Annotated in this window: 94 protein-coding genes, 1 tRNA gene, 2 pseudogenes and 1 riboswitch (2 of these 98 running past the window's edge); of the genes and pseudogenes, 51 read left to right on the forward strand and 46 right to left on the reverse strand. The window is 71.1% G+C overall.

Annotation, left to right across the window (positions count from 1 at the left end; genetic code table 11):
- From ddaH to RWE79_RS21710, 3 genes are all read left to right on the forward strand, one after another.
- Positions 1-285: the final stretch of a dimethylargininase gene (gene ddaH, locus RWE79_RS21700; RefSeq protein ID WP_475941725.1), read on the forward strand. 564 nt of this gene lie to the left of the window's left edge; the window shows 285 of its 849 coding nt (coding positions 565-849); its start codon lies off the left edge, out of view; the stop codon is at positions 283-285.
- Positions 282-1,487 carry an ornithine--oxo-acid transaminase gene (gene rocD / locus RWE79_RS21705; protein ID WP_475941726.1) on the forward strand — a complete coding sequence of 402 codons (1,206 nt, stop codon included), beginning with the start codon at positions 282-284 and terminating at the stop codon, positions 1,485-1,487. The genes ddaH and rocD overlap by 4 nt, the downstream gene beginning before the upstream one ends.
- A gap of 157 nt (positions 1,488-1,644) precedes the next feature.
- Positions 1,645-3,585: a phosphatase PAP2 family protein gene (locus tag RWE79_RS21710; RefSeq protein ID WP_475941727.1), complete on the forward strand. Its 1,941-nt coding sequence runs from the start codon at positions 1,645-1,647 to the stop codon at positions 3,583-3,585.
- A 61-nt stretch (positions 3,586-3,646) separates the two neighbouring features.
- Here the strand turns inward: RWE79_RS21710 and RWE79_RS21715 are convergent, their stop codons facing one another.
- Positions 3,647-4,606: a D-2-hydroxyacid dehydrogenase family protein gene (locus tag RWE79_RS21715; RefSeq protein ID WP_475941728.1), complete on the reverse strand. Its 960-nt coding sequence runs from the start codon at positions 4,604-4,606 to the stop codon at positions 3,647-3,649.
- Positions 4,607-4,699: 93 nt separating this feature from the next.
- On the opposite strand from RWE79_RS21715, the gene RWE79_RS21720 reads away from it, so the two are divergent.
- Together RWE79_RS21720 and RWE79_RS21725 are read left to right on the forward strand one after the other, a co-directional pair.
- Positions 4,700-5,233 (forward strand): GNAT family N-acetyltransferase, encoded by a 534-nt coding sequence (locus tag RWE79_RS21720; protein WP_475941729.1) that lies wholly within the window; start codon positions 4,700-4,702, stop codon positions 5,231-5,233.
- Between the two features lie 385 nt (positions 5,234-5,618).
- A complete protein-coding gene (locus RWE79_RS21725) occupies positions 5,619-7,412 on the forward strand; it encodes a hypothetical protein (RefSeq protein ID WP_475941730.1) in 1,794 nt (597 codons plus the stop codon).
- A 101-nt stretch (positions 7,413-7,513) separates the two neighbouring features.
- Here the strand turns inward: RWE79_RS21725 and RWE79_RS21730 are convergent, their stop codons facing one another.
- Positions 7,514-8,491, reverse strand: a complete 978-nt coding sequence (locus RWE79_RS21730; RefSeq protein WP_475941731.1) for a zinc-binding dehydrogenase — start codon at positions 8,489-8,491, stop codon at positions 7,514-7,516.
- A gap of 350 nt (positions 8,492-8,841) precedes the next feature.
- On the opposite strand from RWE79_RS21730, the gene RWE79_RS21735 reads away from it, so the two are divergent.
- The 3 genes from RWE79_RS21735 (at position 8,842) to RWE79_RS21745 (ending at position 13,307) form a co-directional block, all read left to right on the forward strand.
- On the forward strand, positions 8,842-9,345 hold the full coding sequence (locus RWE79_RS21735) for a SigE family RNA polymerase sigma factor (RefSeq protein ID WP_475941732.1): 504 nt from the start codon (positions 8,842-8,844) through the stop codon (positions 9,343-9,345).
- 37 nt (positions 9,346-9,382) lie between these two features.
- Positions 9,383-10,672 carry a hypothetical protein gene (locus tag RWE79_RS21740; RefSeq protein ID WP_475941733.1) on the forward strand — a complete coding sequence of 430 codons (1,290 nt, stop codon included), beginning with the start codon at positions 9,383-9,385 and terminating at the stop codon, positions 10,670-10,672.
- A gap of 202 nt (positions 10,673-10,874) precedes the next feature.
- Positions 10,875-13,307, forward strand: coding sequence for an endonuclease/exonuclease/phosphatase family protein (locus tag RWE79_RS21745; RefSeq protein WP_475941734.1), 2,433 nt, complete (start codon positions 10,875-10,877; stop codon positions 13,305-13,307).
- An 83-nt stretch (positions 13,308-13,390) separates the two neighbouring features.
- Here RWE79_RS21745 and RWE79_RS21750 read toward each other — a convergent pair whose 3' ends face one another.
- The 5 genes from RWE79_RS21750 to RWE79_RS21770 all read right to left on the reverse strand — a co-directional run bounded on the left by RWE79_RS21750 (position 13,391) and on the right by RWE79_RS21770 (position 17,818).
- Entirely contained in the window at positions 13,391-14,440 is a 1,050-nt protein-coding gene (locus RWE79_RS21750; protein ID WP_475941735.1) for an NAD(P)-dependent alcohol dehydrogenase, read from the reverse strand.
- Positions 14,441-14,756: 316 nt separating this feature from the next.
- Positions 14,757-15,626 carry a helix-turn-helix transcriptional regulator gene (locus tag RWE79_RS21755; RefSeq protein ID WP_475941736.1) on the reverse strand — a complete coding sequence of 290 codons (870 nt, stop codon included), beginning with the start codon at positions 15,624-15,626 and terminating at the stop codon, positions 14,757-14,759.
- Between the two features lie 59 nt (positions 15,627-15,685).
- Positions 15,686-16,387 carry a hypothetical protein gene (locus RWE79_RS21760; protein ID WP_475941737.1) on the reverse strand — a complete coding sequence of 234 codons (702 nt, stop codon included), beginning with the start codon at positions 16,385-16,387 and terminating at the stop codon, positions 15,686-15,688.
- On the reverse strand, positions 16,384-16,533 hold the full coding sequence (locus RWE79_RS21765) for a hypothetical protein (RefSeq protein WP_475941738.1): 150 nt from the start codon (positions 16,531-16,533) through the stop codon (positions 16,384-16,386). Before RWE79_RS21765 ends, RWE79_RS21760 begins: the two co-directional genes overlap by 4 nt.
- 214 nt (positions 16,534-16,747) lie before the next feature.
- On the reverse strand, positions 16,748-17,818 hold the full coding sequence (locus tag RWE79_RS21770) for a DUF2332 domain-containing protein (protein ID WP_475941739.1): 1,071 nt from the start codon (positions 17,816-17,818) through the stop codon (positions 16,748-16,750).
- 78 nt (positions 17,819-17,896) lie between these two features.
- On the opposite strand from RWE79_RS21770, the gene RWE79_RS21775 reads away from it, so the two are divergent.
- From RWE79_RS21775 to RWE79_RS21795, 5 genes are all read left to right on the forward strand, one after another.
- Positions 17,897-19,426: an MFS transporter gene (locus RWE79_RS21775; RefSeq protein WP_475941740.1), complete on the forward strand. Its 1,530-nt coding sequence runs from the start codon at positions 17,897-17,899 to the stop codon at positions 19,424-19,426.
- Positions 19,427-19,504: 78 nt separating this feature from the next.
- Positions 19,505-19,900, forward strand: coding sequence for an effector-associated constant component EACC1 (locus tag RWE79_RS21780; protein ID WP_475941741.1), 396 nt, complete (start codon positions 19,505-19,507; stop codon positions 19,898-19,900).
- A 10-nt stretch (positions 19,901-19,910) separates the two neighbouring features.
- On the forward strand, positions 19,911-22,595 hold the full coding sequence (locus RWE79_RS21785; protein ID WP_475941742.1) for a caspase, EACC1-associated type: 2,685 nt from the start codon (positions 19,911-19,913) through the stop codon (positions 22,593-22,595).
- Positions 22,592-23,992, forward strand: a complete 1,401-nt coding sequence (locus RWE79_RS21790; RefSeq protein WP_475941743.1) for an extracellular solute-binding protein — start codon at positions 22,592-22,594, stop codon at positions 23,990-23,992. The genes RWE79_RS21785 and RWE79_RS21790 overlap by 4 nt, the downstream gene beginning before the upstream one ends.
- Before the next feature lie 229 nt (positions 23,993-24,221).
- A riboswitch (cyclic di-AMP (ydaO/yuaA leader) is annotated at positions 24,222-24,362 on the forward strand.
- Positions 24,363-24,607: 245 nt separating this feature from the next.
- Complete coding sequence (locus RWE79_RS21795; RefSeq protein ID WP_475945990.1) at positions 24,608-25,732, forward strand: M23 family metallopeptidase; 1,125 nt, start codon at positions 24,608-24,610, stop codon at positions 25,730-25,732.
- 90 nt (positions 25,733-25,822) lie between these two features.
- Here the strand turns inward: RWE79_RS21795 and RWE79_RS21800 are convergent, their stop codons facing one another.
- A complete protein-coding gene (locus RWE79_RS21800) occupies positions 25,823-26,620 on the reverse strand; it encodes a DUF6227 family protein (protein ID WP_475941744.1) in 798 nt (265 codons plus the stop codon).
- Between the two features lie 268 nt (positions 26,621-26,888).
- Here RWE79_RS21800 and RWE79_RS21805 point away from each other — a divergent pair, with 268 nt between their 5' ends.
- A complete protein-coding gene (locus RWE79_RS21805) occupies positions 26,889-28,028 on the forward strand; it encodes a DUF6313 family protein (protein ID WP_475941745.1) in 1,140 nt (379 codons plus the stop codon).
- Between the two features lie 8 nt (positions 28,029-28,036).
- Here the strand turns inward: RWE79_RS21805 and RWE79_RS21810 are convergent, their stop codons facing one another.
- Positions 28,037-28,246: a DUF397 domain-containing protein gene (locus tag RWE79_RS21810; protein ID WP_475941746.1), complete on the reverse strand. Its 210-nt coding sequence runs from the start codon at positions 28,244-28,246 to the stop codon at positions 28,037-28,039.
- Complete coding sequence (locus RWE79_RS21815; protein WP_475941747.1) at positions 28,243-29,091, reverse strand: helix-turn-helix domain-containing protein; 849 nt, start codon at positions 29,089-29,091, stop codon at positions 28,243-28,245. Before RWE79_RS21815 ends, RWE79_RS21810 begins: the two co-directional genes overlap by 4 nt.
- A gap of 211 nt (positions 29,092-29,302) precedes the next feature.
- On the opposite strand from RWE79_RS21815, the gene RWE79_RS21820 reads away from it, so the two are divergent.
- From RWE79_RS21820 to RWE79_RS21830, 3 genes are all read left to right on the forward strand, one after another.
- Positions 29,303-29,950 carry an ATP-binding protein gene (locus RWE79_RS21820; protein WP_475941748.1) on the forward strand — a complete coding sequence of 216 codons (648 nt, stop codon included), beginning with the start codon at positions 29,303-29,305 and terminating at the stop codon, positions 29,948-29,950.
- A gap of 605 nt (positions 29,951-30,555) precedes the next feature.
- Positions 30,556-31,653, forward strand: a complete 1,098-nt coding sequence (locus tag RWE79_RS21825) for an MrcB family domain-containing protein (RefSeq protein WP_475941749.1) — start codon at positions 30,556-30,558, stop codon at positions 31,651-31,653.
- A 683-nt stretch (positions 31,654-32,336) separates the two neighbouring features.
- Positions 32,337-32,768 carry a hypothetical protein gene (locus tag RWE79_RS21830; RefSeq protein WP_475941750.1) on the forward strand — a complete coding sequence of 144 codons (432 nt, stop codon included), beginning with the start codon at positions 32,337-32,339 and terminating at the stop codon, positions 32,766-32,768.
- A 452-nt stretch (positions 32,769-33,220) separates the two neighbouring features.
- Here the strand turns inward: RWE79_RS21830 and RWE79_RS21835 are convergent, their stop codons facing one another.
- Positions 33,221-34,063, reverse strand: a complete 843-nt coding sequence (locus RWE79_RS21835; protein WP_475941751.1) for a GIY-YIG nuclease family protein — start codon at positions 34,061-34,063, stop codon at positions 33,221-33,223.
- Positions 34,064-34,179: 116 nt separating this feature from the next.
- Between RWE79_RS21835 and RWE79_RS21840 the strand changes: the two genes are divergently transcribed.
- A complete protein-coding gene (locus RWE79_RS21840) occupies positions 34,180-35,568 on the forward strand; it encodes a DNA cytosine methyltransferase (RefSeq protein WP_475941752.1) in 1,389 nt (462 codons plus the stop codon).
- Between the two features lie 4 nt (positions 35,569-35,572).
- Complete coding sequence (vsr, locus tag RWE79_RS21845) at positions 35,573-36,394, forward strand: DNA mismatch endonuclease Vsr (RefSeq protein ID WP_475941753.1); 822 nt, start codon at positions 35,573-35,575, stop codon at positions 36,392-36,394.
- Here vsr and RWE79_RS21850 read toward each other — a convergent pair.
- From RWE79_RS21850 to RWE79_RS21870, 5 genes are read right to left on the reverse strand one after another with little or no spacing between them, the layout of a single operon-like run.
- Positions 36,375-36,599 carry a hypothetical protein gene (locus RWE79_RS21850; RefSeq protein WP_475941754.1) on the reverse strand — a complete coding sequence of 75 codons (225 nt, stop codon included), beginning with the start codon at positions 36,597-36,599 and terminating at the stop codon, positions 36,375-36,377. The genes vsr and RWE79_RS21850 overlap by 20 nt on opposite strands.
- Positions 36,569-37,885, reverse strand: coding sequence for a sigma factor-like helix-turn-helix DNA-binding protein (locus tag RWE79_RS21855; protein ID WP_475941755.1), 1,317 nt, complete (start codon positions 37,883-37,885; stop codon positions 36,569-36,571). The genes RWE79_RS21850 and RWE79_RS21855 overlap by 31 nt, the downstream gene beginning before the upstream one ends.
- An 8-nt stretch (positions 37,886-37,893) precedes the next feature.
- On the reverse strand, positions 37,894-38,493 hold the full coding sequence (locus RWE79_RS21860) for a hypothetical protein (protein ID WP_475941756.1): 600 nt from the start codon (positions 38,491-38,493) through the stop codon (positions 37,894-37,896).
- Positions 38,490-40,154: a DEAD/DEAH box helicase family protein gene (locus RWE79_RS21865; RefSeq protein ID WP_475941757.1), complete on the reverse strand. Its 1,665-nt coding sequence runs from the start codon at positions 40,152-40,154 to the stop codon at positions 38,490-38,492. Before RWE79_RS21865 ends, RWE79_RS21860 begins: the two co-directional genes overlap by 4 nt.
- A complete protein-coding gene (locus RWE79_RS21870; RefSeq protein ID WP_475941758.1) occupies positions 40,151-42,490 on the reverse strand; it encodes an ATP-binding protein in 2,340 nt (779 codons plus the stop codon). The genes RWE79_RS21865 and RWE79_RS21870 overlap by 4 nt, the downstream gene beginning before the upstream one ends.
- A gap of 283 nt (positions 42,491-42,773) precedes the next feature.
- On the opposite strand from RWE79_RS21870, the gene RWE79_RS21875 reads away from it, so the two are divergent.
- Positions 42,774-43,418, forward strand: coding sequence for an HAD family hydrolase (locus RWE79_RS21875; RefSeq protein WP_475941759.1), 645 nt, complete (start codon positions 42,774-42,776; stop codon positions 43,416-43,418).
- Positions 43,419-43,462: 44 nt separating this feature from the next.
- On the opposite strand, the gene RWE79_RS21880 is transcribed toward RWE79_RS21875, so the two are convergent.
- Positions 43,463-43,732, reverse strand: coding sequence for a DUF1905 domain-containing protein (locus tag RWE79_RS21880; protein ID WP_475941760.1), 270 nt, complete (start codon positions 43,730-43,732; stop codon positions 43,463-43,465).
- Between the two features lie 156 nt (positions 43,733-43,888).
- Here RWE79_RS21880 and RWE79_RS21885 point away from each other — a divergent pair, with 156 nt between their 5' ends.
- On the forward strand, positions 43,889-44,272 hold the full coding sequence (locus RWE79_RS21885; RefSeq protein WP_475941761.1) for a hypothetical protein: 384 nt from the start codon (positions 43,889-43,891) through the stop codon (positions 44,270-44,272).
- Between the two features lie 57 nt (positions 44,273-44,329).
- Positions 44,330-44,548, forward strand: coding sequence for a DUF2277 domain-containing protein (locus RWE79_RS21890; protein ID WP_475941762.1), 219 nt, complete (start codon positions 44,330-44,332; stop codon positions 44,546-44,548).
- A 21-nt stretch (positions 44,549-44,569) separates the two neighbouring features.
- Here the strand turns inward: RWE79_RS21890 and RWE79_RS21895 are convergent, their stop codons facing one another.
- The 4 genes from RWE79_RS21895 to RWE79_RS21910 form a co-directional block, all read right to left on the reverse strand.
- A complete protein-coding gene (locus RWE79_RS21895) occupies positions 44,570-45,997 on the reverse strand; it encodes a PrsW family intramembrane metalloprotease (RefSeq protein WP_475941763.1) in 1,428 nt (475 codons plus the stop codon).
- A 9-nt stretch (positions 45,998-46,006) separates the two neighbouring features.
- Positions 46,007-46,768: a tRNA (guanosine(46)-N7)-methyltransferase TrmB gene (trmB, locus tag RWE79_RS21900; protein WP_475941764.1), complete on the reverse strand. Its 762-nt coding sequence runs from the start codon at positions 46,766-46,768 to the stop codon at positions 46,007-46,009.
- Positions 46,769-47,234: 466 nt separating this feature from the next.
- Positions 47,235-48,509: an L-2-hydroxyglutarate oxidase gene (gene lhgO / locus RWE79_RS21905; protein ID WP_475941765.1), complete on the reverse strand. Its 1,275-nt coding sequence runs from the start codon at positions 48,507-48,509 to the stop codon at positions 47,235-47,237.
- Between the two features lie 247 nt (positions 48,510-48,756).
- Complete coding sequence (locus RWE79_RS21910) at positions 48,757-50,181, reverse strand: MFS transporter (protein WP_475941766.1); 1,425 nt, start codon at positions 50,179-50,181, stop codon at positions 48,757-48,759.
- 671 nt (positions 50,182-50,852) lie between these two features.
- Between RWE79_RS21910 and RWE79_RS21915 the strand changes: the two genes are divergently transcribed.
- From RWE79_RS21915 to RWE79_RS21925, 3 genes are all read left to right on the forward strand, one after another.
- Positions 50,853-52,931, forward strand: coding sequence for an asparagine synthase-related protein (locus tag RWE79_RS21915; protein ID WP_475941767.1), 2,079 nt, complete (start codon positions 50,853-50,855; stop codon positions 52,929-52,931).
- A 179-nt stretch (positions 52,932-53,110) separates the two neighbouring features.
- Positions 53,111-54,445, forward strand: a complete 1,335-nt coding sequence (mshA, locus tag RWE79_RS21920; protein ID WP_475945992.1) for a D-inositol-3-phosphate glycosyltransferase — start codon at positions 53,111-53,113, stop codon at positions 54,443-54,445.
- A complete protein-coding gene (locus RWE79_RS21925) occupies positions 54,438-54,947 on the forward strand; it encodes a type III secretion system chaperone family protein (RefSeq protein ID WP_475941768.1) in 510 nt (169 codons plus the stop codon). Before mshA ends, RWE79_RS21925 begins: the two co-directional genes overlap by 8 nt.
- Here RWE79_RS21925 and RWE79_RS21930 read toward each other — a convergent pair.
- The gene (locus RWE79_RS21930) at positions 54,888-56,177 is read right to left on the reverse strand and encodes an MDR family MFS transporter (protein WP_475941769.1); all 1,290 of its coding nucleotides are present in this window, start codon (positions 56,175-56,177) and stop codon (positions 54,888-54,890) included. The two genes, RWE79_RS21925 and RWE79_RS21930, sit on opposite strands and share 60 nt — an antisense overlap.
- Before the next feature lie 109 nt (positions 56,178-56,286).
- On the opposite strand from RWE79_RS21930, the gene RWE79_RS21935 reads away from it, so the two are divergent.
- On the forward strand, positions 56,287-57,048 hold the full coding sequence (locus RWE79_RS21935; protein WP_475941770.1) for a phosphoglyceromutase: 762 nt from the start codon (positions 56,287-56,289) through the stop codon (positions 57,046-57,048).
- Between the two features lie 203 nt (positions 57,049-57,251).
- Here the strand turns inward: RWE79_RS21935 and RWE79_RS21940 are convergent.
- From RWE79_RS21940 to RWE79_RS21950, 3 genes and pseudogenes are all read right to left on the reverse strand, one after another.
- Positions 57,252-57,620 (reverse strand): annotated as a pseudogene (locus tag RWE79_RS21940) (transposase); the annotation flags it as partial.
- 644 nt (positions 57,621-58,264) lie between these two features.
- Positions 58,265-60,280, reverse strand: a complete 2,016-nt coding sequence (locus RWE79_RS21945; RefSeq protein ID WP_475945994.1) for a SpoIIE family protein phosphatase — start codon at positions 60,278-60,280, stop codon at positions 58,265-58,267.
- 582 nt (positions 60,281-60,862) lie between these two features.
- Positions 60,863-61,837 (reverse strand): amidohydrolase family protein, encoded by a 975-nt coding sequence (locus RWE79_RS21950; protein ID WP_475941771.1) that lies wholly within the window; start codon positions 61,835-61,837, stop codon positions 60,863-60,865.
- A 76-nt stretch (positions 61,838-61,913) separates the two neighbouring features.
- Between RWE79_RS21950 and RWE79_RS21955 the strand changes: the two are divergent.
- The 4 genes and pseudogenes from RWE79_RS21955 (at position 61,914) to RWE79_RS21970 (ending at position 67,539) form a co-directional block, all read left to right on the forward strand.
- A pseudogene (locus RWE79_RS21955) lies at positions 61,914-62,683 on the forward strand (IclR family transcriptional regulator).
- Between the two features lie 784 nt (positions 62,684-63,467).
- Positions 63,468-64,712, forward strand: a complete 1,245-nt coding sequence (gene ltrA, locus RWE79_RS21960; RefSeq protein ID WP_475941772.1) for a group II intron reverse transcriptase/maturase — start codon at positions 63,468-63,470, stop codon at positions 64,710-64,712.
- A 1,691-nt stretch (positions 64,713-66,403) separates the two neighbouring features.
- Positions 66,404-66,994, forward strand: coding sequence for a LuxR C-terminal-related transcriptional regulator (locus RWE79_RS21965; protein ID WP_475941773.1), 591 nt, complete (start codon positions 66,404-66,406; stop codon positions 66,992-66,994).
- A 170-nt stretch (positions 66,995-67,164) separates the two neighbouring features.
- Positions 67,165-67,539, forward strand: a complete 375-nt coding sequence (locus RWE79_RS21970; RefSeq protein ID WP_475941774.1) for a hypothetical protein — start codon at positions 67,165-67,167, stop codon at positions 67,537-67,539.
- Positions 67,540-67,960: 421 nt separating this feature from the next.
- Here the strand turns inward: RWE79_RS21970 and phoU are convergent, their stop codons facing one another.
- Positions 67,961-68,647: a phosphate signaling complex protein PhoU gene (phoU, locus tag RWE79_RS21975; RefSeq protein WP_475941775.1), complete on the reverse strand. Its 687-nt coding sequence runs from the start codon at positions 68,645-68,647 to the stop codon at positions 67,961-67,963.
- Between the two features lie 204 nt (positions 68,648-68,851).
- Here phoU and phoR point away from each other — a divergent pair, with 204 nt between their 5' ends.
- Both phoR and phoP read left to right on the forward strand, forming a co-directional pair.
- Positions 68,852-70,105: a two-component system sensor histidine kinase PhoR gene (phoR, locus tag RWE79_RS21980; protein WP_475941776.1), complete on the forward strand. Its 1,254-nt coding sequence runs from the start codon at positions 68,852-68,854 to the stop codon at positions 70,103-70,105.
- Entirely contained in the window at positions 70,102-70,782 is a 681-nt protein-coding gene (phoP, locus tag RWE79_RS21985; RefSeq protein ID WP_127358923.1) for a two-component system response regulator PhoP, read from the forward strand. The genes phoR and phoP overlap by 4 nt, the downstream gene beginning before the upstream one ends.
- Positions 70,783-70,835: 53 nt before the next feature.
- Here phoP and RWE79_RS21990 read toward each other — a convergent pair whose 3' ends face one another.
- Complete coding sequence (locus RWE79_RS21990; protein ID WP_475941777.1) at positions 70,836-71,453, reverse strand: DUF461 domain-containing protein; 618 nt, start codon at positions 71,451-71,453, stop codon at positions 70,836-70,838.
- 570 nt (positions 71,454-72,023) lie between these two features.
- Between RWE79_RS21990 and RWE79_RS21995 the strand changes: the two genes are divergently transcribed.
- The 6 genes from RWE79_RS21995 to RWE79_RS22020 all read left to right on the forward strand — a co-directional run bounded on the left by RWE79_RS21995 (position 72,024) and on the right by RWE79_RS22020 (position 78,379).
- Positions 72,024-72,506: a CarD family transcriptional regulator gene (locus RWE79_RS21995; RefSeq protein ID WP_033174074.1), complete on the forward strand. Its 483-nt coding sequence runs from the start codon at positions 72,024-72,026 to the stop codon at positions 72,504-72,506.
- Between the two features lie 293 nt (positions 72,507-72,799).
- A complete protein-coding gene (gene ispD, locus RWE79_RS22000; protein WP_475945996.1) occupies positions 72,800-73,531 on the forward strand; it encodes a 2-C-methyl-D-erythritol 4-phosphate cytidylyltransferase in 732 nt (243 codons plus the stop codon).
- Positions 73,521-74,021: a 2-C-methyl-D-erythritol 2,4-cyclodiphosphate synthase gene (gene ispF, locus RWE79_RS22005; protein ID WP_475941778.1), complete on the forward strand. Its 501-nt coding sequence runs from the start codon at positions 73,521-73,523 to the stop codon at positions 74,019-74,021. Before ispD ends, ispF begins: the two co-directional genes overlap by 11 nt.
- A gap of 81 nt (positions 74,022-74,102) precedes the next feature.
- Positions 74,103-75,506: a cysteine--tRNA ligase gene (gene cysS / locus RWE79_RS22010; RefSeq protein WP_475941779.1), complete on the forward strand. Its 1,404-nt coding sequence runs from the start codon at positions 74,103-74,105 to the stop codon at positions 75,504-75,506.
- A gap of 70 nt (positions 75,507-75,576) precedes the next feature.
- Positions 75,577-76,539 carry a 23S rRNA (guanosine(2251)-2'-O)-methyltransferase RlmB gene (rlmB, locus tag RWE79_RS22015; RefSeq protein WP_475941780.1) on the forward strand — a complete coding sequence of 321 codons (963 nt, stop codon included), beginning with the start codon at positions 75,577-75,579 and terminating at the stop codon, positions 76,537-76,539.
- Between the two features lie 262 nt (positions 76,540-76,801).
- A complete protein-coding gene (locus tag RWE79_RS22020) occupies positions 76,802-78,379 on the forward strand; it encodes a DoxX family protein (RefSeq protein ID WP_475941781.1) in 1,578 nt (525 codons plus the stop codon).
- A 132-nt stretch (positions 78,380-78,511) separates the two neighbouring features.
- Here RWE79_RS22020 and RWE79_RS22025 read toward each other — a convergent pair whose 3' ends face one another.
- From RWE79_RS22025 to RWE79_RS22035, 3 genes are all read right to left on the reverse strand, one after another.
- Positions 78,512-79,240 (reverse strand): nucleotidyltransferase family protein, encoded by a 729-nt coding sequence (locus tag RWE79_RS22025; protein WP_475941782.1) that lies wholly within the window; start codon positions 79,238-79,240, stop codon positions 78,512-78,514.
- Positions 79,241-79,281: 41 nt separating this feature from the next.
- A complete protein-coding gene (locus tag RWE79_RS22030; RefSeq protein ID WP_475941783.1) occupies positions 79,282-79,692 on the reverse strand; it encodes a hypothetical protein in 411 nt (136 codons plus the stop codon).
- A gap of 207 nt (positions 79,693-79,899) precedes the next feature.
- Positions 79,900-81,018 (reverse strand): ABC transporter ATP-binding protein, encoded by a 1,119-nt coding sequence (locus RWE79_RS22035; protein WP_475941784.1) that lies wholly within the window; start codon positions 81,016-81,018, stop codon positions 79,900-79,902.
- Positions 81,019-81,241: 223 nt separating this feature from the next.
- On the opposite strand from RWE79_RS22035, the gene RWE79_RS22040 reads away from it, so the two are divergent.
- Positions 81,242-81,314, forward strand: a tRNA-Thr gene (locus tag RWE79_RS22040).
- Positions 81,315-81,948: 634 nt separating this feature from the next.
- Positions 81,949-82,593, forward strand: a complete 645-nt coding sequence (locus RWE79_RS22045) for a DsbA family oxidoreductase (protein WP_475941785.1) — start codon at positions 81,949-81,951, stop codon at positions 82,591-82,593.
- Between the two features lie 266 nt (positions 82,594-82,859).
- Here RWE79_RS22045 and RWE79_RS22050 read toward each other — a convergent pair whose 3' ends face one another.
- The 3 genes from RWE79_RS22050 to RWE79_RS22060 form a co-directional block, all read right to left on the reverse strand.
- Complete coding sequence (locus RWE79_RS22050; protein WP_475941786.1) at positions 82,860-84,842, reverse strand: Ig-like domain repeat protein; 1,983 nt, start codon at positions 84,840-84,842, stop codon at positions 82,860-82,862.
- Between the two features lie 239 nt (positions 84,843-85,081).
- The gene (locus RWE79_RS22055) at positions 85,082-85,840 is read right to left on the reverse strand and encodes a hypothetical protein (RefSeq protein WP_475941787.1); all 759 of its coding nucleotides are present in this window, start codon (positions 85,838-85,840) and stop codon (positions 85,082-85,084) included.
- 54 nt (positions 85,841-85,894) lie between these two features.
- Positions 85,895-88,792, reverse strand: a complete 2,898-nt coding sequence (locus tag RWE79_RS22060; RefSeq protein WP_475941788.1) for an AfsR/SARP family transcriptional regulator — start codon at positions 88,790-88,792, stop codon at positions 85,895-85,897.
- A 221-nt stretch (positions 88,793-89,013) separates the two neighbouring features.
- Between RWE79_RS22060 and RWE79_RS22065 the strand changes: the two genes are divergently transcribed.
- The 4 genes from RWE79_RS22065 (at position 89,014) to RWE79_RS22080 (ending at position 94,378) form a co-directional block, all read left to right on the forward strand.
- On the forward strand, positions 89,014-89,418 hold the full coding sequence (locus RWE79_RS22065; RefSeq protein WP_475941789.1) for an ATP-binding protein: 405 nt from the start codon (positions 89,014-89,016) through the stop codon (positions 89,416-89,418).
- Between the two features lie 1,070 nt (positions 89,419-90,488).
- Positions 90,489-91,805: a wax ester/triacylglycerol synthase family O-acyltransferase gene (locus tag RWE79_RS22070; protein ID WP_475941790.1), complete on the forward strand. Its 1,317-nt coding sequence runs from the start codon at positions 90,489-90,491 to the stop codon at positions 91,803-91,805.
- Positions 91,806-92,162: 357 nt separating this feature from the next.
- Positions 92,163-93,233, forward strand: coding sequence for a right-handed parallel beta-helix repeat-containing protein (locus RWE79_RS22075; protein ID WP_475941791.1), 1,071 nt, complete (start codon positions 92,163-92,165; stop codon positions 93,231-93,233).
- Between the two features lie 152 nt (positions 93,234-93,385).
- Positions 93,386-94,378: a methyltransferase gene (locus tag RWE79_RS22080; RefSeq protein WP_475945998.1), complete on the forward strand. Its 993-nt coding sequence runs from the start codon at positions 93,386-93,388 to the stop codon at positions 94,376-94,378.
- 63 nt (positions 94,379-94,441) lie between these two features.
- Here the strand turns inward: RWE79_RS22080 and RWE79_RS22085 are convergent, their stop codons facing one another.
- The 5 genes from RWE79_RS22085 to RWE79_RS22105 form a co-directional block, all read right to left on the reverse strand.
- Positions 94,442-94,780, reverse strand: a complete 339-nt coding sequence (locus RWE79_RS22085; RefSeq protein WP_475941792.1) for a TcmI family type II polyketide cyclase — start codon at positions 94,778-94,780, stop codon at positions 94,442-94,444.
- Entirely contained in the window at positions 94,777-95,037 is a 261-nt protein-coding gene (locus RWE79_RS22090) for an acyl carrier protein (protein ID WP_475941793.1), read from the reverse strand. Before RWE79_RS22090 ends, RWE79_RS22085 begins: the two co-directional genes overlap by 4 nt.
- Positions 95,034-96,263 (reverse strand): beta-ketoacyl synthase N-terminal-like domain-containing protein, encoded by a 1,230-nt coding sequence (locus RWE79_RS22095; protein ID WP_475941794.1) that lies wholly within the window; start codon positions 96,261-96,263, stop codon positions 95,034-95,036. The genes RWE79_RS22090 and RWE79_RS22095 overlap by 4 nt, the downstream gene beginning before the upstream one ends.
- Positions 96,260-97,513, reverse strand: a complete 1,254-nt coding sequence (locus RWE79_RS22100) for a beta-ketoacyl-[acyl-carrier-protein] synthase family protein (protein ID WP_475946000.1) — start codon at positions 97,511-97,513, stop codon at positions 96,260-96,262. The genes RWE79_RS22095 and RWE79_RS22100 overlap by 4 nt, the downstream gene beginning before the upstream one ends.
- A 427-nt stretch (positions 97,514-97,940) precedes the next feature.
- Positions 97,941-99,089, reverse strand: coding sequence for a SchA/CurD-like domain-containing protein (locus RWE79_RS22105; RefSeq protein WP_475941795.1), 1,149 nt, complete (start codon positions 99,087-99,089; stop codon positions 97,941-97,943).
- A 143-nt stretch (positions 99,090-99,232) separates the two neighbouring features.
- Between RWE79_RS22105 and RWE79_RS22110 the strand changes: the two genes are divergently transcribed.
- Complete coding sequence (locus RWE79_RS22110; protein WP_475941796.1) at positions 99,233-100,870, forward strand: FAD-dependent oxidoreductase; 1,638 nt, start codon at positions 99,233-99,235, stop codon at positions 100,868-100,870.
- 1 nt (position 100,871) lies between these two features.
- On the opposite strand, the gene RWE79_RS22115 is transcribed toward RWE79_RS22110, so the two are convergent.
- Together RWE79_RS22115 and RWE79_RS22120 are read right to left on the reverse strand one after the other, a co-directional pair.
- Positions 100,872-101,660: a triphosphoribosyl-dephospho-CoA synthase gene (locus RWE79_RS22115; RefSeq protein ID WP_475941797.1), complete on the reverse strand. Its 789-nt coding sequence runs from the start codon at positions 101,658-101,660 to the stop codon at positions 100,872-100,874.
- Positions 101,661-101,766: 106 nt separating this feature from the next.
- A complete protein-coding gene (locus RWE79_RS22120; RefSeq protein ID WP_475941798.1) occupies positions 101,767-101,964 on the reverse strand; it encodes a hypothetical protein in 198 nt (65 codons plus the stop codon).
- A gap of 267 nt (positions 101,965-102,231) precedes the next feature.
- Between RWE79_RS22120 and RWE79_RS22125 the strand changes: the two genes are divergently transcribed.
- Positions 102,232-103,449: a helix-turn-helix domain-containing protein gene (locus tag RWE79_RS22125; RefSeq protein WP_475941799.1), complete on the forward strand. Its 1,218-nt coding sequence runs from the start codon at positions 102,232-102,234 to the stop codon at positions 103,447-103,449.
- 117 nt (positions 103,450-103,566) lie between these two features.
- Here RWE79_RS22125 and mpaD read toward each other — a convergent pair whose 3' ends face one another.
- The 6 genes from mpaD to RWE79_RS22155 all read right to left on the reverse strand — a co-directional run bounded on the left by mpaD (position 103,567) and on the right by RWE79_RS22155 (position 110,670).
- Positions 103,567-104,790 carry a daptide-type RiPP biosynthesis aminotransferase gene (gene mpaD / locus RWE79_RS22130; protein ID WP_475941800.1) on the reverse strand — a complete coding sequence of 408 codons (1,224 nt, stop codon included), beginning with the start codon at positions 104,788-104,790 and terminating at the stop codon, positions 103,567-103,569.
- 45 nt (positions 104,791-104,835) lie between these two features.
- On the reverse strand, positions 104,836-106,116 hold the full coding sequence (locus RWE79_RS22135; protein ID WP_475946002.1) for an MFS transporter: 1,281 nt from the start codon (positions 106,114-106,116) through the stop codon (positions 104,836-104,838).
- A gap of 73 nt (positions 106,117-106,189) precedes the next feature.
- Entirely contained in the window at positions 106,190-107,377 is a 1,188-nt protein-coding gene (locus RWE79_RS22140) for an ATP-grasp domain-containing protein (protein ID WP_475941801.1), read from the reverse strand.
- Positions 107,374-108,573 carry an ATP-grasp domain-containing protein gene (locus RWE79_RS22145; RefSeq protein WP_475941802.1) on the reverse strand — a complete coding sequence of 400 codons (1,200 nt, stop codon included), beginning with the start codon at positions 108,571-108,573 and terminating at the stop codon, positions 107,374-107,376. Before RWE79_RS22145 ends, RWE79_RS22140 begins: the two co-directional genes overlap by 4 nt.
- Positions 108,574-108,608: 35 nt before the next feature.
- The gene (locus RWE79_RS22150; protein WP_475941803.1) at positions 108,609-109,844 is read right to left on the reverse strand and encodes an ATP-grasp domain-containing protein; all 1,236 of its coding nucleotides are present in this window, start codon (positions 109,842-109,844) and stop codon (positions 108,609-108,611) included.
- A 16-nt stretch (positions 109,845-109,860) separates the two neighbouring features.
- The gene (locus RWE79_RS22155) at positions 109,861-110,670 is read right to left on the reverse strand and encodes a 2OG-Fe(II)-dependent halogenase WelO5 family protein (protein WP_475941804.1); all 810 of its coding nucleotides are present in this window, start codon (positions 110,668-110,670) and stop codon (positions 109,861-109,863) included.
- Between the two features lie 389 nt (positions 110,671-111,059).
- Here RWE79_RS22155 and RWE79_RS22160 point away from each other — a divergent pair, with 389 nt between their 5' ends.
- The 5 genes in view from RWE79_RS22160 to RWE79_RS22180 are tightly spaced (at most 29 nt apart) and all read left to right on the forward strand, a layout consistent with a single transcriptional unit that may run on beyond the window.
- A complete protein-coding gene (locus tag RWE79_RS22160) occupies positions 111,060-112,184 on the forward strand; it encodes a 2-deoxy-scyllo-inosose synthase (RefSeq protein WP_475941805.1) in 1,125 nt (374 codons plus the stop codon).
- Positions 112,184-112,909 carry a cupin domain-containing protein gene (locus tag RWE79_RS22165; protein ID WP_475941806.1) on the forward strand — a complete coding sequence of 242 codons (726 nt, stop codon included), beginning with the start codon at positions 112,184-112,186 and terminating at the stop codon, positions 112,907-112,909. The genes RWE79_RS22160 and RWE79_RS22165 overlap by 1 nt, the downstream gene beginning before the upstream one ends.
- Positions 112,906-113,709 (forward strand): SDR family NAD(P)-dependent oxidoreductase, encoded by an 804-nt coding sequence (locus tag RWE79_RS22170; RefSeq protein WP_475941807.1) that lies wholly within the window; start codon positions 112,906-112,908, stop codon positions 113,707-113,709. The genes RWE79_RS22165 and RWE79_RS22170 overlap by 4 nt, the downstream gene beginning before the upstream one ends.
- A gap of 29 nt (positions 113,710-113,738) precedes the next feature.
- The gene (locus RWE79_RS22175; protein WP_475941808.1) at positions 113,739-115,001 is read left to right on the forward strand and encodes a DegT/DnrJ/EryC1/StrS family aminotransferase; all 1,263 of its coding nucleotides are present in this window, start codon (positions 113,739-113,741) and stop codon (positions 114,999-115,001) included.
- A 12-nt stretch (positions 115,002-115,013) separates the two neighbouring features.
- Positions 115,014-115,343: the beginning of an ATP-grasp domain-containing protein gene (locus RWE79_RS22180; RefSeq protein WP_475941809.1), read on the forward strand. Its footprint extends 951 nt past the window's final position; the window shows 330 of its 1,281 coding nt (coding positions 1-330); the start codon lies at positions 115,014-115,016; its stop codon lies beyond the right edge, outside the window.

A 115,343-nucleotide genomic window follows, 5' to 3' on the forward strand; every position in this document is an offset into this window, starting at 1 on the left:
GACGGCGACACCAACATCGCCTACTACCCCGGGGCGTTCTCCGCCGGCAGCCGCGAGGTGCTGGAGCGGTTGTATCCGCGGGCGGTGATCGCCACCCGGGAGGACGCGATGGCCTTCGGCCTCAACTCCGTCTCCGACGGCCGCCATGTGTTCGTCGCACCGCAGGCCGGCGGTCTGATCGACCGGCTCGCGGACCGCGGCTACGTTCCCGTCCCCGTCGACCTGTCGGAGTTCCACAAGGCCGGCGGTGGCATCAAGTGCTGTACCCAGGAGGTCCGTTCATGAGCCGTACGTCCGCCGAGCTGATCGGGGCCGAGGCACCCGTGCTGGCCCACAACTACCACCCGCTGCCCGTGGTCGTCGCCCGGGCGGAGGGGGCGTGGGTCGAGGACGTCGAGGGGCGCCGCTATCTCGACATGCTGGCCGGCTACTCGGCGCTGAACTTCGGCCACCGCCACCCCGCGCTGATCGAGGCGGCGCACCGCCAGCTCGACCGGCTCACGCTCACCTCACGGGCCTTCCACAACGACCGGCTGGCCGGCTTCGCCGAGGACCTGGCCGCGCTGACCGGCCTGGACATGGTGCTGCCGATGAACACCGGCGCCGAGGCGGTGGAGAGCGCCATCAAGATCGCCCGCAAGTGGGCGTACGAGGTCAAGGGCGTCCCGGCGGACCGGGCGACGATCGTGGTGGCCGAGGGCAACTTCCACGGCCGTACGACGACCATCGTGAGCTTCTCCACCGACGAGACCGCGCGGGCCGGGTTCGGGCCCTTCACCCCGGGCTTCCGGATCGTCCCGTACAACGACCTCGCCGCGCTGGAGGCGGCCGTGGACGAGACGACGGCGGCGGTGCTCATCGAGCCCATCCAGGGCGAGGCGGGGGTGCTGATCCCGGACGACGGGTATCTGACCGGGGTGCGTGAGCTGACCCGGCGGGCCGGGTGCCTGTTCATCGCCGACGAGATCCAGTCGGGGCTGGGGCGTACCGGCCGGACGCTGGCCGTCGACCACGAGTCCGTACGCCCGGACGCGGTGCTGCTGGGCAAGGCGCTCGGCGGCGGCATCGTGCCGGTGTCGGCGGTCGTGGCCCGGCGGGAGGTCCTGGAGGTGCTGCGGCCCGGCGAGCACGGGTCCACGTTCGGCGGCAACCCGCTGGCGGCGGCGATCGGTTCGGCGGTGGTGGAGCTGCTGGCGACCGGTGAGTTCCAGCGCAGGGCGACCGAGCTGGGCCGGGTGCTGGACGCCGGTCTGGCCGCGCTGAAGGGCCGGGGCGTCCGGTCCTACCGGGCCCGGGGGCTGTGGGCGGGCGTCGACGTGGACCCGGCGCTCGGCACCGGCCGCGAGATCAGCGAACGGCTCATGGGCGAAGGCGTCCTGGTCAAGGACACGCACGGGTCGACCATCCGGCTCGCCCCGCCGCTGACCATCACCCGGGAGGAGCTGGAGGGGGCGCTCGCCTCGCTGGAGAAGGTGCTCGGCCACTGAGGCGCGTCCGAGTCACACCTAGCCGGCCGTCATCGGCGACGTGTTGAACTTTGTTCGTACAAATGACTTCTGAAGTCTGGTCCGGGGCGGCCTGTCTGATCAATAATCCCTTCGCAGCGGGGTGGAAAGCGTTTGCTGTCGCGCGGAGAGAAGAGACATGACGGAGCAGAGCACCACAGGAACGGGCCGGCGGGGCTTTCTGACCCTCGGTACGTTCGGCACCTTGGGCACCTTGGGCACTTTCGGCACCCTTGCCGCCCCCACCGGACTGAGCTGGCTGCTCAGCCCCGCCGCGACAGCGGCAACCACCGACGTCCTGCCCTTCGTCGACCACTACACGACGAACGTCACCGCCAACCTCACCCCTGAGAACAACGCGGCCGTACGCATCCTCACCGGCCTGCAGAGCCTCTGGCAGACCGGCACCGCCTGGAACAACGGCGTCGCCCTCCGGCCCGACGTGCTGCGGGCCAACGTGCGCTACTCCGTCGGGCTCACCACGGCGCGCACCGACGCCGAGGCCAAGCAGGCCTTCATCTACGACCGCCAGCACCAGAGTTACTCGGTGATCGCCGGCCTCGGCCCGCTCGCCGACCTCTACAAGGCCGGCGCCAAGGCCGTCACCGGCATCACCACCGCGCCCGACGGCACCCCGGCCACCACCATCAGCGACACCCTGCCCGCCGACGCGCCCGCCGGCTCCGACCTCGGCGCCGGATCCACGGCCTCCGACCTCGGCCAGGTCGCCACCCTGGTCAACACCGTCCGGGGCTCCTACTCCTCGGGCAACCCCAGCAAGTACGCGTACCAGTACCCCCGGCCCTGGCGGCTGAACGACGACAGCGCCGTGGTCGACACCGGCACGACGGACGCACTGGGCTACCCGGTCTACGACTCCAAGGTGGTCGTCGCCCCGCAACTGCTGCGCCAGCGCGGCACCTCCGCGACCGACGACGGCGGCTTCGTCAGCGGCCACACCAACGCCGTGTACCTCGCCGCCCTCGCCTACGCCTACGCGATACCCGAGCGCTTCCAGGAACTCGTCGCGCGGGCCTCCGAGATCGGGCACAGCCGCATCATGGCCGGCATGCACTCCACCCTGGACGTCATCGGCGGCCGCACCCTGGCCACCGCGCTGGCCGCCGCCATCCTCGGCGACAGCCAGAACGCCACCCTCAAGGCCGCCGCCCGCGCCCAGGCCGCCGCGTACTTCCAGGCACAGACCGGCAGCACCGCCGACACCCTGTACGCCTATGCGCACTCCGCCTCCGTCGCCGACGACCCGTACACCGACCGCGCCGCGCAGGCCGCCGTGATCACCCCCCGGCTGACGTACGTCCTGCCCCGCGACGGCCGCCGCGACGTGGCGATGACCGTGCCCAAGGGCGCCGAAGTGCTCCTGGAGACCCGGCAGCCCTACCTCGACGCCGCCCAGCGCCGCGAGGTGCTGCGCACCACCGCCCTGCCCGCCGGCTACGCCCTGCCCGACGGCCCCGAGCAGTGGGGGCGGCTCAACCTCTTCGCCGCCGCCGACGGTTACGGCGCCTTCGACACCGACGTCACGGTGACCCTGAACGCCGCCGACCACGGCTTCGGCGCCGCCGACGCCTGGCGCAACGACATCGACGGCCACGGCTCCCTCACCAAGCGCGGCACCGGCGCCCTCACCCTCAGCGGCGCCAACGGCTGGACCGGCGGGACGTCGGTGGAGGCCGGCACCCTGGTCGCCGCCTGCTCCTCGGCCCTGGGCCGGGGCGACGTCCAGGTCAAGGGCGGCGCGCTGCGCATCGACGGCACGGGCAGCGGCCTGCGCGTGCGGGGCTCGTACAGCCAGTCCGCCGGGGCGGTCCTGGACGCGCGCCTCGGCAAGGACTGCGACCCGGCCCTGACCGTCGAGCGTTCCGTGGTCCTCGCCCGGGGCAGCGTCCTGGCCCTCCGCCTGGACGCCGACGCCCGCAAGCACGGCCGTACGCTCCCGGTGATCAGCGCCCGCCGGCTCCAGGGCCAGTTCGGCACGATCACCGTGGACGCCGACGGCTGGAAGGCGGTGCCCGTCTACACGGCCGCCGGGCTCTCGGTACGGATCACCAAGCGCTGATCTGAGGGGGTGAGCCGGTCCGGTCCGTCGCGGCGTCGCGGTCAGCTGCCGCCAGCTGCCGTCAGTCGAGTCGCCGGACCGGCTCGCCCGCCAGGAAGGCCCGGATGTCCTCCACGGCTTCGCCGTAGTACGTACGGTAGTTGGCCTGCGACACATAGCCCAGGTGCGGGGTGGCCAGCAGCCGGGGCAGCGAGCGCATCGGATGCGAGGCCGGCAGCGGCTCGACGTCGAACACGTCGACGCCCGCCCCGGCGATGCGGCCCTCCCGCAGGACGGCGGCAAGGGCGTCCTGGTCGACGACGGCGGCGCGCGAGGTGTTGACCAGATAGGCGGTCGGCTTCATCAGGGCCAGCTCGGCCGCGCCGAGGAGGCCGCGGGTGCGGTCACTCAGGGCGAGATGGACGGTGACGAAGTCGCTGCCCGAGAGCAGTTCCTCCTTCGACGCCGCCAGGACGGCCCCCGCCGCGCCGGCCCGCTCCTCGGTGAGGTTCTGGCTCCACGCCACCACCTCCATCCCGAACGCCCGCCCCACCTGCGCCACCCGGCTGCCGATCCGCCCCAGCCCGAGCACCCCGAGCCGCCGCCCCGCCAGGTCCGCGCCGACCGTGCTCTGCCACGGCCCGCCGTCGCGCAGCGCGTTGGCCTCGGTCACGATGCCGCGCGCCAGCCCCAGCAGCAGGGCCCAGGTCAGCTCCACCGGCGGCGTGGACGAGCTCGCCGTGCCGCAGACCGTCACCCCCCGCTCCCGGGCGGCGTCGAAGTCGATCACCGAGTTGCGCATGCCGGAGGCGACGAGCAGCCTGAGCCTCGGCAACCGGGCCAGCAAAGCCGCCGGGAACGGGACGCGTTCGCGCAGGGTCACCACGATGTCGAAGTCCCGCACCGCCTCGACCAGCGCGTCCTGCGTGGCGAAGTGCTCCGCGAAGCTCACGACCTCCACCTGGTCGGTGACGGCCGTCCAGTCCGCCGCGCCGGTGGCGACCCCCTGGAAGTCGTCGAGCACGGCGCAACGCAGCTTCATTCCTGGCTCCTCATCGCTTCGGGCTGCTCAGCGTAGCTTCGCGGCGTCCGTCCGGGACCGGGGATTGTCAGTGCCCGGTGGTACGACAGAGACATGAACACACCTGTACGGATCGAGCCCTGGGCGGCGACGGAACGGTTCCTCGATCTGCAACGCAGGATCAACGCGCCGGAGATGATGACCCACCTCGGCGGCCCGGAGACCGAGGAGCAGACCGTGGCGCGGCACGAGCGCTATGCCGCCATCGGTGGCAAGGGCACCGGCCGGATGTACGGCGTCTTCCTGGAGCCGGAGGACGAAGCGGCGGGCGGCATCGGCTACTGGGAGACCGAGTGGCGCGGGCAGACGGTGTACGAGACGGGATGGAGCGTGCTGCCGGAGTACCAGGGGCGGGGGATCGCGGCCGCGGCCGGGGAAGCGGTGATCGCGGCCGCGGCACAGGAACACAGACACCGGTATCTGCACGCGTTCCCGTCCGTCGGGAACGCGGCGTCGAACGCGATCTGCCGCAAGCTGGGCTTCGAGCCGTGCGGCGAGGCCGACTTCGAGTACCCGAAGGGGAATCCGCTGCGCTGCCACGACTGGCGGCTGGATCTGACGGTCCACGCCGCCGGCCGGGTGTCGTAGCTCCGGGTGCCGTAGCGGCGGTGTCGTAGCGGCGGTGTCGTTGCGCGGTGCCGTTGCGGCGCGGGCGGCCGCAACGCGCCGGGACGTCCGCGCCGGCGCAAGCGGTCCGGCCGGCCGCGCGGGCCGCCTGGAGCCTCCCGCCGGAGGAGGCCTGGTACGCCCATGAGCTGCTGGCGGCAGGCGGGTTGTGCGGGTGGCCGCCCGCCGTGCCCCCGGCGGGCGGACCGCGCGGGCGGGGGAGAAGGGAGCGCAACCGGTGAGGAAGCGGCTGGGGCGCGTGCGCGGCTTCGCCGGGCGGCCTTAAGGTGGGCGTTCACCAGTCGGATTGTTCGCCTCCGGCTGCCTCGCGCCGTCGTAGCCCTCCTCGTATGGAACCGGACCTCATATGACCGCACCCTCGTTGCACACAGCCGACTCTCTGTCCCCGGAGCAGCGTGAGGATCTGCGCAGCTACGCGGACCTCGGTGGCTTCACCCTCACCGCCGAGACCCATGCCTGGTACGCGGCCGTGGACACCATCGGCACCCCGGAGGAGGCCCGGGCCGCCTCCACCGTCCTCGCGGAACTGCGGGGCCGCGATCTGCCCGCCGTACGCGAGGCCGCGCCCGCCCTGGTCGGCGCCCCCGGCACCGTCGGCGAAGCAGCCCGGACCGTGGCCCTGCTCCTCCGGGTCCGCGGCACGCTCAGCACGCTCGGCCCCGAGGCCTACGAAGCCGAGGACCTGGACGAGCTGGTCGCCGCCACGGCCAACGGCGCCTGGCGCAAGGAACGCGGGGTGAAGGTGGCGTGGCTGCGCCGCCGTTCCCTGCGGGGCCGGGCCCGCGGCATCGCGGCGACCCGGTTGAGCCGGGCCGGCGCACTGCACTCCGCGCTGGTGGCGGCCGCCGAGGAACGCACCGAGTGGGCCGCGCTCGCCGGTGCCGACGCCGGGGCCCCGGCCCTCCCCGACGACGCCGAACTGCTCGACGCCGCCGCCCGCGCGGTGGAAGCGGCCGACGCCGGGCTCACCGCCCTGGGCCGTCTGCTCCGCCCCGAACGGGACCTGGCCGCCCTCTCCTTCGACGACCTGGCCGTCCTCCTCGACGACCTCGCCGCCGACGAGGGCACCCTCTACCGCCTGCCCTCCCTGCGCTCCCTCCGGGACCGCCTCCCCTCGGAAGGCCTCCCCGACCTCCTCACCCAGCTGACGGAGACCGAGCCCACGGCCACCCCCGAGCCCATCGTGGTGCCCGAGCCCCGCTCGGAGCAGCCGGTGGCGGAGCCGGTGGCGGTGCCGGTGCCGGTGGCCGAGGCTGTCGTGGAACCGGAACCCGTTGTCGAACCGGAGCCGGTGGCCGAGGTCGTGGCGGAGCCGGCTGCAGAGCCCGCGCCCGAGCCGGTGCCTGTGCCGGTGGCCGAGGTTGCGGCGGAGCCGATCGCCGCGCCGGTGCCGGTGGTCGAGGTCGAGCCGGAGCCGGTGGCCGAGGTTGTGGCGGAGCCCGTTGTCGCCCCCGAGCCGGAGCCGGTGGCCGAGGTCGTGGCCGAGGTCGTGGCGGCACCCGAGCCGGAGCCGGTGGCCGAGGTCGTGGCCGAGCCGGTGGCGGCACCCGAGCCGGAGCCGGTGGCCGAGGTTGTGGCGGAGCCCGTTGTCGCCCCCGAGCCGGAGCCGGTGGCCGAGGTCGTGGCCGAGGTCGTGGCGGCACCCGAGCCGGAGCCGGTGGCCGAGGTCGTGGCCGAGGTCGTGGCGGCACCCGAGCCGGAGCCTGTGGCCGAGGTTGTGGCCGAGCCGATCGCCGAGGCCGAGCCTGAGCCGGTGGCCGAGGTCGTGGCGGCACCCGAGCCGGAGCCGGTGGCCGAGGTCGTGGCGGAGCCCGTTGTCGAGCCCGAGCCCGAGGCGGTGGCCGCAGTGGTCGTCGCACCCGATCCGGAGCCGGTTGCCGAGGTCGTGCCGGAGGTGGACCCGGAGCTCAAGGCGGGTCGTCCGCGGCGGCCGCGGAAGCCGGCGGTCACCGCCGGGCGCCCGGTGACGGCGTACTCCGCGGAGGAGCTGACCGCCGTTGTCCGGTGGATCGACAGCGACGGTGAGAAGCGCACGGATGACGAGCTGCTTCGCGCCGCGATGAAGGAGCTGGGCTTCGCGCGGCTCGGCCCCCGCATCAAGGAGGCGCTCGGTGCGGCGGTGACCGAGGCCCGCGCCTGACCCACGCGGTACGAAGTCGAGGGCTCCGGCAGTGTGCCGGGGCCCTCGGCCTTTTCCGGTTCCCGTTCCCGTTCCCGTTCAGATTCCGGGACCACCGGCCGTCAGACGACCAGCAGCGCCTTGCCCATTACTTCCCGCGCCTCGACGGCCGCATGGGCCTCCGCGGCCTGAGCCAGCGGGAAGGTGCGGCCGATCACGGGCCGGAGGCGGCCCGCCGCGGCCTCAGCCAGGGCCCGTTCGGCCAGCCGCCGTACCTCCTCCGGCGGGAACTGCACCTCCGCGATGCCGCGCAGCGTGATCCCGCGACGTTGTGCCTCGGCCGGGTCGATGGCCGTGAAGCCGCCGCTCGGCGCGCCGTGCGCGGAGAAGCGCCCGCCGGGGGCGGTGATGTCGAAGGCGGCGCGGCCGACGGCACCGCCGGCACCGTCGAGGACCAGCTCGGGTCCGGCGCCGTCGGTGGCGTCGAGGACGTGCCGGGTCCAGCCGGGCTCGGAGTAGTCCACAACGGCGTCGGCGCCCAGTTCGCGGGCCAGGTCGAGCTTGCGCTTACCGCGGGCGGCGGCGATGACGTACGCGCCGGAGGCGTGGGCGAGCTGGACGAGGAGGGTGCCCATGCCGCCGGCCGCGGCGAGGACCAGGACGCGCTCGCCGGGTCGCAGGACGGGCAGCGCGTCCAGGAGGGCGAGCGCGGTGGGGCCGTCGGTGAGGACGGCGGTGGCCTCGGGCAGCCCGAGCTCGTCCGGCGCCGGGATGAGCGTGTCGGCCGGTACTCGGACCTGTTCGGCGTAGCCGCCGCCGGCCGGGCCGGTGCGGGCGAGTACCCGTCGGCCGACCCACGCCGGGTCCACGCCGGCCCCGGCCGACAGCACCCGGCCGCCGACGGCGCCCCCGGGCACGTACGGCGGCTCGACGGTGAAGAACTCCCGGCCCCAGCCGTTACGGATCTGGGTCTCCACGAAGATGACGTCCGCGACGGACACCCCGACCACGGCTTCCCCCGGCCCGGCCGTCAGGTCCGCGACCTCGCGCGGCACCAGCACTTCAGGGCCGCCGAATCGTACTGCTTCGATGATGCGCATGCCGCCAGTGTTGAACCTCAACACGGCTTGAGGTCAAGCGGGTCAAACGAAGACGGGCGAGCCCTCACATGATTCCGCCGGCCGCGGCCCTGCCGATCACCACCGACCCCGCTTCGCCGACGACCAGGGTGCCGCCGGCCCCGACGTGCGCTCGGTGACCAGCGTCCAGGCACCGACCGGGACGCGGCACCGCAAGACGTCCTGGCCCGGGACGTCGGCCGACCCGGGCCGGCGCCCTCTCCCACCCTCCGCGCGCCACCCGCTGCCGGGCGTGCGGGACTCCGCCGAACGGGTGTGCAACATTCCGCGCTCCCGTCGCGTCAAGGAAGTGTCATCAGATGGGGGAGGACATGACAGACGCGTCCCCGGACGGGTTCCTGGACTTCGCGGCTCACCGCGCCGGCCACCTCTTCCGCTCGGCGTGCCTGCTCACCAGCGGGGACACGCACTACGCCGAGGACCTGGTGCAGGAGACCCTCGGCCGGATGTATCTGGCCTGGCGGCGGATCTCCACCATCGACAACCCGGCCGGCTACGCCCAGACCGTGCTCGTCCGTGTCTTCCTCACCCAGCAGCGCCGCCGCAGCAGCCGCGAGCGCCCCATTGCCGAACTCCCCGAAACCGCCACCCCGGAGAGCGACTCGACGCTCCGGCTCACCCTCCTCGACGCCCTCGGCCGGCTGCCCCCCAAGGACCGGGCGGTGCTGGTGCTGCGCTACTGGGAGGACCGCAGTGTCGAGGAGACCGCCGAGGTGCTGCGGGCCAGTTCGGGCGCCGTACGCAGCCGCAGTACGCGGGCCCTCGCCAGGCTCCGGGTGCTGCTCGGCGGCAGCCTGTCCGAACTCGTCCCCTGACGGAACTGACGGAACTGACGGAAACGGTGGTCCACCGATGCTCTTCCACGACCGAATCGACGACGGATGCGAAGAGGGACTCGACGACGGCTCGGCGGAGGCGCTGGGCGCGGCCCTGCGCCGCACCGCCGACACCTTCGACACCGACACCCGGGCCCTCGCCCTGGCCGGCGCCGCCCGGGGCCGCGTGCTGCGCAGGCGCCGTACGGCCGTCGTCGCGGGCGTCGCCGGGCTGGCCCTCGTGAGCGCGGGCGGGTTCGTCGTCTCCGGACTGGCCGGCGCCGCCGGCGCCACGGGTGACGCCGGGGCGGTCTCCCCGGCCACGGTGAAACCGGTGAAGGGCCGTGCCACCGGCGACGCGGTGACCGGCGACCGGATGGTCGCCCTGCTCAGGGGGATGCTCCCCAAGGGCACGGTGTCCCGGACCCGGGGCAGCGCCCCGGGCACGGGCTTCGCCTCCGCGCAGGTCGTCTTCGACGACGGTCATGGCGCCTCCGCCGTCTCCGTGGGGCTGGCCCGGGTCACGGGCGACCTCCAGACCTGCCCGGACGCGGCCTACGCGGCCAAGGGCACGACCTGCGAGGTGACCGAACTCTCCGGCGGCGCAAGGCTGTTCCGCTACGCGGGTTACGAGTACCCCGACCGCCGCGCCGAGACCAAGGAGTGGCTGGTCACCCTCACCACCGCCGACGGGAGGCAGGTCTCCGTCACGGAGTACAACGCCCCGGCCGAGAAGGGCGCGGCCGTCACCCGTGCCGACCCGCCGCTGAGCATGGCGCAGTTGAGCGCCATCGCCACCGCCGACGACTGGGTCCCGGTCCTGGACGCGCTCCCCGACCCCGTCAAGCCGTCCGTCAAGCCGTCCGTCAAGCCGTCCGTCAAGCCGACCGACAGGCGGAAGGCGGCCACCGTCCGGCAGATCCTGAAGGTCGTCACCGACCTGCTGCCCGACGGTGTGAGCGCGCAACTACCGCCCAAGGGCGAGACGTTCCCGCATCTGACGGTCGACGACGGTGGTGGCGCCGGCCTGGTGGAGATCAACTACGACCACTGGGGCAAGGAGGGGTACACCGATGCCGTCTTCTCCGACGCGACCGTCCTGCCGGACGGCACCAAGGTGGTCGTGCGGCAGCAGGACGCCGAGAAGGGCGCGGCCGGCGCGGTGTCCTGGATCGTCGACACCGTACGCCCCGACGGGCTGCGGGTCGCGATCTCGGAGCTGAACGCGCCCGGTTACCAGGACGCCGTGACCCGCAAGGAGCCGGTGCTGTCCATCGGAACGCTCAAGGCCCTTGCCAGCAGCGGGAGATGGGCGAAGCTCGGCTGAGGTCCGCAACCACCCCGCCCCGCCCGGATCCCGCCTGTGCACCAACCTCCCAACTCGGTAATTGTCTCTCAGAATTAACCACCGCCCTCTTGTCGTGCCCATTTCTACGCGCGTAACCTCCTGCGGACCGCGCAGATTCAGCCCCCCGGCCAGATGGGTCGGATGCCGCTGCCGCCGCGCCCGCCGAAGGAGTGTCACCCTCGTGCCCAATCGCAGACCCCGCGCGCCCCGCGCAGCCCACGCCGCGCTCGTAGTCGCCGCTGCCACCTCGGCTGCCGTTGTGCTCTCGCCGCTGCCCGCCGCCTACGCGACGCCGTCCACCTCGGCCGTCATATCCGAGGCGTACGGCGGCGGCGGCAACTCCGGCGCGACGCTGACGAAGGACTTCGTCGAGCTGGCGAACCGCTCGACGGCCGCGTACGCCCTGGACGGCTACAGCGTCCAGTACCTCCCCGCCTCCGCCAGCGCCGGTTCGGCGTGGCAGGTCACCGCTCTCACCGGTTCCCTTGCGCCCGGCGGCAGTTACCTGGTCTCCGAGGCCGCGGGCGCCGGCGGTACGACGGCGCTGCCGACCCCCGACGCGACCGGCAGCATCGCGATGGCCGCCGCCAGCGGCACGATCGCGCTGGTGAAGACCACCACCCCGCTGACCTGCAAGACGGTCGCCGACTGCACGGCCGACGCCAGTGTCGTGGACCTCCTCGGCTACGGCGCCGCCGTGGTCCGCGAGGGCAACGCCGCGCCGGCCGCGAGCAACTCCACCTCGGTGTCGCGGGCGGCCTCGCTGGCCGACACCGACGACAACGCGGCGGACTTCACCGCCACCACCGCCACCGCGGTCAACAGCGCGGGCGAGACGGCGAGCGGCGGCGACAGCGGCGGCTCCACCGGCCCGACCGAGCCGGGCGCGTTCCGGATCCACGACCTCCAGGGCACCACGCGCCTGTCCCCGCTCTCCGGCCAGAGCGTCACCGGCGTGCCCGGCGTCGTCACCGGCGTCCGCACCACCGGGTCGAAGGGATATTGGATACAGGATCCGAACCCCGACACCGACGCCGCCACCAGCGAGGGTGTCTTCGTCTACACCGGTTCGGCCACGCCCACCGTCTCGGCCGGCGACTCGGTCCTGGTCAGCGGCAAGGTCAGCGAGTACCGCCCCAGCACCACCTCGCAGACGGTCACCGAGATCGGCAGCCCGGTCTCCACCACCCTGTCGACCGGCAACACCCTCCCCGACGCGGTCGTGCTCGGCCCGGGCACCGTCCCGAACGCCTACACCCCGACCGCCGACGGCGGCAGCATCGAGTCGCTGCCCCTCGAACCGGCCACGTACTCCCAGGACTTCTACGAGTCCGTCGAGGGCATGCGCGTCTCGGTCACCGACGCCCGGGTGACCGGCGCGACCAACGAGTACGGCGAGATGTACGTCACCTCCAAGCCCGCCGAGCACCCCACCAAGCGCGGCGGCACCCTCTACTCGGCGTACGACCAGCAGAACACCGGCCGCATCGAGCTGCTGTCGCCGGACTCCACCGCCGTCCCGGTCCTCAACGTGGGCGACAAGATCTCCGGCACCACCACCGGCCTGATCGACTACTCCGCGTACGGCGGCTACACCCTGAACGGCACCGCCTTCGGCACCGGCGTCGACAAGGGGCTGAAGCAGGAGGTCACCCGCAAGCAGCGCGGCAAGGAACTGGCCATCTCCACCTACAACGTGGAGAACCTCGACCCGACCGACAGCGACGACAAGTTCGCACGGCTCGCCAAGGGCGTCGCGGTCAACCTCAGCTCGCCCGACATCGTCAGCCTGGAGGAGATCCAGGACGACAACGGCGCCACCGACGACGGCACCGTCACCTCCGACGGGACGTTGCAGAAGTTCACCGACGCCATCGTGGCGGCCGGCGGCCCGCGCTACTCCTGGCGCTACATCTCCCCGGAGAACGACCAGGACGGCGGCGAGCCCGGCGGCAACATCCGTCAGGCCTTCCTCTTCAACGCCAAGCGGGTCTCGTTCGTGGACCGCGCGGGCGGGGACGCCACCACGGCCGTGTCGGTCGTCAAGACCAAGAAGGGCGCCCAGCTGTCCGTCTCGCCCGGCCGGATCAACCCGACCAGCGACGCCTGGGACAGCAGCCGCAAGCCGCTCGTCGGCGAGTTCAAGTTCCAGGGCGACTCGGTGTTCGTCATCGCCAACCACTTCAACTCCAAGGGTGGTGACCAGCCGATGCACGGCCGCTACCAGGAGCCGACCCGCTCCTCGGAGACGCAGCGCGTCAAGCAGGCCACCGAGGAGAACGCCTTCGTCGACTCGCTCCTCGCCGCCGACCCGCAGGCCCGCGTCGTCGCGCTGGGCGACCTCAACGACTACGAGTTCTCGCCCGCCGTCAAGACCCTCACCGACAACGGTGCCGTCCTGACCGACCTCATCAACACCCTCCCGGCGGCCGAGCGTTACAGCTACGTCTACGAGGGCAACTCGCAGACCCTCGACCACATCCTGACCAGCCCCTCGGTCACGCACTACGACTACGACGTCGTGCACATCAACGCCGAGTTCGCCGACCAGGCGAGCGACCACGACCCGCAGGTCGTACGGATCGACGTGAGCAGCTGCGGCAAGAAGAAGTAGCCGAGCGACGAGCGAGCCGCACGGCAGACGTCAGGGCGGGCCCGAGATGATCCGGGCCCGCCCTGCGCTGTTCCGGGGGCTGCCTAGCGCAGCGACGCGACGTCGATGACGAAGCGGTAGCGCACGTCGCTGGCAACGACGCGGTCGTACGCCTCGTTGATCTGCTCCGGCGTGATGAGCTCGATCTCCGCGCCGAGGTCGTGCTCGGCACAGAAGTCCAGCATCTCCTGCGTCTCCCGGATCCCGCCGATCATCGAGCCCGCGAGTGACTTGCGGCCCGCGATGAGCGAGAACAGGTGGAAGGCGGAGGGCGTGTCGGGCGCGCCGACAACGACCATGGTGCCGTCCACCTTGAGCAGGGAGAGATACGCGCCCAGGTCGTAGTCGGCCGAGATGGTGCTGACGATCAGGTCGAAGGAGCCCGCGAGCTCGCTGAACGTCTCCGGGTCGCCGGTCGCGTAGTAGTGGTCCGCGCCCAGCCGCAGCGCGTCGTCCTTCTTGCGCATCGACTGGCTCAGCGCGGTGACCTCGGCGCCCATCGCGTGGGCGATCTTGATGCCCATGTGGCCCAGGCCGCCGACGCCGACGATGGCGACCTTCTTGCCCGGCCCGGCGTTCCAGTGCGCGAGCGGCGAGTAGAGCGTGATGCCCGCGCAGAGCAACGGGGCGGCCACGTCCAGGCCCAGGCCGTCCGGGATGCGCAGCACGTAGTTCTCGTCGGCGACGATGTGGCTGCTGTAGCCGCCGTACATCTTCTCGCCGTCGAAACCCTCGCCGTTGTACGTCGGGACCTGGCCGCGCAGGCAGTACTGCTCCTCGCCGCGCAGGCAGTTCTCGCAGTCCCGGCACGAGTCGACGAAGCAGCCGATGCCGACCCGGTCGCCGACGGCGTGCCTGGTCACCCCGGAGCCGACCTCGGTGACTACACCGGCGATCTCGTGGCCCGGCACCATCGGGAAGGACGCCTGGCCCCACTCCTCGCGGACCTGGTGGATGTCGGAGTGACAGATTCCGGCGTAGGCGATCTCGATCAGCACGTCGTGCTCACCGACCGGGCGGCGCGGGATCGTGGTCCGCTCCAGGGGCGCCTTGGCTGCGGGAGCGGAGTAGGCGTTAACGGTGGTGATGCTCATGTCGCTTGCTTCCGTTCGTTGTCGTCCAGGTGGCGAGGAGCCGGAGGGCGGCTTCGGAGGGTGACCCGGGCTCCGCCGGCCCCTTTTGTTGTGGCGCCCCTCGCGGGCGCTTCGCTTGCTTCGGGGCGCTGTGCCGGTCTCCGCCCGGCGTTCAGGGGGTCGGACGTTGGTGGTGGAAGTCGGTCGTGGTCCAGGTGGCGAGGAGCCGGAGGGCGGCTTCGGAGGGTGACCCGGGCTCCGCCGGCCCCTTTTGTTGTGGCGTCCCTCGCGGGCGCTTCGCTTGCTTCGGGGCGCTGTGCCGGTCTCCGCCCGGCGTTCAGGGGGTCGGACGTTGGTGGTGGAAGTCGGTCGTGGTCCAGGTGGCGAGGAGCCGGAGGGCGGCTTCGGAGGGTGACCCGGGCTCCGCCGTGTAAACGCACATCGTCTGGCCGGGATCGCCCGGGAAGATCACGTTTTCGTAGTGGAGGGTCATGTCACCCACCACCGGGTGGTGGTAGAGCTTGGTGCCGTTGGTCTTCTCCCGCACGTCGTGGCCCTCCCACCACGTACGGAACTCCGGGCTCTTGATGGTGAGTTCGCCGACCAGCTCGGTCAGGTCGCGGTCGTCGGGGTGCACCGCCGCCGCCAGGCGCAGGCCCGCCACCATCTCGGCGGCGTACTTCTCCCACTCCCGGTACAGCTCGCGGGCCGCCGCGTCGAGGAACATGAAGCGGGCCATGTTCCGGTCCCGGTACGGCAGCGCGTCGAAGTCCGTGATCAGGGCCCTGGCCAGCCGGTTCGCCGCCAGCACATCACCGTGGCCGGTGATGACGAAGGCCGGCGAACGGCCGTCCAGCGCGTCCAGGATCAGCCGCACCTCGGGTCTGATCCGCTGGACCCGTTTGGGCCGGGTGCGGGGCCGGCGGGGCCGGTGCCGGGACAGCTCGAACAGATACGTACGCTCCGCGTCGTCCAGCCGCAGCGCCCGGGCCACCGCGTCGAGCACGGCCTCCGAGACGTTGAGGTCCCGGCCCTGCTCCAGCCGGGTGTAGTAGTCCGTGCTCACGCCCGCCAGCCGGGCCAGCTCCTCGCGCCGCAGCCCGGGGACCCTGCGCGGGGTGCCGTTCACCGGCACGCCCGCGTCCTGCGGGCTCAGCCGCGCGCGGCGGGTGCGCAGGAACTCCCTGAGCTCGGCGTTGTGGTCCATGTGTCCAGTATTGGCGCCTGCCGCAGGTTCCGGAGCGCGCCAACCTGGTCCTGCTGGACCTACCCCCCGTCCGCCGGGCCGCCCTCCAGTTCGGCCAGCCGGGCCTGGAACCGGTCCAGCCGGGCCCGCAGCAGTGCGGCCTCCGCCGCCAGCGACGGCAGTTCCGTACCCGCGCCCGTACCCGCGCCCGTACCCGCGCCCGTACCCGTCCCCGCGCCCGCGTCCGTGGTCACGTTCACCCAGGAGCCGGCCAGCCGGGCGAACTCCGTCAGCGGCAGCAGCCGCAGCCCGGCCGCGCAGCCCGGACAGGTGCCGCGCAGCCCCCGCCAGCCCGGCAGGCCCGTGTCCGTCCGGACGAACGCCCGCGCCGGGTGGCCGCAGCGGCACGCCCCGACCCGTATGTTCCGTACCCGCTGCCGCGCGAAGCGGATACCGCGTTCGTACCGCGTGTACGAGCCCAGCACGCTGACCTGCAGAATCACCGCGTCCTGGCAGTCCGTGGCGCAGGTCAGGGCCTGGGCCTCCGACGCCGAGTGCAGGCAGTAGAAGCCGCAGTCGCAGCCCCGGGCCGGGCTCGGATGGCGGCGCCCGTAGCCGCACCGGGCGTCGTCCAGTGCCCCGTAGACGATCTGTCCCCCGAGCGAGACACCCCGGAACCCGGCCCGCGTCCCGTCGCCCGACAGCATCGGGAACGCGACCTTGTACCCGGTCGGAGGGACCGCCGGCCGCTCCTGCGGCAACCGCTCGCGGAACAGCCTCACGACGCCGAGGCTTCGACCACCTGCCGGCGCTCGGGCGCCTCCGGCGCCTCCTCGGGGACCACGGCCGGGTCGTCGGCCGTCCAGTCCACTTCCGCTTCCACCACGTCTTCCGCGAATCCGGTCGCGAGCGGCTTGCCCAGCTTCATCGCAGCCTCCTTCGGGTTGGTGCCCTTTCCAGCAGGATGACTCAGCCATCCCGCGCGCACCAGTGGGCCTTGCGCTCGCGGCGGGGGTTGTGCCAGGCGCCACGCGGGCGGGCTCGGCAGTGCGGGTGGCCGAGATCGCTCACCGGGTTGCGCAGCCTTCGGCCGCGCTGTTCCTCAATCGCCGGACGGGCCGAGCATCCGCGTCGGCGGCGGCTCATGCCGGCAGCCAGCGCAGCCTCTCGCCGTGCCCGTCCGTCAGGGCCACCGCCCGGCCGTCCAGCGCCAGCGTCAGCAGATCGTCGTCCGGCCGGGGCCCGCCGATCCAGGGGAACACGCTGTGGTGTTCGTTGGACACCCAGTGCACCCGCCCCGGCAGGGCCCCCGGCAGCGCCCGCACCCGCTCCGCGAAGAGCTCCCGGCGTGCCGTCGGCAGATACGTCAGCACCGCCGTGTGGAAGACGACCAGCGTCGCGTGGGCGGGGGCCCGGGCCGCGACCTCCTCCAGCCGCTCCACCAGATCGCCCCGGACGATCCGGGCCTGCGGCCGCGCGCCCCGTACGGCCGCGATGGCCGCCCGCAGCCGCGCCACCCGGTGCTCCTGACCGGGCCAGATCAGCGACTCCAGCCACCGCACGTCGTCCGGGTCGGCCGGGTCGAGCGGATTGAGGTCGATGCCGGCCCGCCACACCACCTCCGGCAGGGCGCCGGACCCCGGATCCGGTCCCGACCCCGACCCCGGTCCCGACCCCGACCCCGGTCCCGACCCCCGCCCCGGCTGCGGGAGCGGTACGCCGCCTTCCGCCCGGCACCGCAACACCGCGGGCGACCCGGCCGCCCCGAACTCCGGTCCGAAGCCCTGCCCGGTGTCGTAGGCGTACCGGTAGCGGTCCGGATACAGGCACAGCCCCGCCGACGCCCCCACCTCCAGCAGGGCGAGCGGCTGCGGCAGGGAGGCCAGCAGTGGCAGCAGCGTCGCGCAGCGGGCCGCCTCGTTGGTCTGGGTGGCTCGGGCCAGGACCACTTCCCGTACGGCGTCCCAGTGGGCCACCGTCCAGCGGCGGAACGCGGCCCAGTCCTCCTGCGGGCCGCCCAGCAGACGGACCGCCCCGAAGAGCAGGTTCGGCTGCTGTTTGTTGCCGGCCGGCAGCTCCGAGATGAGCCCGGTCAGTTCCGCGTCGTCCGCGATCCGCCCGGCCAGCTCCTCGTACCGGGGTGACTTGCCGCGGGCGTGCCGCGCGAAGTCCCGGTACCGCTGTGCCACCGGCTCGTCCGTGTTCACCGTCATGGGCGGACCGTACCCACCGCATGCCGGCTCCCAGTCGGGGCAGACGCAACTTCATCGTGAGCCGAGAGGAGCCGCCCGATGAGCACCGTCGACGGTGAAGAGCAGAGAACCGGAAGCCGGACCGGAGCCGGAAGCCGAAGCGCGGCCGGAGGCAAGCAGTCCGCCGTCACGACCTCCGTACCGGCCCGGCTGGACCGGCTGCCCTGGTCGCGGTGGCACTGGCTGATCGTGATCGGCCTCGGGACCGTCTGGATCCTGGACGGCCTCGAAGTGACCGTCGTCGGCAACATCGCCGGCCGGCTCTCCGAGCACGGCAGCGGACTGCCCATCACCTCCTCCCAGGTCACCGGCATCGCCGCTGCCCTGTACGTCGCGGGAGCCTGCTTGGGGGCGCTCTTCTTCGGCTGGCTGACGGACCGTTTCGGCCGCAAGAAGCTGTTCCTGATCACCCTGGTCGTCTATCTCGCCGCGACCGCGCTGACCGCGCTGTCCTTCCACTCCTGGTGGTTCTTCACCTTCCGCTTCCTGACCGGCTTCGGTATCGGCGGCGAGTACGCGGCCATCAACTCGGCGATCGACGAGCTGATCCCGTCCCGCTTCCGGGGCCGCGTCGACCTGATGATCAACGGCAGCTTCTGGCTCGGCGCGATCGGCGGTTCGCTGCTGTCCGTGCTGATGCTCAACACCGCGCTGTTCCCCGCCGACCTCGGCTGGCGGCTCACCTTCGGGCTCGGCGTCGTACTGGGCCTGGTGATCCTGGTCGTACGGCGCAACGTGCCGGAGTCGCCGCGCTGGATGTTCATCCACGGACGCGGCGACGAGGCCGAGGAGCTCGTCTCCTCCATCGAGCGCCGGGTCATGGACGACATCGGTCACGAACTCCCGCCCGGCGAAGGGGAGATCACCATCCACCCGCGGCGGTCCGTCGGCTTCGTCACCATCGCCCGCACCGTCTTCGGCGACTACCCGCGCCGCACCACCCTGGGCCTGGCCCTGTTCATCGGGCAGGCCTTCCTCTACAACGCCGTCACCTTCGGCTTCGGCGCCATCCTCACCACCTTCTACCGCACCCCGTCCGGCGACACCGGTTACTACTTCGCCGTCATCGCCGCCTGCAACTTCCTCGGCCCGCTGCTGCTCGGCCGGCTCTTCGACACCGTCGGCCGCCGCCCGATGATCTCCGGTACCTATCTGCTCAGCGGCGTGCTCCTCTTCGCCACCGCCTGGCTCTTCCAGGCCGGCAGCCTCACCGCCGTGACCCTCACCGCGTGCTGGTGCGTCGTGCTGTTCTTCGCCTCGGCGGGCGCGAGCAGCGCGTACCTCACCGTCTCCGAGATCTTCCCGATGGAGACCCGGGCCATGGCGATCGCCTTCTTCTACGCGGTCGGTACGGCCGCCGGCGGCATCAGCGGCCCGCTGCTCTTCGCCAACCTGACCTCCTCCGGGGTGCCCGCCGACACCGCCCTCGCCTTCGGTATCGGCGCCGGCCTGATGACGATCGCCGGGCTGGTCGCCGCCGCCCTCGCGGTGCGCGCCGAGGGGCGCTCGCTGGAGGACATCGCCACCCCGCTCTCGGCGGTTCCCCCGGCGACCGAATCGGCCGCGTAGCAACGAAAGTGATGATCCGTCAGCGTAGGATGGGCAGCTCGGTACGCCACGTCGACGGGACGGGGGAGGCGAACGGACATGGGACTGGACGCGCGAGCGGGCGAACCCCACGAGGTGACGGTCACGCTCGACGGGAGCGAGGACCCGGCGGAGGATCTGCGCAGGCTGGAGCAGTGGCTGAAGGCCGACGACGAACTGGCCGGGCTGGTCGGGCACCGGGAGCGGTCGTCGGACGGGACCATGGGCATCGGCTACGACCTGGTGGTCCAGCTGCTGGAGGGCACCCTCCAGGCCACCGCCCTGAGCCTGCTCCGCTGTGTGTACGACCACCTGGTGAACCGGCCGCCGGCCGACGACCTGACGATCACCATCCAGACCGGTGACGTACGGATCGTCCTGACGGCCGGTGACACCGTCACCCGAGGCGAACTGGAGGCGAAGGCGGCCCAAGTCCGCCGGGCGATCGAGGGATAGGCCGCACGCCGTGGCGTACGAGCCCTTCGCTTCCCGGTCACGGGCGGTGCTGATCGGCGTGTCCCAGTACGAGCACGCCGATCACTTCGCCAATCTGCCCTCCGTCAACGCCAACCTCACCCAGCTGCGCGACGTGCTGATATCCAGCACCCTCGGCCGGATGATCCCGAGCACCGTCGAGACGGTACGGGAGCCGCGCAGCCGCCAGCGGGTGCTGGACGCCGTCAAGACCGCCGCCGCCCAGGCCCAGGACCTGCTGTTCGTCTACTTCAGCGGACACGGCTACCTCCACCTGGAGGAGGGCCGGCCCCCCGAGCTGCACCTCATGTGCCGCGACTCCACCAAGACCGGCGCCCATCTCGACGCGATCCCCTACGAGGGCCTGCTGAGGGACCTGACCGCCTCGCCCGCCGACGTCGTCGTGCTCGTCCTGGACTGCTGCTTCTCCGGCACGGCGGGCCGGGTGCCGCTGCCCGAACGACGCCCGATGGCCCTCATCACCTCCGCCAAGCCGCTGGGACGGATCGGCAACGGCAACGGCATCGACCCCACCCCCTTCACCGCCGCGGTGCTCCGCGTGCTGCGCGAGGGCACCAGCACCCACGACCCCGTCACCGTCGGCTCGCTGGGCATCCGGCTCACCGAACTCGCGGCCGACCAGGCGGTGCCGCCCAGCGCGGACCACGGTCCCTGGGTGCCCACCGAACTCTCCATCGGGGGCGCCCACAACACCGTGCTGTCCCAGGCCCGGCTGGGCGGCACCGTCCCCCGCTGGCAGCGGATCCTGGCCCGCGAACAGCTACGGCTCAGACGCCTGGCCGCGTACGTCGCCTTCGTCTGGACCTGGGTCCTCGGCCCCGGCCGGCCCGCGTGGCACCGGGCGGTCGGCGGCCTCGCCGCCCTGGCGCTGCTGGCCGGCGGCATCACCGGCTACCGGGCGGCCAACCGCCCGGCGGCCCTGTGCCCGGCCCCGCTGGAACTGCGCGTCCTGACCTCCACCGAGACCCGGGCCGCCCTGACCTCCGTACTCGACGCCTTCCAGGAGAGCCGGGCCGCCACCGACGCGATCGGCGACCGCCCGCAGGGCTGCGGCCAGATCAACACCACGGTCTACTCCGCCCCGGCCAACAAGGTCGTCGACGCCTTCCGCCACTCCGCGGACTGGGCCGAGCCCGAACGCACCTGCACCAGCACCGGTTCCAGCACCGGTTCCAGCGCCAGTACCAGCGCCAGTTCCGGCGCCAGTTCCAGCGCCGGTTCCAGCCCGGACGCCGGAAGTTCCGGAGCTTCCGGAAGCTCCGGCTGCGAGTCGCCGCTGCGGGACGTAGGGCCGCATCCGGACGTGTGGATCCCGGCCTCCGCCACGACGTACGACCGCGTGCTCGCGGACACCCGTAAGCCGGAGAGTGTCGTGGAACTCGGCTCGGCACCGCGCACCCTGGCCGACTCCCCGGCCGTCGTCGCCGCGACCCGCAACATCCCCGGCGCCCAGCAGACCGGCCGGACCCTGGCCCAACTGGTCCGGGCGGCCCGTGCGGCGGGCCTGTCGGTACGCAACGCGGCCCCCCGCTCCTCCGAGGCGGCCCTGCATCTGCTGCTGCACCTCCCGGCCGGCGCGACCGGAACCACCGGACCGCGCTCCGGGGTGCTGCCCGAGGACGACCGCACCCTGGCCTGCGACGCCCGGCTCGCCCGCGGCACCTCGCCGCAGCAGCAACTGGCCCTGCTCGTCGCCGAGTCCACCGCCGCCGCCCTCGACACCCCCGAGCTGGACTCCCGTCCCCCCTGCCTGAGCAACACCGGCGACTCGTACGCCGCCTACTACCCCAGCGACGTGCCGCCGCTGCGGCTGTCCTACGTACCGGTCACCTGGGAGACCGGCCGGGCCGACCGCGCCGACCGAGACCAGGCCGTCGACCGGCTCGGCGACTGGCTCACCTCGGCCGCCGGACAGCGCGCCCTGGCCGCCCAGGGCTTCCGCCACGGCACGGCCGGCCCCCGACCCGGCGAACCGCTCAACAGCGCCGCGTTCGCCGCCCACCCCCGCACCGGCGGCACACCCCCGGACCAGCGCCGGGTCGACGCCCTCCTGGACGCCTACCGGGGCGCCGCCGGGACCCGGCGCGACGTGGTCTTCGCCGTCGACGTGTCCAGCTCCGCGTACGGGGGCGACGACGCCGCGACCATCCGCTCCGTACTCACCCGCGCCGCCGCGTCCCTGACCGGCGACGACCGATACGGCATCACCGCGGTTCCCGGCTCCACCCTGCTGCCGCTCGGCACCCACAGCGACGCCCGGCTGGCCACCGCCGTCCGCGCCCTCCGCCCCGTGCGGCGCGACGCGCCCGTCACCACCGCGCTGAGCCGGCTCACGAAGAGCCTCGCCGCCCGCTCGGCCTCCGGCGGCTCCGGCGGCTCCGGTGACTCCGGCGCCTCAGGCGGCTCAGGCGGCTCCGGGGCCCGTACGCCCCTGCTCGTCCTCATCACCGACGACGAGGACAGCCCCAACAGCCCCCGGGCCGACGCCCCGGACACCGCCGTCCCGGTCGTCGTCGTGTCGCTGGAGGACACCGGCTGCGACCTCGCCTTCAACACCGAGGTCACCGCCCGTGGCGGGGCCTGCATCGACACCTCCCAGGACCTGTCCACCGCCCTCGCCGACACCATCGCCCAGCTCACCGCGGGCCGTTCATGACCGGCGCCCCGCACGGCGCGGCGCTGCCCCGACGCATACGGGCGGCCGCCCTGCTGGTGCTGCTCACCGCCTGCGGCAGCACCCCCGCCCCCGCCCCGCAGCCGCCCCCCGACACCTCGCGCCCCCTGATCGTCGCCAGCGGGGCCGACCTCACCACCTCCGCCACCTCCACCGGCACCACCGGCGGCGGGATCCGCCGCCGGCTCATCGACGAGTGGAACCGGCGCAACCCCGGGCGCCCGGCCCGGCTCGTGGAACTGCCCCGCGCCTCCGACGACCAGCGCAGCGAACTGGTCGGCGCCCTCCAGTCGGGCACCGCCACGTACGACGTCGTCAACCTCGACATCACCTGGATCCCGGAGTTCGCCGACGGCGGGCTGATCCGCCGGCTCGACCCCGGGCTCGTGGACGACGACTTCCTCCAGCAGGCGGCGGACGCCGGCCGCTGGAAGGGCGGCACCTACGCCGTGCCCTTCAACACCGACGTCGGGCTGCTCTACTACCGCACCGACGACCTCCTCACCAAGGCCGGCCGCCGCCCCGAGGACCTGCGCAGATACACCACCGTCAGCGACCTGCTCGCCGCCGTGCGGTCGATCGGCCTGCCCGCGTACACCACCCAGCTGCGCGCCTACGAGGGACTGACCGTCAACACCCTGGAGGCGTTCTGGAGCGTCGGCGTCAACCTGGTCGACGGGCAGGGCCGCTACACCGGCAGCCAGGACGCCCTGCGCCAGGGGCTGGAGGAGCTCAACCGGATCAACTCGCCCAACAGCCTGGCCCCCGAATCGCTGGAGGCCGACGAATCGGTCTCCCTCGCCCAGTTCCGGCAGGGCGCCAGCATCCTGATGCGGGACTGGCCCTACGCCTACAACCAACTGGACGCCGGACTCGCCCCCTCCACCCGGTTCGGCGTGGCCCGGCTCCCGGGCACGGCCGTCCTCGGCGGCCAGAGCCTCGGTATCGCCGCCACCAGCGCCCGCCAGGACGACGCCGCCGACCTGATCCGCTTCCTCACCGGCCGCACCCGCCAGCGTGCCCTGCTGCAGGCCGGGTTCGCCCCCGCCCGGCAGTCCGCGTACGGAACCAGCGACACCGACTGCACCGCCGCGAACCCTGCCGCCTGGTACTACGACCGTCCGGTCCGCGAAGGCTCCGAGTCCACCCCCTCCCGGGGACCCGGGGGCCGCAGACCCGGCTACACCACTCTGCTCTGGTGCGCCCTGCGCCAGGCCCGCGCCCGCCCCGCGACCGCGCACTACGTCACCTTCAGCCGGCTGCTCCAACGTGAGGTGCATCTCATGCTCGTCACCCACGCCGACGACAAGGACACCACCCCCGAGGCGACCGCCCGCCGACTCGACCAACGCCTGGCCAGAGCGCTGGGCGGACGCTGACCCACCAGCCGACCGTCACACGAAGTGACCGTCCACCCGCTCGCGGGTCACGGCTGACGTATCCTCAGATCTCCCGCGAGTCACAGTGCTGGCGCCCTTTTGCCCGCTTCTGCGGGATCCATGCGTATAGATTCCAGCTGTGAACTGCCCGAAGCGGCTTGGAATTCCCCTGCGCCTCTATTAACGTTCGATAACGCAGCGCGGTCGTCCCGCCGCCGAACAGACGGCAACCGCGCGCTTGCCGAATCCCGTCCGCGGGAACCGGGGAACCAACACCCTGGGGTGAATCGGATCTGCTCCGGCAGACCCGTAGGAGACCTTCCTGCTCCGAACCCGTCAGCTAACCCGGTAGGCGAGAAGGAAGGAAAGGAGCGCGCCCGAGTGGCGTCGAACAAGCCTGCCCTCATACCGGATTCCCAGCAGTACGACGGGTACGACTACACCGCGAACCCCGACTGGGACACCGCAGAGTGGAACATGGCGGCCGGCTGGACGCCCCCCGCGACAGAGCAGGCAGCCCCCACCAAGAACGCCGTCGACGGCTGGGACACCGGCGAATGGAACATGGCGGCCGGCTGGGCGGAGCTGCGTGACGCGGCCGCGGCCGCCGGTCTGATGGATGCCGCTCCCAAGCGCCCGTCCGAGCCCAGGGCCGAGCACAAGCCCGAGTCCAAGTCCGAGCCCAAGCCCGAGTCCAAGTCCGCTCAGCAGCCCGAGCAGTGGTCCGCCTTCGGCACGGCGCCCCTGCGGCAGCCGCAGCCCCAGGCGCAGGCGCAGCGGCAGCCGCAGCCGCAGCCCGCGCCCGAGTCGCACTTCGAGCCCGAGCAGGACGACCAGGGCTACGAGCAGAGCCAGGGCCACGACGAGGGCCCCGGCACCTGGAACCCCACCCGCGAGTCCACGGCCCCCGTACGCGGCCGTCACCGCGTCTCCAAGCAGCGCACCTTCGGCCGTGGTTCGGCCGTCTTCGGTGTCGCTGCCGTCGCCGTCCTCGGCGTCGGCAGCGGGGTCGCCACGGCCGAGGGGCACAACCCGCTCGCCGTGTCCCTCCCGGACCTGCCCGAGGTGGACAGCCTGCCCGGCATCGGCACCCTGATCGACAGCGGTGACGAGGCCCAGGCCGCCGACCCGGCCGGCAACCTGGACATCAACGCCGGCGAGTCCCTGCGCACCCGGATCCTCCAGCAGGCCTCCCAGCAGAAGGCCGCCGCCGACAACCTCGCCGCCGCCAAGGACGCCAAGGCCGCGGCCGCCGAGAAGGTCCGCACCGAGGCCGCCGCCAAGAAGAAGGCGGCAGCCGCCGCCAAGGTGGCCGTCGAGGCCAAGCGCCTGGCCGAGCTCGCCAAGAGCTACGTCAAGCCGGTCGCCTCGTACACCCTCACCGCCGGCTTCGGCGAGACCAGTTCGCTGTGGGCCTCAACCCACACCGGCCAGGACTTCGCCGCCCCCACCGGCACCCCCGTCAAGGCCATCCACGGCGGCACCATCACCTCCGCCGGCTGGGCTGGCTCGTACGGCTACCGCATCATCCTCACCCTCCCCGACGGCACCGAGCTGTGGTTCTGCCACCTCTCCTCGATGACCGTCACCTCCGGCAAGGTCGCCACCGGCGACACCATCGGCCGCGTCGGCGCCACCGGCAACGTCACCGGTCCCCACCTCCACGTCGAGGTCCGCCCCGGCGGCGGCGACCCGATCGACCCGCTGCCGTGGCTGCGCTCGAAGGGCCTGTCGGTCTAGTCGACCCGAACCATGAAAGAGGCGGGCAACCCCGATCCGGGGAAGCCCGCCTCTTTCACGTCGTACCGTCGTATTGGCGGGTGACGGGGCCTAAAGGGCCTCCAGCCGCAGATCCGCCGCGTCGCACGCCGCCCGCTCGTCGTCGTACACCTCACACACCGGCCGCCCCTCCGGGTTCATGGTGTGCTCGACCTCCCACAGGCTGATCTCCTCGCCGGTCGCCAGCAGGAAGGCGTGCTCGTACAGCGTCCAGCCCACCACCCGCCCGCCGGCCCGCAGATGGCGCCCGGTGACGTACGCGATGTCGTGGCCGATCGCCGAGAGCAGTAACCGCCGTATCCGCTCCCCGGGGGCGTCCGCGTTCTCCGCCCGGCGCAGCACCCGCCACGCGTGCTCCGCGGAACGGTCCTCGGAGTACTGCCGCGGCCCCTGCGGCAGTTCCAGCGCGGCCAGCTCCGGCAACCGCGCCAGCCACTCCGCCGTCTCCGCCTCCAGCTCCTCCGGGCTCGGATCGCCGAAGCGGCTGTCGATCAGATACTGGGCGGCCGCGAGGAACTCCGGATCCGTGTACACCTCGTGCCGCCGGTCACCGCCCGGCCCGGTGTTGTGCTCGATCTCCCAGAGACTGAGGCTACTGCCGTCCGCCAGCAGGTAGTTGTGCCGCAACGTCCGACGGCTCAACTTCTGCGGCGGGCCCTTGCGCTGCCGGAAGGAGGCCAGTTCGGTATGGGCCATCAACGCGGTGGTCAACCGCTCCAGCACGTCGTCAGCCACCTCGAACGCGTTCTGCGCCCGCGCCAGCAACTCACCGACCTGCACCTCCTCCCCACTGCTCGGCCGCCCCGGCCCCGGCCCAGGACCCGCCTCACCCGGTCGTGCGTTCCCCATACGGTCCTCCGCTCACCGTCTCGTCCCGCCCCCGCACGTCCCCGTTTGATATTGGGCACTCAGCGTAATGGTCCGACCGCGCACCGCGAAGCCACTCCACGGAAAAATCGTCCCCCACTACGCGTAGGCCCCCGGTAAGCGCGCCCACGGCGTGCGCCGCCCGCCGCTCCCGCTTGCCGAAAAGCGGATTGAACCACCCGTCACATGGCTGGAATCCCGCCACGGACAGGGGAGAGCCGGTCACTCGGGGCGGGGGCGACAGCTGACGATGACCACTTTGCCGCCCGCGCTGACACCCCCACCGGAACCGACCCTCCGCGAGGGGCTGCGCCGCATCTTCCGTTCCCGCAAGGCCCTGTCCGGCGTCGTCCAGTTCATCATCGACTGGGGGCTGCTGACCGTGGCCGTCACCCTCGGCCTCTACGTCGCCACCTGGATCGCCGACGGCTGGAGCGTCGCGTACAACGCCCTCATCGGCAACTCACCCGCGGCCAAGGACCGGACCCTGTTCCCCTGGATCCTCTCCTTCGCCGGCTGGCTGGTCATTCCCGCCGTCATCGGTGGCTTCGCCGGCCACCTCATCGACAACCGCATCACCGGGGGCAAGGGCTACGCCTCCAGCCGGTCCGTGTTCATCTTCGGCAAGCGCAAGCTGCACCAGCGCCTGCACCCTCCGGTGCGGATAGCCCGGCTCGGCAACTACTTCCACGGCACGCCCAGCGACGTGGACTTCCTCGAACACTTTGTACGCATCGCCCACAAGAACGACTGGAAGCGCGCCCAGGACCACTGGGAGGTGGCCGTCGCCCAGGCCATGCGGACCGAGGAGCTCGGCGGCCTCGGCCGGGTCGAAGCCGTACGGCAGGCCCAGAGCTTCTGCAAGGCCACTACCGGGAGGAACAGGAACGGGAACGGGAACAGCCCCGCCCGCGGACCCCGGACGCGTTGGCCCCCGAGGAGGAACAGATTCTCGGCCGCCTGCGCTCACTCCTCAGCCGGCGAGCCCGCCGCGGCCGGGACGACGACGGCACCTCATGACCGCCCGCGCCCCCGCGACCGCTTGGCCATCACCCCGAACAGGAACCCGGCCAACCCCAGCACCACCCACCCCACAGCCGCCCCCTCCACGGCCTCAGCGGTACCCCGCGGCAACAACGCCAGCCCACCCGCCACCGCGAGCACGGCCAACCCACAGCTCGCCCCGGCCATCACCAGCCAACGCATCATCGTGGTCCCGCCTCACCGCTCGGTAACGCCAGCGCCGCGCCCAATGCGTACAGGAATACGTACGCACCCCGGCCCAGTGCTCAACGCCCCCACCACGACGCCGACACGGCCCACCCACCACCCCCACCCCCACACGCCCCGCGCACACCCCCCTACGCGCGCCCCGGGGCCTTGGCGGTGAACCCCGGCCTACGGACGCGGCAAGCCTGCCGGGCCGGACTCACCCACCACGGAGACGAACTCCGACCAGGCATGGCGACCGAACCGCAGCACGGGCCCGCCCGGCTCCTTGGAATCCCGGATCGCGATGCCCTCCACGACAAAGGCCGCCTCCACGCACTCGGTGTTGGCGCCCCCGCTGTACGACGACTTGAACCAGGTCGCTCCCACGCCGTTCACCGCATCTCCTCACGGGCCTGCCGAATCATCTCCGTGGAGGCGGTGATGTCCAGGGCCTGCGCGCGCAGGTAGTCGAATGCCCTGCGGTAGCAATCCAGTTCGTGCTCCTTCTCCAGGAACAGGGCGCCGGTGTGCAGGTCGAGGTAGACCACGTCGAGTGCCGCTTCGGGACCCCCGAGGATCACAAACGTACCCATGGCGGACGCGTGCGCACCGGTCGAGAACGGCAGCACCTGCAGAGTGATGTTGGGCGACTCGGCACATCCCAGCAGATGCGCCAGCTGCGCCCGCATCACGTCCGCTCCTCCGACCACCCTCCGGACGACGGACTCGTCCAGGACCGCCCAGACATGGGGCGGGTTCTCCCGCCCGAGGATCTGCTGCCGCTTGAGCCGGATGCCCACCTGTCGCTCGATCTCCTCCGCGGGACGGCGCATCTCGGACGCGTGGAGAACCGCCTCCGAGTACTCGCGGGTCTGGAGAAGTCCCGGTACGTAGACCGTCGCGAAGTGGTCCTCGCGTACCGCTTCGTCCTCGAGCGTCAGGAGGAGGTTCATCGTCTCCGGCAGCGTGACGCCGAGAGAACTCCACCACCCCTGCTCCTTCGCTCCCTTCGCGAGGGTGACGACCGCTTCCCGCTCGCTGTCACTCGCCTCGTAGACCCGGCACAGCGCGTCGACGACCGGCCACTTGATGGGCCCTTCCTTCGTCTCGTACCGACTGACCGTGGCCTTCGATACGCCGACGAGCTTCCCGGCCTCCTCCAGCGTCATCCCCCTGCGCTCCCGGAGCTTGCGCATGGTCGAACCCAGCTGGCGACGCCGAGTTGTCGGCCCGAACGACATGCTGCAGTGCCTCCGATCAGCGCCCGCCCCGGATGCCCCTGCACCAGCCGCGCGCGTGAACGAGGCTACGCGGCCCAGCTGTTGATGATCCACCGGATCAATCGGGCGAACTCTCGTGAGAAGTTACATGGTGGAACTTCTCAGTGACATACTCGATTGCGGAGCGCGATATCTCGCGCACACCGAGTGATCCCGAAGGGGGCTGTCCGCCTTGCCCTTTTACCGGTCCGACGCACCCCGTCGACACTGCGTCCTTCCCTTCGAGTCCGACCCCGGAGCCGTCGCCGGCCTCCGCCGAGTCATCGACCACCAACTCGCCATGTGGGGCGCGTCCGCTGTCACGTACGACGCGCAGCTCGCCGTCTCCGAACTCGCCTCCAACGTCATCAAGCACGTAGGCGAGGGAACCGCCGCCACCCTGTTCATGGAGGAGTACGCCGGTCGCCTGCGCATCGAGATGCACGACACCAGCCCGGTCCTGCCACGGTGTCGCCAGGCCGACCCGTGCGAGGAGTCCGGGCGCGGACTGGGCCTGGTAGCCGCCCTCGCCGACAGCTGGTTCGCCGTCTCCACGGCCACCGGCAAGGCCGTCTGCTGTGAGTTCTCCCGCCAGGTGGACGCCCCGGCTCCGTCCGCCGGTCGACACAGGGTGGAGCGTGGGAGCACCCTCGTCGAGCTCTATGCCCTGCGGTGGCGCAGCGACGAAGCCAAGCCCATCCGCAGTACCCCCGCCGTGGCGGAGACCGCCACCGAAATGATCACCGACCTCCTCCACTGGCTGGCCGACCGAGGCTGCGACCCGGACGACATCCTCGACCGCGCCCAGATGCACTTCGAGGCGGAGTTGGATGAGGCGTGATGTCGGAAGACCTGTCAGACGCGGATCTTGCCGCGATCACCGGGGCGTTCGGCTCAGACGACGCTTGCTGGCCCGACTCCCTCAATTTGGATTTTCTACTCCAGGGCGGCCCAGGAGTGTGGCTTCCTGGAAGGGATGGAGATCCAGCAGCTCATCGGCTCGGGCGGTGGCGACGGTTGGTTCTTGCTGACACGAAGTCGCCCCGGGAGTCACACTGTCCTCCGGGATCATCCGGTGGTGCGAAGTGAGATCGCCTGACGGTGTTACCGGCGGCACTGGGATCAAGCATCTATTGGCCCGGCTGGACCGGATCGTCGGCACGCTTGACGCGGCTTTTAGGGCCGAGGTTGCCGTTGCGGCACGGCTGCAACTGGACGCCAGCGTCCGCGCAGTTTCGGAGCCCTAACGGTGATGTTCGCCGCGAGCGGCTGAGGCCCTGCGGCGGGCTGAGGTGCGAGTACGGGCCTGGACGCCGGGGCAGTTGCCCCAGCCCTGCCCGACTCCATGCTTGCGTTGGGGCTCTGGGGCGCCTCCTACACGTCGATGCCTCGTTGAAAGTGATCAAAATCGGTCGCCTCAGGTGTTGGTTTGCGTATTGTCTGTGCATGGACATACGAGAACTGCTCCTCACGGTGGCGGCGACGTACGACAAGACGAAGAAAGCCGCACGGGGTGTCCCCGCCCAAGATCTGCTTCGTGCGGCACCTCAGCACCTCGGCGCGCTTGTTCCGGCGGGTCTGGAGATCGAGGGGTATGGGGGGCAAGGGGATGCTACCTACACCCCATGGATTGGCGTGTACGACCCTGATATCACTCGCGACCCGAAATATGGGCTATATCTTGCTTATATTTTCGCAACGGACTTGGAGTCTGTGACCCTAACGCTCCAACAGGGCATTACTCGTTTGCAAGTCGAGCTACAAACTAGAGGTGAAAAACTTCGGACGCCACTCGCTCAGACCGCACGTCAGCTGTTTAAGCAACTTCCGCAAAGTATTGTGAATGGCTGGGATCATAGGCCCGAGTTCAAGGATAAGGGATGGAGGGCCTTGGCTTATGAAGCGAGTAGTGTAGCTGCTCGCCAATATGTCGTGAGTAATATGCCTGAGGAGAAGGAGCTCCGCGAGGATCTATGGAGAATGGCCGAGGTTCTTCAGCAAGCGGCTGTGATCACGGGGCACGACTGGGTGGGTCAACAGGAGAGGGAGGTGATTGAGTACGTGCCCGAGTCTCCGTATCCCGAATATGAGGGGCTGGAGGGTTTTCGACCTAAAGATGATGGCGACTACACATCTGAGATCGCTGTTCGGCAGCAGCTCAAGACGCGACGCCACGAGACTCTAATCCGAGAATTCGGACCGTACATCCACCTTCGAGGCTTCACGCCCGTCACTGAAGGAGTTCACCCGCGAGACTTGGTATTGAGTAAGCAAGGGAGGGAATGGCTAGTTGAGGCCAAAGTGGTCAAATCTGGGAACCCCACCAAGGCTGTGCGTGAGGCGGTAGCCCAATTGCTTGAATATGGTCATTTTCTTTACAAGGGCGAGGTAAATCTACGTCTCGTCGGCCTATTTACTGAGGATGTCGGTGTCTACGTCGATTACCTCGAAGTGCAGGGGATCGCGTCCGTCTGGAAGATTCCAGGTGGATGGGCGGGTTCACGCTCCGCGATTGACGATGGTTTGGTGGCTTCAAAGTCTTAGATGCAATTAGCTGACGGCCGACCTCAATTGGAGCCCGGGAGACGCGGGCGGACTTTGGGTCGCCCGGTCCCTGGCGCCGCTGCTCACATCGCGGGCTAAGGCTTGTCCCGCAATTACGATCTTAGACTCGAAATTTGTGACGCAGGATACTAGCTAGTCTGCCGCGCCGAAATCCGTTGAAGGAGCCTGGAGGGTCCCGTGGCGGGCAGCACATGGACGACGCCTCGTCCGCGAGGGACAGTCCCCGGCCAACCTGGGGCGCGCCTGAACGCCGGCCTCTTATGCAGGCACGGACGGACCTGTTCCTGCCCGCTCCGGCCCACGGGGCCTGGCAGGCCCCGTTTCCCTGGACTCGCTGCGGATGCGGGTGGCGGACAAGTTGCACCGTCGACTGATGCCCGTCGGTCGACGCAGTCGGTGACAGCTTCAGTTCCACCTTTCCAGCCCGCAACGGTCCAGGGAAGTCGCAGACGCACCGCAGGACGGCCGGCGCCCGGAGCACCGCTGACGCTTACGGAAAACCGGTGACTACTCGGAGCATATGAACGCGGCCTGCTTCGAAGCGGAGCAACATAGCGCGGGATCGCCGGCTAGCCAAACCGGCGATCCCGCGCGTCATTCCCCGACCACCCTCACCCGCGAAGGGCCACTTTTTGCGTCAACTCAGAGCAATCGCGGAGAAGATGGAGCAGGAGACCAAGGTCCGTGGCCTCGCCAAGACGGCCAAGGCAGCAGAGCGGGAGGTTCAGGAGGGGCGCGCGGTTCTGGCTCGCTGCTGCCAATTGCAGGACGCGATCGACGTGCTCGAACTCGACCGGGTGCTGGACGAGTCTCCGGAGGAACTGGACGCGCATCGTCGCGGACTGAAGGCTGTCCGGCACGACCGGTTGGAACTCATCTCGCGGAGCACCGAGTCCCTCTTGGCCCGCATGGGTGTGGCTGCCGGCACGGCCAATGCGAAGGTGCTGCCGCACGCGGCTGCGTCCCGGGCTGTGGTGGATTCGCGCAACCATGTCGCGCGACCGGCGTCCTTGACTTCCACGGGCTGCTCAGAATCGAGTCCGGCCTCCCCTCATGGGAGGCGAGACGAAGGATATCCGCGGCCGCGGAGGTGAGGGACAAGGCACTCGAGAATGCGGGTGCCCGGCGGTCGGCATCGCCGTCGGGAGCGTTGCGATCGCCCTCAAGGTCTTGCAGGATCGGGGGAGGAAGGCTGAGTGAGGGCTCGGCTCGTTACCCGCGTCGCCTTCGGCTTCCACGGCCCCGGACCCCTCATAGGCCTGCCATGCTCAACCTCCAAGGCTACGGCCCTGACCTCCCAAGCCGACCCTGACCCACGGAAAGTCAGGAGGGCCCAACATCCACAGCGGCGCAGTCCCGCACCCAGCCCGAGTAACCAGCCCGCATCCGCCCTGCCGATGACGTGACGGTGGCGATGCTGGGGCTCTCATGATGAAACCCGGTCCTCAGCACTCATTTGTGAGGCGCAGGTCCCCGTCCGCGACCTGCGCTCGGCAGGCACCCAGCGGGCGCCCTCCCCGCTGGAGCGACGTCGGCTCGCAGGCCCTTATTCGATGTCGCTAAGGTCCTCGGGTGTCAGAGGCGCCGAGGACTTCTCCGGCTCCTGATCGACTACCTCACCGGCGCGGTAATAGCGCGACGCGCTCTTGTACCGTTCCTCCTCCTCATACATGATCACGTAGTTCAGGAGTGCTGTGATCTGCCAGGAAACGGGCAGGGCTGCGGAGGCCAGGCGGAACGCCTCGTCCGCCGTGAGGGGACCGTCCGGCACCTCGACGGAGACGTCCGCCGCGCACGGGGGCTCCACGTACCGGAAGTTGTAGGGCAGGCCGGCTTTGAGCTTCTTCAGAAAGGTCCGCAGATCGTTCGTCCCGGGGATGACCTCTTGGACAAGTGCGTCGAGGTTGATGGGGTACTGCACGTCGAAGTGGTCCTTCTTAAGGACCGTCGTGTCACGTCTGCGCCCGGGATCCTTGCTTCCGAATCCGCTGTTGTTCCACGGGATCCCACCCCGCTCTTTGTAGTGGTTGATGAGGAGTTGTTCGGGGGCGAGGGCGGAGAAGTCCTCGTCCACGTACAGACATGAGAAGGTGACGTCGGCGAGGTCGAGGCTGCTCCGGCCCGACAACTTGCGCAGGTGGTTGCGGAGTCGCCCCGGGAGCCCTTTGTGCCGTCGGTCCGCCTTTCCCACATAGACGAACCTGGCGTTGACGTAGAGTTGGTACACCCCCGGTCGTTCTTCCAGCTTGGCCAGGCTCTCCTCGCTGAGGGGTGCCCGCCCGAGGCTTCTCAGCGCCTGGGCGAGCTGGTCTCCGAGGGCCTTGGTGATACTCAGCCGGAAGTCGTCGTGGAACACCCCGCGACCGTCCGCCCCGCTGCTTCCCGTCATCCTTCTCTCTTTCCTAAGATCTGGATCGCGGCCCACTCTATGAGCTTCCCCACCCATCGATCATCCGTTCGAGTGAAACGCTCAGATTTTCAGCCACTCCGCGGTACGATTTGGCCATGGGTGACCAGCCAGAAGAGACCAAGATCCCTCGCTGCCGCACGAGCGTGGAGCTGTTCGCGGGCGGGGGTGGCCTCGCCATGGGGGTCCACCGCGCGGGCTTCCGCCCGCTCCTGTTCAACGAGTTCAACGGGAGGGCCTGCGAGACGCTCCTCGCCAGCGCCCGCAGGACTCTCGGCGATGACGGACTCGTGGAGGTCAGGGAGACGACTCCCGTTCCGCCGAAGGTCGGCGAGCCCGCGCCCCTGTACCCGGGGGATGTACGCGACCTGGATCTTCGGAAGTTCGAGGGCGAGGTTGACGTCCTCGCAGGTGGCCCTCCCTGTCAGCCGTTCAGCGCCGGGGGTGTCGCCAAGGGCGACGAGGACAAGCGGAACATGTTCCCCGCCGTGTTCAACGCCGTCCGCGAGATGAGGCCGAAGGCCGTGATCTGCGAGAACGTCCGAGGACTGCTGCGCCCGTCGTTCAGCGGCTACTTCGAGTACATCAGGAACGAGCTGCGCCTGCCCTTCATGGAGCGCGACCCCAGGAAGACCTGGCAGGAGCACAACGGCGCCCTCATGGGGGCGCTCGGCGATCCGGACCCGGCGGGACACAAGCTGGACATCGACGGCGGCCTCCCCGTTGACGACAGGAGCGCCGACCGTTACAGGGTGATCGCGTTCCCCGTCAACGCGGCGGACTGCGGCGTCCCTCAAATCCGCAATCGGGTCGTCATCGTCGCCTTCCGCGCCGACCTTGGCGTTGACATCGTCAGGGATTTCGCGGCGCACGTGAGAAGGCGCCGCTACTCGGACGACGCCCTCCATCGTTCCATGCGGGACGGCTCCTACTGGGCGCGCCATGACGTGCCCCCCCACGTCAAGGAGCGCGTCATGGCGCGCCTGCCCGAGGTGATCAAGGAGGACAAGTGCCTGCCCTGGCGTACCCTCCGCGATGCCATCAAGGGCTACGGCACCGCCGAGGAGCTCCCGGCCCTTCCCAGGGTCGACCTGACCCGCCTCGATGAGAAGCGCGACTTCGGCGGGAAGAGGTTCCCCGGACACATCGGCTGGCCGGGCGCGAGGATCTACAAGGGCCACACCCCGAACGAACTCGACCGCGCCGCCAAGACCGTCAAGGCCGGGGTTCACGGTGTCCCCGGCGGTGAGTCCGTCATGGAGCTCGACGAGCGGTTCGAGGACCTCACGTCTCCGACGGGATGGCGTTATCGTCACCGCTACATGACCGTCCGCGAGACCGCCCGTGTCATGACCTTCCCTGACGAGTGGATCGGCTCCGGCCCCCGTGGGGAGCAGATGCGGCAGCTCGGCAACGCCGTCCCGGTGGTTCTCGGTGAGTTCTTCGCCAGGGCCGTCGCCGACGCCCTGCGGGCGGCGGGTCAGTAACGCCATGACTCGGCCGACAGGACGCGCCGGGCACTGGAAGGAGAGCCTTCCCCTCGAGCGCGCGTACAAGCGGCGGCCGGGCTCCACCACTCCGACCCTGGAACAGGACCGCGCTGCGGGCGGTCGTGACCGGCGTGCTGTCGCCCTCGGCGACGGCCGCTACGCGCGTGCCTCCATTGCCCTCAAGCTGTACCGGCGGACACGGCGTATCCGGGCCTATCTCCGCTGGTCGCAGGACGGCGGCACGCGGGAGCACTATGTCTGCGAGGTGGACGGCGCCGCTCGCGGGGAGAACCTCGCCGCGGCGTGGCGCCAGGCCAGGGAAATGGGCCTGGTAAGCGACCGGCCCCTGCCGGCCGACTCCAAGGCGTCCTCCACCAGCGTTCGCGCCGTGATGCGCGCCAATCGCGGCAAGGACACCAGTCCCGAGCTCGCCCTGCGGAGGCTGCTGTACCGGCGCGGCCTGCGTTACCGGGTGGACACGCGCCCCATTCCTGAGATTCGGCGTCGGGCGGACCTAGTGTTCTCTGGTGCCCGGGTCGCGGTGTTCGTGGACGGCTGCTTCTGGCATGGCTGCCCCGAGCACTACCGTCCCGCGACGAGGAACGCCGAGTTCTGGCGGGACAAGATCGAGGGCAATAGGAACAGGGATGTCGAGACCACCGAGGCTCTCCGCATCGCTGGCTGGGCCGTGATCCGAGTCTGGGAGCACGACGCTCCGGAGTCGGCTGCCGAGCTGATCGCCCACGAGGTCCAGGCGCGGCGGGTGGGGGCGAGGTCTACACCCACGGGCGGCCACGCTCTCGCTAGAGGGAACGGCCACTGAGCAGGTCGTCGATGGCGTCCGTCAGACGCCGCAGGACGATCCACCCGTCGCCCATGCTCGTGGCCATTACCGTCTCGTCCGGGTTGAGGCCAGCTTGGGCGAGACGGCTCATGGGCCATCCGACGGCGCCATCGTCACGGATGGTCACCGTTTCGAGCTGCCAGAAACCCCTGATCAGATCGAGGACGTGGCCCTCGCCGGACACACTTCCTCCTCGCAACCGTGGTGGACCTGGGCAGTGCCCTCCCTGAGGTTCAGGATGAGGACGAGGACGCAGCCATCGCCCACTCCGAGTTCGAGGGCGTGACGGCGGAGACTGGAGACCTGCGCGAAGCTCGTGCCGCGGCGGACGCTGAGGGGCGCGTGCCCCCCGAAGGTGGCGAACGTGCGGCTCATGGGGGCTTGGCGGAGGCCAAGGCGCCAGGTCAGCCAGGAGTTCACTCGCACTCCGCTTCCACGCATGACATCCCGGTCAACGGGGATTCGGGCGCCCAGCACATCACCGTGGACGGCCATGGTGGCCGGCTGGGCCGGCTCCGCCTCCTCGATCGGGTGGGCGCCACGGGTGACCAGGTCGATGAGGCCGTCGGCGGTTTCGCCGATCTGGTCGCTGAGCAGGCACTGCGTGAGCCGCCACGCGGTGACGGGGTACAGCTCCGTGACTTTCGCGAAGAGGGATCCTCGGGCGATTGGCCCGTGTTCGGCGACCACCGCGACCAGGGCCTCGACGGCGTTGCTGAACGGCGTGAGACGCAGGTGTGACCACTCGGCCAGAACCCAAGTCCCCTCGGGCCGGCTCAGAATGAACCGGTCGTCACGACGCAGCGCCGCCCGCGCCGCTTTTTCCGTCGCCACGGACATGGGCTTGAGCAGTTCCTCGGCCGTACAGGGACGCCCGGCCTCCAGCAGGTACAGGTACGCGGAATCGCGTCCCCTCGCCTTGCGGCGAACCCAGTGCCCGTCCACGTTGGGCGCGACCTTGGAGCGGGGGTCATCGAGAAGGCCGGTCAGGGGGATCCCCTCGGGCACACCCGCCGTACGGGCCGCCTCGCGGAGCGCGTCGCCGGTAAGGGGAGCGCTGGCCACTAGTCGGCGCAGCGCGGCGTCGAGCGCGTCGGGGTGGGCGGTCCACCAACCCCGCAGGGGGCCAGTCCACGTGTGCGGGGCGTTCAGGCCGGCCTCCAACAGGTTCAACTCCAGAACGACGTGGTCTCTCACTCCCAGGGCTGCCGCGAAGGTTTCTCTTCGGACGGCGGGCGCCGCTCCGACGGCCCGCAAAGTCTCACGCCATCCTTGGTGGACGATATCGGTCATGGCGGCGTGCCCTCGCTGCAGCTGGGTGATGACCTGTCGCACCCGTTCGCGGCTCACCCTGAACTCGGCCCCGGCCTCCTCCAAGGTGCGGCCCGCCGCGCGGGCCTCGACGATGGCTCGGGCGCGGGCGTCGAACCCCGAGTGCCATGCCTGGATCATCCACCCGTCGTCGAACATGACTTCCTCTACATCTCGTTGAAGTAGATAACCCGCACGCCCAGGAACTTGGCCAGGCGCTCGTGCTGGGCCTTGTCCTCACGTGTGAGGGGGTTGAGGAAGGGATCGATGACGCAGATCGTCCATGGCGCGGTCTCGCCACCGGAGCGGTCGAGGATGGCGGGCCACACCAGGTGCTTGAAGCTCGCGTCGGGACCGGCCACGAAGTGCAGTTCGTCGTCCTCCGAGCCGACCCTGCGAACCTTGGCTCGCATTGGCTTCTGCCTCTTGGATCGGGGAACTGACTCCCACTCCGCTCCCAGCGTCTTCGCGATGATCTCGTCGATTGTCGCGGCGGGCCTCTTCACGTACTTGGCGTACTTGCCCACGCCACGGCGGGCCCGCTGGTACTCCTTCATCGGACCGTCCTTGAGCCACGGCCGGACGTTCGCGGCCATGCCAACGAATCCGATCAGCCGGCCCCCGACCTCCGGGTCGTCCGTCCATTGCTGGTAGAGGCGGGTGCGATCGCTGTCCTGCAGGTTGAGCCAGTCGGCCTCGGCGGCCTGTTCGAAGACCCGGGTGAGGACGGCGGCTTCGACCTCGATCGGGATCTTGTAGTCGGTCACAGGATTCCTTTCGGCATGGGGAACTGGAGGCGGACCTCGTCCGCCGCGGTCTCGAGATCGGCGGCGTCCTGGATCCACATGTTCATGAGGGAGCCGACGGTCTCGTCCTGGAACTCGATCCGGGAGGTGTGGGGGAGATCCAGGTGTTCCGTCTCGGTGGCCTCCAGGGTCCGGCGAAGGTTCAGGGCCGCAGCGGCGCGGCGGATGTCTGTCACGAAGTCGAGGACCTTGAGCGCCTTCTTGCCGGGGGCGAGGCGCAGCCCGCGGCCAAGCTGCTGCACGAAGATTCTTCGACTGTGAGTGACTCGCAGGAACGCTATGAGGTTCACGTCGGGCACGTCGACGCCTTCGTTGAACACGTCGACACAGGTGATGACCGGGACACGCCCGAGGCGGAACTCGTTCAGCAGGACGTTGCGGTGACGCTTGGGCAGGCCGCTGTGGAGATAGGAGGCGTTGACCCACTGCGGGTCGGAGACCGAGAGGAGATCCGCCATGTGTTCGGCGTGCTCGATCGTCTGGCAGAAGACGATGGCGCGGGGTTCGGTGGTCTCCCGCCAGGCCGCCCGCAGGTGCTCTACGATTTCCTCGTCCCGCTGGGGAAGGAAGAGGTGCCGGTTGAGGTCCTTGATCGAGTAACCGTGACGGCTGATCTCCTTGACGGCGTCCCAGTCGACACCGTCGGCGTACAGTCGGTAGTTAACGGCGGACAGGAAGCCCGCCGCCATGCCCTCGGCGATGCCCATGGTGAAGCTGGGGTAGCCGAAACGGGCCGTGATGTCGAACTTGTCGCCGCGCCAAGGGGTGGCGGTCACTCCGAATTGCGCCGCAGCCGAACACAGATCGAGGAGTTCCGCAAACCTGCCGGTCTCGGCCACGTGATGGGTCTCGTCGATCATGATGAGGTCAGGACGGTAGCCGTTTCGCGTGGCGGCCAGCGCCGACTCGACGGTCGCGACGACCACCCCGGCCAAATCCCTGGGCTTGCTCTCACCGGTAAGGAGGCGGGTGGGAACGGTCTTCGGGATGTGCCGCCACAGCGCCTTTTCAAGCTGTTCCACGAGGTCGCGCATGTGCGCCACCACGAGAACCTTGGCCTGCGGACGGGACTTGAGGAGATTGCTGATGACCTCCCCGCCAACGACCGTCTTCCCCAATCCGGTCGCCAGGACGAGGAGGGCCGAGCCCTCGGCCGCCAGGTCGTGCTCAATGGCCTCCACCGCCTCGGCCTGATAGGACCTCAGCTTGTAAGGGCTCGGTACGCGCTCCGGCATGCGCTCACCGATGGTCGCGATCGTGGAGCCGTGCCACAGCGCGATGTCGACGCCGACGCCCGCCAAGGCGCGGCGGCGCGCCTCGGCCGACGAGGTGATGTTCGTATTGGTCGCCAAGACGGCCTTGTCCGCCCGGTAGTGCGTACGGGCCCGCTCGAGGTCGTCGACGCCGGCGTGGTCCGCCGTGCCGTGCGCCTTCCACTTGCTTTGAAACACCCACTGCTCGCGGTTCCGGACAGCGAGGAGATCCGCGCCGTGGTCGTTGGCGCCGTCCACGACACGAACGTCATGGAACCCTAGGTGCCACAGAGTCCGCTCGAGTGCCTTGGTCAGTCCCGCTGGGCCCCCATCCCGCAGCTCGGCAGGGGACAGGAACACGGCGTTCACTCGTCACCGGCCAGCTCGTCAGCGAGCAGGGTGATGCTGAGGCGGGCACGCTGGAGTTGGAGGGCCGTGGCGTCACCGGCGAAGGTTCCGATGGTTGCCACGTCGGCCAGGTAGCCCGTGACGCGGGCCAGGCTCAGGGAGCGCGCGGACGGTGACTTCACATCAGCGTACGGCCCCCAGAAGACGCGGCGGTCCAGGAACGCCTCGGGCATCGCCTCCACCAGGCGAACGAGCGCCAGTGCGGGGAGGTAGGAGATGAACCCGGCGTCCTGTCCCAAACGTCCGACCTGGCCGACACGACCGGAGGCGATCATCGACTCTTCTACAGCCGTCCTCTCCTCCTCGCTGAGGTGGCCGAAGACCTCGCGGTACTCACCGGAGCGGTTGAGTTCGGCGACCGTGCGGCTGCGGATCTCGTTCAGCAGTTCACGGGCCTCTGCGCCGACCGTGTTGCCGTCCAGCGCGCTCTCTTTGAGGGACTGGGCGCGGATGCCGGCGACCAGCTGGGACGGGCCCCACTGGGAGCGCGCGCGAACTTTCAGCAGAGGTGCCAGTTCGACTAGGAGGAGATCGGCGTAGTCCGCGCCGAACCGCTGGAACACCTCGTGGTCGGAATCGACGAAGGCGCTGAGTTCGTTGCCCGCGCGCTGGTCGAGCAGGACCGGGACGGCCTGTCCCGAGTCGTCGAGGAGAGACACACCGCTCTTGAGAAGGCGCGTCTCGACGTTCAGGTAGCCGAGGTCGGGGTGGCCGAACGGGCGACTGAGGTACGAGTGCCGCGTCGAGGCGTTCTCGTAGCGGGCCAGGCGCTCGCTTCGGGTCTCGGTCTTCTCCTTTGTCATGCTGGTCGTGCCATCTCCGCCCGCCTCCGGGCCGGGTGGCTGGGTGGTGCCAGAGGAGGGCGCGTCGGCGGGCACGCCGAGGGCGTCCATGACCGCCTGCTGGTCGGGCTGGTTCGGGACGCTGGCCGTCGTCTTGGCCTGCTTCCCCTTGTTCTTGCTCTCCTCGTGTTCGAGGATCGCCTGCCACCAGCGTTCGTCCGTCTGGAAGTCTGGGTTGCCCTTGTGGAACTCGTTGCCCCAGCGGCGGGTCTCATCATGGATGGGCTTGCGGCCGTCACCGGGTACCAGGCAGCGCAGGCCGGCGTCGTTACGGCGGTATCCCTTGAACAGCAGGGCGAGCGGGCTCAGGTTCTCTGGGTAGCCGAGGGCTTCGGCCCTCTTGGGCTGGAGCGGTGCCATCCCACGCAACAGTTCCACAGCGCTGCGCCAGCTCCGGTCCGCATACTCAAAAGCATCCTTCTGGTAGGTCACAGGGACGTGGTCGAGGTGGATCTCGCCGATGATGCGGCCACCCTGATGGGCAAGCTCGACAGGGTACTCGGGGTCCTCATTGCCGGGAGCGCCGTCGGGATTGTTCCAGGTGAACAACTGCCTGTCCCAGCGCAGGATCTTGCGGCCGTTGCGAAGGAAGTCGATGCCGAAGTCGGTCTTGTGGAGGTAGCGCTGAATGCCGAGCCAGCCCCAGATCCGGCGTTTGCGGACGGCGAGCTTCTCACTTCCGCAGTCGGCGCAAATTTCGCCGTGAGTCAGCTGCCATTGGCCGCAGTCGGAGCAGGCCACCCCGTCCTGGAGTTCCTCGTCAATCGCGATGTACGCGGGGATGCGCTCCTTGCCGTTGTAGAGCACGAAGCGGTCGTCCCCCCAGCGGCAGTGCCGGACCGGCTTAACCCGGGTCCCGCCCACATAGAGCTCGAAGCCGCGCGCGTCCAGGATCCACGAGTACACGGAGCCCAGCATGTTGCGGAGGGCTTGCCCATTGCGGCGCAGCCACTCCGCCCGCGTCCGGTTCAGCCGGTCAATGACGATCCGCGTGCCGTGCTGAGCGGGGTCGCTCTTCGGCTCGGTGATGTCCGTCGCCTCGAAGTCGTCCTGAATGTGGTCCAGGTCAATCTCGACGCCGATCCACTCGCTGTCGCCGGGCCGCGTAGTGAGGACGCGGGTGCGCTTGCCGAGGCGGGCGGTGGCCACGTTGAAGCCCATACCGAACAGGCCGAGCTTGTCGTGCATGTCGTTGCCGGACCAGCCGGCCCGCACCGCGCGCTCCAGACGCTCGTACGTCATGCCCCGACCGGTGTCGGCGATGACGAGTTCCCCGTTGGCCGAGGACGGCAGGGACACGCTGACCTTGTAACCGTCGGGCCACTCAACTCCGGAACGTACGATTTCGCTGAAGTCGTCGAAAGAGTTATCGACGAGCTCGGCCACGCACTGCCACTCGTCGAACTCGATCTCGCCCAGCATGCGCAGCACACGGGCGGAAGGGGTGATCTTCACTCCGGCGGAACCCTCTCCTGGCTAAACAGACGCGCTAGAGAACTGCTTCCGCACGTCAGCGCATGGCGAAGCAGACCGGCTCGGACGAGTCACGCGTCGGTCCCGAGGGTATAGGCGGCCACTGACAGGCCGTCTGCCACTTGTGAAATCCGGGCCGTTAGCCTCGATCTGTCGCGGGGGTCGAGCTGTGGAACGCGTGCCCGATGATTGTGAATTCTCGGTAGCGCGCGTGGATTTACCGTCTCCACTGCCCGGGAAGGGCCGCGTTCGTAGGGTGATGACCATGGTGAGTGCCGTGGTGTTCGACGTGGGCGAGACGTTGGTGGACGAGACCCGGATCTGGGCGGGGTGGGCGGACTGGCTGGGGGTGCCGAGGCATACGTTTTCGGCGGTGATGGGGGCGACGGTGGCGCGGGGGGAGTCGTTGTGGGAGGCGTTCAGGGTGTTCAGGCCGGGGATCGATATGCGGGAGGAGGAGAGGAAGCGGGTGGCGGCGGGGGTGGGGGACTGGTTCGGGCCGGAGGATCTGTACGGGGATGTGCGGGAGTGCGTCGAGGGGCTGAGGGGGCTCGGGGTGTGGGTCGGAATCGCGGGGAACCAGCCGCTGCGGGCGGAGGAGGATCTGCGGCGGTGTGAGTTGCCGGTGGAACTGATCGCGACCAGCGAGGGGTGGGGGGTGCAGAAGCCGGATGTGGCGTTCTTCGAACGGGTGGTGGCCGAGGTGCCGTACTCGGCGGGGGAGATCCTCTACGTGGGGGATCGGCTGGACAACGACGTGGTGCCGGCGAAGCGGGTGGGCCTGAGGACGGCGCTGGTGCGGCGCGGGGTGCACGGGTATGTGGGGGCGTTCGACCCGGAGGGGCTCGCGGATGTGCGGGTGGAGGGGCTGGGGGAGCTGGTGGGGTGGGTGGCCGCGCGGCGGGGCTGATCGGCCGAGGTTAGGCGGCGGCGCGGGGGCGGTGGGCTGCGGGCTCAGTGGTCCAGCCGCTCCTGGAGGTGGACCGTCACGGTGTCCCCGGCCTCCTTGCCGATCGCTTTGCGCAGGTCGGCCTTGACGGGCAGCTTGTGCGTGCCGTCGCCCAGGGCCATGAAGGAGCTGCGGAACGGGTGCCCGTCGATGGTGCCGCGGATCTTGACCAGGCCGCGGGTGCCGAAGAACTCGGCCGACTCGGGCCGGACGAGGTAGGTCCAGCCGCCCTTGTTCTCGCTCTTGCGCAGAGTCGCGGTGAATCGCTTGTCCATTCGGGCGTCCTTCCGGGTCGCGCGAGCCCGCTCGTCCGGGGCCTCCGGTTCCTTGGCGTTCTGCCGGTCAGGACGAGGGAGGGCGCGGAAACTCATCGGTCGGCGGCCGGAACGGGGTCCTTGAGTCGGGGCGCGCGATGGGCCAGTGTCCGAGGCATGACGGATGATCAGGTGGAGTGCCCGGTGACGGAGGGGTACGAGGCGGCGCTGGGGGCGTTGCGCGATGCGCCGTACGGGGGTGGGGAGCATATGGGCGCCGGGGTGGAGGCGGGGCGGGTGCTGGGGGAGTGGGAGGCGGTGGTGCGGCGGATCGAGGCGCGGCAGGGGGGTACGGAGGCGGCCTACCGGGAGGGACTGGGAGCGCGGGACCGGATTCCGGCGTACGTACGGGCGCTGGGCGCGCCGGTGGGGGCGCTGTTCAGGGAGGCGCTGGGTGAGGTCGACGGGGTGTTCGTGCGGCTGACCGTGGTCGATGAGGGGTGGCTGGTCGAGGGCGGCGGGGAGCACGGGTGGTGGTGGCACCGGCGGCCGAGGCAGTGACCTGGGCGCGGTGGGCGCGGCGAGCGCGGGGCGCGCGGGGCGCGGCACACTGGAGGCATGTGCCGAAGCATCAAGACGTTGCGCCCGCCGGTGACGACCGAGGTCGGGGAGGAGGACATCCACGCCGCGGCGTTGCAGTACGTGCGCAAGGTGTCCGGCTTCCGGGCGCCGGCCGCGCACAACCAGGAGGCCTTCGACCGGGCGGTGGAGGCGGTGGCGGCGGCGACCGCCGAGTTGCTGGACGACCTGGTGGTGCGCGGGGCGAAGGCGGGCTGAGGCGGCGCGTCAGGACAGCCTTTAGCGGTGGCGGCCGCCGTACGGGGGGTTGTGCGGGCCGCCGTACGGATAGGGCTGTTGCTGTTGCTGCTGCGGGTGGCTGTACGGCTGGGGATAGCCGTAGCCGGGATACGCCGGGTACGCGGGATGCGCCAGGTGGGCCGGGTACGGCGGGTACGCGGGGTACGGCGGCCGGATGGTGAAGGCGGCCTGGGTGAGGGCCGGCTGGGCGACGGCCTTGCGCTGCCACATGTGGTGGAGGAGTTCGTGCTCGCGGTCGGCGAAGTCGGGGCCGGCGGCGCCACGGGTGGCGCGGGCCCGGAGGAAGGCCAGGGCGGTCGCGAAGGAGACGTACTCGCGCACGGTGCGGGCGGCCGTCTCGCCGCCGGCCCGCAGGGCCAGGGTGCGGGCGAGGGTGCGGGCCTTCATGGAGCCGAGGGCGACGGGCTCGGGGAGCCCTATCCAACCGGCCATGGCGTAGACGGGGAGCTGGGTGCGGATGGTCCGCAGTTCGTTGGAGCGGGACCAGATGGCGAGCCAGACCAGCAGCCCGAAGAGCGGGATCATCAGCATGGCGTAGACGGCGAGGAAGCCGAGCGGGGACAGCGACGCGGAGCCGTTCCAGGTGCCGTGCAGGGTCATCGCCAGGAGCCAGCCGCCGAGCGGGGCCAGCCAGCGGCGGGCCTTGCCGGGCGGGCTGATGGCTGCGATGGCGAAGCCTATTCCGGTGAGCGAGGTGAACAGGGGGTGGGCGAAGGGCGTCATCACGACGCGTACGAAGAAGGTCGCGGCGGTGGTGGAGGCGATGCCGCTGAAGCCGTACGCCTGGTCCTCGCCGAAGGCGGAACCGAGGTAGAGGATGTTCTCGGTGAAGGCGAAGCCGGTGGCGGTGAGGCCGGCGATGACGACGCCGTCGACGATGCCGGTGAAGTCACGGCGGCGGAAGAGGAAGAGCAGCAGGATCGCCGAGCCCTTGGCGGACTCCTCGACGAGCGGGGCCACGAAGGTCGCGCCCATGGTGTTGGTCTGGGACGGCGTGGCGGTGAAGGTCGTGGCGAGCAGATGGGTGGCGTACTCGTTGGCGAGGATCGCCACGAGGGTGGCCGCGCAGGCCCCCCAGGCGAAGGCGAAGAGCGCGTTGCGCCAGGGGGTGGGCTCGACCCGGTCCAGCCACAGGAAGGCCGAGGCGAGCAGCGGGACCGGCAGGATCGCCAGGGCCAGGCCGACGAGGAAGCCCTCGGTGCCGGTCTGGCGGCGCACCAGGGCCAGGATGATCACCCCGCAGAGGGCGAGGAGCGCGAAGAGCCCGACCAGACGGAAGGTCTTGTTCTCCCAGAAGGGGCGGCGGGGCCGGTAGTGCCCCTGCCCCGGCGGGAGCGCGGGCGGCTGCGAGGGGTACTCGGGGACGGCCGGCTGGTCGGGGGTGTGCGGGTGCAGGGACGAGGACACCCATCGACCTTACGCGGTGCGGGTGAAGATCAGGTCGTGAACGGCATGCCCCTTGGCCAGGCCCTGCTGCTCGAACTTGGTCATCGGGCGGAAGGCGGGGCGCGGCTCGGCGTAGCCGCTGCCGGGCGGGTACGCGTTGGTGAGGTGCCGGTCGGCGGACAGGACGTCGAGCATCTGCTCGGCGTACGGCTCCCAGTCGGTCGCGCAGTGCACGGTGGCCCCGGGCCGCAGCCGGGACACGGCCAGCGCGACGAACTCCGGCTGGATGAGGCGGCGCTTGTGGTGCCGTGCCTTGGGCCAGGGGTCCGGGAAGTAGACGCGCAGGCCGGCCAGGGAGCCGGGGGCCAGCATGTCGCGGAGCAGGATGACGGCGTCGCCGTTGGCCACCCGGACGTTGTCCAGGCCCTCGGCTTCCGCGATGGCGATCAGATTGCCCTGCCCCGGCGTGTGGACGTCGGCGGCCAGGATGCCGGTACGGGGGTCGGCGGCGGCCATGGCGGCCGTGGCGTCACCCATGCCGAAGCCGATCTCCAGCACGACGGGGTGGCCGGGGGCCAGGTCGGCGCCTTTGAAGAGCTCCGGCAGGTCGAGCGGGCGGCCGTCGATGTCCACGCCCCACTCCGCCCAGTGCCGCTCCAGCGCGGCCGCCTGGCCGGTGGTGACCCGGCCTCTGCGCGGGTGGAAACTGCGGATCCGGCGCTCGGAGTGCGCCTCGGGGTGCGGGTGCGCGGCGGGGCCGCCGGCGAACCGGGGTGTGGGGGTGCGGGACATAGTGCGGCCATTTTACGGGTCCGGCTCGCCGGGTCCGATGCCATGGCCCCGGTGTTACGGGCCCGGTGCCACGGATCCGCTCCCATGGGCGCGCTTCCACGGGCCGGTGCCATGGGCGCGCTTCCGCGGCCCGGTGCCCACGGGCCCGCCGCCATGGGTCAGTGCTACGGGCCCGCCGCACGGGCCCGCCGCACGGGCCCGCCGCACGGGGTCGCCGCCACGGGGCCACTGCCACGGGCCCGCCGTCACGGGCCTGCCGCCATGGGCCAGTGCTACGAGGCCACTGCGACGGGGCCACTGCCACGGGGCCGGTTCCACGGGCCCGCCGTCACGGGCCTGCCGCCATGGGTCAGTGCTACGGGGCCACTGCCACGGGCCCGCCGCCACGGGCCCGCCGTCACGGGCCCGCCGCCACGGGCCGGACCGGGCCGCCGGGCCGGGCCGCCGGGCGGCGTCGGCCGGGCCGTCACGGCTTCGCCGGTCGCGCGGGGGCCACGGGGCCGGGCCGGGCCGCTCCGGTGGCCTGGAGGGCCTGGAGGGCGCGCCGGGCCACCTCGCGGCCGATGGGCAGCGAGGCGGTCGCGGCGGGGGAGGGCGCGTTGAGGACGTGGACGAAGGGGCCGCGGCCGGCGAAGAGGAAGTCGTCGACGAGGGTGCCGTCCCGCAGGACCGCCTGGGCGCGGACGCCGGCGGGGGCCGGGCGCAGGTCGGCGGGGGTGATCCCGGGCAGCAGCCGGGACACGGCTGCGGCGAAGGCCCGCCGGGACAGTGAGCGGTGCAGCTCGCCGGTCTCGTACCGCCAGTGGCGGCGGGCGATCCGCCAGGTGCCGGGGAAGGCGAGGGTCTCGGTGAGGTCGCGGGGGCTGAGCGTGCGGCGCCGGTAGCCCTCGCGGGCCAGGGCCGGGACGGCGTTCGGGCCGACGTGGACGCCGCCGTCGATGCCCCGGGTCAGATGTACGCCCAGGAACGGGAACGCCGGGTCCGGCACCGGGTAGACCAGGCCCCGGACGAGGTCGCGGCGGGCGGGGGCCAGCTCGTGGTACTCGCCCCGGAACGGGATGATCCGTACGTCCGGGGCGTCCCCGGTGAGGCGGGCGACGCGGTCGCTCTGCAGGCCGGCGCAGTTGACCAGGGCCCTGGCCCGGACGGGCGGGCCGGTCGTGGTCTCCACGACGACCGGGTGGCTCGCGTGGCCCGTCCGTCCCGCGCGGTGGATCGCCCGGACCTCGGCGCCGTAGCGGATGTGGGCGCCGCCGTCGCGGGCCAGCCGGGCGTAGACCGCCGCGACGGCCGGGTAGTCCACGATGCCGGTCGTGCCGACGTGGATCGCCGCCTGGCCGTACACATGCGGCTCGTACTCCGCGATCTGGGCCGGGCCCAGCTCGCGGACCGGGATGCCGTTCTCCCGGCCGCGCTGTACGAGGGCGTGCAGCCGGGGCAGCTCGTCGCGCTCCGTGGCGACGATCAGCTTGCCGGTGACGCGGTGCGGGATGTCGTGGGCCGTGCAGAACGCGACCATCTCGGCGGCGCCCTGCGTGGCGTACCGGGCCTTCAGCGAGCCGGGGCGGTAGTAGATGCCGCTGTGGATCACGCCGCTGTTGTGGCCCGTCTGGTGGCGGGCGGGGCCGTTTTCCTTGTCCAGGACGGTCACGGTGGTGCCGGGGGCGGCCCGGGTGAGGGCGTAGGCCGTGGACAGGCCGATGATGCCGGCGCCGATCACCACGACGTCTGCGGTCTCCACGGGGCACCTCCCGCTGCGGGGTACGACGGCACGCCGCGGCACACCTGCGCCCGGCGCTGGGTTCCTCCCCCGCCCCGGGGGCGTGAAACCACAGGGTCGCGCCCCCCGGCGCCTGGGATTCCGGGGCCGCGCCCCGCGCGCGCCCCGCTCTTCGCCCCGCCGCAGGCCCCCATCGCGTACCTCATCGCACGGCCCGGGCCTGTGGCCTACGCCCGCCGCCTACGCCCGCGCCGCCTACGCCCGTGGCCTACGCCGGCGCGGCCAGCAGCGGCCGGGCCCGTTCGCGCAGCTCCGCCACCCGCGGCTCGTGACCGTAGGGCTCCAGCCGGTGCAGGAGGTCGCGTACGTACTCGTTCGTACGGGCCGAGGAGATGCGGCCGGCGACCTCGACTGCCTTGGTGCCGGCGGCGCAGGCCGCGTCGAGGTTGCCCGACTCGAGTTCGGCGACGGCGGAGACGACCAGCCGCAGGCCGTGGGAGCGGACGAACTCCTCGGTGGGGCGGGACAGGGCGGCCTCGGTGAAGGTGCGCATCTGGCGGGGCATGCGCAGGTCGCGGTAGCACTCGGCGGCGTCGGCGGCGAGCCGGTCGTACGAGTAGAAGCCGAGCCATGCCGGGTCCGCGTCGCCGTCGCGGGAACGTTCCAGCCAGCCCTCCGCCGCCGAGATCGCGGCGGCGGCGGCCGTGGACTCGCCGGCCTTGGCGTGGGCGCGGGCCTCGACGAGGTGGAAGAAGGACATGGTGCGGGCGGTGGCCAGCCCCCGGTTGCGCTCCAGCGCGGCCTGGGCGAGGTCGACGCCCTCGTCGGCGAAACCGCGGTAGGTGGCCTGGAGTGACATCGATGCCAGGACGTAGCCGCCCAGGGGAACGTCGGCGGCGGCCCGGGCCAGCCGGAGCGCCTGGATGTAGTAGCGCTGGGCGGCTTCCTGCTGGCCGGTGTCGAAGGCCATCCACCCGGCGAGGCGGGTGAGTTCGGCGGTGGCGCCGAACAGCGAGCGGCCGACGTCGTCGCTGTACGAGCCGAGCAGCAGCGGGGCGGCCTCCACCCGGAGGCATTCGGGGACCATGCCCGAACGCCAGTCGCCGCCGCCGTACTTGGAGTCCCAGCGGCGGGCGTCCTCGGCGGCCTCGCGGAGCTTGGCGACGTCGGAGTGGCCGACGTGGTTCATGCCGGGGGCCGGCGCGTCGCGTGCCACGCGTGCGTCGGCGGGGGTTATGAGCCAGCGCGAGGCGGGGGTGACGTAGGCGGAGACGGCGAAGGAGCCGGCGAGGCTCTGCCAGATGCCGCTGCTGCCGCCGGGACCGCCGCGCCGGCCGGCGGCGAGGTCGAGCCGCCACAGGTCGGTCGCCGACTTCACCGCCTCGCCGACGTCGCGCGGGAACGCGAGGCCGACCTCGGGGGCCGGATCGGCGTCGGCGAGGCCTATCTCGTGCAGCGGCACGGGACGGCCGAGCTTGCTGCCGATGGCGGCGGCGATGAGATGGGGGGCCGCGCCCTGCGGGACCATGCCCTTGGTGACCCAGCGCGCGACGGAGGTCTTGTCGTACCGCAGCGTCAGGCCGCGTTGGGCGCCGAGGTCGTTGACCCGGCGGGCGAGTCCGGCGTTGCTGATGCCGGCCAGCGAGAGAAGGGTGCCGAGTTTCTCATTCGGCCCTCGGTGTTCCTTGTTCATGAGCACTCCTCGCCGGACAGCGCCTCGACGCAGCAACGGCCGCCCCGCCTTCTCTCGTGGAGAACTCGGGGCGTACGGCAACTCGGGTACACCCAGCGTAGTTCGCCGAATCCCGACCGTTAAGAGCTGTCGTCCCGGATGGCGGGATTACTGCCCTGGGCGGGGGTCTGCTGGTGGCGCGTGCTCCCGGCGTATGCGGCCGTGCGCCCATACGCGCGCTCTGTGCCGGCCGGGAGGGGAGCGCTTCCATGGTGGAGTGGGTTGGTCCGTGGCCCCCATTAGCGGCTTTGGGGGGAGGACACGGGCCAGGGGGCTCCGCCGCCACAATCCCCGCGGGCGGCGGACCGGTCCGGGAGGCGCAGCCATGCCTCCCGGACTGCGGCTCCCCGGGCCCCCGTGACGTGCCGTGCGAGGGCCTTACGGGGGCTTTACAGGGCAGCCGAGAAAATTTCCGGGGACGTAAACATTTTGGCGCGAAACCGACGTTTCAAGTCCGTAACGCTGTTCGAAGTCGCGTTTCCGGCAAGGGAGTTGGGCGACTCCCGAGCGCGACTCGACCCGGTCCCGGCGGCGCGCCAGGCGCGGTCGGTCGCTCGTCCCTGCCCTCATACACCTCTTTGCGCCCCGCTCCGTGGCAGCATGTTGCTCATACGGGCGGAGCGGAGGCGGCGATGCGGTGGTTGGTGGGGTGGAGCAGTGCCGCCGCAGCGGGGCGTACGGTGACGCCGGTCGGGGCCCAGATCCTCTGGAGCGACCCGGATCCGCTGTGGGCGGTGGGCGATTGGCGCCCCGACGAGGTGCGGATCGTGCAGGGCGAGCCGACGGGCCCGCGCAACGGCCGTACGGCGAACGGCAGTCGCGGAACCCGTAACGGCAACGGCGGCGGTGACGGCCAGGGTTCACAGATCTCCCGGCTCGCCGTGCTCGGACGCTGCCATGCCACCGAGAGCCAGCTGAGGGTGGGTCTGTTCGCCGCGCGCGGCGGCGCGTTGCGGCATCTGACGGCCTGGCCGGGGAGCTACACGGCGGTCCTGCAGATCGGCCGCCGGATCACCGTGCTCGGCGATCTCGCGGGCGCCCGGCCGGTGTTCCACACCCGCTGGGGAGGCGGCACGGCGTTCGCGACCGCCGCGCTCCCGCTCGCCGACCTCACCGAGGCCGCCCTCGACGTCACGCACCTAGCCGCGCTGCTCGCCTGTCCCGACGCGCCCGAGGCGCTGGGCGACGGTACGCCGTACGCCGGGGTGCGCCGGGTCCCGCCCGGACACGCGCTGATCCTGCGCGAGGGGGTGCCGCAGATCGCGGACTACGAACCCACCGCCTCGCTCGTCGTGGGCGCCCCCGCCGCCGACGAGGAGACCGCCGTCGCCGGGGTGCGCGACGCCCTGGTCGACGCGGTACGCGCCCGGCTCGCCCAGCCCCGTTTCGTACCGGAGCCCGGCGAGGACCCGGCGCCGGGCGTGGGCGCCGACCTGTCCGGCGGGGCCGCGTCCGCCACCCTCGCGCTGCTGGCCGCCGGGCTGCCCGGCATGCCCGGGACACCGCTCGGGCACGGCGCGGCGTCGGGCCAGCGACTGCTGGCCGTCACCTTCAACGACCTCGCCACCGGCGGGGTCTCGCAGGTCGCGGAGCTGGAACGGGCCCGCAGCATGGCCGCCGACCCCCGGCTGCACCATGTCGTGGTCCCGGGCGGCGCGGAAGCCCTGCCGTACGCCGACCTCGTGGACACCGGCCCGCTGACCGACGAGCCCGGTCCCTCGCTGGTCACCGCCGAACGGCACCGCCGGCGCCTGGCGGCGGGCGGCGCGGACCACTTCGTCGGGCACGGCGCCCGCCAGGTGCTCGACGCCCACCCGGCACGCCTGGCCGATCTGCTCATGGAGCGCAGACGCCGGGATCTGCGGCGCCCGATGATGGCGCTGGCCCGGGCGGACGGGCTGTCCGGGCAGTCGGCGCTGGTGCCGTTCACCGTCTACCGGGCGGCACGGCGGCTGGCCCGTACGAGTTATCAACAGGGTGTGGAGGAAGCGGCGGCCCAGCTCATGGAGCGGCGCTTCGAGGGCCCCGACACCCCGCTGTCCGCCTCGCTCGCCGCCCTGGCCTGGTGCCGGCCCGGCCCCGCCGCGCGCTGGCTCACCGGCGAGGCCCTCGCAGAAGTATCGGTTCGCCTGGCCGACGCGGCGGTCCGGCCGACCACCGTCGGCAGACCCGGCGAACGGCGGGCACGGGCCGCACTGGCCCGGCACGCCGCCGACCACCGGGTCTTCGAGCAGGCCGTCGAGGTGCGCAGCCAGCGCCTCCACGCCCCCTTCCTCGACAACCAGGTGGTCCGCGCCTGCCGCGCCCTGCCCGAGGCCCTCCGCGTCCAGCCCGGCTCCCGGGCCTCCGTACTGCGGGCCGTCCTCGCCGGCGCGGGCATCCGCGATCTGCCCCCCGGCTGGGGCGCCAACTCCACGGCCACCACCGCGGTCGCCGTGCGCACCGGCCTGCGTACGGCCGTCGAGGACCTCGTCGACCTCTTCGACGCCCCTCTCCTGGCCGACGCCGGGCTGATCGAGGCCCGCGTCGTCCGCAAGGCCCTGCGGGCCGCGGCCGGGGGTGAGGCCCTGCCCGTCGACGGCCTCACCGACCTCGTCGCCACCGAGGTCTGGCTCCGCCGCCTCCTCGCCCGCCGCGGCTCCTGCTGGACCGGCACCCCGGTCCCCGAGCAGCGAGCCGTGGCCGGCGGCGTCCACCGCCTCCCCCTCTGAGGCGGCCGGCCCGCCGCAGGCCCTCGGCGATCGAGGACGAACCGGCCGCCGGGCCGCGGGCGCCCGCTCCGCCGGGGGAATGGAACCGACCATTCCCCCCGTTGAAGGGGTTCGGGGCAGAAAGGTGTCCCCGGGAGACGGACGACAGGAGGGCCCGCGACGTGAGCCGCTACGCCGCCATGGCCGCCAAGGCGCAGGCCGCCAAGGCCCAGGCACGCCTCACCCGCCGGATCGGGTCGGGCCGCAAGCCCCGGCGGGTGGCGATGCTGAGCGTGCACACGTCACCGCTGCATCAGCCGGGCACGGGCGACGCGGGCGGGATGAACGTCTACATCGTCGAGCTGGCCAAGCGGCTGGCCGACATCGGCATCGAGGTCGAGATCTTCACCCGGGCCACGACCGGCGCCCTGCCCCCCACCGTCGAGCTCGCCCCCGGCGTGCTGGTCCGGCACGTGGACGCCGGACCGTACGAGGGGCTGGCCAAGGAGGACCTGCCGGCGCAGCTCTGCGCCTTCACGCACGGCGTGCTGCAGGCCGAGGCCAGCCACCGCCAGGGCCACTACGACCTGGTGCACTCCCACTACTGGCTCTCCGGCCACGTCGGCTGGCTGGCCGCCGAACGCTGGGGCGTGCCCCTGGTGCACGCGATGCACACGATGGCCAAGGTCAAGAACGCCGCCCTCGCCGACGGCGACACGCCGGAGCCGCCCGTCCGTGTGATAGGCGAGACGCAGATCGTCCGGGCCGCCGACCGCCTCATCGCCAACACCGCTGAGGAGGCGGACGAGCTGGTCCGGCACTACGACGCCGACCGCGCCAAGGCCGCCGTCGTCCACCCCGGGGTCAACCTCGACCGTTTCGCCCCCGCCGACGGCCGGGCCGCCGCCCGCGCCCGGCTGGGCCTCCCCGCCGACGCCGTGATCCCGCTCTTCGCGGGCCGGATACAGCCCCTGAAGGCCCCGGACGTCCTGATCCGCGCGGTGGCGGTCCTCCTCACCCGCAATCCGTCGCTGCGCGAGCGTCTGGTCGTACCGGTGGTCGGCGGCCCGAGCGGCACCGGTCTGGCCAAGCCGGAGCGGCTGCAGAAACTCGCGGCCCGGCTCGGCGTCTCGGACGTCGTACGGTTCCAGCCGCCGGTCGGCCAGGAGCTGCTCGCGGACTGGTACCGGGCGGCGACGGTGCTGGTCATGCCGTCGTACAGCGAGTCCTTCGGACTGGTCGCGATCGAGGCCCAGGCCTGCGGCACGCCGGTGGTCGCGGCCGCGGTCGGGGGTCTGCCGGTCGCCGTACGCGACGAACGGACCGGCTTCCTGATCCCGGGCCACGATCCGGCCGACTACGCGACCGCCCTGCTGCGCTTCGTCGACGACCCGCTGCTCGGGGACCGCCTCGGCGCGGCCGCGGCCCGCCACGCGCGGGACTTCGGCTGGTCCACGGCGGCCGCCGCCACCGCGGACGTCTACGCAGGGGCGATCGCCGAACGCCGCCGTCGCCTACGATCGCTGCATGGGTGACGGCATGGGTGACGCGGCCAAGGCCGTGGAACAGACGCTGAAGGACGCGGACCTCAAGTGGGAGACGGCCGACGACGGCGCGTACGTCGTGACCCTCCCCGGCACCCGCAAGCTGTCCACCACCTGCTCCCTCAAGGTCGGCAGGCACACCCTCTCCCTCAACGCCTTCGTCGTGCGCCGCCCCGACGAGAACCACGAGGCCTTCTACCGCTGGCTCCTTGAGCGCAACACCCGCCTGTACGGGGTCGGTTACGCCATCGACCGGCTCGGCGACGTCTACCTGGTGGGCCGTCTGCCGCTGGCCGCCGTCACCCCCGACGAGGTGGACCGCCTGCTCGGCGCCGTCGTCGAGAACGCCGACGGCAGCTTCAACACCCTCCTTGAGCTGGGCTTCGCCTCCGCGATCCGCAAGGAGTACGAGTGGCGCACCTCACGCGGTGAGTCAACCCGCAACCTTGACGCCTTCGCTCACCTCACCCGCGCCGACCGGCCCGGTTCCTGACCGCTCCCGCAGCAGCAGCAGGTACACGGGCGCGACGGCCACGCCCACCAGCGCGCTCAGCGCCCACAGCGCGTCCGTACCCGCGTGGTCGATGACGAAGCCGCCGACCAGCGGCCCCGAGAAGTTGGCGACCGACCAGGACAGGCCCATGACGCCGCTGTAGCGGCCACGGGCGTGCAGCGGCGAGAGCTTGGCGACCACGGCCGAGGTGGTCGGCATGTAGACGATCTCGCCGAGCGTCCAGACGCAGACGGCCAGGGCGTAGAACGGGATCGACCCGGCGAACGCGGTGAGCCCGAACCCGACGCCGAACAGCACGGCGCCCAGCGCCAGCAGCCGGGCCGGGCCGCGGCCCTTGGCGAGCTGGGTGAGCGGGATCTGCAACAGGACGATCAGGATGCCGTTGGCGCTGATCACGACGCCGTAGTCGGTGCTGCTCATACCGTCCTGGCCCATGGCGATGGGCAGGCCGAGGTCGCTCTGAGCGAAGATCCCCGCCATGAGGAGGTTCAGCACGACCAGGATCATGAAGCGCCGGTCCCGCAACGCCTCCCGCATCCCGCCACCGCTCTTCTCGGCCGCGTCGGCAGCGTCGGCGGCGTCCGCCGCGTCAGCGGTCCGGACCGTCCGCACGGGCCGGGTCTCGGGCAGCTTGACGAAGACCACCAGGGCGCAGAGCAGTGTGGTCGCCGAGTCGAGCAGGAACAGCAGCAGAAAGCCGTGGGCGGCGATCAGACCGGCCGACAGCGCGGCGACCGAGAAGCCGATGTTGATCGCCCAGTAGTTGAGCGAGAAGGCCCGCTGCCGGTCCTCGCCCGGCACCAGGTCGGAGAGCATCGCCTGGATCGCCGGCCGTGCCGCCTGCACGGCGAAGCCCAGCGTGAACACCAGCCCCGCGATGGCCACCCGCCCGTCGGCGAACCCCAGCGCGGCCGTGGACGCGGCGGCCGTCAGCTGCGCGCCGAGCATGGTGGGGCGCCGCCCCCAGCGGTCCGCCAGCAGCCCGCCCACCGGCGAGGCGATCATGCCGCCGAGGCCGAACAGCGACGCGACCAGACCCGCGTACGAGGCGGAGTAGCCGCGCTGGACGGTCAGATACAGGGCCAGGAAGGTGATGACAAAGCTGCCCACCCGATTGACCAGCGTCGAGGTCCAGAGCCACCAGAAGCCGGCCGGCAGCCCCGACACCGCCTCCCGGATGGCCCGCCGTGGATCCGCCCAGCCCACCATGCCGCCCCGCCCTCTGCCCGTAATGACCACGTAATGACCGCAAACCGCCTGCGCAGCTTACCGAGGGGGCCTGAAGGGTGCCAAAGGGTTTTCTCCTAGACTTCCTGCCATGGCAGAAGCTCCGTACAAGCTGATCCTCCTCCGCCACGGCGAGAGCGAGTGGAACGCGAAAAACCTCTTCACCGGCTGGGTTGACGTCAACCTCAACGAGAAGGGCGAGAAGGAGGCGGTCCGGGGCGGCGAGCTGCTGAAGGACGCCGGACTCCTCCCCGACGTCGTCCACACCTCCCTCCAGAAGCGCGCGATCCGCACCGCGCAGCTCGCCCTGGAATCCGCCGACCGCCACTGGATCCCGGTCCACCGCAGCTGGCGGCTGAACGAGCGCCACTACGGCGCCCTCCAGGGCAAGGACAAGGCCCAGACGCTCGCCGAGTTCGGCGAGGAGCAGTTCATGCTCTGGCGCCGCTCCTACGACACCCCGCCGCCCCCGCTGGAGGACGGCACCGAGTTCTCCCAGAGCGACGACCCGCGCTACTCCTCCATCCCCCCGGAGCTGCGCCCGCGCACCGAGTGCCTCAAGGACGTCGTCGTCCGGATGCTCCCGTACTGGTACGACGGCATCGTGCCCGACCTGCTCGCCGGCCGCACCGTCCTGGTCGCCGCCCACGGCAACAGCCTCCGCGGCCTGGTCAAGCACCTGGACGGCGTCTCCGACGAGGCCATCTCCGGCCTCAACATCCCCACCGGCATCCCGCTCGCCTACGAGCTCGACGCCGACTTCCGCCCCCTCAACCCCGGCGGCACCTACCTCGACCCGGAGGCCGCCGCGGCCGCCATCGAGGCGGTCAAGAACCAGGGCAAGAAGAAGTAACGCGACGTCAGTAAGCCCCCGACCTGCTGCTTCTTGGCAGGGCGGGGGCTTTTTGGTGGGGCTGGGCCGTCTCTGGGCCGTCAGGTGCCTAGTAGGGCTTGGTCAGGTTCGTATCGGTGTGGGTATGTCGCGGTGGCAGGTGGGGCAGGCGCCGGTCCAGACCGCGAGGAGTGTCTGTAGCTCGCGGATGACTTGGTAGAGGCTCAGGCCGACGCCGCGTCTTTTGGGGCCCGGGCCAGTCGTTGCAGGGTGCAGAAGGCATGCGCGACAGAGACAAGGGTGACGTGGTGGTGCCAGCCGCCCCAGGTTCGGCCCTCGAAGTGGGCCAGACCCAGGGCCTGCTTCATCTCCCGGTAGTCGTGCTCGATGCGCCAGCGGAGCTTGGCGAGCCGGACCAGTGAGGACACGGGCATGCCGGAGGGCAGATCGGACAGCCAGAACTGCACCGGCTCGGGCTCGCCGGCGGGCCATTCGGCCAGCAGCCAGCACTCCGGCAGCTCCGGGCCGTCGGTGGCCTGCCGGACCTCGCGTCCGGCAGGGCGGATGCGCAGGGCCACGAAGCGGGAGTACACCGGCGAGGCCTTGAACTTCCGTCCTGCGCATATGACTTCAAGCACCATGCGACCGACTGAGTTACAACTTTCTCTACTGGTTCAAGGCTCCTCGCTCCGCTCGTCGCGCGCTCCCCGGCTCACCGCCGGGGCCCTGCGCTCCTGTCTCCGCCCCCGCTCTGGGCCCCGGCTACGCCGGTCGCGCAACTAGAGCGAGAAAGCCTGGACGAAGGGAAACGGAAGGCACAAGACATGCCTCCGGCGGGGGCGCTCAGACTCCGGGATGGACGGGGCGCCGTTCGCGGGTGCCGGCGCATCCGTGGTGAGCGTTGTGCGCTCCCATCCCGACCACCTTCGACCCAGGCAGAGCGGAGCAGCCGCTCCGCCGATCTCTCGCGCGTGGAGCCTTGCAAGTCCGTGGGGGGCGAGAGCCACAACAGCAGAGTGCTGGGCGGTCTCTACGGCCCCGACGCCGATGCCAACCAGAACGAACGGGACCAGGAGGGCAGCGACCACGGCACCGATGACGGCGAACATGCCGCGGCAGCGAACGCGAGGACGCCGTCGGCCAGAACGAGCATCGGTCCGCGGCGCCGAGCCGGTCGGCCGGGCGGCCAGCGGGGATCGAGGTGATCGTGGGGCGTGCCACCGGCAGAACAACGCCGTTAGCGGAGTGCCTGTTCGGTCCAGATGGTTTTGCCGTCGGCTGTGTAGCGGGCGCCCCAGACTTGGGCGAGTTGGGCGATGATGAACAAACCGCGACCGCCTTCGTCGATGGTGCGCGCGTGCCGCAGGTGTGGGGCAGCGGGGCTGGTGTCGCGGACCTCACAGGTGAGGGTGCGGTCGTTGATCAGGCGCATTTCCAGGGGCGGACTTCCGTAGCGGACGGCGTTGGTGACCAATTCACTCACGATGAGTCCGGTGTTGTAGGCCGCGTCCTCGTCGATGTTCCATGCCCTCAGTTGGGCGCGGGCGAGGCGGCGGGCGGTGGCGGGGGCCGTGGGATCGTCATCGAGTGGCCAGATGGCGAAGCGGTCGGCCGGGAAGGGCCGGGTGCGTGCGAGGAGCAGTACGGAGTCACTCCCGGCTTGATACGTGTACCGGAGCTCGTCGCAGAGGTCATGGATGGGACGGTCGAGCTGAGCCAGCGCGCACTGGAGCGGGCCGGAGCCGTCGGAGGCGCCCGTGACCGGGACCGGGGGGCTGGAAAAGGCCAGGACGCTGCCTTCCGGAATCTTGACTGCGGAGGTGGCGAACGGGATGTCCTCGCCACCGCCCAGCGGTGGCCCCGTCGGTATGTCGGGAAGCGCTACGGTGCCGTCGGGGTAGGCGATGACAGGGCCCGGGTGACCGGCCGTGGCGACCGTACACGTCTCCGTCAGCGGGTCGTAGACGGCGTAGACGCAGCCGACGGTGAGCGCCTCGCGGTACAGCGGGTCGCTGGGAGGCAGGCAGGCACGTTCTTCCGCGAGGAGCGTGGCGGTGTCGTTCAGCCGGGCAAGTAGTTCGTCGGGTTCCAAGCCGGACGCAGCGAGCGAGCGGATGACAGGGCGCAGCTGTGCCATGGTCGCGGTGGCGTTGATGCCCTCCCCGCTGACCTTTCCGACGACCAGGGCGGTGCGGGCGCTGGACAGGGAGATGGTGTCGTACCAGCCTCCTCCCCGGTCGTCTGTCGCGCGCATGAAGGCGGTTTCCAGAGCGGTGTGCGAGACAGGCCGGCGCGGAAGCAGCCCGCGTTGCAGTGCCGCGGCCACGGAGTGCTCTCGCGTGTAGCGGCGGGCGTTCTCGATGCACAGGGCCGTGTGGCCGGCCGCCGCGAGCATGACCAATACGTCCGCCTCGTCGTACGGATCCGACTTCCCGGTGCGGTAGAGGCTCACCAGGCCGAGCACGGTGCCCTGCAGCGTCAGTGGCCCCGCAAGAAGAGAATGGGCGCCGGACGCGTGGATCGCGTCCGCGCGGGCCGGGTCGGTCTCCAGCCACGGCAAACCCGGATGCAGGGTGACCACCCGAGGGCGCAGATCCGACAGTGCCTGCGAGTATGGGGTCGGCGCCGGCAGGCTGCGCACGTCCCCCAGCGGATACGCCTGCGGTGGATCGCCGTCGGCGCTGCTACGGAAGGCGACACGGCGCAGCGGCACGTTAGCCGGCAGCGGAGCGAGCGGGGGGTCATCGCCCCGCGCCATCGAGTCCACCACCTCCACGACCGCGATGTCCGCGAACCCCGGCACCAGGGTGTCAGCGAGGTCCCGGCAGGTCACCATCACGTCGAGGGTCCGGCCCACCCGCTCGCGCACCGCACCGATTACGCCCACACGGGCACCTGCCTTTTCACGATCCGTGACTTCGAAGCCCATCAGGGCAACACCGAGCACCTGCCCGCGCGGATCGTGCAGACGGACTGCAGAGACCTCGTAGGCACGCTCGCGCCCTGGATCGGCCGGGAGGCGTCCCCACACGACGTGCCCCTGCACGGGGACACCGCTGTCCAGCACCCTGCGGACGATCCGGGCGAGTTCCTCGGGATCCGCGGGCCCCCGGACGGAATCGGGGAAGGGGCGCCCGACGAGGTCCTCCCCTGCCACGCCATGCTTGGTGGCCGCGTCGACCTGCACCACCCGCAGATCGGTGTCCAGCAGGCGCAACCCCAGGGGCGACTGGGTGAACAGGGCGTCGAGCATTGCCACCTGTGCCTCACTCAAACGCCTGGTCGGGTCACCCTGAGTCACGAAAATCGCCTCCACTCAGTCAGCAGGCTCCCCCTCCAGGATGGGAGTGACGGCGACAATGCACCACTCACGACCACAGCCCCCAGACGACCACAGCCCCCAGGCAAGGCCGCACTGACGGCAACGATGGAGGACAGCAGGACTCCCAGCCCACTGCAGTCGGGGGCACGCCCCTCCGGCAGGGCTACATGGCTGTGCCCGCATCTTCTAGTGGGTTGAGAGGGTCGGACGCTGCGGATCAAAGCCGATGATTCGTGCCCCGAACTGGTCTGCGGTGAGGTCGTCCGCACGGTAAAGGGCGGGACCCGGGGGTGCGGAATGGGGCGCCTGCCTCACCGCCCACGCTCGTGCCCGCTGCGTGCCCGACACAGAGGGAAGCTGTGGGGAACCACGGGGACAAACGGAGTCCTTTCAGCTCAACCGCAGGTCAGCATGTTCGCAGGTCAGGCCCCATCTGCGTACGGGGTCTTCCAAACTGGTGCAGTCTTCCAGCGCCCGGCATGCAGGTCTGGGCTCTCAGCATGAATCGGCACGTCAGTCCGGGTGACTTCGAGACGCCTTCCACAAGGCGAACAGTTGGCGCGCGTTGCGGGTGGTGAGGTCCCGCCAGGTGTCAGTGGCGGACGGCTGCGCCGCGGAACCGACGGCCTCGACCTGAGCGAGCACTGCCTCGTCCGGTGTCCAGCAGTAGTCACTGCCGTACAGGAGGCGTTCGACGCCGAACGCTGCGGCGAGGGCCGGGATCTGGCGGGGGAAGGGCGTCCCGGCCATGTCGTACCAGAGGCGGCCGAGTTGTTCCACGGCGCTCGGTTCGTCCACGGGCCCGCCGCCCAGCGCGCGGAACAGTTCCATGCGGTCGGCGAGCAGCGGGAGCGCCCCGCCGCCGTGGGTCAGGATCCAGCGGATCCGCGGATTCCGGGTCAGGACGCCGCGGAAGAGCAGGTCGCTCGCGGTGCGGGCGACGTCGAAGAGAAACTCCAGCATCGGCCGCGGTCGGCCCAGGGAGACGTCGTCGGCGTGGGGCGGTGACGTGGGATGGACGAAGACGACGGCGCCGCGGCGGTCGAGGTCCTCCCACAGCGGCTCGAACTCGGGGTTGCCGAGGTAGAGGCCGTGGTGATTGGTCTTTACCGCCACTCCGTTGGCACCGAGTACGTCGAGTGCATGGGCGGCCTCGGTGAGCGAGCCCTCGACGTCGGGCAGAGGCAGGGAAGCGAAGTGACCGAACCGCCGCGGATGCGCAGTGCGCACCCCGGCGGCGAAGACGTTGACCTCACGGGCGAGGGCGCGGGCCGCGCTGTCGTCCCCGAAGTGCACGCCCGGGGAGGACACCGACAGGTAGGACTTCTCGATCCCCGAGCGCTCCATCATGCCGAGATGCTGTTCGACACTCCATGTGGGCCAGCCAGGCATCCCGTCCGGGTGTTCGATGCCGGCGGATCGGGCCGCGGCGACGTAGCTGTCGGTGACGAAGTGGGCGTGGACGTCGATGAGTCCGGCCAAGGTCATGCGGATCTCCCGGGTTCGCGGTTCGGTATGTGTGTCACCGTAGGAAAGCGGTCGTAGGCTGGCATGAGTGATTCCGATGAATGAAACACCGAGTCACGGCGACACCCGACGCAGACGCGGAGGCAGGCCCGCTGCGGGGCAACCGGTCATCGACCGGGCATTCGCCCTGCTCAGCGCGTTCGACAGCGACCATCGTGCGCTCCCCCTCGCCGAACTCGCACAGCGGAGCGGCATTCCCCGCACCAGTGCACTGCGGCTCGCCCGCTCGCTCGTCCATGTGGGTGCACTGGAACGGCTCGACGACGGCCGCTACGTCGTGGGGCTGCGTTTGCTGGAGACCGCTTCCCTGGCACCGCGTGGACACGGGCTGCGGTCCGTGGCCATGCCATTCATGGAAGATCTCTTCCATGTCACCCGTCAGCACGTGCTGCTTGCTGTGCGCGACCAGGGGGAGGCGCTGCTCGTCGAGCGGCTTTCGGCACTCGATGCCAGTCCCGTGCGCTTCCGCGTGGGGGGCCGCCTGCCGCTGACGTCCACCGGCGTCGGAGGCACAGCGATGACGACATCCGTACGCCGGCCGACCTGCGCCGTGTGCTCGCGGAGGTACGGCGCGGTGACTACGCCTTCGGTCGCCAGAGTCATCCGTGGCGGCTGAGTACCGTGGCCGCGCCGGTGCGGGACGGCGACAAGGTGGTGGCGGCGTTGTCGGTCGTGGCGCCCAGCACGCGTTTCGCGGATGCGGGCTACGGCCCGGCCGTGCGGGCGACGGCCCGTGCGATTTCCCGCCGGCTCCTGCATGACGGCCCTCGGGCGATCCCGCTCGAAGGTGCGGACACACAGCTGTAAAGGCCGCAGGCGGACGCAGCAGCGTGGCATGCCGCACCTTTACGGCAGGCATTGCCGTTTCGGCCGCCGGCGTGCCGGGGTCGACCGCTGACCGATGATCACCTGCTAGCGATCACGGCCTCGATCGGCCCGAGTGCCCCACCCACGGCCCACGCCAGCCCCGCGACCTGCAACTTTAAGTTGGAAAGTGCTGTGTGCCACGAACAAGAGGAGGGGCTCAATGTAGGAGAGCCGCTGCGATTGATGCTGTGCAGGAGATGAAGGATTTGGCCCTTCGGAGCCGCCCTGCGGGGGGAGGCTCCAAACCGCCACATGCTGCGGAAGCGGTGACGCGACCGTGGTGAGCGATGTGGAAAAGGCACTCTTTGAAGTGTCAGGTGGGGATCAGGAAGACGAGCGCGAGCGAATCACTGATGACGTGTCGTTATCCAACTCAAGTGGCATCAAAACCGGGGCGATGGCTTTTGCTCCGGGAAGAGTCTGGCGGGTTCCCGTTTATTGGCCAGGCGGTGTCCGGCATGGAGGTGACGTGAGCCTGATCTGCTGCTCTTGTACGGAACGTGGGAAGACATGCCTCGACACTGCAGCCCGGTGCGGGCGCGAGAGGGAGCACTCCAAGCGGTGACCACCGTGAGGATCCGAGTACCGTCGCGGGGCATGTCGGCGGACCGGCCCGTAGTAGTGCTGAAGCCCCTGTAATGGGGGTGGAGCGAAGGGGCCGGGTCACTCGTGACTGTGGGAGTTTGACCAACCGGAGGTTCTCCGGGAGGAGTCGAGGGACCAGTTGAAGTCGTCGGAGAAGTCGTTTGATATTTCGAAGTGGGAAGTCTGGGAGGCGTTCCAGGAGGTAAAGAGGAATCAGGGCGCGCCGGGAGTGGATGGGCAGTCCATTGCTGACTTTGAATCAGATCTTCGGGGCAACCTGTACAAGATCTGGAATCGGATGTCGTCAGGGGCTTACTTTCCCCCTCCGGTGCGAGCGGTGGAGATCCCGAAGCAGCATGATCGCGGCACAAGAATGCTAGGTATTCCCACTGTCGCCGATCGCGTTGCTCAGACCGTGGTGGCCAGGCACCTCGGAGTCCGGGTGGAGCCTGCGTTCCACGAGGATTCCTATGGATACCGGCCACGTCGGTCGGCCCTGGATGCGGTGGAACGCTGCCGGGAACGGTGCTGGAGGAAAGACTGGGTGATCGATCTCGACATTCAGAAATTCTTCGACAGCGTCCGGTGGGACCTCATCGTCAAGGCCGTGGAGGCTCACACCGATGCCGTCTGGGTGATTTTGTATGTCAAGCGATGGCTCCAGGCGCCGCTTCAACTGCCCGACGGCACCTTGCAGAAGCGGAACCGGGGGACCCCGCAGGGGTCTGCCGTTTCGCCCGTGCTGGCGAACCTGTTCATGCACTACGCATTCGACCTGTGGCTGGCCCGGGCCTTCCGGGATGTCCAGTTCGAACGGTATGCCGACGACGCGGTCGTGCACTGCGTCAGCGAGCGCCAGGCCCAACAGGTCCTGACGGCGCTCGGGAACAGGATGGAAGAGGTCGGGCTGCGGCTGCACCCCGACAAAACCAAGATCGTGTACTGCAAGGACGGAAACCGGCGCGGTGCCTACGAGCACACGTCGTTCACCTTCCTCGGGTTCACGTTCCAGGCCCGCAGGGCGCGGAACAGGAGAGGGAAGAACTTCACCAACTTCCTGCCCGCGATCAGCAAGGAGGCCCTGAAGAAGATCAGTGGGGAGGTCCGCTCCTGGCGGATCCACCTGCGGATCGGCCTCACCTTCGCCGAACTGGCCCGCAAGATCAACCCGATCGTCCGCGGGTGGATGCAGTACTACGGAGCGTTCTACCGCTCGGAACTGCTACCCCTCCTACGGCGCATCAGCGCCTACCTGATGCGCTGGATCCGCAAGAAGTACAAGCGATTTCGGTCGTTCAAAGCAGCCCACAAGTGCTGGCAACGCATCACCAGCCGGCACCCCAGGCTCTTCGCCCACTGGGCTTGGACACCGTGTTTCTGGTGATCAGAGTGATAAGAGCGGAGTGACGGGAGACTGTCACGCTCCGTTCTGTGGGAGCCCGGGGGTGAGATCCCCCCGGGCGACCCGACCAATGCTCACTGCCTTCGAGCAACGCGCACCGGACTACTTCATCCCACAGCGGCGCTCCTTCTGACGTCAGCGCCCCCTGAGCCAGGGTGTCATGCACGTGCGCATAGGACTTCTCCAACGCAGGCAAGAGCCAGGGAATTACTTGATCGGCATTCCGTGCTGGCTCACCGGGACGACCAACCACCCAATTGGTCGAAGTTACGCCCAAATGCAGGCCGATATGACCGATACGCAGCACAGGTTGCCAGTCGCCGACAGATTCCACACGGCCATCCAAGCTGACGCCGCTGGTTGACAGCAACGGCACGCGACGATGACCGGGGCGGTCAGGGCGGTCCGACTGCTCTGCACAGCAGCGAAGTACGGGAACCGCAGCAACCGCCCCGCCCAGTAACCCAATCAGATCGAGCTACGGATCAGAAGTTCCGCGTGCCACAAACGCGCCGGATCGGGCGGGGACTCACGGGGAACTGCGGCTGCTGACAGTGACGGAAGCCGGCAGGCGCCAGAGTCGGCATCCCGCAGGTCAGACCTCAACTCGCCTCACCACGCTCCTAAAGCGGTGCTCCCGAAAACGCCGGCGTCTCCTGAAGCTGTGGTCGCTAGGCTCGGACCCGTGAGCGAAGACGCCCAACTCATGGCGAATCACCGTGTCCACGTCGTACCGTGGTTTTGGCCCTGGCCAACCCACCTTGGCAGCGAGACGTGTGGCTTGACCCGTCGGTATTCAACGTGGACCACGTCTTCCACACACTCTTCGATGCCCTGGGATGGCTCACGGGCGGCAGCTCGCGCCACACCTCACCCGGGTATGGGGTCCGCCATCAGATCACAACGAGGCGCGTGGCGTCGGGCTCGCATGCCAGATCCCACCAGCGGCACTTGCCCTCGACGGCGCCGTCGCGGGCCTCCACGGATCAGCGGGCGGTCTCGTCGTCCTCGCGTAGAGCAGCACGTCACGCCGGGGCGAGCCGCCCCCACACTCGCCCGCCTCGCACCGCCCCTCTGGATCAGCGTCACGTCGTCAACTCAGCGGGTGAACCGCTGGTTGCGTGCGCCCGCCAGGGCGCGGTCGGGTCAGCGGATCAGAAGGTGCGGTGCGGTGGATGGCCTGGCGTCCTGGGCCGTCTCTGGGCCGTACGAGGTTGCTCAACAGTGGCCAACGACGACCAATGACACCTACGCAGGCGCAGCGAGGCACCGCTCGGACCAGCGAATACGCAGGTCGCCAACTTCTTGGGCAAGACCCAGGGCAAGAAGAAGTAGGTTCCGTGATCATGCCCCCGACCCGCGCTTGTGGCGCGGTCGGGGGCATCGTCATGACCTGGGCCACTGCGGGCCCTCAGTGCGGGCGGATCCCGCGGCCGAAGCGCCCGACTCCCGGACCGGCTGTGCTGTCAGTGGCCGTGTGGCCCCGGACGGGCTATTCCGGCGCGCTGGACTCCCCGGTCCCGATGAGGCTGGGGGCAGGATGCCCGCGCGAGATCGGAGAGATCCATGAACGGTCGCGCCGAGGCCGCAGCCACGGCCATGCCCGGACCGGCGGGACGTGCCCGGCTCCGCGCGCCGCGAGGCGGCGGTCGTCGGCCGTGAACACCGGAGCCATGCGCGTCGGAGTCATCGGGGACTGCCCTCTCTACCGGCACGGCCTCTCCCAGCTGGTCGGTACCGCTCCCGACCTCCACCTGGTCGTCACCACGCCGTCGATCGAGGGCGCGGACGACGGCCTGCGTGGCGCGCAAGTGATCCTGATGGACCTGCAGCAGTCACCGACGAAGCTCGTCGCGGCAGTGGTGTGCCTGCGGGAGCGCGGACATGCCGTCATCGTCGTGTCGTCGTCTCCGCAGATCGACGCCGTTCAGGTGATCCAGGCGGGCGCCAGTGGCTATCTGAGCCGGCAGGCCGAGGGGCACGAACTGCTGACGGCGATCCGGGTCGTGGGCGCGGGCCGCAGTTATGTGTCCGCGCCCGCCAGCCATCTGCTCAGACGGTCCCCGCACTTCACGGACCGCGAGCAGGAGATCCTGGGGCTTCTCGCCAACGGCGCGACGGACCAGGAAATCGCCTCCCAGCTGCGCATCAGCAAGCACACCGTCCATTCGCACCTCGACCGGATCGGCGAGAAGACCGGTTCCCGGCGCAGGCCCGACCTCACCCGGCTCGCGATCGAGAACGGCCTCACCGACCCGGCGTAGAGCCGCGCCGGGGTAGTCCTACCCCGCTACTCGTGGGTAATTGTTCCCCTTGATTCACACAGGCCGAAGTCGGACCTTGGTAGAGGAAGCCTCGTCACCCCACCACGGTGATGTCACACGGGGGAATTCGTCTGCATCTGTTTCGCAGCCGTTGGCAGCAAGGAGAAGTCATGCGCAATCGCGTTGCAACTCTCGCCGTCGCAGCGGTGCTCCCACTGACAGCCGTCGCCTCGCTCGCGGCAGCGAGCCAGGCGGGAGCCGACCCCAACAGCAAGAGGGTCGTCGTCACAGGATCCGTCGATGACTGCCCGGACGGCTCCGGCGCCGTCTCGGTGAGCATAACGACCAACCGGGAAACGCGTACCGACAGGGGTACGGACGTGGAGGACGCCGGCAAGTACTCGATCACGCTCAAGAACGTGCCCGTCAAGAGCCAGAAGGCCACGGCCACCGTGATCTGCGAAACCGATTCCTACAAGGTGCCGTTCACGCTCAGGCGGCCGGCCGGAGCCGGGACGACTCTGACGGTGAACCTTGAGCCGTGACCGCCATCGCACGCGGTTCGGACCGGCGAGACCACCGGCCCCGTAGCGGCCCGGTAGTGGCCCAGTAGCGGCGCAGTACGGAAGCGGCCCGTCCGGAGGGTTCCGGGCGGGCCGCTGCCTCTGCCTGCTGAGCGATGGTCGCGCAGAGGTGTGGTCAGCAGCTGCAGCTTCCGCAGCGGCAGGCCCCGCCGGCCTGGCAGCCGCACCCGCAGCCCGAACCGCAGCCGCACGCTCCGAGTATCGGCAGCTGGGTCCTGCCGGGCCACGGGCCCAGTTCAAGTGACGGCTGGTCTCGGACGGTCGGTGGTGTGGGGGAGTCCTGCATGGTTACCCTCCTCGGCTTGATGCCTCCGCACCAGTGAAGGCGGCCCGGGGCGGGCGCATCAACGGCGCATCAACGGCGCAGAGAGGCACAAAGCGCTCAGGCGGGCTCCGCCGCCACCGGGGTGGGGGGCGGGGTGAGCTCGTCCGCGTGCTCACCGGTGACGAGGAAGACGACCCGCTTGGCGACCGAGACGGCGTGGTCGGCGAAGCGTTCGTAGTACCGGCCGACCAGGGTCACGTCGACGGCGGTCTCGATGCCGTGCTTCCAGCGGTCGTCCAGGAGGTGCTGGAAGAGCGCGCGGTGGAGCTCGTCCATACGGTCGTCGTCCTGCTCCAGCTGGAGCGCGTCGTCGACGTCCTTGGTGACGATGACCTCGGCGGCCTTGGCCATCAGGCGCTGCGCCAGCTGGCCCATCTCCAGGATGGTGCTGTGCAGGTCGGCGGGGACCGCGCTGGCCGGGAAGCGGAGCCGGGCCAGCTTGGCGACGTGCCTGGCCAGGTCGCCGGAACGCTCCAGGTCGGCGCTCATCCGCAGGCTGGTCACGACGATCCGCAGGTCGGTGGCGACCGGCTGCTGCCGGGCCAGCAGCGTGACCGCCCGGTTCTCCAGCTCGCGCTGCAGGTCGTCGACCTTCTCGTCGGCGGCGATCACGCTCTCCGCGATGTTCAGGTCGGCGTCGAGCAGCGCGGTGGTGGCCCTCCCGATCGCCGAGCCGACCAGCCGGGCCATCTCGACCAGACCGTCACCGATCGAGTCGAGTTCCTCGTGATATGCGTCCCGCATCGCTGTCCTTCCGTTCCCTCTGGCGTTTCCGTACGGCCAGAGACTGGCCTGTCCCCACGCTCCCACGCTCATGGGTGAACGCGTACCGGCCGGACATCCAGGATGAACCAGTCCTGACACCACGGTGAACTCTTGGCAACGTACGTTCGAGAACCAGCTCCCATGGCTGTGACCAGCCTGATTCGTCAGCCTAGTCTGGTGGGCATGGACGTGAACGCGGCAGTGGCCGCAGCAGCAGCGATCGCAGGTCTTCTGACCGGCGTCATCGCGGTGCTCGCGTTCCGCTGGAGCGAGCGGGAGCAGGCCCGTCCCACCCGCGCCTCCATGCGGTCCGACGAAGCAGTCGTGCTGCCGCCGGGTGTCGACACGGTCCTGTCCGTGCTGCGCTCCTCGGCGGTCGTCCTCGACGAGGGCGACACGGTCGTCAAGGCAAGCTCGGCGGCGTACGCCCTCGGGCTGGTACGAGGCGGCCGGCTGGCCGTCGACCAGATGCTGCAGATGGCCCGCGAGACCCGGCGGGACGGCGAGATACGCCAGGTCGAGCTGGAGCTGCCGCGCCGTGGCGCGGGCCGCGGCGAGGGGCTGGCGGTCTCCGCGCGGGTGGCCCCGCTCGGGTCGCGGCTGGTGCTGCTGCTGGTGGAGGACCTGACCGAGGCCCGGCGGATCGAGGCCGTAAGGCGCGACTTCGTCGCGAACGTCAGCCATGAGCTCAAGACACCGGTCGGCGCGCTGTCACTGCTGTCCGAAGCGGTGATGGACGCCAGCGACGACCCGGAGGCGGTCATCCGCTTCGCCGGGCGGATGCAGCACGAGGCCGCCCGGCTCACCAGCCTGGTCCAGGAGATCATCGACCTCTCCCGGGTCCAGGACGACAGCCCGCTGGACGACGCCGAGGCGGTCCCGGTCGACGACCTGGTCGCCGAGGCGGTCGACCGCTGCCGGCACCAGGCGAACGCCAAGCAGATCACCATGGCCACCGGCGGCGGCCCCGATCTCAAGATCTGGGGCAACCGCGGCCAGCTCGCCGCCGCACTCGGCAACCTCGTCGAGAACGCGGTCAACTACAGCCCGGTCCGCACCCGTGTGGGTATAGCGGGCCGCCGGATAGCCGCGCCCGGCGGCGATCTCATCGAGATCTCCGTGACCGACCAGGGCATCGGCATCTCCGAGAAGGACCGGGACCGCATCTTCGAGCGGTTCTACCGGGTCGACCCGGCGCGCTCCCGCGCCACCGGCGGCACCGGTCTCGGTCTGTCCATCGTCAAGCACGTGGCCGCCTCGCACGGCGGGGAGGTCACGGTGTGGAGCGCCGAAGGCCAGGGCTCCACCTTCACCCTGCGACTCCCGGAGTCCGGGATCGCCGCACGCGACCCTGTCGCCGCCGCCCTGGCCGACGACGACGGCCGTCTGTACGAGACGTTCCCTGATCACATCCCTGCCCCGGAGGTCCTTCCGTGACCCGTGTACTCGTCGTAGAGGACGAAGAATCCTTCAGCGACGCGCTGTCGTACATGCTCCGCAAGGAGGGCTTCGAGGTCGCCGTATCGGCGACCGGGCCCGACGCGCTGGACGAGTTCGAACGCAACGGCGCCGACCTGGTTCTTCTCGACCTGATGCTGCCGGGTCTGCCCGGCACCGAGGTCTGCCGTCAGCTGCGGCTGAAGTCCAATGTCCCGGTCATCATGGTGACCGCCAAGGACAGCGAGATCGACAAGGTCGTCGGCCTGGAGATAGGAGCCGACGACTATGTCACCAAGCCGTTCTCCTCGCGCGAGCTGGTCGCGCGGATCCGGGCCGTCCTGCGCCGCCGCGGCGAGCCCGAGGAGATCTCGCCGGCCGCTCTGGAGGCCGGGCCGGTACGGATGGATGTGGACCGCCACGTCGTCACCGTCGGCGGCGGCAAGGTCGACCTGCCCCTCAAGGAGTTCGACCTGCTGGAGATGCTCCTGCGCAACGCCGGGCGCGTCCTGACCCGTATGCAGCTCATCGACCGGGTCTGGGGCGCCGACTACGTCGGTGACACCAAGACCCTCGACGTCCACGTCAAGCGGCTGCGCGCCAAGATCGAGCCCGACCCGGGCGCGCCCCGCTACCTCGTCACGGTCCGGGGCCTCGGCTACAAGTTCGAGCCGTAAACCCCGGCGTGGCGTGATGTGCCTGAGGGGTCCGGGGCCGAGCCCCGGGCCCCTCAGCCCGTGCTGGAGGCGGAGGCGGAGGCGGAGGCCGAAGCGGAGGCCGAGGAGCTCGCGGAGGCGCTCGACGACGTGCTCGCCGAGGCGGACGCCGAAGGGGAGGCCGACGCGCCGGCCGTCGGGCCGAAGGAGGCGAGATAGCCGGTCGCCGGCCGGACCAGGGCGTGCACCGACACCGCGCCGGTGGTGCTCATGTCGAAGGTGACCTGCTGGAAGTCGCCGTCGCGCTTGCCCTCGCCGCTGTGCGGGACGGACACCGACGCGTTGCCCTTGCCGCCCAGCAGCACCGAGCCGTGGGCCGGGACGGTGATGGTCTGGCCGCCGTCCCGGTCGGCCAGCGTGGCGTTCTTGGCGGAGCCGACGGTGACCGCCTGGATGGTCTGCTTCTGGCTGCCGTTGTTGAAGACGGTGGCGGAGACCACGGAGTCCCCCTGGGCGTCGGCCTTGGTCAGCACGATCGCGTTGGCGATCTGGATGTCGCCGACGGTGGTCGCCGCGTTGTCGGGCTTCACCCCCAGCGTCTGCGCGTTGTTACCGGCGCCGCATGCGGCGAGCGGGGCGATCGAGAGCGCGAGGGCGGCGGCGAGGGCGCCGCGTCGAAGGCTGCTGCTCACGGCGGCGGCATCTCCTATAGGGCAGGTACGGGGACAGGTAAGGGCACACGTACGGACGCGGGTTCACCCCGTACGGGGTACGGGGCAAGGCGACTGACAGCGGCCTTAGGTTACCGAGCCGCCGCCGTGGGCCCGCACCGGGGCGGCCTTCGGCGAGCCGGTCGTCACCCGCGCGGCGGTCCGGAATCCTTTCCGGGATTACGCCGGACGATTCCCGCACCGCGCAAGATCGATTTAACGGCGGTCCACCGGCCGTAAATCCGGGCCCGTACGAAATTGGATCACCCGGTGGTGCCGAGGGCCGAACGGAGTAGCGGTTGTCCACTCGCAGGGGAGGGACAAAAGTGGATGTATCTCCCCCGTCCGTGTCACTCCGGGGTGTGTGACGGGGGCGTTTCGCCCTCCCCGCACACCCGCTCCGACCTGCGAATACCTCGCCGGAGGCGTCGCCTCCAGCACGCCCCGGCCGCACTTGTCAAGCCCCGAGATATGCCCTGACCTGCGAAAACGCCATTCAGAACGGGCCGTTCCCGTGTTAGCATGGATAGCCACGGAAGGGGTACCTGTCACATGACGTTCAAGGTTGGCGACACCGTGGTCTATCCCCATCACGGGGCCGCGCTGATCGAGGCTATCGAAATCCGCCAGATCAAAGGCGTGGACAAGACCTACTTGGTGCTCAAGGTCGCCCAGGGCGACTTGACGGTACGTGTGCCCGCGGACAATGCGGAGTTCGTCGGTGTACGTGACGTGGTCGGTCAGGAGGGGTTGGACCGGGTCTTCGAGGTGCTGCGCGCACCGTACACCGAGGAGCCCACCAACTGGTCCCGCCGCTACAAGGCAAATCTGGAGAAGCTCGCCTCGGGCGATGTGATCAAGGTCGCCGAAGTGGTCCGCGACCTGTGGCGTCGTGAGCGGGAGCGCGGGCTGTCGGCCGGCGAGAAGCGCATGCTCGCCAAGGCCCGCCAGATTCTGGTCAGTGAGCTCGCACTCGCTGAGAACACCAACGAGGACAAGGCCGAGGCGCTCCTCGACGAGGTTCTCGCGTCCTGAAGTTCGACATGCCGCGGTGCCCGGTGCGATACGCACGCCGGGCACTGCGGCATGCGCGCGTCCGGATGCCGCAGGCCTGTCCCCCGTGACGCCGCCCATGACGTCGGAGCGGGGAACGACCCGGGCCGGGATCGAGCCGGCCAAGATCGATAAGCTCGGCATGTCGCCGTACGCGGTCGCGTCGTGCGCGATACTTACGCGCGTCAGCGCGCTTGACGATTCCGGGCGGCCGTCACCGACGCGGGGTTCACGGAAGGGCCCCGCGAGGGTTACGCGCCCGGCTCGTTGAGGCGATACCCACCTCGGCCAAGGACACAAACCTGACTACCGCCGTTGTCATTCCCGCCGCCGGACGCGGAGTCCGTCTCGGCCCCGGCGCGCCCAAGGCGCTGCGCACGCTGGGCGGCCTCCCGATCCTGGTGCACGCCGTAAGGGCCATGACCCGCGCCCGCGCGGTGTCGCTGGTCGTGGTGGTGGCCCCGCCCGACGGGGTCGCCGAGGTCGGTGCCCTGCTGGACAGCCACGGGCTCCCCGAGACCCGGGACATAAGGGTCGTCGCCGGCGGTGAGAGCCGCCAGGAGTCGGTCCGGCTGGGCCTGGCCGCGCTCCCCGACGAGGTCGATGTCGTCCTGGTCCATGACGCCGCCCGCCCGCTGGTCCCGGTCGACCTGGTCGACGCCGTCGCCGCCGCCGTGCGCGACGGGGCCCCCGCCGTCGTACCCGGGCTGCCGCTCGCGGACACCGTCAAGCAGATCGACCCGGCGACCGACGCCGTGACCGGCACCCCCGACCGGGCCCTGCTGCGTGCCGTGCAGACCCCGCAGGGCTTCGACCGGGCCACCCTCGTCAGGGCCCATGCCACCATCACCTCCGAGGTCACCGACGACGCCGGCATGGTCGAGCGGCTCGGCGTCCAGGTCGTGGTCGTGCCGGGCCACGAGGAGGCCTTCAAGGTCACCCGTCCGCTCGACCTCGTACTCGCCGAGGCCGTACTCGCCAGGAGGCGCGCAACCGATGGCTACTGAGACGCCCTCCGGGATCCCCCGGGTCGGTATCGGCACCGACATCCACGCCTTCGAGCCCGGCCGGCCCCTGTGGGTGGCCGGGCTGCTCTGGGAGGGCGAGGGCGACGGCCTGGCCGGGCACTCCGACGCCGACGTGGTCGCGCACGCCGCCTGCAACGCGCTGTTCTCCGCCGCCGGACTCGGCGACCTCGGGGCGCACTTCGGCACCGGTCGCCCGGAATGGGCCGGCGCGTCCGGTGTGACCTTGCTCACGGAGGCGGCCCGGATCGTGCGCGAGGCGGGCTTCGAGATCGGCAACGTCGCCGTACAGGTCGTCGGCGTACGGCCGAAGGTGGGCAAGCGGCGCGAAGAGGCGCAGAAGGTGCTCTCGGGGGCGGTCGGGGCCCCCGTCTCGGTCTCCGGCGCCACAACGGACGGTCTCGGTTTCACCGGGCGCGAGGAGGGACTGGCGGCGGTCGCGACCGCGCTGGTGGTGAACCGGCACTCGTAAGAGTGAGCCGCACCGTCACAAGACCGTGAACCCCGCTACCACACGGCCACGACACCCACTTCGGGCCACTACCCTTGATGCGTGACTATTCGCCTGTACGACACCGACGCGCGCCAGGTCCGTGACTTCGTCCCGCTTGTCCCGGGCTGTGTCTCGATCTACCTGTGCGGCGCCACCGTGCAGGCGGCCCCGCACATCGGGCACATCCGGTCGGGCCTCAACTTCGACATCATGCGCCGCTGGTTCGCCTACCGCGGCTACGACGTCACCTTCATCCGCAACGTCACCGACATCGACGACAAGATCATCGCGAAGTCCGCAGAGCAGGGCCGCCCCTGGTGGTCCATCGGCTACGAGAACGAGCGGGCCTTCAACTCCGGCTACGACGCGCTGGGCTGCCTGCCGCCCACGTACGAGCCGCGCGCCACCGGGCACGTCCCCGAGATGATCGAGATGATGCGCGGCCTGATCGAGCGGGGCCACGCCTACGAGGCCGAGGGCAACGTCTACTTCGACGTGCGCTCGTACGACGGTTACCTCAGCCTCTCCAACCAGGAGCTGGACAACCTCCTCCAGCCCTCCGGCGAGGGCGAGACCGGCAAGCGCGACCCGCGCGACTTCGCGATGTGGAAGGCCGTCAAGCCCGGCGAGCCGAGCTGGGAGACCCCCTGGGGGCGCGGCCGTCCCGGCTGGCACCTGGAGTGCTCGGCGATGGCCCACAAGTACCTGGGCTCCGCCTTCGACATCCACGGCGGCGGCATCGACCTGATCTTCCCGCACCACGAGAACGAGATCGCCCAGGCCAAGGGCTTGGGCGACGACTTCGCCGCCTACTGGGTGCACAACGCCTGGGTCACCATGAGCGGCGAGAAGATGAGCAAGTCGCTCGGCAACTCGGTGCTGGTCAGCGAGATGACCAAGCGCTGGCGGCCGATCGTGCTGCGCTACTACCTGGGCACCCCGCACTACCGCTCGATGATCGAGTACAGCGAGGAGGCCCTGCGCGAGGCGGAGTCGGCCTTCGCGCGCATCGAGGGCTTCGTGCAGCGGGTGCGGGAGAAGGTGGGCAAGACCGTCGAGCCGGCCCGCGAGGTGCCGCCGGCCTTCGCCGAGGCGATGGACGACGACCTGGGGGTCCCGCAGGCGCTGGCGATCGTCCACACCGCTGTCCGGCAGGGCAACTCCGCGCTCGGCGCCGACGACAAGGAGACCGCCGTCGCCCGCCTGTCGGAGGTACGCGCCATGCTGGGCGTCCTCGGCCTGGACCCGCTCGACGAGCACTGGGCCTCCGGCGAGAGCGAGCGCGGCGCGGATCTGCACGGGGTGGTCGACTCCCTCGTACGGCTGGTGCTGGAGCAGCGGGCAGCCGCGCGGGGCCGCAAGGACTACGCCACGGCCGACGCCATCCGTGACCAGCTGCAGCAGTCCGGGCTGGAGATCACGGACACCCCGAGCGGCTCGCGGTGGTCTCTCGGCTCGCACTGAGGGACCCTTGACCGCATATACATACGACTTTTGTCTGAGCAGCACCGAGCAGTAAGAGATTGGGTGACCCATGGCCGGCAACAGCCAGCGGAGAAACCGGCGCACGTCCAACAAGAAGGGCGCGACGGTCGGTAGCGGCGGGCAGCGGCGCAAGGGCCTGGAGGGCCGCGGGCCGACGCCGCCCGCCGACGTCCGCAAGGGACACAAGAAGAACCGCATCGCCAACGCCGCGGCCAAGCGCGCCTCGGCCTCGTCCGGGCAGTCGCGCCGCCCGTCCGGGCGCGGTTCCAAGTCCACCTCGGAGCTGGTCGCCGGGCGCAACCCGGTGGTCGAGGCGCTGCGCGCGGACATCCCGGCGACGGCGGTGTACGTCCAGCAGTTCATCGACACCGACGAGCGCGTCCGCGAGGCCGTCAAGCTCGCCACCGAGCGCGGCATCCCGCTGATGGAGGCCCCGCGCCCCGAGCTGGACCGCATCACCAACGGCCTCAACCACCAGGGCCTGGTCCTCCAGATCCCGCCGTACGAGTACGCGCACCCCGAGGAACTGGCCGACATCGCCGCCGACGCCCACGACGACCCGCTGATCGTGGCCCTCGACGGCGTCACCGACCCCCGCAACCTCGGTGCGGTCGTCCGCTCCGTCGCCGCCTTCGGCGGTCACGGCGTGGTGGTCCCCGAGCGCCGCGCGGCCGGTATGACCGCCGGTGCCTGGAAGACCTCGGCCGGTACCGCCGCCAAGGTCCGGGTCGCCCGTGCCACGAACCTGACCCGGACCCTTGAGGCGTACCAGAAGGCCGGCCTGACCGTCGTCGGCCTGGCCGCCGACGGCGAGGTCGAGCTCCACGAGCTGGAGGCGCTCTCCGGCCCGGTGGTCATCGTCGCCGGTTCCGAGGGCAAGGGCCTGTCCCGGCTGGTCGGCGAGACCTGCGACGTACGGGTCCGGATCCCGATGCCGGGCGGCGCGGAGTCCCTCAACGCGGGTGTCGCGGCGGGGATCGTGCTGTACGAGGCGGCGCGCCGCCGGGCCTGAGCGCGGGCGGGTTGGCGGGGCTGAGCGGGGGCGCCGGCGGGGCTGAGCGGGCGCGTTGGCGGGGTTGAGCGGGGGCACGCCGCCGCCTGCGCGGGGCGCGCCGCCGGGGCAGGGCGCTGCTTGACGCGGCTCCGACATGTCGTGACCCGTCAGACAGTGTCCTAATCGCGCGTCACTCGGTTAGATGAGTGTGGACACCAGAACAGCCCGCACGCCCCCGGGGGGACGGTCGTCGTCGGCACCGGACGAGCCCGCGCTCAGCATGGTGAAGGTGCACTCCGACCCGGCGCAGGTCATCGTCAATCACGCGAGCTTCCGCGTGCAGCTCGGGGCGGCGTCGGCCCGGGCGCTGCAACGGAACCAGCGGATGCCGCTCATCCCGAGCGCAGTGCGCCCCTCCGCCGCCGCGCAGCGGCGCACGCATGTCGTGTCGGCGTCGCAGGCGCAGCTGATGCAGAACGTCATGGGAGCCGGTGTCGCGGAGGCCGCCGAGCCGGCCGGGGCGACGACCCAGGTCCTGCCCCGGATCGACGACCGGACACGACCGCACCCGACGGTCGCCGGGCCGCGCCGGCCTCCCTCCGGGCCGGCGCCCGGCGAGATGCTGGGCGGAATGCTCCCCGCGCAGGGCGCCTTCGACGACGGGTACGGCGATCCGGACGAGGAGTTCCCGGTCGGCGAGCGACGCCGGGGCCGCAAGCACGCGGATCCGGTGCGGCACGCCTGGTATCCGGGCCGCCGGATGAACCTCGGCATCGTGCTGCTGCCGCTGCGCGTCTTCCTCGGCTTCATCTCGATCTACGCCGGCATGGGCAAGCTCTGCGACCCGGTCTACTTCGACGGCGGCAAGCGCGGCTCCATGGTCACCTGGCTGGCCTCCCTGCACCCCTGGGCCGCCGCGGAGCCGCTGCGCGACCTCGCCCTCGGGCATCCGGTGGGCGCGGGTCTGACCATCGCCTTCCTCCAGGTGATCGCCGGTGTGCTGACCATCTGCGGCCTGTGGCAGCGGGTGGCGGCCGGCGTCGGCGTACTGCTGTCCGCCGCGCTGCTGCTGACGGTGAGCTGGCGGACCGTCGCGGTCTACGACGCGCCGGACATCATCTACCTGGCCGCCTGGAGCCCGCTGGTCATCGCCGGGGCCCCGGTCTACTCGGTCGACGGCCGCCTCGCCGGCGAGGCCTGGCGCCGGCTCGGCCCCCGCGCCGACCTGTGGGACCTGCGCCGCCGGGTGCTGCGCCGAGGCATGGTGCTGGCGACGGTGCTGGTCGGGCTGACCCTGGTGGTCGGCTCCACGCTCGGCGCGGCCGTACGGTCCACGTCGACGCGTTCCGAGCTGCCCGGCCCGACCGACCTGCCCACCAACAACCAGAACGGCTCCCCGCTGCCGGAGGTCTCCGGCGAGGCCAGCGGCAGCTCCTCCGGTACGCCGTCGGCCTCGAAGTCGGCGGACGCCTCGCCGTCGGCCTCGGCCAAGCCGTCCGCCACGTCGGCCGGCTCCTCCTCGACGCCGACGAGGGGTGCCGCCCGGCAGAGCGGTACCACCGGCGGTACCGGGACGAGCCCCGTCCAGTCGGTGCCGTCCGCCGCGCCCCGGCCGACGCACAGCAGCAGCGTGCCCTCCCCGACCTCCGGGGGCGGCAGCAGCAGCGGAGGCGGCGGCAGCACGGGCGGCAGTGGCGGCGGCAGCAGCAGCGGTGGAAGCGGCGGCGGCAGCGGCGGCGGTTCCTCGGACAGCGGCGGCGCTCTCGGCGGCCTCCTCGGCAGCGGGGAGACCTCCGGCTGGCTGCTGGGCATGTCCGGCGAACGCCGCCCGGCCTCCTCGCCGCGCGGAGCCGCCTGAGCCGCACGCGGAGGGGTACGCGGACGGGTACGTGAACGGGTACGCGGACGGGTACGTGAACGGGGCGGGCCGGAAGGACAATTCCTTCCGGCCCGCCCCTTTCACGTATGCGGTGCCGTATCCGGCGAAGCCCTACAGCGGCGGCTGAGCGGCCAGTTCCTTCGCCGCCTCGGTGAGGTCCTTCGCGGTGTCGATGGCCCGCCAGTAGGCCCCCTGGGGCAGCGGGTAGCCCGCCAGCCGCCGTTCCCGGGCCAGTTGGGGGAAGGTGGTGCGCTCGTGGTCGCCGCGCTCGGGCAGCAGCCCGGTGAACTCCGGGTCGAAGACGTACACACCGGCGTTGATGAGAAACGGTGACGGCGGCGACTCGACGAAGTCCAGCACCTGGCCGAACTCGTTGGTCTCGACGGCGCCCCAGGGGATCCGCGGCCGGGCGAGGGCAAGGGTGGCGGTGGCGGCGCGTTCGTAGTGGAAGGCGGCCATCTCGCGCAGCGAGAAGCGGGTCCAGATGTCGCCGTTGGTGGCGTACCAGGCCTCGTCGGGCCGGGGCAGGGACTTGGCGGCGTACTTGAGGCCGCCGCCGCGCCCGAGGGGCTCGGTCTCGACGACGGTGGTGACCCGCAGCGGCAGGTCCGTCGAGTCCAGCCACTCCTGGAGGACATCGGCGAGGTGGCCGCACGAGACCACGGCGTCGGTGACGCCCTCGGCGGCCAGCCAGGTGAGTTGATGGCCGATGATCGGTGTCCCGGTGCCCGGGATCTCGATCATCGGCTTGGGGCGGGTGTCGGTATAGGGCCGCAGTCGCGACCCCTGCCCTCCGGCGAGGAGGACGGCCTGGGTGACGGAAGGGAGCGCGCCTGTCATGAAGCGCACCCTACGTGAGGTCATGGCCCCAGGTCTCCAGGTCAGCCGAGCGAAGCGACGCCGCTCGCGAAGGCGGTGTCACACACCGGCCGGGACCAGTTCTGGGCGCGCTGCGAGCCGTAACGGACCGCGGCGGCACGGCCCAGGGACCGTGCGATGGAGCCGCAGTACTGGGCGAGCGACGGACGCTCCGCCATCTCCCGCTGGAGGCTGGTCAGCGCGGAGCCCGGGTTCTTCTCCTGGAGCTCGCCGAGCAGTCGGCGCCGCAGCACCTCCTGCGGGGCGGAACGGGTGACGTCCGCGGCCCGGGGGTGCGCGGCGGTGAGGGTCTGGGCCTCGGACGCCGACGAGGCCCACGGGACGCGGGTGACGGCGAGGGTCCCGGAGAGTACGAGGACGACCGGGAGTACGAAGGCGAGTGTCTTGCCGATGCGGCTGGCTACCTGGTTCACGGCAGTGATGGTAGCGAGGAGTAATGATATGGCGACATTTAGCCACTCTGACGAGTGATGAAATCCCCTGGATCGTTTGGGAGCGGGTTGACGAACATGCTCGAAAGGCCGTCGGTTGAGGGTGTTTGTCGACAGGCTGCGCACAGACGTACGGCCCGGTCCCCCGTAAGGAGAACCGGGCCGTCAGGTCCTGGACGGCGTCCTGGGTCAGTCGCTGAGGCGCTCGCCGGACGAGGTGGAGAACACGTGCGTCTCGCCACCGCGCGGCACCACGTGGATGACCTCGCCCTTCTCCGGCACCTTGCGGCCGTGCACCCGGATGACCAGGTCCTTCTCCGTGCCGCCGATGCTCGCCGTGCCGTAGACGTTGCTCTCGGAGCCCAGCTCCTCGACCACGTTCACCGTCACCGGCACGCCGGCCGGGTCGCCCTTGGACAGGCCCTCGGTCTCGTCGCTGACGAGGTCGAAGTGCTCCGGCCGGATGCCCACGGTGACCGTGGAGTCGCCCTTGCTCGACGCCTCCGAGATCGACTCCCGGTTCACCGGGATGATCGAGTTCCCGAACTTGACGCCACCGTCGACGATCGACACCTCGACCAGGTTCATCGCGGGCGAGCCGATGAAGCCGGCCACGAACAGGTTCGCCGGGCGGTCGTACATCGAGCGCGGCGTGTCCAGCTGCTGGAGCAGGCCGTCCTTGAGCACCGCGACCCGGTCGCCCATCGTCATGGCCTCGACCTGGTCGTGGGTGACGTAGACGGTGGTGGTGCCCAGGCGCCGCTGGAGCGTCGCGATCTGGGTACGGGTCGAGGCGCGCAGCTTGGCGTCGAGGTTCGACAGCGGCTCGTCCATCAGGAACACCTGCGGCTCACGCACGATCGCGCGGCCCATCGCCACACGCTGCCGCTGACCGCCGGAGAGCGCCTTCGGCTTGCGCGCGAGGTACTCCGTGAGGTCGAGGATCTTCGCGGCCTCCTCCACCCGCTTGCGGATGTCCGCCTTGTTGATACCGGCGATCTTGAGCGCGAAGCCCATGTTGTCGGCGACGGTCATGTGCGGGTAGAGCGCGTAGTTCTGGAACACCATCGCGATGTCCCGGTCCTTCGGCGGCAGGTGGGTGACGTCCCGGTCACCGATGCGGATGGCGCCGGCGTTGACGTCCTCCAGGCCGGCCAGCATGCGCAGGGAGGTGGACTTGCCGCAGCCGGACGGGCCGACGAGGACGAGGAACTCCCCGTCGCCGACGTCGATCTGCAGGCCGTCCACAGCGGGCTTCTCGGAGCCCGGGTAGATCCGGGTTGCCTTGTCGAAAGTGACAGTGGCCATGGTGATGTGGTCCCTTCACCGGCAGGAACGTGCCGGACGATCCGAGTAAAGGAAAGAGGTCTAGTCCATGAATTCATGGACTTCGGGTGACGCTACCTGGCCACCCACCTGCTTGTCAGTAGTCCGAGGCCCTTCGATGGTGACGAATTTCCGGCCCGCCCCCCGCTACGTGCTGGGTACACTGCTTGCTGGCGTCCGTCCATGAATGTGGGCGGCCCGCCATGCCGCCTTAGCTCAGCTGGTAGAGCACCGCTCTTGTAAAGCGAAGGTCGTCGGTTCGAATCCGACAGGCGGCTCTCCGACTTGCGTCAAGGCATGGAAACGACCCCTTGGAGTTGATCTCCGAGGGGTCTGCTGATCCCGTGGGAACGTCGGGCTTCGCCTCCGGCCCGGTTCCTGGGCGGCATCCCGCCGCGCCGGCGACTCGCGCGGAACCAGGGCGAGCGGGGCTTGGGCCTGGGCTTCCCCGAACTGCGGCAGCACCGAGGTGTAGGTGTCAGCCGTCAGCGAGCGGCAACCGTGCCCCAGTGGCATCCGGATCGCCTTCATGTGCGGGCCGGCGGCCAGAGACAGCGTTGCCGCGCAGTGCCGCAGGTCGTGCAGCGCACCGGCGGCAGGCCGAGCTTCTTCGTCAGGCGCGTGAACGCCTGCCCCGCGGCCGGGGTGTTCGTAGAGGTCCTGACGCCCGTTCCGGTTTTCGGACTCGCGCACCGGCTGCCGTCTTTCCGCCATGCGGCGGAGTGCCCGTACCGGGACCACATCACAATGCCCGTGTTTGCGGCCGGCTGTCCGGTCGCCTATGCTAGGCGACCGGTCGTCTAGTAGGTAATGTACAGGGGTGTCACGTCTCGCCGGTCGGGCCGGGCGCCCTCGCCGCCGTGCTGCAGGTTCTGTACGCGTGCGGCCCTCACATGCAGGGAGATGCCGCATATGCGCGTTGAGATTTGGACCGATATAGCATGCCCGTGGTGTTATGTCGGTAATGCGCGATTCAGTCAGGGGCTCGCGGCCTTTGCGCACCGTGATCGGGTGGAGCTGGTGCACCGGTCGTTCGAGCTCAATCCGGAGGCCGAAACCGGCACCGTACCGATCATCGACGCGGTCGCGGCACAGTACGGGCGCACCCGTGAGCAACAGATCGCCAGGGAAGAGCAGGCTGCGGCCATGGCGGCGTCCGTGGGCCTGGGGTTCCGCATCGGCGGGCGTGTCTTCGGGAACACCTTTGACATTCACCGTCTCCTGCACTTCGCCAAGTCCTCCGACCTTCAGGTCGAGTTGATGGATCTCGCCTTCCGGGTGAACTTCGCGGACGAGCGTTCGGTCTATGACAGGGAGACTCTGGTGAGCCTGGCCGTCGAGGTGGGACTGGACGAGGCCGGAGCGCGAGAAGTGCTCGACAATCCGGATGCGTACGCTGAAGAGGTGCGGGCCGACGAACGGTTGGCCGCCGAGATGGGCGCGAGTGGAGTACCGTTCTTCGTCCTGAACCGGCGCTACGGGGTCAGTGGCGTTCAGCCGGCCGAGATGTTCACCCAGGCGCTGGAACAGGCCTGGACGGAGCGATCGGCAGCGTAGAGGTCCGGCACAAGCGTTTGGGCCTTGACCCGGAATCCTGGACACGGGCTATGTTGTCCGCGCTGCTGCCCACCGCGGAACCTGTTCCAGCGGGCAGCGGGCAGCGGGCAGCGGGCAGCCGTGAGCCGGCAGCCGGCAGCCGGCAGCCGTGAGCCGGTGGTAGGTGATGATCGGCTGCGACGATGTCGCAGCCGATGGGCAGAGTCCAGCTGAGCGCGGATGACATGCCCGGGCGGGCAGGAGCGGCGGTGCCCGCCGGCCTGGGCTCAGCTGGTGAAGTAGAGGTACTTCCAGGCACCGTGGGTGGTGTAGTTCACGTTGTCCTCCGAGTTCTTGATGTACGAGGAGCGGATCCGGGCATGCACGCCGGACTTGCCCGGGGCCTCCAGGTGGATCGTGGACACCCCCTTGGAGCTCAGCGGGAACTCGTCGGTCACCGTCGTGTGCCAGGTGCCGTTGGCGTACACCTGGATCTGAAGGATCTGCTCGCGGGCCTGGTGGCGGGTCATGGTCGTGGCGTGCACCGGGTCGGTGCTCTTGTGGAAGTAGTAGTACGTGTGGGTGCCGATCCTGCCCGTCTTGTAGTGCTTGGAGACGGAGGTGGAGATCTTCACCTTGGCGTAGGCGGTCGACTTCGCGGTCTTCGGGGCGTAGCGGGCGTCGCCGGTGAAGACCGCGGTGACGACGGTGTTGCGCTTCATGTCCACGGTCGCCGACAGGTTGCCGTCGGAGTTGACGGCGCCCTTCTTGATCAGGGTGTCGGGCTTGTCGGAGCCGTAGGGGTTGGCCCAGATCTCGACGACGCGGTTCTTGTACGTCGTGCCGAGGCGGGCGGTGAACTTCACGTCTGTGCCGTAGGAGTAGACGTTGCCGTTCTTGTTCACCGACAGGCCGGTGGCGTGGCGGGAGACATCGACGGTGTCGGTGCCGCCAGCGGCCAGGTGGGCGGTGTCGCCGGCGTAGTGGACGGTGTATTCGACCTTGCTGCCGGCGGGCGGGGTGTCGGTGAACGAGAAGGTGCCGTCCGCTTTGACGGTGGTGTCGGGCAGCGCCTTGCCGTTCGGGGACTCCATGTCGGTGCGGGTGACCGTCAGCGGGGTGCCGGCCGCGAGCGGCAGCTCGGCGGAGGCTGTGCCGGTGACCGTGAGGCGCTTGGCCAGGTCGGCCTTGGCCGGGGCGCTGACCGTCACCGTGGTGACGGCCTTCGCGGGGTCGGTCAGCAGGCGGAGGGAGACCACGCCCTCGTCGTTGGTGGTCACCGCGAACAGGCGGGTGCCGCCCGGCTCCCAGGCCAGGCCCCCGACGGTCACGGTGTCGGCGGCCGTGGTGTGGCTGGTGTTGGGGAAGTCGTACTCCTGGACCGGGACTGTGGTGCCGGGCCTGAAAACGTAGAGGTCCGGTTCGTAGGCGGCGTAGTTGCCCGCCGCCACGGTGCTGTCGGCCGCGACCGCCACCGCGTCGGCCTGGTACGCGGTGACGTAGGACCCCGCCTCGGCCAGGTCCGAGGTCTGCCAGACCCACGCGTGGTCGTCCCCGTTGGCCGTGATGAGACGGCTGCCGTCCGGGGTGAGCGCCAGGTCCAGGGTCTGGGTGTGTGAGGTTTCCCTGACGGCGGTGCGGGTCGCCGTGCCGTTGGCCAGGTCGTACATGCCGAGCAGGGGCGAGCCCCAGGTCGGGTCTCCGGCGGCCAGGACATCGGGGGCGCCCGGCGTCGAGGCGAGTATCGGCGCCGCCTTCCAGCCGGTGCTGCCGTCCTGGCCGAGGGTCACCACGGGCTCGTCGCCGGTCAGGTCCAGCGAGCCGATGTCGCCGTTGCCGGCAGTGCCGTACCCGAACCAGATCTTGCCGCCCGCGAGAGCGAGGTACTTCGGGTCGGTGGCGTCGCCGGTCGCGTACCGCGCGGACTCCGTCAAGGTGGCGGTATCGATCGCCGCGATCGCGTCGGCGCCCGGCACGGCGGCGTACATCGTGCCGGAGTCGGCGGACAGTTCGAGTCCGGTCACGCCCGGCAGCGATCCGATCGTGCCCCGGACTGTGCCGCTGTAGTCGGTGGCGACGACCTTGCCGCTCGTCGGATCACTGATGAAGACCAGGTGGTGGACTCCGTCCACCGCGATGTCCCCGCTTGAGGAGACCGGCAGGACGGCGCTGCTGTCGGCAAGGGCCGGTGCGGCGACGGAGCCGATCAGAGCGACGGAGCTGAACAGAACCGCCACTGCGGTGACGGCCGGAAGAGTGCGCACAGGCACGATGTCGGACTCCCGGGACGAAGCGATGAGAGGACCGGGCGATGATCAGATGCGCCAGGCGGTGAGCGAAGACTAGGTCATGTCCGCGACGAGGCGGTGACTGCCCCGGGCATCCCGTGCCGGTTCCGTGGGGCGGGCACAGCCGACGCGGCAGCCCGCCTCGCCGGGCAGTGGTCACAGCTCTCGCCGTCCTCGAAGGCTCGCCCTGCGGCACCCCCGCTGAGGCCGAGCCCTCTGCGTCAGCCGGTGGGGGGTGGGGGGCCGGCTGGGGCAGAGGGGGGCTGGTGGTGGTGCTGGGGGGCGGGCGGTCCCCAGGGGGCCGGGGGTGCGGCGGGGGCGGGACGGGGGGTGGTGGTGGCCGGGGTACGGGTGGTGAGGGTTGCCAGGGCCGCGGCGGCCAGGGCTACGAGACAGGCGAGGCCGATCAGCCAGAAGCCCGCGCCGAGGGTGGTGGTGCGTTTGGCGCTGTCCCACTGGGTGTCGTTCACCGACGAGGTGGCGACCGTCAGGGTCGTGCCGGCGAGCAGTCCCGCTCCGGCGACTGCGAGGACGCGCACCAGGGCGATCCGGCGGCCGAGGCCGGCCAGCAGGAGTACGGCGGCGACGACGGCGAGGACGCTGCCGATCAGCAGCGGGACGCCGAAGAGCTGGGTGACCGAGGTCTGGGACGACGCCGCGCCGGAGCTGTAGGACCAGGCCTTCGCCACGGAGGTGAAGAGGTTGTCCGGGTCGGTGCCGCCGCTGGAGTCGACGGACCGGTCCATGACGGCGAAGGAGCCGCCGACGGTCAGCGCGGCGGCGAGGATCAGCAGGCCGCCGCATATCCGGTCCAGGACGGCGGGGTCGGCGGGTGCTGCGGGGGGTGCCGGGGGTCTGCCGTAGGCGTAACCGCCCTGCTGTGGAGGGGCGGTCGGCCAGCCCTGCGGTGGGGCCGTGGGCGGCTGGGGAGGAGGGGTTGGCTGACCGGGAACCGGGCCGTTTTGCGTCGGATCAGTCATGGATGTGATCGTACGCAGGAAGTTGTTGTACATCTCCTGAACGGTGCTGTTAATTCACGGGGTTGGTTCACTCCGGCCGTCCTCCGGGTCGGCGGCGAGCTTGGCCCGTACGGCGGCCGCGTTGGGGTGGCTGAGGCTCTCCAGGAGCTCCGCGCAGTCCCGCCAGGCGCGGTGGGCGGCCGCGGGGTCGCCGGCGGCGCGGTGGGTGTCGCCGAGGCGGTCCAGGGAGCGGGCCTGGCCCAGGAGGTCGCCGAACTCCTGGTAGGCGGCGATGGCCTGGTGGTAGTGGCTGATGGCCCGGGGGTGGTCGCCGAGGTGGTGGTGGGCGAGGCCGATGCTGTCCAGGATGGGGCCCTCGAAGTTGCTGTGGTCGCCGCCGCGGAGGATGCCGAGGGCCTCGTGGCAGTCGTCGAGAGCCTCGCGGGGCTCGCCGAGATGGATCCTGGCCCAGCCGACGGAGTTGAGGGCCTTGGCCCGGCCGGACGGGTGGCCGGCGGCGGTGTAGACGTCCAGGGCCTGCAGGGAGTGGTGCAGGGCCTCGGGCCAGTGCCCCTGCCAGGACAGGACGATGGCGATGTGCAGGAGGGCGCGGGCCCGGCCGATGTCGTCACTGTGCTCGCCGGACAGCTCCATCGACGTACGCAGGTGGGCGAGGGCGTCCGCGTAGTCGCCGAGGTGGGCGTGGGCGCGGCCGAGGCTGCGGTGGGTCTCGGTGAGGGCCTCGGTGCGGGCGGGACCCGGGGGGAGGCGGCGGGCGGCGGCGATGGCGATGCGCTGGGTGACGATGTCGTCGTTCCAGTGGCCGCGGCGGCCGAAGAAGGACGGCAGCGCCCAGGCCAGTTGCCACACATGGGAGTCGAACCCGCCCTGGGCGGCCTGGCCGAGCGCGGCCAGCAGCACCGGGTGCTCGACGGTGAACCAGTCCAGGGCCTGACCGGCGTGGGCGAACTCCTCGGGCGTCACCCCGGGCAGCGGCGGCCCCAGCGGGAGCACCTCGCGGTGCAGGTCGAGCAGCCGGTCACCGGCGTGGGCGGTGTGCAGGACGTGGTCGAGCCCGCGGCGCACGGCCGCGTGGCGTTCCTCGGCGGTGTCCCGGGTGTGGGCCAGCTCGGCGGCGTAGACCCGCAGCAGGTCGTGCAGGATGTACCGGCCGGAGACCCGCTCGGTGGCCAGGTGCGCGCGGGTCAGCCTGGTGAGCAGCTGCCTGGCCTGCCGGACGGTGACACCGGCCAGGCTCGCGGCGGCGGCCGCGGACACCTCGGGGCCGGGGTGCAGGCCCAGGAGCCGGAAGAGGCGAGCGGCGTCGGCACCCAGGGTGTCGTACGACCAGGACAGCACGGCCCGTACGTCGGTCAGGGCGTCGCCGCCGTCGAAGCCGTCCAGGCCGCCCCGGGCGTCGCGCAGTTCGTCGGCGAGGGCGGCGAGACGGAAGTCCGGGTGGGCGGCGGCGCGGGCGGCGGCGACGACCAGGGCCAGCGGCAGGCGGGCGCAGCGGCAGATGATCTCGGCGACGGCGTCCGGCTCCGCGGCGACCCGGGCCGGGCCGAGCCTGGCGGCGAGCAGTTCGCGGGCCTCGGCGGGGGAGAGGGTGTCCAGGGACAGGGAGCGGGCGCCCTCGGTGGCGAGGAGGCTGGGTAACTGGTCGCGGCTGGTCACGACCACCATCGCGGTGGGGCTGCCGGGCAGCAGGGGGCGGATCTGGTCGGCGTCGCGCGCGTTGTCCAGCACCACCAGCATCCGCCGGTTGGCGAGCAGGCTGCGGTACAGGCCGATCTGGGCGTCGAGCCCGAGGGGGATGCGGGGGGCCGGTACGTCGAGGGCGTCCAGGAAGCCGCGGATCGCCTCGGCGGGGGACATCACGGTGCCGGAGGGGGAGAAGCCGCGCAGGTTGACGTACAGCTGGCCGTCGTCGAACTTCTCGGCGGCGCGGCGGGCCCAGTGCACCGCCAGCGAGGTCTTGCCGACCCCGGCGGTGCCCGACAGGACGATCACGCGGGTGGCGGGTCCGTCCGTCGCACCGTCCAGGAAGGCGTCGAGCGAGCCCAGTTGGTCACCACGCCCGGCGAACCCCGGTACGCCCAGGGGTAACTGCGCGGGGACGGCGGACCGCGGGACCGGCGGCTCCTGGAGCGGCTGCTCCTGGACCGCGCCCGTGACGGCTGCCGCGACGGCGCCCGGGGCGGCGCCCGGGGCGGTTACCGTGACGGCGCCCGGCGCGGCGAGCTCGCCGCGCAGCAACGCCCGGTGCAGGGCGCGCAGTTCGGCCCCCGGGTCGGTGCCGAGCTCCTCGGCCAGGTAGGCGCGGGTGACCGCGTAGTGGTCCAGCGCCTCGGCGGTGCGGCCGACGGCGTGCAGGGTGCGCATCAGTACCGCGGCCAGCGGCTCGATCAGGGGGTGTTCGGTCACCAGGCCGTGCAGCCGGTTCAGCACCTGGCTGTGGTTGCCCAGGCTCAGCTCCGCGTTGGCCCAGGTCACCGTGGTCTCCACGTACTGCCGGTGCCAGCTCTCGCGGACCCGGACCGCCCACGGCCCCGACACCCCGGCCAGCGGCTCGCCCCGCCACAGCTCCAGCGCCTCGCGCAGCAGCGCCGCGCGCCCGGCGACCGCGGCGCCGGGCGCGGTGGCCCGCTCGGCCAGCCGCCGGACGCGCAGCACGTCGACCTGTTCGGGCCCGGCCTCCAGGACGTAGCCGCCGACCCGGCGGACCAGGTGCGCCCCGCCGGTCTGCTCCAGTACCCGCCGGATACGGGCGACATGCGCGTGCAGCGCCCGTCGCGCCCCGTCCGGGGCGTCCTCGCCCCAGACCCGGGCGACCAGGGTCTCGGCCGAGACCTGCCGCCCGGCGTCCACCGCGAGCGCGGCCAGCACGCCGTGCCGCTGCGGAGGTCCCAGATCCGCCGCCCGGCCGTCCGCGGTGATCTCCACCGGGCCCAGCAGCCGGAATTCCACCACGCCCGCGCCACCCCCCTCGTCCCGAGCGCCGCCGCCTGCCGCAGGCTGGGCGCTCCCCCGTGCAACTGCCGTATGTACAGCGCTTACCGCCGACAACATACCGACAACTTCGCGCACATACGTCCGATGCACAGTGGTCCACAGGCAGGCGCCGCCACCGGCCGTACAGGGGTCGGACGGTGGTGGGACGAACCAGGGGGAAGCGCGGTGGAGAGCGGCTGATGGACGCAACCCGGCAGACGGGCTTCCGGCAGCTCGACATGGCCCTTGAGGTCACCCCCGAGACGCTGGAGCACGTACGGTCCACCGTGCGCGTCAGGCTGCTGCTGTGGGACCGCGAACAGCTGGTCCCCGACGTTCTCCTGGGTGTCGTCGAGCTGATGACCAACGTCTACAAGCACGCCGTCTCCCGCCACTGCCGGCTGCGGATGGAGGAGACGGCGGACGGCGTACGTGTCGCCGTCAGCGACCGGGACCGCGCCAGGCCACGGCTCAGGGAGCCGGACCACGAGGCGGAGTCGGGCCGCGGCCTGCACCTGCTGGACCACGTCTGCTGCCGGTGGGGCGTCGAGATGACCCTCACCGGCAAGGACGTGTGGTTCGAGTGCGCCGGGCCGCGTGACTGAACTCCCGGCGCTGCGGGTGGGGGTCCGCGGCGCCGGGGCAGGGCCTGCCGGCGGAGTTCCGGCGGACCTCCGCCAGGCAGGCCCGGGGCAGCGGTCCGGGCCGTGGGCCGGACGGTGGCAGGTCCCCCGGGGTGGCGGGTCCCCCGGGCCGTGGGCCGGACGGTGGCGGTCCCCGGGGCGGTGGGTCCCGGGGGACGGTGGGTCCCGGGTGGCGGGTCCCCCGGGCCGTGGGCCGGACGGTGGCAGGTCCCCCGGGGTGGCGGGTCCCCCGGGCCGTGGGCCGGACGGTGGCGGTCCCCGGGGTGGCGGGTTCCGGGGGTGGCAGGTCCCCCGGGCGGCAGGTCCCGGGGGACGGTGGGTCCCGGGTGGCGGGTCCCCCGGGCCGTGGGCCGGACGGTGGCAGGTCCCCCGGGGTGGCGGGTCCCCCGGGCCGTGGGCCGGACGGTGGCGGTCCCCGGGGTGGCGGGTTCCGGGGGTGGCAGGTCCCCCGGGCGGCAGGTCCCGGGGGACGGTGGGTCCCGGGTGGCGGGTCCCCCGGGCCGTGGGCCGGACGGTGGCGGTCCCCGGGGTGGCGGGTCCCCCGGGCCGTGGGCCGGACGGTGGCGGTCCCCGGGGTGGCGGGTTCCGGGGGTGGCAGGTCCCCCGGGCGGCAGGTCCCGGGGGACGGTGGGTCCCGGGGTGGCAGGTTCCCCGGGCTGTGGGCCCGACGGTGGCGGTCCCCGGGGTGGCGGGTCCCCCGGGCCGTGGGCCCGACGGTGGTGGTCCCCGGGCGTCGGGTTCCGGGGTGGCGGTCCCGGGGCGGTGGGTCCCGGGGCGGTGGGTCCTGGGTGGCAGGTTCCCCGGGCCGTGGGCCCGACGGTGGCAGGTTCCCCGGGCCGTGGGCCCGACGGTGGCAGGTTCCCCGGGCCGTGGGCCCGACGGTGGTGGTCCCCGGGCGGCGGGTTCCGGGGTGGCGCGCTGCTGCGGCCGCAGGTTTCGTGCGTCTTTCCAGCGGTTTACGTACTCCTTGGTAACGTTCCGTGATGGCGCGGTTGCTTGACCGTAGCCGTCCGTAGCGCGTTCACTGATGCATGGCCAACCAGCTGCTGAGCCCCCTCGATCTTGCTTTCTGGCATGCCGAATCGCCGGATCATCCGCTCCATCTGGCCGCGCTCGCTGTTTTCGCCCCACGGGACGGGGTCGGGCCGCGCGAGGTGGCGGAGCTGCTGGCGGCACGGGCGCTGGGGGCGGCGCGGCTGCGGATGCGGGTGCGGGACGTGTGGATGCCGGTGGGCGGGGCGCGGTGGGTGGCCGACCCGGACTTCGAGGTGCGGCGGCATGTGTACCTCCACGAGGAGTCGCCCGAGCTGCTGGGCGAGCTGATGGAACGTCCGCTGGACCGGCGGCGGCCGCCCTGGGAGATCCATGTCGTGGCCGCCCCGGAGGGGGAGACCTCGCCGTCGTCCTCCTTCTGTGTGCTGCTGAAACTCCATCACGCGCTGGCGGACGGACTGCGGGCGGTGCTGCTGGGGGCCGTGCTGTTCGACGAGACCCCCGGCCTCGAACGGCTGACGGCGGTCCGCCCGGTGCCCCTGGCGCGGGCGCGGTCGCGGATGGCGGTGCAGATGCCGGATCTGCTGCGGCTGGCGGGGGAGGCCGGGCAGGCGCTGGGGATCGGCGCGTCGGTGGCGCGGGCCTCGCTGACGGCGCGCACGGTGCCGGCGCTGATGGCCCCGTCCAGCGGCTCGCGGCAGCTCGCCACGGCGGTCCTGGACCTGGACGCCGTCCAGCGGATCCGCAAGTGCGGCGGCGGCACGGTCAACGACGTACTGATCGCCATGGTGGCCGGCATGCTGCGGCGCTGGATGAGCGAGCGCGGCGAGGATGTGACGGACGTGGTCCCGCGCGCCCTGGTGCCGGTGGCGCGGCGGCGCGGCCAGGGCCCGGCGGGCGGCAACCGGCTCTCGGGCTATCTGGCGGAGCTGCCGGTGGCCGACCCCGACCCGGCGGGACGGCTGCGCGCCGTACGCGGGGTGATGGACCGTAACAAGGCGGCGGGCCCCGGGCGGGGCGCGGGCGCGGCGGTGCTGCTCACCGACTACATGCTGCCGATGGCCAGCCGGCTGGGCGCCCCGCTGGCCGGGCACGCGGTGCGGCTGCTCTTCGACATCCTGGTCACCAGCGTCCCGGTCCCCGACCTGGGCTTCACGGTGGGCGGCTGCCCGCTGCTGGAGGTCTATCCACTCGCCCCGCTGGCCCGGGGGCAGTCCCTGGCGGTGGCCATGACCACCTACCGGGGCCGGGTCCACGTCGGGCTCGTCGGCGATGGTGAGGCCGCCCCTGACCTGGGGAAACTCGCCGACGCGGCGCACGCGGAGCTGGCCGCGATGGCCGCGGCGCTTGCCTGAACCGGGTCCGGAAAGAAGGCCGGCCGGTAGCAGGGCGGTGCCGGCGGCGCGGTGTGCGGCCGCTGGTCCCCGGACGCGGCCACGAGGCCGACGCGATGATCGCGGGGGACGGCCGCCCGGTCGGCGGTATCGCCGGCCGCCGGAACATCTGCCTGTCCGTCACCTACGCGAACGAGGCGGCGCGTACGCCGGGCTGGACGGCGGCGGTGCTCCGGGGCGCTGCGGGGCCGTCGTGCTGCCGTCGTGGTGCTGTCGTGGTGCCGGCCGCGAGTGGCGAGGGCCGAAGATCGCCCATAGCGTCCATTTCGGCGGCTCTATGATCATTCGTCCGTACGCCGCCGGAAGGCAGGTACGGTCATGCCACCACGATGGTTGGGCCGCCCAGTCGCGGCCGCTGTCGTCGTTCTGGGTCTTGTCAACGTTCCCGTCGCGGCCCATGCCGCCCAGCGGATCGTCGTCCGTCCCGGGGAGTCCGTCCAGGCCGCCGTGGACCGGGCCGCACCCGGGGACACCGTCTCCGTGGAGCCCGGGGTCTACCGGGGCAGCGTCCAGGTGTCCACGCCGGGGCTGACCCTGCGCGGCTCCGGGCCGGGCACGGTCATCGCGCCGGGCACCGGGCCCGCGGGCACCGGGAACGCCTGCGCCGTGGCCGGGCACGGCCTCTGCGTCACCGGAACGGCTGATCATGAGGCGAGCGATGTGCGGCTGGCGGACATCAGCGTCGTCGGTTTCCCGAAGAACGGCGTCAACGGCACCTGGGCGGACGGCCTCCAGGTGCGGCGGGTCATCGCCCGGGACAACGGCCAGCAGGGCATCAGCCTGGAGAAGTCCGTACGCGCCGTGTTCCGCGGCAACGAGGCCCAGAACAACGGCGAGTCGGGCATCTTCTACGCCAACTCCGCCGACAGCGAGGGCGGTGCCCTCGACACCCGGGGGGCCCTCATCCGCGACAACCGGCTCACCGGCAACCGGATCGGCGTCGTCCTGCGCCGGATCCGCAACCTGGTCGTCGAGGACAACCGCGTCACCGGCAACTGCGGTGGTGTCTTCGTGGTCGGCGACGAGGGCGTGCCCCGGGCGGGCACGCTGACCGTCCGGGAGAACCTGGTCGCCGAGAACAACAAGTACTGCCCGTCCAACGGCCGGCTGCCCTTCATCCAGGGCGTCGGCATCCTGCTCACCGGTGCCGAGCGCACCCTCGTCGCGGACAACCTGGTGCTCGGCAACGCCGGGACCTCGCCCATGTCCGGCGGTGTGGTCCTCTTTCGCAGCAACGTCGGCGTCGCCAACTCCGCCAACGTCGTCCGCGGCAACACGGCGCAGGGCAACGCCCCCGCCGACCTCGCCGACCGCGACAGCGGCGCCAACACCTTCAGCGGCAACTCCTGCCGAGCCTCCGAACCCACAGGGCGGTGCACCCAGCCATGACCGATACCGCTGCTCCCCAAGGCACCCAAGGCACCCAAGGCACCCAAGGCACCCAGGGCCGCCAGGGCACCCCGGGCGCACAGGGCGCACAGGGCGCACAGGGCACCCCGGGCGCACAGGGCGCACAGGGCGCACAGGGCACGCCGGGCGCGATGCGGCTGCGCGAACTCGTCTTCGGCGCCGCCTGCGCCGCCGCCGTACGCGCCGCCGCCCGCCTCGGTGTCGCCGACGTGCTGGGCGACACGCCCATGACCGCCGACGAACTCGCCATCGCCGTCAACACCGCTCCGCGCCCGCTGGCCCGGCTGCTGCGGGCCCTGTCCTCCTACGAGGTCTTCGAGGAACTGCCCGACGGCACCTTCGTCCACACCGACATGTCCCGCATGCTCCGGGTCGACGCGCCCAACAGCCTCCACTACATCGCCCTGTGGTGCACCGAGCCCTGGACCTGGCAGGCCTGGCCCCGGCTCGACGAGGCCGTACGGTCCGGGCGGAACATCTTCCCGGAGATCTACGGCAAGGAGTTCTTCCAGTACCTCCACGACGACGCCGGCGACAGCGCCCGGATCTTCGACCGGGCCATGACCAGTTCCAGCCGTCAGTCCGCCGAGGACATCGCGGCCCTGCTCGACCTGACCGGGGTGCGGTCGGTCGCCGACATCGGCGGCGGCCAGGGGCATGTCCTGGCCGCCCTCCTGGAGAAGCACCCGGCCGTCCGCGGCACCCTGCTCGACCTCCCCGCGGTCGTCGCCGGCGCCGACCCCCGGCTGCGCGCGGGCGGTGCCCTGGCGGAGCGGGTCGAGCTGGTGCCCGGCGACTGCCGGGAGGACATCCCGGTCGCCGCCGACCTCTACATCATCAAGAACATCCTGGAGTGGGACGACGACAGCACGCGCCGTACCCTGCGCAACGTCGTCGCGGTGGCCGGGCCGGGCGCCCGGGTGGTCGTCATCGAGAACCTCGTGGACGACACCCCGTCCATGCGCTTCACCACCTCCATGGACCTGATGCTCCTGCTCAACGTCGGTGGCCAGAAGCACACCCGGGGCAGCCTCACCACCCTCATGACGGAGGCGGGCCTCCAGGTCGGCGACGTCACGCCGGTCAACGCCTACCTCCACGCCCTCCACTCCGTGGTGGGCTGAGAGCGGACGGACGAAACCCCGGCGGCCGCGAGGCCGCCGGGGTTTCGTCCGCTCACGCGGTGCTCAGGCGTCGCGCTCCCAGCGGTAGAACTCCACCGCCATGGCGTCGTTGGGCTCGCGCCAGGTCGCGGGGTCGTAGGGCTGGACAAAGGCGGCGAGCCGGTCGCTGATGTCCCGGAAGTCGGGATGGCCCTTGTGCCGGGCGACCGCGGGGCCCGGCGGGCGCTCGGCCTCGACCAGATGCAGATACAGATCGCCGTAACGGAAGAGACTGCGGCCCCGGACGCCGATGAGCCCGGGGAGTTCACCGCGGTCGGAGGCGGCGAAGACCTCGGCGACCTCGGCGGCGGACTCGGGCCGCATCCGGGCGACGATCAGGGTGCGGTGCGTCGCGGTGCTCATATGACCGCCGCCTTCAGGGAGGTGTTGACGACGTCGACGAACGCTCCCGGCGTCTTGCACGAGTCGGCCTCACCCGCGATCGACACGCCTCGGCGGTTCTCCAGCTCACCGACGATGCCGAGCAGCCCCAGCGAGTCGAGTCCGTACTCGGCGAAGGGGGTGCCGGGGGAGTCGGCGAGCTGCCGCGGGTCGACGGTGACCCCCGCGCTGGACTTCATCAGAGCGGCAAGCTCTTCGTAGGTCAGTTGTTCGCTCATCGTGTGTACTCCTTCAGTACGAGGGCCGCGTTGGAGCCCATGAGTCCGCGGCTGAGGATCAGCGCGGTACGCAGCTCCGTGCTCCGCGCCCGGCCGGTCACCAGGTCGATGCCGAGGTCGTCGCGGACGTCCGTGACATGCGGGGTGGGCGGTACGGTGTCGTGCTCCAGGGCGAGCACGGCCGCCGCCGTGTCCAGCAGCGGGGCACCGCAGTAGGCGCGCCCGGTACCGGTCTTGGGGGCCGTGACGGGCACGCCGTGGCGGCCGAAGACCTCGGCCAGGGCGAGGGCCTCGGCGAGGTCGGCGTCGGCGGTGCCGAGCGCGTCGGCGAAGACGACATCGATATCGCACGGCGCGCAGCCGGCCTCCTCCAGGGCGCCCCGCATCGCCCGGACCAGTCCCTCCCGGGAATCGGCCCACCGGGAGGCCCCGGTGAAGGTGGCGGCGTGCCCGGCGACCACCGCGCGGGGCTCGGCGCCGCGGTCCAGGGCGTGCTCCATGGACTCCACCACCAGCATCGCCCCGCCCTCCGCCGGTGCGAAACCGCAGGCGGCCGACGTGAACGGCCGGTAGGCCCGCTCGGCCTCGGTGGCGGTGCTCAGCTCCGCGTAACCGAGCTGGCAGACACCGGAGTAGGGGGCGAGCGGGGCCTCGGCGGCACCCACCACCACCGCGTCGGTGCCGGTGTCGCGGCCCAGGCCCCGGCAGGCGTGGCCGATGGCGTCCAGGCCGCCGGCCTCGTCGCTGGCCACCACCCCGCAGGGGCCCTTGAAGCCGCCGCGGATCGAGATCTGGCCGGTACTGGCCGCGTAGAACCAGGCGATCGACTGGTACGGCCCCACGTAGTGCGGGCCCTGGCCCCACAGCCGCTGCAGTTCGCGCTGGCCGAACTCGCCGCCGCCCGAGCCGGCGGCGGTGACGACCCCGACGGCGAAGGGGTCGTCCGGATCCGTCCGCAGACCGGCCTCGGCCAGGGCCTGTTCGGCGGCGGCCATCGCGAAGTGCGTGAAGCGGTCGGTCTGGACGACGAAGCGCTCCTCGATGACGGCCGTCGGGTCGAACCCGCGCACCTCGCCGGCGATCCGCAGCGGCAGCCCGCCGAAGCCCTCGCGGCTCACCGTGTCGAGGGCGCTGATGCCCTCACGGGTGGCCTTCCAGAAGGCGTCGGTGCCGATGCCGTTGGGGGCCACGACGCCCATGCCCGTGATGACGGCCTGTCTTTTCATGAGAAGCCCTCCGATCGGTTCAGTACGACCGCCGACTGGAAGCCGCCGAAACCGCTGCCCACCGACAGGACCGTCCGCAGCCGTGCCTCGCGGGCCGTGCGCGGCACGTAGTCCAGATCGCACTCCGGGTCGGGAGTGTCGTAGTTGGCGGTCGGCGGCACCACGCCGTGGGCCAGCGCCAGGGTGCAGGCGGCCAGTTCGATCGCGCCGATCGCACCCAGCGAGTGGCCCACCATGGACTTGATGGAGCTCATGGGCGTGGAGTAGGCGTGCGCGCCCAGCGAGCGCTTGACGGCGGCCGTCTCGTGGCGGTCGTTCTGCTTGGTGCCGGAGCCGTGGGCGTTGACGTAGTCGATCGCGGTGGCGTCCAGCCGCGCGTGGTCCAGGGCCCGGTCGATGGCCTCGGACATCTCCAGGCCCTCGGTGGTCAGTCCGGTCATGTGGTAGGCGTTGCCGTACGTGGCATAGCCCTTGACCTCGCAGTAGACCGTCGCGCCCCGGGCCCTTGCGTGCTCCAGGTCCTCCAGGACGAGCACGGCGCCGCCCTCGCCCATGACGAAGCCGTCACGGTTGAGGTCGAAGGGCCTGGAGGCGTGCGCCGGGTCGTCGTTGTTGGCCGAGGTCGCCTTGATGGCGTCGAAACAGGCCACCGTGATCGGGGAGATCGGCGAGTCGGAGGCGCCGGCCAGGACGATGTCGGCGCGGCCCTCCTCGATGGCGTGGAAGGCGTAGCCGACCGCGTCCAGGCCCGAGGTGCAGCCGGTGGAGACCGTCTGCACCGGGCCCCGGGCGCCGTGCCGCTGAGCGACCTCGGAGGCCAGCGCGCTGGGCGCGAAGGCCCGGTGCAGATGCGGGCCGGCCTGCCGGTGGTCGACGTCCCAGCGGGCGCCGCGCTCGCTGACCAGCACGTAGTCCTGCTCCAGCCGGGTGGTGCCGCCGACCGCCGTCCCGAGCGAGACGCCGATCCGCCAGGGGTCCTCGTGGTCCAGGGCGAGCCCGGCGTCACGTATCGCCTCGTCGGCCGCCACCAGCGCGAACTGCACGTAGCGGTCGGCGCGTCGGACGTCGTCGGCGGTCAGCCCGTGGGCCGCCGGGTCGAAGTCGCACTCGGCGGCGATCCGGGAGCGGAAGCCGGCCGGGTCGAAGAGGGTGATCCCCCGGGTGGCGGTGCGCCCGGCGGTCAGCAGCGACCAGAAGGCGGGCGCGCCCACCCCGCCCGGGGCGACGACACCGGCTCCGGTGACCGCCACCCGGCGGCCACCGCCCCGGGGCGCCCCGGGGCCGGGCCGGCCGGACCCCGGGGCGACGCGCGGTACGTCGCCCCGGAACACCGGCGGCGGCGTGCCGCCACCGGGGCCGGGCGGCCCGTCGGCGCCCCGGGGTCCGTCGGCGCCCGCGCCGGTGCCGGCGGTCGGCACCGCGCGCGGGTGCAGCGGATTGACGGGGTCGACGGGGTTGACCGGATTGACCGGGTTGACCGGGTTGACCGGGTTGACCGGGTCGGCCGGGTGCAGCCGGTGCGCCGGCTGTACGGGGTTCATGTCGCTGTCCCGCGATCCCGGGCGCCGCCCACCGCTCCTCCTTCCCCGGAGTTCGGCCGGACGGGCCCTAGCGGAAGTACTGGCCATGGTTGCCTCCTGCTCCAGCCGGTGCTGCCTGCGGGTGGTGCGGCGCTCCTCAGCCGCGCCCCCGGCCGCCGTCGGGAATCTCTTCGGGTGCCCGGCGGTCGGTGACCATCCGCATGTCGTGGTCGGCGAGGAAGCGCTTGACGCCCTGCTCGTCCGACAGATCGACGCCCTTGGCCAGCAGCCGGCTCAGCACGCCCGCCTTGCGCGGTCCCGCCGCGGCCACGGCCGCCAGGGGCGCCTCCTCGATGGGCACCCGCAGGTCCACCAGGCGTACGACGATGTCCTCGTGCTCCCGCAGGAACACGGTGCTGCCCGCGACCGGGCTCGTCGGGTCGTCGGCCGCGGCCTCGTCCTGGGCCGCCAGCATCCGGGCCAGTGCCTGACCGCTGCCCGGCATGGTGGGGTAGTACAGCGCGTGCCGCCGCAGTTCCCCGGCGCCGGCAGCGGCACCGCGGGCCGCGACATGGTGCACGGCCGGCAGCGCCGCCCGGGTGAAGAACTCCCGTGCGGAGTGCGGGTCGTCGAGGTCCCGGTCCACCTCCAGGTACGGGTTGATGGCCTGCTCGACCGCCCGTACCTCGGGCTGCACGGCGACGTGGCGCAGCGCCTTCACCAGCTCGCCGCGCACCTCGACGGCCCGGACGACCCGGTTGCCGTGCATGAACAGCGAGGTGCGGCGCAGCGACGTCGAGTCGTCGACCCGCGCCTGCGGCGAGGTGTAGCCGGCCAGGATCTCGGCGACCGCCGCTTCGCTGCCGGGCTTCACGGTGAAGGTGATCGCGTGCCGGACGACGCCGTCGCCGATGCGCGGGGTGGCCTGCAGCCGCCCGGACCCGGCGGCGTCGCTGTCGCCGGTCTCGCGCAGCACGCCGAAGCGCAGGCTGCGGGTGTCGCGGACGCAGCCGTGCAGCGGCTCGACCATCTCCAGGTGCGCCGGGCTGTCCACCCAGGCCAGGAAGGTCAGCGCGCTCTCCCACTCGCTGGTGATCAGCCACTGCGTGGGGTTCTCGATCGACTGGCACAACTGGTCGCTGATGTGGCCGGGCACGGCCGCCACCCGCCGGCACATCTGGTCGTACGCCTCCAGCAGCCGCTGCTCTGCGCCGTCCTCGACCTCCAGCAGCAGTACGACGCGGGTACGGGAATCGTCCAGTGCGGACTGCGAGACCTTTTCGACCTTTTTGACCGGCGGTGTCATGATCCACCTCATCCTCTGTGCGAGTGCCTTGCGCGGGGTCCGTCGTCCACTGATCGTGGTGCGGTGCCCCGGATGGGGCGAGATGGGTGATCCGCTCGGGTGAATTGCGAAAAAATTACCTGTAACCGGGCATTAAGCCAGCTATGACCACACAGGCCGACAACCGCATCCCGGTCCTCATCGTGGGCGGATCCCTCGTCGGGCTCTCCGCCTCGCTCTTTCTCGCCCGCCTGGGCGTCCCGCACCTCCTCGTCGAGAAGCACGCCGACACCTCCGTCCACCCCCGTGGACGCGGCAACAACCTCCGTACGATGGAGCTGTACCGCACCGCCGGCGCGGAGCCCCTGATCCGCCAGGCCGCGTCCGTACTGGCCGGCAACCACGGCATCCTGCAGGCCGCCTCGCTGCACGACGCCGAGGCCGAATGGCTCTTCAAGGAGATCGACCCGGGCGGCGGCCTGGGCCGGATCAGCCCCTCGGGCTGGTGCCTGTGCAGCCAGAACGACCTGGAACCGGTGCTGCTGCGCTACGCCCGCGAACTGGGCGGCGACATCCGCTTCTCCACCGAACTGCTCGGCTTCGAGCAGGACGAGGACGGGGTCACCGCGCAACTCCTGGACCGCGGCACCGGCCTGCGCCGGACCGTACGGGCCGACTACCTGATCGCCGCCGACGGGCCGCGCAGTCCCGTCCGCGAGGCGCTGGGCATCGGCCGGACCGGGCGCGGCGAGCTCTTCCACAACGTCAGCGTCACCTTCCGCGCCAAGCGGCTGGCCGAAGCGGTCGGCGACCGCCACTTCATCGCCTGCTACCTCACAGAGCCGGAAGCCGACGGTGTGCTGCTGCCCGTCGACAACGTCGAGAACTGGGTCTTCCACGCCCCCTGGCAGCCCGACCGGGGCGAGACCCTGGAGGACTTCACCGACGAGCGCTGCGTCCGGCACATCCGGGCCGCCGTCGGGCTGCTCGACCTGGAGATCGAGATCACCGGCAAGGCCCCCTGGCACGCCGCCGAGCGGGTCGCCGACCGCTACGGCGCCGGCCGGGTCTTCCTCGCCGGCGACTCCGCCCACGAGATGTCGCCCACCGGGGCGTTCGGGTCCAACACCGGTATCCAGGACGCCCACAACCTGGCCTGGAAGCTCGCCGCCGTCCTCGGCGGCTGGGCCGGGTCCGCCCTTCTCGGTACGTACGAGCAGGAGCGCCGCCCGGTCGCCGTCGCCACCAGCGAACGCGCCTCGGCCCGTTCGGCGGAGCACCGCCACCCCGGCTACGCCCCGCCGCCCGGTGGCGGCCCCCAGAAGAACGTCATGGCCGTGGCGCTGGGCTACCGCTACCCCGAGGGAGCGGTCGTCGGCGCCGACCCCGCGCTGCCCGTCGTCCCCGAGGCGTTCCGCCCCAGCGGTGAGCCCGGCGGCCGCGCCCCCCACCTGTGGGTCACCGACCCGGGCGGCGCCCGCCGTTCCACCCTGGACCTGTACGAACGCGCCCCCGTACTGCTCGTGGGCGACGGCGATCCCGGCACCGACTGGTCCGGGGCCGCCCGTGCGGCGGCCGGGCGGCTCGGCGTGCCCCTCACCGTCCACCGGGTCGGCTTCGGCACCTCCGCCGACCTCGTGCCCGAACCCGGCACCGACTGGGCGGCCCTCCACGGCGTCACGGACGACGGCGCGGTCCTGGTGCGCCCCGACGGCTTCGTGGCCTGGCGGGCGGCGGAACTGCCCTCCGACCCGGAGTCGTGGCTGCTCGACGTGCTGGGCGCGGTCCTGCGGCTGGGCTGACTCAGCGCGGTACGGGCACGCTCAGGCCGTCCACGAAGAAGGCGGCCGCCAGCAGCGACGAACTGCCCGCCGCCAGGAGGCCGCGCCCGCGCAGCTCGGCGTCGAGCGTGGCCAGCGCCGCCCGGCCGCCGGGGGTGGCCGCACCCCCGGCGTCGACCGCCTCCAGCGCCGTGCGCTGCACGAGCTTGAGGAACGGCGGACCGGCGGCGTGCAGCACGGTGGTGTCCTGGAGCGAGGACATGATGGCCAGGAGGGCGTCGACCCGGGCGTCGCCCTCCTCGGCACCCGCGTGACGCGAGGTGCGCAGCGCCGCCAACGCCCGCTTGACGTGCGGGAACCCGGCCCGCGCCTCCCCCCGCGCACCGGCGGCACCGTAGGTGGTGGAGACCGTGGAGCCCCGTGAGGGCCGCAGCGGCGCGCGGCGGTCGCGGAAGCCGGCGAGCCGCTTGGCGGCGGCCAGGATGGTGTGGGCGTCGGCCCGGGGTTCCAGGGCGGCCGCCGCGACCAGCAGCCCCACCGCCCAGGTGGCGCCCCGGTGAATACGGACACCGCAGCCCGCCCGGGTCGCCGTCCACTCCGCGCTGCGGCCGATCGCGCCGAGCTCCTCACGCAGCTCCTGGGTGGGCTCACCGACCCGCCGGGCGGCGTCGGCCATCGCCTCGAAGCCCGGCAGCAGCGACTTGGCCGCCCACCGCGCGACCCCCGGATCCCGGTCGGGATCCCGCCCGGGCACCCCGTCCAGCTCGATTTCCGTGACGATCGCTTCTACGGCGACATGGGCGAGCGGCATGCGCGGCAGCGTAGCGACGGTGTCTGTGCGATTCCTGTGTGACCGCCGGCCTCCGGACCCCCGCACCCGGCAGTGTGTTCCGCGGCCCGTCCGCGTCATGGCGGGATCACGGCCAGTCGATCTCATCGCCCGCGGGTGCGGCACTCACCGTGGTGCCGGACAACGGCCAGTCGATCCCATCGCCCGCGGACGCGGCGCCGACCGTGGTGCCGGGCAACGGCCAGTCGATCTCGGTGTCGGCGACGGCCACGGCTACGGCGGAAAGCACGATAGCCATGGAAGCAATGACGGAACGCATGCGCATGACAGCTCCAGACAAGGTGAGGACAAGGGAGGCAACATGGAAAGGTGCAGATGAGGCGCGGTACCGACACCCCGGAGCATCATCGGTCGGAGCATGCGGCCCCGACTGGTAGGCCTGAGCTTGCCAAATATTGCCAAGCTGGTCAACCAATAATCCGCACCCAACGCACTGTTGTGGCAGAACATCGGGCAGCAGGTTTGCCAAACCGCCCAGGGCTGACTAAAGTGACGAGGACCCGGGGGCCGTCGAAGTGAATGTAGGACTCATATGGGAACAGAGTCGTCCTTCGGGCTCCGCCTCAAGGCGTTGAGGCAGCAGCAAGGACTCTCCCAAGCCGCACTGGCAGGCGACGAAATCTCGACGGGATACCTGTCGCGCCTGGAATCGGGCGCCCGGAAACCCACGGAGCGAGTGATCGCCTATCTTGCCAAGCGGCTGGACGTCGACCGTTCGGCCTTCTACAACCAGCCGAGCAGCAGTTCGCTCACCCAGGCACTGAGTCTTGCCGCCTCCACGGACAGCAGCGAGGCGGCCGAGGACCTCATCGACGTCCTCGCCACCTCCCGGGACGAGGATCCGCTGCTGCGCTGGCAGGCACTGTGGCTGATCGAACGGTACTGGCACCTGCGAGGCGAGCACGCCGAGGAGCTCGCCTGTCTTGAAGAGCTGACCGGTATCGCCGACGACCTCGAACTGCCCGCACTGCAGTGCAGGTCCAAGAGCCGACTCGCCCGGTGCCTGCGCGCCACGGGTGACATCGCCCGCGCGCTCGAGTTCGCCGTCAGTGCCCACCAGGTCGCCAAGCAGGCCGCCCTGCCCGTTTCCGACGAGGCGAACGCGCTGCTGGCGCTCGTCTCCGTCGAGGCGGAGGCAGGCCGGTTGCCCGACGCACGGGCGCACGCCGAAGAGCTGGTCGAACTGGTGACGGAGGGGCCGGAGACCCTGCGCGCCGAGGCGCTCTGGTCAGCCGCCACGGTCTGCTCGCGCCAGGGCGACGACGCCGCCGCGGGCGCGTTCCTGCAGCAGGCCATCGGCATCCTGGACAGCCGTGTCGACCCCGTGCTGTGGGCACGACTGCGGTTGGCCGCTGCCTCCCTGCACCTGCAGGGCAGCCCTCCTTCCATCGAGTCCGCCCGCGCCTACCTCAAGGAGGCGGAGGCGGCGTTCGCCCTCGTCGGTACGGCGGTCCAGCAGCAGGAGATCCTGGCGTTGCAAGCCCACCTCGCGTTCGAGGAGGGCCGGTACGCCGACGCCCGGGCGATCCACTCCCGGCTCGACGTCGACAAGCTGATGCTCAACTATCGTGACCGGGTCCGGCTGCAGACCCTGGACAGCAGGCTGCTGATCGTGGAGGGTCACCGCAAGGAAGGGCTCGCCCAGCTCAAGCAGTTGGGCGAGGACGCCCGGCGTGACGCGAACCTCGACCTGGCCGCCGCGATCTGGCAGATCCTGGCCGAGACCCTGGAGCACACCGCAGCCGGCTGAACCCACGCAGCCGGCTGAACCCACGTGGCCGACGCGCACCGGCCCGAAACGCCTGGAGGCTCCCCACCGCTGCCGGTGGGGAGCCTCCAGCCGTTCGGGCCGTGAGCGGGCGGTCCCTCAGATCTCGTCCAGAGCGGCGCGCAGGCCGTTGGCGAGCTCCTCGAATTCCTCGTCGGTGTAGGTCAGCGACGGGACGAGCATGATGAAGTCGGTGCCCGGCTGGACGATCAGGCCGTGGCGGCGGGCGGCCGCGGTGAGCCCGTCCGAGGGCACGGACAGCTGGATGCCGCGGAAGCAGCCGAGGCCGCGGGTCTCGACGACCAGCGGGTGGGAGGAGATCTCCTCCAGGAGGGCGTCCAGCTTCAGGGTGAGCTTCTGGGCCAGGGCGACCGCGTCCAGGCGTTCCATCTCCGCGATGGTGGCGATGATGGCGGCGCAGCTGGTGGGCGAGCCGGCCTGGGTCTCACCGTGGAAGAGGACGGCGTCGGTGCGCTCGAACATCTCGCACACGTCGTGGGAGACGACGATGGCGGAGGCGGCGCACGTGCCGTTGGTGAGGCCCTTGGACGTGATCATCACGTCGGGCTTGAACGGCCAGTTCTGGGAGGCGAAGTAGCTGCCGGTGCGGCCGAATCCGGTGGCGACCTCGTCGGCGACCACGAGGAATCCGTACTGCGCGCGGAGGTCTTCGATGGCGCCCAGCAGCTCGTCGGAGACCGGGTGGGCACCGGTGCCCAGGACCGGCTCCAGGATGATGGCGGCGATCTTGTCGCCTTCCCTGGCCAGCAGCTCGACCAGTTCGGTGACGTCCTCGTGGCTGACGTGACGGACCTTGCTGCGGTCGACGCGGTAGACGTCCTGCCCCAGCGGCTGGCCCGTCAGGGCGAAGCTGCCGTAGGTCAGGCCGTGCCAGCTGTTCCTGAGGCCGACGACCACGTCGCGGTTCTCCTCGCCGCGCAGCGCCTGGTAGTGGCGGACCAGTTTCATCATCACGTCGTTGGCGGCGCCACCGGAGGTGGAGAAGAGGACGCGGCCGAAGTGGCCGGGGCCGCTGACGTCCAGCACCGCCCGGGCGGCCTGCTCGGCGAGGCGGTGGCCGCCGCGGAAGAGGGGCAGGTAGGAGGCGGTGTTCAGGCAGTCGGTGATGGCCTCGGTAACGGCCTTGTTGCCGTAGCCGAGGTTGGCGTTCCACAGGCCGCTCATCACGTCGAGGGCGGAGGTGCCGTCGGCGAAGTGGACCCGGTTGCCTTCGCAGCCGATGCCGTGGACCTCGGGCCGCCCGTAGCGGCTGGGCTGGACGAGCGATTCCCACAGCGGGTAGCGGTCGGTGTTGACGGTCATTCGAAGCCTCACAGTTGGTGGTTGATGTCAGTCGGAGATGTCTTGTCAGTTCGCCTGTTCGGTGTGCTCCGCCGAGCGCAGGGACTTCCTGCCGACGAGCGCGAAGGCCAGCCAGCCGATGACCGAGATCACCGCGATGGTCAAGATCGCGTTCCACAGGCCGATCCGTTCGCCCAGGACGCCGCTGATCAGCGCGCCGAGGGGGAAGGGGCCGTAGGTGAGCATCCGATAGGCGGCGGTCGCGCGGCCGATCACGTCGAGCGGGATCACCGACTGCCGGAAGGCGACGACGTGGACGTTGTAGATCGTCAGGCCGAAGCCGTAGATACCGAAGGCCAGGACGGCGAGCAGGAAGCTGGACCAGTGGGACCCGCCGGTCAGTGCCAGCAGCAGTGGGGCGCTGGACGCCACGCCCATCGCCGCGACCAGGGTGGACGAGAAGCCGAGGCGGTCACCGAGCGGTTTGGCGGCCACCGCGCCGAGCAGGGAGCCGAGGGCGCCCAGTGCCAGGACAGCGCCGACCCCGCCGGCGTCCATGTGCAGTTCCTTGACCGCGTACACCAGGAACAGGGTCATGATGGCCTGCTCGCAGAAGTTGAACCAGCCCGCCTGGAAGGTGAGGACGCGCAGCACCCGCTGGCGCCAGAGCAGGCTGAAGCTGGTGAAGACGTCGCTGAACCTGGGCCGGTTCGCCGCGGTGTCCCCGGTGCGGGCGGGCTCGCGGTGGCGGACGAGGTACAGGACCACGAAGGCGGCCAGGTAGGACACGACGTTGGCGAGGATGGCGAACCAGGCGCCGAGCGACTTGGTCAGCAGGCCGCCGAGGCCGGGGCCGCCGATCTGCGACACCGAGTACGAGGCCTGCAGTTTGCTGTTGGCCTCGACCAGGTCGTCCTGCCGCACGATGACCGGCAGGTACGCGATGTAGGCGACCTCGAAGACCGCGGTGCAGGCGCCCATCACGAAGGCGATCGCGCACAGCGCCGGGATGGACAGGGCGTCGGCGAAGTAGAGCACCGGCACCATGGCCAGAGCCAGTGCCCGCCCGAGATTGGCGCCGAGGAGGATCCGGCGGCGGTCCCAGGAGTCGATCAGCAGACCGGCCAGCGGCGTCACGCACAGCGCGGGCAGCAGCTGCATGCCGGACACCAGGCCGACCTCCGAGGCGCTGGCGTTCATCACCCCGAGAACCAGCAGCGGCAGGGCGAGTTGGGTGACCTGCGCTCCGATCTGGGCGACGGTCTCGCCGGACCAGAGCTTCAGGAAGTCGTAGTTGCGCCACAGACCCCGGTGGGGCGGGGGTTCCGTCTTCGGCGCGGTTTCCATGTTCAGCACGTACTTCTCCCCTGCTCGCCCGGGCCGGCTCCGCCACCGCGGGTGGAGCCGGCCGAAGGCTTGGCTAGTCGTCGCCCTGGTAGATGGGGGCGCCGTTGTCCAAGAGGCGCAAGGCCTCGCCGACCCGCTCGCGCGAACCGGCCAGTACCGCGTGCCCGTTGCGTCCTCCGATGCCGCGCGGGGCGTCGGTGACCGCGCCCTCGGGCTCGAAGTAGCAGAGTTCGTGCAGCACTTCGGAGAACGGCGGCACGATCGCGTCGTCCAGAGTCACCGGGTGCCGGAAGGGCGTCTCGCCGTCACCGTTGAAGAACCTGATGGCGGCGCGTTCCACCGGGGGCGCGTCCGGGGACACCGGGGTGCCGACGACCGCGCCGAGCTCCGCCAGGTACAGGTTCCATCCGGTGGCCAGCGCCACCAGCCGAGGAATCTGGTCACCCGCGGGCCGTCCGGCGACCTCCATCAGCACCGGTCCGTCCGGCGTCATCCGGAACTCGGCGTGGGACACGCCGGCTTCCATGCCGAGGCCGTCGAGGACGCGGACGGTCTCGCGCTCCAGCTGCTCGCGGTCCGCGGCGGGCAGGACGGCCGGGGACACATGGCCGACCTCCGTGAAGTACGGCGGCCTGCTCAGGTGCTTCTCGGTGACCGATACGATCTCGGTCTTTCCCGGGGCCCAGGTGACCGATTCGACGCTGTACTCGGCGCCGGACACGTAGCGGTCGACCGCCACCCGGCCGGTGCGCGCGGCATCCATCGCGAAGGCGAAGGCCGCCGGCAGGTCGTCCGGGCCGGGCACGATCTTGACGCCGCCGCTGCCGCCGTAGTCGGTGGGCTTGACGACGGCCGGGTACCGGCCGTCGATCAGCCGCTCGCATTCGGCCAGGTCGTGCGCGACGCCGAACTGCGGGGTCGGAAGCCCGAGTTCCCGAAGGCGGGCGTGCATGAGGCCCTTGTCCCGGAAGTGGCCGGCGGGCATACGGGTGGCCGGTACGCCGAGCTGCTCGGCGACCTCACGGGCGAGGTCGGTGGACAGCTCCTCCCAGCACAGGACGGCGTCCCACTCGAAGTCGGCGGAGCGGGCGGCGGTCAGCATCGCGTCGACGGAGAACCGGTCGCCGGCCCGCCACCAGTCCACCAGGCTCACGGGGACGCGGTGCGCGAGGTCGATCACCCCGACGAAGTGTCCGGCGTCGCGCAAGGAGCGCAGTCCGAACTCCTTCTTCTCCCCCAGCCCCGCGATCAGTACCCTCACGGCCGTGCCTCCCCGAAGGTGGCCAGGGCCTTGTCCAGCTGGGCGAAGGCGCTGTCCGTCGAGCATCGCAGCAGGCCGGCGCCGTGCAGTTCGGTGATCCACTTCTTGGTGGCCCCGGCCTCGGCGACGGTGACGATGACCTGCATGTGGTCGGTGTTGACGAAGCACCGGTTGGTGGGCGTACGGGCGGTGACCGTCATGAGGTTGCTGCCCTCGGGCTCCGCCGGCAGCGGGTTGCCGGGGACCTCGACGGACGGCAGCTCGACCGCGACCATGCGCTGCGTGACCTCGGGGAGGTCCTCGCCCGTGGCGACCGCGACGAAGACCGAGTGCGGGTCGGTGCCGGTGGCGACGGAGTCCAGGTCGGACAGGCCGCCCAGCCGGGCGTTGATCTCCAGCAGGCACAGGTCACCGTCGACCACCGCGAAGTCGATCTGCCACGGTCCGAACGGAACCAGGTTCTGCTCGATGTCGCGGATCAGCCGGTCCAGGGAGGCCGCGGCGCGCTCGGGCAGCGCGAAGGGCATGGCCCGGGCCCGGAAGGACGGGTCCAGCCCGGTGTCCAGGCTCCCCAGGGAGGCGACCGGCCAGCGCACGTGCGAGCCACCGGAGCTGATCACCTCGACTCCGCACTCGAAGCCCTCCTTGAAGCGCTGAACGATCACCGGCAGCCCCAGGTCGCCGGCCAGCACCGCGTCCAGGTCGGCCGCCGACTCCACGAAGAAGCGGCCGTCCCCCGCCTGCGACCGGGCTTCCTTCACCACGACGGGGAAGCCCAACCGGTCCACGGTCGCGCGGACCTGACCGGCGTCGGTGCACACGGCACCCTCGGGCACCGGCCAGCCGCGCGCGACCGCCGTCTCGTGCAGGGCCACCTTGTCGCAGGCGACCTCGGCGAACCCGACCGGGTGCGCCAGGAAGTGCCCGTCCCACTTGGCGACGGCCTCGCCGTACGTGAGGGGGAGCTGTTCCTGGCCATGGGCGTACGGATTGGCGATCGCCACGTCCGCCTGCTCTTCGGCCAGGACCTCCAGGACGTCCGCGGCGGTCCAGTCGAGGCCGAGGCGCTTGACCTCCACGTCGAAGCCGTCGAAGTCCACCGCTGAATACACCACTACATCCGTGATGCCACGTGCTCGCAGTCCCGGAAGGATCCGGGCGAGTTTGTACTCGCCGAAAATGACCGCCTTCGCCATCTGCCTGCCCCTGTCAGAAGAATCGTCGTGCGTTGTCATGGGTTCTGGTCCACCAGCGGGGTGCCGACGAGCGACACCTTGTCCGCCAGCGCCAGCAGTCGCTGGTCCACCTCGGAGACGGTGTCTCCGGTCGCGATCACGAAGCCCGCGCGGCCGAGGAACTGCCTCGGCGGCAGGCGGAGTTCGGTGCCCGGTTCGCTGACCCGCCGCACCTCGTGCACCCACGGCTCGTCGGTGAGCCCGGCCGGGACGTCGATGTCGTCGAACGTCAGGTCCGACGCGGGGTAGAGGAAGCGGATGCCGACCAGCCGGTCCGGCCGCGGAATCGGCTCGGGTTCGCTGCCGGTGGCGACGGCGCCGAGGACGCCGCCGATCGACAGGCCGGGGACCGCGATCTCGGCGAGGTGCGGGATGAGGTCGCCGCCGAGCCGGCCGTTGACCTCGACGACCTTGGGCCCGTCGGCGGTGAGCATCAGCTCGGTGTGGGTGACGGCGCGGTCGATGCCGAGGGCCTTGTTCGCGGCGATGACCACCTCGCGGACCGCGGCCTCGGTCTCCCCGTCGAGGACCTTGCCGACGACGTGCGCCACCTCTTCGAAGTACGGCGGGTAGCCGGTGCGCTTCGCCGAGATCGAGAAGGGCTCGACCTTGCCGTCGAGCACCCAGCTGTCCACGGCGATCTCCGGACCGGCCAGGAATTCCTCGACGAGGACCAGTCCGTCGTCGATGGACGGGTTCTCCGCGTCGCGGACGAGGGCGAACGTCTCCCGCAGCTCGGCCTCGGAACGGACGATCCGGACGGCGATGCTCGCGGCCTGGCCCCGGGGCTTGAGCACCACGGGGAAGCCGATGGTGTCGGCCGCGGCCACCGCCTCGGCCACGGAGCCCGCGAGGCGGTACCGCGCCGACGCGACCCCCGTCGCCCGGAAGCGCTCGCGCTGTCGCGCCTTGTCGCGGCACGCCCGCGCGGCCTCGACCGGCATGGTCGCCACGCCGAGTTCGGCGCCGACCTCCGCGGCCACGCGGACCTGCATCTCGTCCCAGGTGAGCACGCCGGCCACGTCGTGGAGCGCGGCGAGATCCTTGGCCGCGGCGAGTACCTGCGCCCGGTCCTGCAGCTCGACCTCGCGGTAGTCGGCCACGTACGGCGACTGCCAGGCCAGCGGGGTCTGGGCGATCAGCAGGACGCGGTGGCGCCCGGCCAGACCGCGTAGGGCGTAGTCACGGAAGTGCTGGTCTCCGGACCCGATGACCAGGATGTTCTCGCTCATGTCCGTCCCCCGAACGTCAGATCCACGAGACGGCTTCGATGAGCTCGTCGTCGTAGAAGCCGAAGAAGAAGCCCATGGTGATCCGGTCGGAACCGGTGACCTGCTCGATGGAGTGGTAGTACGTGGGGTTGAGCAGGTAGACGTCCCCGGCTCGCGGCTCGAATTCGTGCGCCGGAGCGTCGCCCGTCACCGCCTCGTCGTAGCCGAGGCCGCCGACGATCTTGTACGCGTTGTCCTCCTCGGACCAGCGCTTGCGGTGGATGCGCAGCTCGCCGCCCTCTTCGCACTCCTGGATGCACACCACGCAGCTGAGCTGGTGGCGCAGTTCGGCCAGGGCCAGTCCGGTGCCCGCCGCGTCGCGCATGATGTTGTCGTTGTGCAGCGGGGTGCGGATGTTGTCCGCGTAGATCCGTACGTTCTGCTGCGAGTAGGTGCGGCCGCCGGCCTCGAACTCGGTGTCGAGCCGCTTGAGGCCCAGCACTTCGGCCAGCCGTTGACGGGTCCGCGCGCCGAGGTCGACGCCGATGGACTCGGTGAACTCGTTGGCCTTGAGCGCCTCGGCGAAGTAAGTGTCCGGATCGTCCAGGTGCTTGGCCAGGTAAGGGCCGATGGTGGTCAGGCTGCCGTTGCTGTACCGCGTGGTCGACGCCTGGCCGAAGACCGGCGTCAGCCGCTCCCGGTTCGCGTCGAACACCGACTCCGGCAGCAGGTTGCGCAGCACTACTACGGCCACCGTGCCGTCGACCAAGCGCCTGACCAGGTCCGCTCCGTCGATGTCCGTGTCGCGATCGACGTCGATGACGATGCGACCCCATTGCTCAGTCACCCTGAATACCTCCTGCCTGTGTGGTTCATCAGGCGGCGTGTTCCCCCGCCCCGAACCGCAACGTTGCCACGATTGCCAAAAGTTGGCAAGTGGTCGATGCCAGTGACTTCAAAGCATTCCACCTGCGTAGATCCGTATCCGCGCGCGTAGTTGGCGCCGGGTGGGTCAGCATGCGGGGCTGCGAATGTCGGCGCGAGCGCCAGGCGGTGACTTTGATGTTGCCAAGCGTTGCCAGCGGTTGGTACGGTAGGTGTCACCAGCCGGGGGATGGTGTGCCACTCCGGCGACGACTGGCTGCGGCCGCACCCGGAGCGAGTTCCTCAGCCGCCCAACGCAAGCCCGAACCAGTGAATGGGGAAGTTGTGTCTCTGTTGGCCGAAGTTATGACCGTGAGCGAGCGCGAAATCCGCTTCGGCGGCGTGCGCTACGGGTTCTCCGTCGGACACGGTCCGGCGTCACTGCGCGCCCTGACGGGCAAACTGGAGGGCCTCGACGCCGACCGGTTCGTGATCGTCGCCGACGCCGGCCTGTCCGAGAAGCAGATCGACGAGATCGCCCGGTGCGCCGGCGAGGCCGCGCCCACCACGGTGCTGTCCGTCCTGGCGGACGAGAAGGCCAAGAGCCTCGACGTGGTCAACTCCCTCGCCGAGCAGCTGATCCCGACCGGGGTCACGCGGCGCTCCGTCATCATCGCGCTGGGCGGCGGCCTGGTCGGCAACATGGCGGGCCTGCTCAGCGCCCTGGTCTTCCGGGGCCTGCGCCTGGTACACGTCCCGACCACGCTGCTGGCCATGTCCGACTCGGTGCTCTCGCTGAAGCAGGCGGTCAACTCCAGCGTCGGCAAGAACCACCTGGGCACCTTCCACGCCCCGGCCTTCGTGTGGAACCACCTGGACTTCCTGGACACGCTGCCGGCGGACGAGATCCGCTCGGCGCTCTGCGAAATGATCAAGAACGTGCTGGGCATCGTGCCGGACCGGTACGACGCGGTGGCCGCCCGGCTGCGCGCCGACGCGCAGTACACCCCGGAGGACATCGCCTGGTTCATCGACCTGTGCGTGGACGCGAAGTCCGCCGTGATGCGCGACGACCTGCATGAGCGCGGCGACGCCCTCGTCCTGGAGTACGGCCACACCATCGGCCACGCGGCCGAACTGCTCACCGGCGGCGAGCTGCGCCACGGCTACGCCATCGGCCTGGGCATGCTCGCGGCCGCCCGGATCGCACGTGAGCTGGGCCTGCTGACCGCCCAGGAAGAGGCCGCGCACCGCGAGCTGCTCGTCCTCGGCGGCGCGCCCACCGTGCTGCCCGCCGGGGTGACCCTGGAGGGCGTGCTGCGCATCATCGCGCTCGACAACAAGCGCGGCTACGTCAAGGGGACCGCGGGCACCCGCGACCTCATCCTGCTGGAGGGGCTCGGCAAGCCGCACCGCCCGGCCGGTGCCCAGATCACCCAGGTGCCCGAGGCCGTCGTACGCCTCGGCATCGAGTCCATTATCGCCGAGGTGGCGTGATGGCGACGATCGTCCGCGGCGAGCGGTCCCCGTTCGGCCCGATCATCAACGACACCAGCGGTCCGGCGACGACCCACCGCCAGGTCGGCGGCGAGGGCGTGTGCCGTTGGAAGATGCTGATGAACGGCATGCACCTGGAAGGCGATTGGAACTGCGTCGAGTACGTGGTCCTCACTCCCGGCGCCTCCGTCGGTGAGCACGTGCACATGCGCACCGAGGAGATCTACTACATCGTCCGCGGCCGGGCCGTCGTCACCATGAACGACGTCGAGCTGCCCGCAGGCCCCGGCGACCTGATCACCACACCGATCGGGGCGGCACACTCCATCGCCAACCGCACCGACGAGGAGATGCACTTCTTCGTCATCGAGGTGTTCCCGGGCGAGGGACGGGCGGCCGAACCGGCCCAGCTGAACGTGCCGGCCCGGCTGCCGGACGCCGACGGCGTGCGCCGCGCGACCGTCGACCTGCGCCCGTACTTCACCGGTGACTGGCACTCCTTCACCCTGTTGGACATCCCGGGCGGCGACACCGTCGGCGAGGCGGCGCGGGCCGACCACGCCCAGGTGCTGCACCTGCTGGACGGCAGCGCCGAGTTCGAGGTGAACGGTGGGCGGTACGAGGGCGGGCCCGGGCTGTCGCTCGCGATCCCGCCCCACACCCCCTGGACGGTGCGCTCGGCCGGACCGGTCTCGCTGATCAGCACCGAGGTGGCGGTCCGATGAACCTGGGACTCGACGGTCGGCGCGTGCTCATCACCGGGGCGGCCAGCGGGATCGGCGCGTCCACGGCGCTGGCCTTCGCGGCCGAGGGCGCCAGGCTCGGCCTGGTGGACCGGGACGCCGAGGGCTTGTCCGCGGTCGCGGACGCGATCCGCGACAAGGGCGGCGAGGTCTCGGTACGGACCGCCGACCTGTCCACCGCGGAGGGCGTGCGCGGCGGTGTCACCGGCATCCTCGACGGCTGGAACGGCACGGCCGACGTGCTGATCAACAACGTCGGGCAGTGCCTGGCCCGGTCCTTCGACGAACTCTCCGACGCCGACTACCTGGCAACCTTCGAGATCAACTTCCTCAGCGCGGTACGGGCGACCCGTCTGGTGCTGCCGGGCATGCGCGAGCAGGGCCACGGCAGCGTGGTGACCAACACCTCCGACCTGGCCCGCCAGCCCGAGCCCGGGCTGGTCGACTACCAGGTGGCCAAGGTGGGCCTGATCAGCCTGACCAAGAGCCTCGCGCTGTCCGAGGGCCCCGGGATCCGGGTCAACGCGGTGGCCCCCGGCCCCGTGTGGACTCCCCTGTGGACCCGGCCGGGCGGCTTCGCCGACACGCTGGGCGACCTGCACGGCCGGGACGCCGAGGCGGCGGTCAAGCACGAGCTCGGCCGACGCCAGCTGCCTCTGGGGCGGATGGGCGAGCCGGACGAGGTCGCCCAGGTGATCACCTTCCTGGCCTCGGACGCCGCCGCCTTCGTCACCGGAAGTGTCTGGGGCGTCGACGGCGGCACCGTCCGCGGCCTGCTCTGATCCCTCCTGAACGCACGAAAGGCGGTGCCATGACACTGGCCCTGCACGGCGGAGATCCCGTGCGCACCACCCACTGGCCACTGTGGCCACAGCCCGCCTCGGAGGCCGCGCAGCAGCTCACCGAGGTGCTGTACTCCGGGCGCTGGTCGATCAGCGGGCCTTACCGGGGCACGGACACCAAGGAGCGGACCTTCGCCCGGATGTTCGCGCGGTGGAACGACGTCGAGCACTGCGTGCCGACGGCCAGCGGGACCGCCGGGCTGATGATCTCCCTGGAGGCGTGCGGGGTCGGCGCGGGTGACGAGGTCATCGTTCCGGGAATCTCCTGGGTCGCGACCGCGTCGACCGTGCTGGCCGTGAACGCGGTCCCGGTCTTCGTCGACGTCGACCCGGACACCCTGTGCATGGACCCGGCGGCCGCGGAGGCGGCCGTCACACCCGACACCAAGGCGATCGTCGTCGTCCACCTGTACTCGGCACTGGCCGACATGGACGCGCTGCGCGATCTGGCCCGGCGCCACGACCTCACCCTGATCGAGGACGCCGCCCAGGCGCACGGCGCGGTCTACCGGGGCGCCAGAGCCGGGACCATGGGCCGCGCCGGAGCGTTCAGCATGCACCACACCAAGGTGCTGACGTGCGGAGAAGGCGGCGCGGTGGTCACCGCCGATCCGGAGCTGGCCCGGCGGATGGCCGAACTGCGCGCCGACGGCCGGCACCAGCCCGAACTGCCGCCGCCGCTGCACGAGATGGAACTGGTCACCACCGGCACGTTGATGGGCAGCAACCGTGCGTTGTCGGAGTTCCACGCGGCGGTGCTCATCGCCCAGCTCGGCCGGCTGGACCGGCAGAACGAGCAGCGTGCGATCCAGGCCTCCGTACTGGAGAAGGCGCTGGCCGACCTCGGGTTCGCCACTCAGCGGACCTCGGACGGCACCGAGCAGCGGACCTACTTCGGGTTCGTGATCCGGCTGCCGGAGGAGTTCGACGGCATCGGCACTGCGGCGGCCGGCGCCGCGTTGAGCGCGGAACTGGGCCTGCCGGTCAAGCCGGTCTACCCGGCGATCCCGGCCAGCCCGCTGTACTGGCCGGGCAGCCGCCGCAGGTTCGACCTCGGCGCCGAGCACCGCCGGCGCATCGACCGGGCCCGGCACCGGCTGCCGGTCAGCGAGCGGGCCGCCGCGCGTCACCTGACCTTCCACCACAGCGCGCTGCTCGGGGAGCGGTCCGATGTGGACGACATCGTGGCCGCGCTCGGCAAGCTGCGCGACCACCGCGCCGAACTCGTCTGAGGAGAGGAACCCATGAATGCCACCTCCGCCGCACCGGTGGTCGTCATCGTCGACGGCTACTCCAACTCCGGTGCCTACGTGGCGGAATACGCCGGACTCGGAGTCGACGCCCTGCATGTTCGGAGCACGGCGGAGTTCCTGCCCAAGATGGTCCCGCCGGACCTGTCCGTGTACCGGGAGACGTTCGTGTGCGCCGACGCGGACGCGGTCGACGCCACCGTGGACGCGCTGCGCGGCTACGCGCCGATCGCGGTGGTCGCCGGTCAGGAGCCCGGGGTTCCGCTGGCGGACCTGCTGAGCGAACGGCTCGGGGTGGCGACCAACGGCACCGCGAAGTCCCCT

This window comes from Streptomyces sp. RLA131, from assembly GCF_056270125.1.

Bases quoted from the DNA above. Each gene is read 5' to 3' on its own strand.
- rocD (WP_475941726.1), top strand. From the start codon at position 282: ATGAGCCGTACGTCCGCCGAGCTGATCGGGGCCGAGGCACCCGTGCTG.
- RWE79_RS21710 (WP_475941727.1), top strand. From the start codon at position 1,645: ATGACGGAGCAGAGCACCACAGGAACGGGCCGGCGGGGCTTTCTGACC.
- RWE79_RS21715 (WP_475941728.1), bottom strand. From the start codon at position 4,606: ATGAAGCTGCGTTGCGCCGTGCTCGACGACTTCCAGGGGGTCGCCACC.
- RWE79_RS21720 (WP_475941729.1), top strand. From the start codon at position 4,700: ATGAACACACCTGTACGGATCGAGCCCTGGGCGGCGACGGAACGGTTC.
- RWE79_RS21725 (WP_475941730.1), top strand. From the start codon at position 5,619: ATGACCGCACCCTCGTTGCACACAGCCGACTCTCTGTCCCCGGAGCAG.
- RWE79_RS21730 (WP_475941731.1), bottom strand. From the start codon at position 8,491: ATGCGCATCATCGAAGCAGTACGATTCGGCGGCCCTGAAGTGCTGGTG.
- RWE79_RS21735 (WP_475941732.1), top strand. From the start codon at position 8,842: ATGACAGACGCGTCCCCGGACGGGTTCCTGGACTTCGCGGCTCACCGC.
- RWE79_RS21740 (WP_475941733.1), top strand. From the start codon at position 9,383: ATGCTCTTCCACGACCGAATCGACGACGGATGCGAAGAGGGACTCGAC.
- RWE79_RS21750 (WP_475941735.1), bottom strand. From the start codon at position 14,440: ATGAGCATCACCACCGTTAACGCCTACTCCGCTCCCGCAGCCAAGGCG.
- RWE79_RS21755 (WP_475941736.1), bottom strand. From the start codon at position 15,626: ATGGACCACAACGCCGAGCTCAGGGAGTTCCTGCGCACCCGCCGCGCG.
- RWE79_RS21765 (WP_475941738.1), bottom strand. From the start codon at position 16,533: ATGAAGCTGGGCAAGCCGCTCGCGACCGGATTCGCGGAAGACGTGGTG.
- RWE79_RS21770 (WP_475941739.1), bottom strand. From the start codon at position 17,818: ATGACGGTGAACACGGACGAGCCGGTGGCACAGCGGTACCGGGACTTC.
- RWE79_RS21775 (WP_475941740.1), top strand. From the start codon at position 17,897: ATGAGCACCGTCGACGGTGAAGAGCAGAGAACCGGAAGCCGGACCGGA.
- RWE79_RS21780 (WP_475941741.1), top strand. From the start codon at position 19,505: ATGGGACTGGACGCGCGAGCGGGCGAACCCCACGAGGTGACGGTCACG.
- RWE79_RS21790 (WP_475941743.1), top strand. From the start codon at position 22,592: ATGACCGGCGCCCCGCACGGCGCGGCGCTGCCCCGACGCATACGGGCG.
- RWE79_RS21795 (WP_475945990.1), top strand. From the start codon at position 24,608: ATGGATGCCGCTCCCAAGCGCCCGTCCGAGCCCAGGGCCGAGCACAAG.
- RWE79_RS21800 (WP_475941744.1), bottom strand. From the start codon at position 26,620: ATGGGGAACGCACGACCGGGTGAGGCGGGTCCTGGGCCGGGGCCGGGG.
- RWE79_RS21805 (WP_475941745.1), top strand. From the start codon at position 26,889: ATGACCACTTTGCCGCCCGCGCTGACACCCCCACCGGAACCGACCCTC.
- RWE79_RS21815 (WP_475941747.1), bottom strand. From the start codon at position 29,091: ATGTCGTTCGGGCCGACAACTCGGCGTCGCCAGCTGGGTTCGACCATG.
- RWE79_RS21825 (WP_475941749.1), top strand. From the start codon at position 30,556: ATGGACATACGAGAACTGCTCCTCACGGTGGCGGCGACGTACGACAAG.
- RWE79_RS21830 (WP_475941750.1), top strand. From the start codon at position 32,337: ATGGAGCAGGAGACCAAGGTCCGTGGCCTCGCCAAGACGGCCAAGGCA.
- RWE79_RS21835 (WP_475941751.1), bottom strand. From the start codon at position 34,063: ATGACGGGAAGCAGCGGGGCGGACGGTCGCGGGGTGTTCCACGACGAC.
- RWE79_RS21840 (WP_475941752.1), top strand. From the start codon at position 34,180: ATGGGTGACCAGCCAGAAGAGACCAAGATCCCTCGCTGCCGCACGAGC.
- vsr (WP_475941753.1), top strand. From the start codon at position 35,573: ATGACTCGGCCGACAGGACGCGCCGGGCACTGGAAGGAGAGCCTTCCC.
- RWE79_RS21855 (WP_475941755.1), bottom strand. From the start codon at position 37,885: ATGTTCGACGACGGGTGGATGATCCAGGCATGGCACTCGGGGTTCGAC.
- RWE79_RS21875 (WP_475941759.1), top strand. From the start codon at position 42,774: ATGGTGAGTGCCGTGGTGTTCGACGTGGGCGAGACGTTGGTGGACGAG.
- RWE79_RS21880 (WP_475941760.1), bottom strand. From the start codon at position 43,732: ATGGACAAGCGATTCACCGCGACTCTGCGCAAGAGCGAGAACAAGGGC.
- RWE79_RS21885 (WP_475941761.1), top strand. From the start codon at position 43,889: ATGACGGATGATCAGGTGGAGTGCCCGGTGACGGAGGGGTACGAGGCG.
- RWE79_RS21890 (WP_475941762.1), top strand. From the start codon at position 44,330: ATGTGCCGAAGCATCAAGACGTTGCGCCCGCCGGTGACGACCGAGGTC.
- trmB (WP_475941764.1), bottom strand. From the start codon at position 46,768: ATGTCCCGCACCCCCACACCCCGGTTCGCCGGCGGCCCCGCCGCGCAC.
- RWE79_RS21910 (WP_475941766.1), bottom strand. From the start codon at position 50,181: ATGAACAAGGAACACCGAGGGCCGAATGAGAAACTCGGCACCCTTCTC.
- RWE79_RS21915 (WP_475941767.1), top strand. From the start codon at position 50,853: ATGCGGTGGTTGGTGGGGTGGAGCAGTGCCGCCGCAGCGGGGCGTACG.
- mshA (WP_475945992.1), top strand. From the start codon at position 53,111: ATGGCCGCCAAGGCGCAGGCCGCCAAGGCCCAGGCACGCCTCACCCGC.
- RWE79_RS21925 (WP_475941768.1), top strand. From the start codon at position 54,438: ATGGGTGACGGCATGGGTGACGCGGCCAAGGCCGTGGAACAGACGCTG.
- RWE79_RS21930 (WP_475941769.1), bottom strand. From the start codon at position 56,177: ATGGTGGGCTGGGCGGATCCACGGCGGGCCATCCGGGAGGCGGTGTCG.
- RWE79_RS21935 (WP_475941770.1), top strand. From the start codon at position 56,287: ATGGCAGAAGCTCCGTACAAGCTGATCCTCCTCCGCCACGGCGAGAGC.
- RWE79_RS21945 (WP_475945994.1), bottom strand. From the start codon at position 60,280: ATGCTCGACGCCCTGTTCACCCAGTCGCCCCTGGGGTTGCGCCTGCTG.
- RWE79_RS21950 (WP_475941771.1), bottom strand. From the start codon at position 61,837: ATGACCTTGGCCGGACTCATCGACGTCCACGCCCACTTCGTCACCGAC.
- RWE79_RS21965 (WP_475941773.1), top strand. From the start codon at position 66,404: ATGCGCGTCGGAGTCATCGGGGACTGCCCTCTCTACCGGCACGGCCTC.
- RWE79_RS21970 (WP_475941774.1), top strand. From the start codon at position 67,165: ATGCGCAATCGCGTTGCAACTCTCGCCGTCGCAGCGGTGCTCCCACTG.
- phoU (WP_475941775.1), bottom strand. From the start codon at position 68,647: ATGCGGGACGCATATCACGAGGAACTCGACTCGATCGGTGACGGTCTG.
- phoR (WP_475941776.1), top strand. From the start codon at position 68,852: ATGGACGTGAACGCGGCAGTGGCCGCAGCAGCAGCGATCGCAGGTCTT.
- RWE79_RS21995 (WP_033174074.1), top strand. From the start codon at position 72,024: ATGACGTTCAAGGTTGGCGACACCGTGGTCTATCCCCATCACGGGGCC.
- ispF (WP_475941778.1), top strand. From the start codon at position 73,521: ATGGCTACTGAGACGCCCTCCGGGATCCCCCGGGTCGGTATCGGCACC.
- rlmB (WP_475941780.1), top strand. From the start codon at position 75,577: ATGGCCGGCAACAGCCAGCGGAGAAACCGGCGCACGTCCAACAAGAAG.
- RWE79_RS22020 (WP_475941781.1), top strand. From the start codon at position 76,802: ATGGTGAAGGTGCACTCCGACCCGGCGCAGGTCATCGTCAATCACGCG.
- RWE79_RS22025 (WP_475941782.1), bottom strand. From the start codon at position 79,240: ATGACAGGCGCGCTCCCTTCCGTCACCCAGGCCGTCCTCCTCGCCGGA.
- RWE79_RS22035 (WP_475941784.1), bottom strand. From the start codon at position 81,018: ATGGCCACTGTCACTTTCGACAAGGCAACCCGGATCTACCCGGGCTCC.
- RWE79_RS22045 (WP_475941785.1), top strand. From the start codon at position 81,949: ATGCGCGTTGAGATTTGGACCGATATAGCATGCCCGTGGTGTTATGTC.
- RWE79_RS22055 (WP_475941787.1), bottom strand. From the start codon at position 85,840: ATGACTGATCCGACGCAAAACGGCCCGGTTCCCGGTCAGCCAACCCCT.
- RWE79_RS22065 (WP_475941789.1), top strand. From the start codon at position 89,014: ATGGACGCAACCCGGCAGACGGGCTTCCGGCAGCTCGACATGGCCCTT.
- RWE79_RS22070 (WP_475941790.1), top strand. From the start codon at position 90,489: ATGGCCAACCAGCTGCTGAGCCCCCTCGATCTTGCTTTCTGGCATGCC.
- RWE79_RS22075 (WP_475941791.1), top strand. From the start codon at position 92,163: ATGCCACCACGATGGTTGGGCCGCCCAGTCGCGGCCGCTGTCGTCGTT.
- RWE79_RS22080 (WP_475945998.1), top strand. From the start codon at position 93,386: ATGCGGCTGCGCGAACTCGTCTTCGGCGCCGCCTGCGCCGCCGCCGTA.
- RWE79_RS22085 (WP_475941792.1), bottom strand. From the start codon at position 94,780: ATGAGCACCGCGACGCACCGCACCCTGATCGTCGCCCGGATGCGGCCC.
- RWE79_RS22090 (WP_475941793.1), bottom strand. From the start codon at position 95,037: ATGAGCGAACAACTGACCTACGAAGAGCTTGCCGCTCTGATGAAGTCC.
- RWE79_RS22095 (WP_475941794.1), bottom strand. From the start codon at position 96,263: ATGAAAAGACAGGCCGTCATCACGGGCATGGGCGTCGTGGCCCCCAAC.
- RWE79_RS22105 (WP_475941795.1), bottom strand. From the start codon at position 99,089: ATGACACCGCCGGTCAAAAAGGTCGAAAAGGTCTCGCAGTCCGCACTG.
- RWE79_RS22110 (WP_475941796.1), top strand. From the start codon at position 99,233: ATGACCACACAGGCCGACAACCGCATCCCGGTCCTCATCGTGGGCGGA.
- RWE79_RS22115 (WP_475941797.1), bottom strand. From the start codon at position 101,660: ATGCCGCTCGCCCATGTCGCCGTAGAAGCGATCGTCACGGAAATCGAG.
- RWE79_RS22120 (WP_475941798.1), bottom strand. From the start codon at position 101,964: ATGCGCATGCGTTCCGTCATTGCTTCCATGGCTATCGTGCTTTCCGCC.
- RWE79_RS22125 (WP_475941799.1), top strand. From the start codon at position 102,232: ATGGGAACAGAGTCGTCCTTCGGGCTCCGCCTCAAGGCGTTGAGGCAG.
- mpaD (WP_475941800.1), bottom strand. From the start codon at position 104,790: ATGACCGTCAACACCGACCGCTACCCGCTGTGGGAATCGCTCGTCCAG.
- RWE79_RS22135 (WP_475946002.1), bottom strand. From the start codon at position 106,116: ATGGAAACCGCGCCGAAGACGGAACCCCCGCCCCACCGGGGTCTGTGG.
- RWE79_RS22145 (WP_475941802.1), bottom strand. From the start codon at position 108,573: ATGGCGAAGGCGGTCATTTTCGGCGAGTACAAACTCGCCCGGATCCTT.
- RWE79_RS22150 (WP_475941803.1), bottom strand. From the start codon at position 109,844: ATGAGCGAGAACATCCTGGTCATCGGGTCCGGAGACCAGCACTTCCGT.
- RWE79_RS22165 (WP_475941806.1), top strand. From the start codon at position 112,184: ATGGCGACGATCGTCCGCGGCGAGCGGTCCCCGTTCGGCCCGATCATC.
- RWE79_RS22170 (WP_475941807.1), top strand. From the start codon at position 112,906: ATGAACCTGGGACTCGACGGTCGGCGCGTGCTCATCACCGGGGCGGCC.
- RWE79_RS22175 (WP_475941808.1), top strand. From the start codon at position 113,739: ATGACACTGGCCCTGCACGGCGGAGATCCCGTGCGCACCACCCACTGG.